Origin of the sequence: Mesorhizobium sp. LNHC229A00, from assembly GCF_000502415.1 — a bacterium.
Classification (GTDB): Bacteria; Pseudomonadota; Alphaproteobacteria; order Rhizobiales; family Rhizobiaceae; genus Mesorhizobium.
The window spans coordinates 1-115,343 of sequence record NZ_AYWQ01000001.1; the positions used below are offsets into that span (position 1 = coordinate 1).

General features: G+C 63.5%; 101 protein-coding genes, 3 pseudogenes and 1 riboswitch (1 of these 105 running past the window's edge). Of the genes and pseudogenes, 73 read left to right on the forward strand and 31 right to left on the reverse strand.

The genetic code is table 11. The annotated features are described in order from the left end of the window. Positions 1 to 411 precede the first annotated feature (411 nt). The 9 genes from X742_RS169435 (at position 412) to X742_RS169390 (ending at position 11,491) form a co-directional block, all read left to right on the forward strand. A complete protein-coding gene (locus X742_RS169435) occupies positions 412 to 984 on the forward strand; it encodes a hypothetical protein (RefSeq protein WP_023769488.1) in 573 nt (190 codons plus the stop codon). 83 nt (positions 985 to 1,067) lie between these two features. Beyond that, entirely contained in the window at positions 1,068 to 1,979 is a 912-nt protein-coding gene (locus X742_RS169430; protein ID WP_023769489.1) for a hypothetical protein, read from the forward strand. 84 nt (positions 1,980 to 2,063) lie between these two features. Beyond that, on the forward strand, positions 2,064 to 3,053 hold the full coding sequence (locus X742_RS169425; RefSeq protein ID WP_023769490.1) for a hypothetical protein: 990 nt from the start codon (positions 2,064 to 2,066) through the stop codon (positions 3,051 to 3,053). A gap of 611 nt (positions 3,054 to 3,664) precedes the next feature. Continuing rightward, the gene (locus tag X742_RS169415; protein ID WP_023769492.1) at positions 3,665 to 4,264 is read left to right on the forward strand and encodes a hypothetical protein; all 600 of its coding nucleotides are present in this window, start codon (positions 3,665 to 3,667) and stop codon (positions 4,262 to 4,264) included. Further along, positions 4,264 to 6,735 carry a hypothetical protein gene (locus X742_RS169410; protein ID WP_031247554.1) on the forward strand — a complete coding sequence of 824 codons (2,472 nt, stop codon included), beginning with the start codon at positions 4,264 to 4,266 and terminating at the stop codon, positions 6,733 to 6,735. The genes X742_RS169415 and X742_RS169410 overlap by 1 nt, the downstream gene beginning before the upstream one ends. A gap of 87 nt (positions 6,736 to 6,822) precedes the next feature. Then, on the forward strand, positions 6,823 to 7,521 hold the full coding sequence (locus X742_RS169405; protein ID WP_023769494.1) for a hypothetical protein: 699 nt from the start codon (positions 6,823 to 6,825) through the stop codon (positions 7,519 to 7,521). A 3-nt stretch (positions 7,522 to 7,524) separates the two neighbouring features. Further along, the gene (locus X742_RS169400) at positions 7,525 to 8,040 is read left to right on the forward strand and encodes a hypothetical protein (protein ID WP_023769495.1); all 516 of its coding nucleotides are present in this window, start codon (positions 7,525 to 7,527) and stop codon (positions 8,038 to 8,040) included. Between the two features lie 312 nt (positions 8,041 to 8,352). Further along, the gene (locus X742_RS1000000176395; RefSeq protein WP_023769497.1) at positions 8,353 to 8,487 is read left to right on the forward strand and encodes a hypothetical protein; all 135 of its coding nucleotides are present in this window, start codon (positions 8,353 to 8,355) and stop codon (positions 8,485 to 8,487) included. A 583-nt stretch (positions 8,488 to 9,070) separates the two neighbouring features. Beyond that, a complete protein-coding gene (locus X742_RS169390; protein ID WP_023769498.1) occupies positions 9,071 to 11,491 on the forward strand; it encodes a hypothetical protein in 2,421 nt (806 codons plus the stop codon). On the opposite strand, the gene X742_RS1000000173725 is transcribed toward X742_RS169390, so the two are convergent. From X742_RS1000000173725 to X742_RS169380, 3 genes are all read right to left on the reverse strand, one after another. Further along, positions 11,492 to 11,668, reverse strand: a complete 177-nt coding sequence (locus tag X742_RS1000000173725) for a hypothetical protein (protein WP_023769499.1) — start codon at positions 11,666 to 11,668, stop codon at positions 11,492 to 11,494. Beyond that, positions 11,665 to 12,576: a hypothetical protein gene (locus X742_RS169385; RefSeq protein ID WP_023769500.1), complete on the reverse strand. Its 912-nt coding sequence runs from the start codon at positions 12,574 to 12,576 to the stop codon at positions 11,665 to 11,667. Before X742_RS169385 ends, X742_RS1000000173725 begins: the two co-directional genes overlap by 4 nt. A gap of 86 nt (positions 12,577 to 12,662) precedes the next feature. Next, positions 12,663 to 13,364: a class I SAM-dependent methyltransferase gene (locus X742_RS169380; RefSeq protein WP_198019173.1), complete on the reverse strand. Its 702-nt coding sequence runs from the start codon at positions 13,362 to 13,364 to the stop codon at positions 12,663 to 12,665. A gap of 312 nt (positions 13,365 to 13,676) precedes the next feature. Between X742_RS169380 and X742_RS169375 the strand changes: the two genes are divergently transcribed. The 5 genes from X742_RS169375 to X742_RS169355 are packed head-to-tail and all read left to right on the forward strand — an operon-like array spanning position 13,677 to position 15,301. Next, on the forward strand, positions 13,677 to 14,327 hold the full coding sequence (locus X742_RS169375) for a glycosyl hydrolase 108 family protein (RefSeq protein ID WP_023769502.1): 651 nt from the start codon (positions 13,677 to 13,679) through the stop codon (positions 14,325 to 14,327). A gap of 15 nt (positions 14,328 to 14,342) precedes the next feature. Continuing rightward, a complete protein-coding gene (locus tag X742_RS169370; protein ID WP_023769503.1) occupies positions 14,343 to 14,543 on the forward strand; it encodes a hypothetical protein in 201 nt (66 codons plus the stop codon). After that, complete coding sequence (locus X742_RS169365) at positions 14,540 to 14,779, forward strand: hypothetical protein (RefSeq protein WP_023769504.1); 240 nt, start codon at positions 14,540 to 14,542, stop codon at positions 14,777 to 14,779. The genes X742_RS169370 and X742_RS169365 overlap by 4 nt, the downstream gene beginning before the upstream one ends. Beyond that, entirely contained in the window at positions 14,764 to 14,958 is a 195-nt protein-coding gene (locus tag X742_RS169360) for a hypothetical protein (RefSeq protein ID WP_023769505.1), read from the forward strand. Before X742_RS169365 ends, X742_RS169360 begins: the two co-directional genes overlap by 16 nt. A 25-nt stretch (positions 14,959 to 14,983) precedes the next feature. Further along, complete coding sequence (locus tag X742_RS169355; protein WP_023769506.1) at positions 14,984 to 15,301, forward strand: hypothetical protein; 318 nt, start codon at positions 14,984 to 14,986, stop codon at positions 15,299 to 15,301. Positions 15,302 to 15,465: 164 nt separating this feature from the next. Here X742_RS169355 and X742_RS169350 read toward each other — a convergent pair whose 3' ends face one another. Next, the gene (locus X742_RS169350) at positions 15,466 to 16,173 is read right to left on the reverse strand and encodes a hypothetical protein (RefSeq protein ID WP_023769507.1); all 708 of its coding nucleotides are present in this window, start codon (positions 16,171 to 16,173) and stop codon (positions 15,466 to 15,468) included. A 250-nt stretch (positions 16,174 to 16,423) separates the two neighbouring features. Between X742_RS169350 and X742_RS169345 the strand changes: the two genes are divergently transcribed. From X742_RS169345 to X742_RS169335, 3 genes are all read left to right on the forward strand, one after another. Continuing rightward, positions 16,424 to 17,920, forward strand: coding sequence for a glycosyltransferase family 39 protein (locus X742_RS169345; RefSeq protein ID WP_245273772.1), 1,497 nt, complete (start codon positions 16,424 to 16,426; stop codon positions 17,918 to 17,920). A 171-nt stretch (positions 17,921 to 18,091) separates the two neighbouring features. After that, positions 18,092 to 18,610 (forward strand): peptide-methionine (S)-S-oxide reductase MsrA, encoded by a 519-nt coding sequence (gene msrA, locus X742_RS169340; protein ID WP_023769509.1) that lies wholly within the window; start codon positions 18,092 to 18,094, stop codon positions 18,608 to 18,610. 635 nt (positions 18,611 to 19,245) lie between these two features. Then, positions 19,246 to 20,004 (forward strand): formyltransferase family protein, encoded by a 759-nt coding sequence (locus X742_RS169335; RefSeq protein ID WP_198019174.1) that lies wholly within the window; start codon positions 19,246 to 19,248, stop codon positions 20,002 to 20,004. 59 nt (positions 20,005 to 20,063) lie between these two features. On the opposite strand, the gene X742_RS169330 is transcribed toward X742_RS169335, so the two are convergent. Beyond that, positions 20,064 to 20,372, reverse strand: a complete 309-nt coding sequence (locus X742_RS169330) for a hypothetical protein (protein ID WP_023769511.1) — start codon at positions 20,370 to 20,372, stop codon at positions 20,064 to 20,066. 273 nt (positions 20,373 to 20,645) lie between these two features. Then, a riboswitch (TPP riboswitch) is annotated at positions 20,646 to 20,759 on the forward strand. On the opposite strand from X742_RS169330, the gene X742_RS169325 reads away from it, so the two are divergent. The 15 genes from X742_RS169325 to X742_RS169265 all read left to right on the forward strand — a co-directional run bounded on the left by X742_RS169325 (position 20,750) and on the right by X742_RS169265 (position 34,565). After that, positions 20,750 to 21,358, forward strand: coding sequence for a YkoF family thiamine/hydroxymethylpyrimidine-binding protein (locus X742_RS169325; protein ID WP_023769512.1), 609 nt, complete (start codon positions 20,750 to 20,752; stop codon positions 21,356 to 21,358). It overlaps the preceding riboswitch by 10 nt. Positions 21,359 to 21,364: 6 nt before the next feature. Then, positions 21,365 to 22,183 carry an ABC transporter permease gene (locus tag X742_RS169320; RefSeq protein WP_023769513.1) on the forward strand — a complete coding sequence of 273 codons (819 nt, stop codon included), beginning with the start codon at positions 21,365 to 21,367 and terminating at the stop codon, positions 22,181 to 22,183. After that, positions 22,180 to 22,947, forward strand: coding sequence for an ABC transporter ATP-binding protein (locus X742_RS169315; RefSeq protein WP_023769514.1), 768 nt, complete (start codon positions 22,180 to 22,182; stop codon positions 22,945 to 22,947). Before X742_RS169320 ends, X742_RS169315 begins: the two co-directional genes overlap by 4 nt. Beyond that, entirely contained in the window at positions 22,940 to 23,956 is a 1,017-nt protein-coding gene (locus tag X742_RS169310; protein ID WP_023769515.1) for an ABC transporter substrate-binding protein, read from the forward strand. Before X742_RS169315 ends, X742_RS169310 begins: the two co-directional genes overlap by 8 nt. Positions 23,957 to 24,215: 259 nt before the next feature. Continuing rightward, positions 24,216 to 24,851, forward strand: a complete 636-nt coding sequence (locus X742_RS0135505; RefSeq protein ID WP_051407587.1) for an isoprenylcysteine carboxylmethyltransferase family protein — start codon at positions 24,216 to 24,218, stop codon at positions 24,849 to 24,851. A 776-nt stretch (positions 24,852 to 25,627) separates the two neighbouring features. After that, positions 25,628 to 25,792, forward strand: coding sequence for a DUF3309 family protein (locus X742_RS1000000171885; protein WP_023769518.1), 165 nt, complete (start codon positions 25,628 to 25,630; stop codon positions 25,790 to 25,792). Positions 25,793 to 26,148: 356 nt separating this feature from the next. Further along, positions 26,149 to 26,874 carry a GntR family transcriptional regulator gene (locus X742_RS169305; protein ID WP_023769519.1) on the forward strand — a complete coding sequence of 242 codons (726 nt, stop codon included), beginning with the start codon at positions 26,149 to 26,151 and terminating at the stop codon, positions 26,872 to 26,874. A 3-nt stretch (positions 26,875 to 26,877) separates the two neighbouring features. Further along, positions 26,878 to 27,927, forward strand: a complete 1,050-nt coding sequence (locus tag X742_RS169300) for an ADP-ribosylglycohydrolase family protein (RefSeq protein WP_023769520.1) — start codon at positions 26,878 to 26,880, stop codon at positions 27,925 to 27,927. Beyond that, positions 27,924 to 28,901: a PfkB family carbohydrate kinase gene (locus X742_RS169295; protein ID WP_023769521.1), complete on the forward strand. Its 978-nt coding sequence runs from the start codon at positions 27,924 to 27,926 to the stop codon at positions 28,899 to 28,901. The genes X742_RS169300 and X742_RS169295 overlap by 4 nt, the downstream gene beginning before the upstream one ends. Before the next feature lie 39 nt (positions 28,902 to 28,940). Beyond that, positions 28,941 to 30,002: an ABC transporter substrate-binding protein gene (locus X742_RS169290; RefSeq protein ID WP_023769522.1), complete on the forward strand. Its 1,062-nt coding sequence runs from the start codon at positions 28,941 to 28,943 to the stop codon at positions 30,000 to 30,002. Positions 30,003 to 30,069: 67 nt separating this feature from the next. Continuing rightward, positions 30,070 to 30,939, forward strand: coding sequence for an ABC transporter permease (locus X742_RS169285; protein WP_023769523.1), 870 nt, complete (start codon positions 30,070 to 30,072; stop codon positions 30,937 to 30,939). After that, positions 30,939 to 31,727, forward strand: coding sequence for an ABC transporter permease (locus X742_RS169280; protein WP_031240750.1), 789 nt, complete (start codon positions 30,939 to 30,941; stop codon positions 31,725 to 31,727). The genes X742_RS169285 and X742_RS169280 overlap by 1 nt, the downstream gene beginning before the upstream one ends. Continuing rightward, positions 31,727 to 32,794 (forward strand): ABC transporter ATP-binding protein, encoded by a 1,068-nt coding sequence (locus X742_RS169275; protein WP_023769525.1) that lies wholly within the window; start codon positions 31,727 to 31,729, stop codon positions 32,792 to 32,794. The genes X742_RS169280 and X742_RS169275 overlap by 1 nt, the downstream gene beginning before the upstream one ends. Before the next feature lie 77 nt (positions 32,795 to 32,871). Beyond that, on the forward strand, positions 32,872 to 34,122 hold the full coding sequence (locus tag X742_RS169270) for an aconitase X (RefSeq protein ID WP_023769526.1): 1,251 nt from the start codon (positions 32,872 to 32,874) through the stop codon (positions 34,120 to 34,122). Further along, a complete protein-coding gene (locus X742_RS169265) occupies positions 34,119 to 34,565 on the forward strand; it encodes a DUF126 domain-containing protein (protein ID WP_023769527.1) in 447 nt (148 codons plus the stop codon). The genes X742_RS169270 and X742_RS169265 overlap by 4 nt, the downstream gene beginning before the upstream one ends. A gap of 135 nt (positions 34,566 to 34,700) precedes the next feature. Here X742_RS169265 and X742_RS169260 read toward each other — a convergent pair whose 3' ends face one another. Further along, the gene (locus X742_RS169260) at positions 34,701 to 35,729 is read right to left on the reverse strand and encodes a LacI family DNA-binding transcriptional regulator (protein WP_023769528.1); all 1,029 of its coding nucleotides are present in this window, start codon (positions 35,727 to 35,729) and stop codon (positions 34,701 to 34,703) included. Positions 35,730 to 36,086: 357 nt separating this feature from the next. On the opposite strand from X742_RS169260, the gene X742_RS169255 reads away from it, so the two are divergent. The 14 genes from X742_RS169255 (at position 36,087) to X742_RS169190 (ending at position 50,325) form a co-directional block, all read left to right on the forward strand. Then, positions 36,087 to 37,700: an extracellular solute-binding protein gene (locus X742_RS169255; protein WP_023769529.1), complete on the forward strand. Its 1,614-nt coding sequence runs from the start codon at positions 36,087 to 36,089 to the stop codon at positions 37,698 to 37,700. A gap of 82 nt (positions 37,701 to 37,782) precedes the next feature. After that, positions 37,783 to 38,643: a carbohydrate ABC transporter permease gene (locus X742_RS169250; RefSeq protein ID WP_023769530.1), complete on the forward strand. Its 861-nt coding sequence runs from the start codon at positions 37,783 to 37,785 to the stop codon at positions 38,641 to 38,643. Next, positions 38,640 to 39,599, forward strand: coding sequence for a sugar ABC transporter permease (locus X742_RS169245; protein WP_023769531.1), 960 nt, complete (start codon positions 38,640 to 38,642; stop codon positions 39,597 to 39,599). Before X742_RS169250 ends, X742_RS169245 begins: the two co-directional genes overlap by 4 nt. Further along, a complete protein-coding gene (locus X742_RS169240) occupies positions 39,596 to 40,687 on the forward strand; it encodes an ABC transporter ATP-binding protein (protein WP_023769532.1) in 1,092 nt (363 codons plus the stop codon). The genes X742_RS169245 and X742_RS169240 overlap by 4 nt, the downstream gene beginning before the upstream one ends. Before the next feature lie 3 nt (positions 40,688 to 40,690). After that, positions 40,691 to 41,758 carry an ABC transporter ATP-binding protein gene (locus X742_RS169235; RefSeq protein ID WP_023769533.1) on the forward strand — a complete coding sequence of 356 codons (1,068 nt, stop codon included), beginning with the start codon at positions 40,691 to 40,693 and terminating at the stop codon, positions 41,756 to 41,758. Positions 41,759 to 41,793: 35 nt separating this feature from the next. Then, entirely contained in the window at positions 41,794 to 42,891 is a 1,098-nt protein-coding gene (locus X742_RS169230) for a Gfo/Idh/MocA family oxidoreductase (RefSeq protein ID WP_023769534.1), read from the forward strand. A 44-nt stretch (positions 42,892 to 42,935) separates the two neighbouring features. After that, on the forward strand, positions 42,936 to 43,850 hold the full coding sequence (locus X742_RS169225; RefSeq protein ID WP_023769535.1) for a sugar phosphate isomerase/epimerase: 915 nt from the start codon (positions 42,936 to 42,938) through the stop codon (positions 43,848 to 43,850). A gap of 56 nt (positions 43,851 to 43,906) precedes the next feature. Then, positions 43,907 to 44,851, forward strand: a complete 945-nt coding sequence (locus X742_RS169220; protein WP_023769536.1) for a substrate-binding domain-containing protein — start codon at positions 43,907 to 43,909, stop codon at positions 44,849 to 44,851. Between the two features lie 44 nt (positions 44,852 to 44,895). After that, positions 44,896 to 45,915 (forward strand): ABC transporter permease, encoded by a 1,020-nt coding sequence (locus X742_RS169215; protein WP_084569455.1) that lies wholly within the window; start codon positions 44,896 to 44,898, stop codon positions 45,913 to 45,915. 126 nt (positions 45,916 to 46,041) lie between these two features. Then, positions 46,042 to 46,773 (forward strand): ATP-binding cassette domain-containing protein, encoded by a 732-nt coding sequence (locus X742_RS169210; RefSeq protein ID WP_023769538.1) that lies wholly within the window; start codon positions 46,042 to 46,044, stop codon positions 46,771 to 46,773. A 10-nt stretch (positions 46,774 to 46,783) separates the two neighbouring features. Next, positions 46,784 to 47,965, forward strand: coding sequence for an aldose 1-epimerase family protein (locus X742_RS169205; RefSeq protein WP_023769539.1), 1,182 nt, complete (start codon positions 46,784 to 46,786; stop codon positions 47,963 to 47,965). An 85-nt stretch (positions 47,966 to 48,050) separates the two neighbouring features. After that, on the forward strand, positions 48,051 to 49,133 hold the full coding sequence (locus X742_RS169200; protein ID WP_031247563.1) for a fatty acid desaturase family protein: 1,083 nt from the start codon (positions 48,051 to 48,053) through the stop codon (positions 49,131 to 49,133). Between the two features lie 28 nt (positions 49,134 to 49,161). Beyond that, entirely contained in the window at positions 49,162 to 49,473 is a 312-nt protein-coding gene (locus tag X742_RS169195; protein ID WP_023769541.1) for a MocE family 2Fe-2S type ferredoxin, read from the forward strand. A gap of 51 nt (positions 49,474 to 49,524) precedes the next feature. Then, positions 49,525 to 50,325, forward strand: a complete 801-nt coding sequence (locus X742_RS169190; protein ID WP_023769542.1) for a 3-methyl-2-oxobutanoate hydroxymethyltransferase — start codon at positions 49,525 to 49,527, stop codon at positions 50,323 to 50,325. Here X742_RS169190 and hutH read toward each other — a convergent pair. Further along, on the reverse strand, positions 50,290 to 51,807 hold the full coding sequence (gene hutH, locus X742_RS169185; protein ID WP_023769543.1) for a histidine ammonia-lyase: 1,518 nt from the start codon (positions 51,805 to 51,807) through the stop codon (positions 50,290 to 50,292). The genes X742_RS169190 and hutH overlap by 36 nt on opposite strands. Next, a complete protein-coding gene (locus X742_RS169180; protein ID WP_023769544.1) occupies positions 51,804 to 52,805 on the reverse strand; it encodes an ornithine cyclodeaminase family protein in 1,002 nt (333 codons plus the stop codon). The genes hutH and X742_RS169180 overlap by 4 nt, the downstream gene beginning before the upstream one ends. Positions 52,806 to 52,931: 126 nt before the next feature. Here X742_RS169180 and X742_RS169175 point away from each other — a divergent pair, with 126 nt between their 5' ends. The 13 genes and pseudogenes from X742_RS169175 (at position 52,932) to X742_RS169125 (ending at position 67,404) form a co-directional block, all read left to right on the forward strand. After that, positions 52,932 to 54,365, forward strand: coding sequence for a DHA2 family efflux MFS transporter permease subunit (locus tag X742_RS169175; RefSeq protein WP_023769545.1), 1,434 nt, complete (start codon positions 52,932 to 52,934; stop codon positions 54,363 to 54,365). 271 nt (positions 54,366 to 54,636) lie between these two features. Beyond that, entirely contained in the window at positions 54,637 to 55,623 is a 987-nt protein-coding gene (locus X742_RS169170) for an ABC transporter permease (protein ID WP_023769546.1), read from the forward strand. An 88-nt stretch (positions 55,624 to 55,711) separates the two neighbouring features. Then, entirely contained in the window at positions 55,712 to 56,737 is a 1,026-nt protein-coding gene (locus X742_RS169165; protein ID WP_023769547.1) for a sugar ABC transporter substrate-binding protein, read from the forward strand. A gap of 90 nt (positions 56,738 to 56,827) precedes the next feature. Continuing rightward, complete coding sequence (locus X742_RS169160) at positions 56,828 to 58,951, forward strand: SMP-30/gluconolactonase/LRE family protein (protein WP_023769548.1); 2,124 nt, start codon at positions 56,828 to 56,830, stop codon at positions 58,949 to 58,951. Further along, positions 58,948 to 60,003 (forward strand): hypothetical protein, encoded by a 1,056-nt coding sequence (locus X742_RS169155; RefSeq protein ID WP_023769549.1) that lies wholly within the window; start codon positions 58,948 to 58,950, stop codon positions 60,001 to 60,003. The genes X742_RS169160 and X742_RS169155 overlap by 4 nt, the downstream gene beginning before the upstream one ends. Continuing rightward, positions 60,003 to 60,890, forward strand: a pseudogene (locus X742_RS0135515) (sugar ABC transporter ATP-binding protein); the annotation flags it as partial. The gene X742_RS169155 and the pseudogene X742_RS0135515, both read left to right, overlap by 1 nt. A 43-nt stretch (positions 60,891 to 60,933) precedes the next feature. Beyond that, positions 60,934 to 61,644, forward strand: a pseudogene (locus tag X742_RS0135520) (ATP-binding cassette domain-containing protein); the annotation flags it as partial. 377 nt (positions 61,645 to 62,021) lie between these two features. Further along, complete coding sequence (locus X742_RS169150) at positions 62,022 to 62,432, forward strand: carboxymuconolactone decarboxylase family protein (RefSeq protein ID WP_023769550.1); 411 nt, start codon at positions 62,022 to 62,024, stop codon at positions 62,430 to 62,432. A 138-nt stretch (positions 62,433 to 62,570) separates the two neighbouring features. Then, on the forward strand, positions 62,571 to 63,407 hold the full coding sequence (locus tag X742_RS169145; RefSeq protein WP_023769551.1) for a metallophosphoesterase: 837 nt from the start codon (positions 62,571 to 62,573) through the stop codon (positions 63,405 to 63,407). Then, the gene (locus X742_RS169140; RefSeq protein WP_023769552.1) at positions 63,404 to 64,561 is read left to right on the forward strand and encodes an ABC transporter ATP-binding protein; all 1,158 of its coding nucleotides are present in this window, start codon (positions 63,404 to 63,406) and stop codon (positions 64,559 to 64,561) included. The genes X742_RS169145 and X742_RS169140 overlap by 4 nt, the downstream gene beginning before the upstream one ends. Further along, a complete protein-coding gene (locus X742_RS169135; protein WP_023769553.1) occupies positions 64,554 to 65,285 on the forward strand; it encodes a sugar ABC transporter permease in 732 nt (243 codons plus the stop codon). Before X742_RS169140 ends, X742_RS169135 begins: the two co-directional genes overlap by 8 nt. Then, entirely contained in the window at positions 65,282 to 66,112 is an 831-nt protein-coding gene (locus X742_RS169130) for a carbohydrate ABC transporter permease (protein WP_023769554.1), read from the forward strand. Before X742_RS169135 ends, X742_RS169130 begins: the two co-directional genes overlap by 4 nt. Positions 66,113 to 66,138: 26 nt before the next feature. Beyond that, positions 66,139 to 67,404: an ABC transporter substrate-binding protein gene (locus tag X742_RS169125; protein WP_023769555.1), complete on the forward strand. Its 1,266-nt coding sequence runs from the start codon at positions 66,139 to 66,141 to the stop codon at positions 67,402 to 67,404. Positions 67,405 to 67,453: 49 nt separating this feature from the next. Here the strand turns inward: X742_RS169125 and X742_RS169120 are convergent, their stop codons facing one another. From X742_RS169120 to X742_RS1000000171410, 11 genes and pseudogenes are all read right to left on the reverse strand, one after another. Continuing rightward, complete coding sequence (locus X742_RS169120) at positions 67,454 to 68,341, reverse strand: amidohydrolase (protein ID WP_023769556.1); 888 nt, start codon at positions 68,339 to 68,341, stop codon at positions 67,454 to 67,456. Beyond that, positions 68,341 to 69,612, reverse strand: coding sequence for a VWA domain-containing protein (locus X742_RS169115; protein ID WP_245275469.1), 1,272 nt, complete (start codon positions 69,610 to 69,612; stop codon positions 68,341 to 68,343). The genes X742_RS169120 and X742_RS169115 overlap by 1 nt, the downstream gene beginning before the upstream one ends. Then, positions 69,609 to 70,490 carry a MoxR family ATPase gene (locus X742_RS169110; RefSeq protein WP_023769558.1) on the reverse strand — a complete coding sequence of 294 codons (882 nt, stop codon included), beginning with the start codon at positions 70,488 to 70,490 and terminating at the stop codon, positions 69,609 to 69,611. Before X742_RS169110 ends, X742_RS169115 begins: the two co-directional genes overlap by 4 nt. Positions 70,491 to 70,498: 8 nt before the next feature. After that, on the reverse strand, positions 70,499 to 71,503 hold the full coding sequence (locus X742_RS1000000176400; RefSeq protein WP_023756899.1) for a molybdopterin cofactor-binding domain-containing protein: 1,005 nt from the start codon (positions 71,501 to 71,503) through the stop codon (positions 70,499 to 70,501). 1 nt (position 71,504) lies between these two features. Further along, a complete protein-coding gene (locus X742_RS1000000176405) occupies positions 71,505 to 72,872 on the reverse strand; it encodes a xanthine dehydrogenase family protein molybdopterin-binding subunit (protein WP_023769559.1) in 1,368 nt (455 codons plus the stop codon). A gap of 12 nt (positions 72,873 to 72,884) precedes the next feature. Next, positions 72,885 to 73,438 (reverse strand): annotated as a pseudogene (locus tag X742_RS01000000169450) ((2Fe-2S)-binding protein). A gap of 53 nt (positions 73,439 to 73,491) precedes the next feature. Next, entirely contained in the window at positions 73,492 to 74,286 is a 795-nt protein-coding gene (locus X742_RS169095; protein ID WP_023769560.1) for an FAD binding domain-containing protein, read from the reverse strand. 10 nt (positions 74,287 to 74,296) lie between these two features. Continuing rightward, on the reverse strand, positions 74,297 to 74,740 hold the full coding sequence (locus X742_RS169090) for an SRPBCC family protein (protein ID WP_023769561.1): 444 nt from the start codon (positions 74,738 to 74,740) through the stop codon (positions 74,297 to 74,299). Positions 74,741 to 74,883: 143 nt separating this feature from the next. Continuing rightward, entirely contained in the window at positions 74,884 to 75,489 is a 606-nt protein-coding gene (locus tag X742_RS169085) for an AraC family transcriptional regulator (RefSeq protein ID WP_023769562.1), read from the reverse strand. Between the two features lie 176 nt (positions 75,490 to 75,665). Beyond that, the gene (locus tag X742_RS169080) at positions 75,666 to 76,664 is read right to left on the reverse strand and encodes an ABC transporter permease (RefSeq protein WP_023769563.1); all 999 of its coding nucleotides are present in this window, start codon (positions 76,662 to 76,664) and stop codon (positions 75,666 to 75,668) included. Between the two features lie 61 nt (positions 76,665 to 76,725). Further along, positions 76,726 to 77,616, reverse strand: coding sequence for an ATP-binding cassette domain-containing protein (locus X742_RS1000000171410; RefSeq protein WP_023769564.1), 891 nt, complete (start codon positions 77,614 to 77,616; stop codon positions 76,726 to 76,728). A 449-nt stretch (positions 77,617 to 78,065) separates the two neighbouring features. Here X742_RS1000000171410 and X742_RS169075 point away from each other — a divergent pair, with 449 nt between their 5' ends. Both X742_RS169075 and X742_RS169070 read left to right on the forward strand, forming a co-directional pair. Continuing rightward, on the forward strand, positions 78,066 to 79,055 hold the full coding sequence (locus tag X742_RS169075) for a sugar-binding protein (RefSeq protein ID WP_023769566.1): 990 nt from the start codon (positions 78,066 to 78,068) through the stop codon (positions 79,053 to 79,055). Between the two features lie 186 nt (positions 79,056 to 79,241). Then, positions 79,242 to 80,024: a FadR/GntR family transcriptional regulator gene (locus tag X742_RS169070; protein ID WP_023769567.1), complete on the forward strand. Its 783-nt coding sequence runs from the start codon at positions 79,242 to 79,244 to the stop codon at positions 80,022 to 80,024. Positions 80,025 to 80,045: 21 nt separating this feature from the next. On the opposite strand, the gene X742_RS169065 is transcribed toward X742_RS169070, so the two are convergent. Next, positions 80,046 to 80,984: an NAD(P)-dependent oxidoreductase gene (locus tag X742_RS169065; RefSeq protein WP_023769568.1), complete on the reverse strand. Its 939-nt coding sequence runs from the start codon at positions 80,982 to 80,984 to the stop codon at positions 80,046 to 80,048. A 120-nt stretch (positions 80,985 to 81,104) separates the two neighbouring features. Between X742_RS169065 and X742_RS169060 the strand changes: the two genes are divergently transcribed. From X742_RS169060 to X742_RS169050, 3 genes are all read left to right on the forward strand, one after another. After that, the gene (locus X742_RS169060; RefSeq protein ID WP_023769569.1) at positions 81,105 to 82,001 is read left to right on the forward strand and encodes an NAD(P)-dependent oxidoreductase; all 897 of its coding nucleotides are present in this window, start codon (positions 81,105 to 81,107) and stop codon (positions 81,999 to 82,001) included. A 102-nt stretch (positions 82,002 to 82,103) separates the two neighbouring features. Continuing rightward, the gene (locus tag X742_RS169055) at positions 82,104 to 82,880 is read left to right on the forward strand and encodes a FadR/GntR family transcriptional regulator (RefSeq protein ID WP_023769570.1); all 777 of its coding nucleotides are present in this window, start codon (positions 82,104 to 82,106) and stop codon (positions 82,878 to 82,880) included. A 153-nt stretch (positions 82,881 to 83,033) separates the two neighbouring features. Further along, positions 83,034 to 83,477, forward strand: a complete 444-nt coding sequence (locus X742_RS169050; RefSeq protein WP_023769571.1) for an SRPBCC family protein — start codon at positions 83,034 to 83,036, stop codon at positions 83,475 to 83,477. 86 nt (positions 83,478 to 83,563) lie between these two features. On the opposite strand, the gene X742_RS169045 is transcribed toward X742_RS169050, so the two are convergent. Further along, positions 83,564 to 83,854 carry a DUF3175 domain-containing protein gene (locus X742_RS169045; RefSeq protein WP_015317112.1) on the reverse strand — a complete coding sequence of 97 codons (291 nt, stop codon included), beginning with the start codon at positions 83,852 to 83,854 and terminating at the stop codon, positions 83,564 to 83,566. A gap of 172 nt (positions 83,855 to 84,026) precedes the next feature. On the opposite strand from X742_RS169045, the gene X742_RS169040 reads away from it, so the two are divergent. The 7 genes from X742_RS169040 (at position 84,027) to X742_RS169010 (ending at position 91,992) form a co-directional block, all read left to right on the forward strand. After that, on the forward strand, positions 84,027 to 85,256 hold the full coding sequence (locus X742_RS169040) for an MFS transporter (protein WP_023769572.1): 1,230 nt from the start codon (positions 84,027 to 84,029) through the stop codon (positions 85,254 to 85,256). 158 nt (positions 85,257 to 85,414) lie between these two features. Continuing rightward, positions 85,415 to 86,443, forward strand: a complete 1,029-nt coding sequence (locus X742_RS169035; RefSeq protein WP_023769573.1) for a LacI family DNA-binding transcriptional regulator — start codon at positions 85,415 to 85,417, stop codon at positions 86,441 to 86,443. 286 nt (positions 86,444 to 86,729) lie between these two features. Continuing rightward, entirely contained in the window at positions 86,730 to 87,857 is a 1,128-nt protein-coding gene (locus tag X742_RS169030) for a sugar ABC transporter substrate-binding protein (protein ID WP_023769574.1), read from the forward strand. Between the two features lie 76 nt (positions 87,858 to 87,933). After that, positions 87,934 to 89,481 (forward strand): sugar ABC transporter ATP-binding protein, encoded by a 1,548-nt coding sequence (locus tag X742_RS169025; RefSeq protein WP_023769575.1) that lies wholly within the window; start codon positions 87,934 to 87,936, stop codon positions 89,479 to 89,481. Further along, positions 89,478 to 90,458: an ABC transporter permease gene (locus tag X742_RS169020; RefSeq protein WP_023769576.1), complete on the forward strand. Its 981-nt coding sequence runs from the start codon at positions 89,478 to 89,480 to the stop codon at positions 90,456 to 90,458. The genes X742_RS169025 and X742_RS169020 overlap by 4 nt, the downstream gene beginning before the upstream one ends. Beyond that, positions 90,455 to 91,441: an ABC transporter permease gene (locus X742_RS169015; protein ID WP_023769577.1), complete on the forward strand. Its 987-nt coding sequence runs from the start codon at positions 90,455 to 90,457 to the stop codon at positions 91,439 to 91,441. Before X742_RS169020 ends, X742_RS169015 begins: the two co-directional genes overlap by 4 nt. A 2-nt stretch (positions 91,442 to 91,443) precedes the next feature. Then, complete coding sequence (locus X742_RS169010; protein WP_023769578.1) at positions 91,444 to 91,992, forward strand: gluconokinase; 549 nt, start codon at positions 91,444 to 91,446, stop codon at positions 91,990 to 91,992. Here X742_RS169010 and X742_RS169005 read toward each other — a convergent pair. From X742_RS169005 to X742_RS168960, 10 genes are all read right to left on the reverse strand, one after another. Continuing rightward, complete coding sequence (locus X742_RS169005; protein ID WP_023769579.1) at positions 91,987 to 93,135, reverse strand: hypothetical protein; 1,149 nt, start codon at positions 93,133 to 93,135, stop codon at positions 91,987 to 91,989. The genes X742_RS169010 and X742_RS169005 overlap by 6 nt on opposite strands. A gap of 10 nt (positions 93,136 to 93,145) precedes the next feature. Then, entirely contained in the window at positions 93,146 to 93,595 is a 450-nt protein-coding gene (locus tag X742_RS169000) for an Rrf2 family transcriptional regulator (protein ID WP_023769580.1), read from the reverse strand. Between the two features lie 246 nt (positions 93,596 to 93,841). Beyond that, positions 93,842 to 94,828, reverse strand: a complete 987-nt coding sequence (locus X742_RS168995; protein ID WP_023769581.1) for a sulfate ABC transporter substrate-binding protein — start codon at positions 94,826 to 94,828, stop codon at positions 93,842 to 93,844. 273 nt (positions 94,829 to 95,101) lie between these two features. Continuing rightward, entirely contained in the window at positions 95,102 to 96,142 is a 1,041-nt protein-coding gene (locus X742_RS168990) for a sulfate/molybdate ABC transporter ATP-binding protein (protein WP_023769582.1), read from the reverse strand. Between the two features lie 12 nt (positions 96,143 to 96,154). Beyond that, positions 96,155 to 97,039: a sulfate ABC transporter permease subunit CysW gene (gene cysW / locus X742_RS168985; RefSeq protein ID WP_023769583.1), complete on the reverse strand. Its 885-nt coding sequence runs from the start codon at positions 97,037 to 97,039 to the stop codon at positions 96,155 to 96,157. Continuing rightward, positions 97,032 to 97,883 carry a sulfate ABC transporter permease subunit CysT gene (gene cysT / locus X742_RS168980; RefSeq protein ID WP_023769584.1) on the reverse strand — a complete coding sequence of 284 codons (852 nt, stop codon included), beginning with the start codon at positions 97,881 to 97,883 and terminating at the stop codon, positions 97,032 to 97,034. Before cysT ends, cysW begins: the two co-directional genes overlap by 8 nt. Positions 97,884 to 97,905: 22 nt before the next feature. After that, positions 97,906 to 98,934 carry a sulfate ABC transporter substrate-binding protein gene (locus tag X742_RS168975; RefSeq protein ID WP_023769585.1) on the reverse strand — a complete coding sequence of 343 codons (1,029 nt, stop codon included), beginning with the start codon at positions 98,932 to 98,934 and terminating at the stop codon, positions 97,906 to 97,908. A 210-nt stretch (positions 98,935 to 99,144) separates the two neighbouring features. Further along, complete coding sequence (locus X742_RS168970) at positions 99,145 to 99,867, reverse strand: M15 family metallopeptidase (RefSeq protein ID WP_023769586.1); 723 nt, start codon at positions 99,865 to 99,867, stop codon at positions 99,145 to 99,147. 18 nt (positions 99,868 to 99,885) lie between these two features. After that, positions 99,886 to 101,991, reverse strand: a complete 2,106-nt coding sequence (gene pbpC / locus X742_RS168965; RefSeq protein WP_031247570.1) for a penicillin-binding protein 1C — start codon at positions 101,989 to 101,991, stop codon at positions 99,886 to 99,888. A gap of 198 nt (positions 101,992 to 102,189) precedes the next feature. After that, positions 102,190 to 107,634, reverse strand: a complete 5,445-nt coding sequence (locus tag X742_RS168960) for an alpha-2-macroglobulin family protein (protein ID WP_023769589.1) — start codon at positions 107,632 to 107,634, stop codon at positions 102,190 to 102,192. Between the two features lie 280 nt (positions 107,635 to 107,914). On the opposite strand from X742_RS168960, the gene X742_RS168955 reads away from it, so the two are divergent. Together X742_RS168955 and X742_RS168950 are read left to right on the forward strand one after the other, a co-directional pair. After that, positions 107,915 to 109,843 carry an autotransporter assembly complex family protein gene (locus tag X742_RS168955; RefSeq protein ID WP_023769590.1) on the forward strand — a complete coding sequence of 643 codons (1,929 nt, stop codon included), beginning with the start codon at positions 107,915 to 107,917 and terminating at the stop codon, positions 109,841 to 109,843. Between the two features lie 2 nt (positions 109,844 to 109,845). Further along, on the forward strand, positions 109,846 to 115,343 hold the 5' portion of the coding sequence (locus X742_RS168950; RefSeq protein WP_023769591.1) for a translocation/assembly module TamB domain-containing protein. 556 nt of this gene lie beyond the right edge of the window; 5,498 of the gene's 6,054 nt are visible here — the first part of the coding sequence; it begins with the start codon at positions 109,846 to 109,848; the stop codon falls past the right edge of the window.

Here is a 115,343-nt window from a genome sequence, read left to right on the forward strand (position 1 = left end):
ATCAGCGCGCCGGTCCCGGCCCGCTGCTGGCCTTCGGTTTGCGCGCAGCCGGCAAGTGCGGCGGCCATCAGCACGGCCGCAACGGTTCTGTAAAAGGTCATGTGAAGTCTCCCTTAAAGGCCTGAAATCCCTATTGATCTCCCGTGCGGGCGCATTGCGGCGGAACGGGGGCAGGGGCTCTCACGATATAAAACATGGTTTCTCGGCCGTTGATGGACAGAGGACGCGCAAACGTCCTTGTCGAACAAGGCTGTAGCGCCGCCATCCGCAAAAATAATTCACCCTTTCATGGTTCGCCTGGCCTACGCCGGCCTCCGTTATCGCCGTGAGCTACGTCGCTTGGAAAGCCAAGTAAATCGGTTCCCGGGCGCGCTGCACCCACCATTCCTCACCCCTCGATGGAGAACTGACATGACCCGAGGTCTTCCCCGCACGCTTGCCCGTGCCGCTTCGCGCGAGGCTGGCCTTGCCCCGCCCAAACTCGGCCTGAAGGCGGTCACCAAAGGACTGGGCGGCTCCTACCGCACCGTCTTCACCTTTGCCGGCATGCAGGTACCGGTCACCGACGCGCTGGCCTATGCCAGCCAAAAGATCTTCGACTTTTCCGACGGCAAGGTGCGCATCAAGGGCGGCACGGCCAGGTTGCAGTTCGCCGTGCTGACCGCCCGCGCCTCGACCATCAACGACAGTGCGGCACTGACCTGGTCGCTTGGTTCGGCGGCGGCGGCGAGCGCGACGCTGGCCGGCACCATGGTCAATGTGCTGGCCTCGACAGCGCGTACGCTGGACGGCGCCGTGGCCGCGCCGTCGACGGCTTCGGCGGCCGACATCGCGCCCGCCGCGACGCTCGATGGCACGACGACGCCGGTCGATCTCTATCTCAACCTCGCCTTCGCCAACGGTACGGACATCGACGCCGACGGCACGCTGGCGGTGACTGGGACGGTGACGCTGCTGTGGGAGAATTGGGGGGACAACGCGTAGACGTCGACGCTGCTGATCCCCCCAGGAGTGGGGAGATTGGCAGCTTTGCCGCCGGCTCATTTCTAACCAAAGGAAAACATCACATGACAGATCTGGCAGACACCGGGTCCGTGGCGGCGCGTGCGCAGCCGGCGGGCAACCCAGTACGGCCACCGGCCAACGGGGATAATGGGTCCGCCCCGGCGACCGGTAAAAGTTGGTTTGACGGTCTTTCCGAAGGCAACCGCAAGCTTGCTGAAGCCAAGGGCTGGACCAGGGCCGAAAATCTCGATCGGGTTTTCACGTCCTATGCGGAGCTGGAGCGGCAGCAGGGTGAAAGCCTGCGCGTTCCCGGCCCGGATGCATCTCGGGAAGACTGGGATAAGTTTCACGCCCGGCTGCCCGAGACCATGCGTCCGGTCACGTCGTCCGAGAAGGTCGAGTACCGCAGGCCGGAAGGCTTGCCGGAGAACTTTGCCTATTCGGACGAGCTCGCCAATGCGTCCAAGGCCTGGGCGGTCGAAGCGGGTGCAAGCCCGAAGATCGCGCAGGCCTACCATGACAGGTTCGTCGGCTACATGGCCGAGCAGGCGCAAGCGCAGCACATCGCGCTCGCTCGTTCGGTCGAAGCCACCCATGACGACCTCGTCAAGGATTGGGGGCCGACCGACAGCGACGGCTTCCGCCAGAAGCTTGAGGTCGCCAACCGGGCGATGAAGAAGCTCGGCCTTGTCGACGCCTACAAGGCGAAGGGCATCCTTCTGCCTGACGGGGCGCTGACCGATCCGCGGATCGCCAAGGCGTTTCAAGCCATTGGCGAAGCGATGTTCCGGGAGGACACGATCGACGGCGGGGCGCGTTCGAACGGAGGCAATCCGTTCAAGCGCAATGCCTCCGGCGAACGCAACCTGACGGCCATCTCGGCCCTCGTCAAAAGCGACCCCGCACGTGCCCGGCGCCTGGCTCGCGAGGCCGGAGAAAACCCCGACCGCTGGATGCCGAACAACCCCCTCTAGGCTGTGCCGACATTCAGGTGATCCCGGCCGACCTGAATCTCAACACACCGTCACCACCAAACTCAACCCTGAAGGAAGACAAAAATGGCAGACGCCTACACCCGTATCGCGGACGCGATCGTTCCGTCCGTCTATGCGCAATATGCTTTCGAGGAACACGTCCAGTCGCTCGAAATCTATCAGGCCGGAATCCTATTTTCCGACCCCACCATCTCGTCGAAACTGTCGATGGGCGGCCGCTCGGTCGACATGCCCGGCTGGAAGGATCTCGGCAACGACCCGTCAGAGCCGGTCAACGACGATCCGGCCGATTCTATCGAAATGAAGAAGATCGGATCGCGCCGCGAGATCGCCGCCCGCAACGTCCGCGCCCAAGCGTGGGGGGTTCCGGACCTGACCTCGATTCTGGCGGGTGATGATCCGCAGAAGCTGATCGTCAAACGGCAGACCGAGTACTGGCAGCGCGCCAACAAGCTGACCCTGCTCGGCATCCTGAAGGGCGTCGTCGCCGACAATATCGTCAACGATGCCGGCGACCTCGTGCGCACCACCGGCGCCTCCATCGTCGACACCGACATCATCGAGGCTGCCTACCTGATGGGCGACCGCGCGGACAAGTTCAAGACGATCTGGATGCATTCCAAGCAGATGAAGGCGCTGAAGCTCGCCGACCTCATCGACTACGTGCCGTCCTCCGAGCAGGGCGGGCCGCTCATCCCCTACTACATGGGGTTGCGCTGCGTGGTCGACGACGACATTCCGGTGGCGGCGGGCGTCTACACCGCCTTCATGTTCAAGGAAAAGGCGATCCTGTGGAACGAACTGCCGGTCAACACCGAGGGCGGGCCGCTGGAGTTCGACCGCAAGCCGCGCCAGGGCCATGGCGGCGGTGTCACCGAAATGGTCGGCCGCCGTCATTTCGTCCCGCATGTTCCCGGCACCCGCTTCCTCGACGCCTCCTCGGCCGGCGAGTTCGCCACCGATGCGGAACTGGCGCTGGCGGCGAACTGGGACCGCACCGCGTCGAGCGTCAAGAATATGACGTTCATCGCGCTGAAGACGACCGAGGCTTGATCAAGCCAAGGCTAGGGGGCGGGGGCGATAAGCTCCCGCCTCTTGCAAAAAATGATCTAATTGTAATGCGTGCCGTAACTGTTTAATTTTCGAAGGCAGCTAGAATGCGGTCTACTGCGGCGCGAGAATATTGGTTTGAACTGGTTCCTCCCTGCCATCACAATAGGCCTTGTCCTCTCGGCGCCGTTCCAATTGTACGGAGGCCATCTTCTCGGAGAGGAAATCGAGACTGACCCTCCAAAGGGCAATTCCCTATATTCGATGCTCTATTCCATTTCGAGCTGGGCAAAATATGGAGCCCTGAAGCGACAAGCAGACCGCGGTGATCGTTTCGCCTGGTGGTGCCTGCTCCTCTTTGGCATCGGGCTGGTGTGGTGTGCTCTCATCGTCCTGGGGATGTTCTCCAGCCCGATTTGGCGAAAGTGGCTGCTCTAACAGGCTCGGGTTAGCCGAAGGCCGGGCTTTGAGCCGCGATCCTTCGCGCCCCCCTCTGGCCTGCCGGCCGGAGGGGGGACGCCGTAGAGCGCCTGCCATCGCGAAATAGCAAATACGCCGCCTCCGAGCGGCTTTTTTCATGCCCGCAACAACCACGACCCACGAGGCGCTGACCCATGGCCATCACCCCGACCGATATTGCCAACATGGCGCTCGCCGTGCTCGACGAGGCGCCGATCGACAGTCTAGATCAGGACGTCAAGGCGGCGCGGCTGCTGAACCTGCATTTCGACCTGACGCGCGAAGCGGAGCTGACCAAGTGCGCCTGGGTGTCCGCGATCCTGCGCGCCACGGTCGCCGGAGCAAACACCGGCGGCGGCGATTGCGGGTTGAACGTCGCTTACGAACTGCCGGCGGATTGCCTGCGGCCGCTGCCGCTGACGCATAATGGCGAACCGGACGGCTTGCCGGTCTCCTGGCGCCAGGAGGCGGGGCTGATCTATTCGGACCAGCCCGGTCCGCTCGTCATCCGCTACATCGCCAACCTCACCGACCCCAACGACTGGGACGCGCTGTTCACCGAGGTGCTGGTGGCCGCGCTTGCCATCAAGGTCGCGCATCCGCTGACCCACAAGTCGGGCATGATCGACATTGCGCGCTCGGCCTACGACCGGGCGCTGGACGCGGCCTTCAACGGCAATGCCATCCAGCGCGGCGGTCGTCTCTACAGCGCTTCGTGGTCCAGCCAACGCGGCGACAGCAGGAGCGCACGCTGATGACCACGCTCTATCCGCTTCAGGATGTCTTCACCCGTGGCGAAATCAGCCCGCGTTTGCATGCCCGCGCGTCGCTCGACTTCTATCGGGCGGCGCTCGCCAGATGCGAGAACTTCGTCACGCTGCCGCATGGCGGCATCCGCAAGCGCGGCGGCACCTATTTCGCCGGCGAGGTCAAGGCATCGGCCAAGAAGACGCGACTGATCCCGTTCATCTTCTCGGCCGAGCAGGCCTATGCGCTCGAATTCGGCGCCCAGTATATCCGCGTCTACGCCTATGGCGCGCGCGTCGGCACGGTGGAGGTGGCTTCGCCTTATCTGGAGGCGGATCTGTTCGAACTCGCCTATGTCCAGTCGGCAGACCAGATGTGGATCACGCACAAGGACTATCCGCCGAAGGTCTTGACGCGCACCGCGCACACCGCCTGGGCGCTGACGGATTTCACGTTTCTCGACGGACCCTATGACGAGATCAACACCACGCCGACGACGCTGACCCCGGCGAATACCGGCCATGCCACGCCGAAGATGAGCGCAAGCACCGCGCCGAGCGGCAGGGTGAGCGATGACGGCACGGGAACCAACAGTTGGAGGGTGTTCGACCGCGACATCACGCAGGAGATCAAATTCGCGGCTGGCAGCAGCGGATTCGTCCAGTATCAATTTCCCGCCGGCCAGGGCAGGGCCGTGAATGCCTACTGGCTTGCCGCGTCGGACAATGTCTCGTCGAATTCCGACATGCCGACGCAGTGGACGCTGTCGGGATCGAATGACGGCACCAATTATGTGTCCCTGGACGGGCGATCCGGCGAGGTCGGTTGGTCCGGGTCCGAAGTGCGGTTCTACGACTTCCAGAACAAGACAGCTTATGAATACTACAAATTCGCCTTTTCGGGCGGCGGCGGTGGCGATGCGGTGAACTGCAGTGTTGCCGAGATCGCCATGGCCGAGAGCGGCGATACGATGGCGCCCTTCGACCTGACGGCATCTTCCGTCGTCGGAATCAATCACGACGCCGGGTTCCAGCCGGCCGATGTCGGCCGCTCGGTGCGCCTGCTGGGCGCCGACACTATGTGGCGCTGGGCCAGGATCACCAGCGTCACCAGCACCATGGCGGTCAAGATCAGGCTCTTCGGCCATGCGCTGCCCGATACCTCGCCGATCACCCGCTGGCGGCTCGGCACTTTCGTGCCCGGCAAATATGTCGAGGCGGGCTCCCTCTACGAGGAGCGCCTAGCCTTCAGCCGTAAATTCTCGGTCTATGCCTCGGCCACTGGCGACTTCGACAATTTCGCGCTCGGCGAAAAGGATGACGATGCGCTGGAGTTCGTCCAGGCCGGCGGCGGACAGGCCAACGACATCGTCTGGATCGCCGATTCCGACGGCGCGCTGCTGATCGGTACGTCCGGCGGCGTGCGTGCCTTGTCGGGCTCGGGCATCGACGAAGCGCTGACGCCGTCCTCGTTCAAGAACCGGCGCTCGCGCACCTTCGGTTGCGCCCGCATCCGTCCGGTCGATGCCGGCCAGTCGTTCCTCTACGTCACGCGCTCGCGCAAATCGATCGCCGAGCTGACGCAGACCGCGCAGAGCCGCTTCTCCTCGGACGATGTCGGCCAAATTTCCGAGCACATCCCCAAACAGGGCGTGGTCGAGCTTGCCTTCCAGACCGACCCCGACCCGTTGCTGTGGTTTCCGCTCGATAATGGCGAGCTTGGCGGTTACACGCACCAGCCATCCCAGGATGTCAGAGGCATGCACCGGCATCGCCTGGGCGGCGGCTTCAGTGGCGTTGGCTGGGCGGCTGTCGAAAGTGCCGTCGTGACGCCCGGGCGAGACGGCAATGACGACCTGTGGCTGGTGGTCAAGCGCACCATTGGCGGCGTGACCAAGCGCTATATCGAGATCAAGACCGCGCCGTTCGAATATGGCGCCGTCGCCGACGCCTTCGAGGTCGATTGCGGCCTCACTTATACGGGCCTCGCGGTGACCACGGTGGGCGGTGCGATGCATCTCGCCGGCCAGTCCGTCGATGTGCTGGCCGACGGCAAGGTCTATCGCGGCCTCGTTGTCAGCGGCGGCGGCACGGTGACGCTGCCTGGCGGCTCGGCCGCCGCCCAATGGCAGCTCGGGCTGCCCTATGCGGCGGGCGCCGACACGCTGGAGCTCGATGTCGGTGGCCGCGACGGCTCCATCGTCGGCCGCCGCAAGAAAGTGGCGAAGGCGATCCTGTCGCTGCTCGAGACCNCCGACACCACGGGGCTGGAAGTGCAGTCCTTGATGCGCGGCCGCTGGGAACCGGTGCGCCTGCCTTCGATCGTCGCGCCGAACGGGCGGGCAACACTGTTCACCGGCAATGTCGAAGTGCCGATCGACGACAGCTGGGAAGGGCAGGGGCGGGTGCGCATCCGCCATGTCAATCCGACGCCCTGCACGATCAGGGCGCTCACGCCGGTGTTCGACGCCGAGCCGTAGGTAACGCCAATGCCGGATGTGCCATCTCCCCCTGGTGGGAGATGGCAGCTTCGCCAGCCGCTCATCACCCCATAAGGATCCTTCCCAATGACATCCCTCCATGCCGAGCAACTCGGCAGGGCGCGGACGGCTGCCGAATACGCGGTCGTCATCGCCTTGCTCGACACCGACCTCAACAATGCGTTCACCCGCAAGGCCGAACTGGCCGGGGCCGAGGACCGGGCGGTCTTCGGTGACGGCGATCTTGCCGTGGCGCGGGCCGCGCTCGACGATTGCAACGACCGGATCGCGCTTCTGGAAAAAGCCATCGATGCCGCCGGCAAGCGACGCGCGGAAGCCGCGCGCAGCGAAGCCCGTGCCGATATCACCGCGCTTGGCGACGAGACCAAGGCCAGGGCAGCCGTGCTTGGCGAGCGCTGGCGCGGCGTTCGTCTGCTGGTCGAGCGGCTGCGCCAGGAATTGTTCGAAGCCGATGCGCTCGCCCGCGCCATCGCCACAGCCAACGGCCTATTCGACGCCGCCGGCGTCACCGAGATGAAGGTGAACCTCACCACCACACGCCGCGCTGCCATGGCCGGCTCGCGGGCCGCGGCGCCCTCCCGCCTCAGCCGGCCGGCGCTGCAGGCCGACAGACTGCTCATCTCCTTCCTCAGTCCCGGCGGCACGCTCGATCCGCGCCCGACGCTCGGGGCGCCGGTCGAGCGCTCCGAAGGCAATCGCCTCGGCGTCAGGCGTCCCAAAGGCAAATTCACTCCTGGAAGCAAACCCCTTGGCGAACGAGGCTAAACCATGTGCACACTTGCCCTTCTCGGCACGGCTCTTTCGGTCGGCGGCACGCTGGTGGAAGGCCAGCAGCGCAAACAGACGGCCGACTACCAGGCCAGGGCCTATGAGCAGCAGGCCCTAGCCGAGGCGCAGAATACCGCCCTGGAACTGAGCCGGGAACGTCACAAGCAGGACCTCCTGCAGGCGCAGGCTCGCGCCAAGGCCGGCGCTTCCGGCGTCGGCATTGCGGGCTCGCCGGCCGAGGTGCTGGCGGCGAACGCACGGCAGGGCCAGGCCGACCTCGACGCGATGCTGTACGGCTCTCGGCTGCGCCAGAACAACCTCGACGGTCAGGCTGCGTTGTCGCGCATTTCCGGCAAGCAGGCGGTGGGGGCGTCGATCTTCAGCGCTGGCAGCGCGCTCGTTGGCGGCCTCGCCAAAATCCCGGATTCAACTAAGGCGCCGGCCTTGAGCGCGATGGCTGGCACGGTGCCGAAACGGTCGGTGGTGTTCCGCGGCTCGCCACTTGGCGCGCAGTAGGAAAGGGATGATCGATGGTCCATGTCATTCCTCTCTCCGTCGACCGGCGCCGGGTCGATTTGGGCGATGTGGTTCTGTTTCCGGCGGATCTCCCGTTGGGGGCACAGGGCAGATCAGACTTGGGCAAAGCAGCCGAGTTGGGTTTGCGGGACTCGCATACAGAAGTCACGAAGCTCATTCCTACGCCGCAACATAAGCTTGGCTAACTTACCGCCGTCGATAGAGAGCCAAGCAGTGTCTGGCGTAGTCTAGCGCGGGTGCTGGTTGTCTCCGGGGAGCCGGCAAGGCATCTCGTTGCTAGGCATCACGCTCATGGTCGCCGCCGATAAGGCTGTGGCGTCCGCGATGTCTGGCAACGTCGGCGACACGGTTCTCAATGCCTTAGGGGCAATCCCCACTGAGCAACTGGCGACCGTCGGTCTGCAACAAGCGGGCTTCGCGAATTGAGCTGAGACCTGCCTTTCAGCCTGTCTGATAAGAATTGCAGTGACAGTGCACTTTAGCGCTATCGCCTTACCTGACTGGAGTGAACCTCCGGACCGAACCGTGGAAAAGAGTGCGCCGTCACCGCAATTTCCGTCCAGACGGGGTGCACTGTTGCAGCCGTCCCGACGGGTCCCTTGCTATTTTCTCTTTTGGTGACGCGTACTTCGATGATCATCGAACCGTTTGGACTTCAACTGAGAGGCACGCACCTTCGCATATGTCGGTTGGCGATCTTTTTGTAGGGGAGGGCTGATTGCATCGCGCGCTCGTATCCACGTCCTGACCGGCGCATAATGCCGAGCTTTTCTTGCCCACAAATACGAATTGCCGGGTTGAGCCGACAGTTTGCCGACCCGGCAAATTGCATTGGATCAATGCGCTCTGTTGGGCGCTGATCCTCGGATCGACAGCCGCCGCGGCATCGGCGGTAAGAAGCGCAAGTCCCGCCGGTATCGCTAGTAGGGCTTCGTTGCGCCGCCAAGCGCGGCTGCATCCCTATCATCTTCAAGTCCCGTCCGCCCGGAAATTCAATGGAGCAAGCCTCATGGCCCGACCCGCTACCGCCGCCGTTCGCCTGCTGACCGGCGAACGCGAACCCGTGCGCCTGGCGACCACTGCGAACCTCGAAACTGTCATCGTCGACGGCGTCGCGTGGATCGAGGGGCTCAAGGCCATGGATGGGGTCCAGACGGCGGTCGGCGACCGCGTTCTGGTCAAGGACCAGGACGACGCCAGGCTGAACGGCATCTACACCGCCTCGCAAGGTTTCTGGTATCGCGCAGCCGACGCCCGCACCAGCCGCACCATGCAGAAGGGCACGACGGTGCATGTACAGGAAGGCGCGGTGTCGGCCGGTTTCGTCTATGCCTTCCAGACGCTGGCGCCTGCCGTCGGGCGCGACGACATCACGCTTGCCTTCTTCAGCTCCGACGATCTTGTCGGCGACGCGACGGCGGCGGTGAGGGACGAGCTGGCCGGCGTCATCGCCGAGGCGGAGCGCGCCCGCGATCTCGCCCAGCAATATGCCGCCGACGCCGCCATGGTGTCGGGCGTCAACGTGCCGATCTACGTGTCGGTGGCCGCAGCTGCCGGCGCCACCATCGCCGCTGGCGTCAAAGCCATCCGCACGCAGTTCTACGCTCCGGTCTTCAACACGCCGGCAACCCTTGTCGGCGGCGCCAACTACGCCCGCATGTCGCTGGCGGCAATCACCGCCGGCGGATATCCGGCGCTGGCATATTTCCGCTCCACCGATCGCTTCATGCCGGATGGAACCGTGGATGCGGTGGGCGGCGGATATTGGGTGCTGAGGGAGAGCATCCTCGATCTTTGTATGCTCGGCGCTGGGCTGGGAAACGCCAACGCTGATACGGCGGCGATCATTGCTGCTGTCCACATCGTCGACGGAAAGAACTGCGGCAACATTCGGCTGCCGCCTACTGCCATCACAGTCAACCAGACGATCGACATCATGTTCGGGCAGTTCAATATTGAAGGCTTCGGCCGCAACATATCGACCGTTACCAGCGCGATGGTCAATGGAACGCCGCTCTTCCGGCTTGTCGGCCATACCCTGCGGCTTGGCTTTCATGATTTCAAGGCGGTTGGCAATCAACTGACCGGCGCCGCCGGCAACGGCCACGCATTTGCGCTTTGGGACACTGATGGCGTCGGCGCTGGCTCTGCGCTTCCGCAATCGGTGATCATGGAGCGAGTTGTCATCGACGGCTTTCGCGGCACTGGCCCAGAGGGCGGGCCACTGGACAGCCTCGGATCGATACCAGCATGCGGCGTTAACAACAAAGGCGGTTTAGGCTGCGTCTTCCGCGATGTCGAGATCCTACGCTGCGGCGGCGGTATCTATATGGGCAACACTCAAAACTGCTTGATCGACAATCCACTGTTATCGCAAATCGATCGGTTTGGCATTCTCGATTATCGCTCTGCCTCGTTGCGCATCATCAATGGTGACGTTCAGGATTGCTGTGGAGATGGAACGGACCTGACAGTCCCAGCGGCGATCCCTACGGGCAATATAGTCTCGTACTTCGGCAATGGAACAGTCATTGAGGGTATGAAGACCAAGGGCGCCGGCGGCAATTGCCAGATTTATGTTCGTGATGGAGCCGGCGTGAAAATCCGGAAATGCTGGCTCCAAGTCTACATGGTCGCGGACGTGTCCCACAACGGCATTATTGTCCATCGTAGCACCGGCTTCGCGGTGGATGACAACATGTTTGACATGTCGCAGTCGCCGTACTTGGCGACCCAGAAGAACCAGGGTATTCAGATCACCAATGATCAGGCCAACGACCCGGTCAGTGGCTCGGTAAGCGGCAACCAGTTTCGATTTTCTCCTGGCATGGGGATTTCGTCGTTCATTCGGATCGGCGCGCCATCGGGCAATAGGCTTTTTGGCGGTTTAATGGTCGAGAACAACGTGTTTGGCGGCTTCCTCGCGCCAAGCTCGGGCTGCACGGTCGATGACGGAATTCTTGTCCAGAATGCAAAGCTCGTCGGCTGCCGTTTAGTCAACAATGTTTTCGACGCCACGACAGGAGTGACATTCACCAATGGCGTCCGCTTCACAAACGTCACCGATGGTGGGAAGAACTGGCTCGTTGGGAACGCCATGAACGTCAGTGGCGGCGCGATCCTGACCGCCTTCAGCGGCATCACTGAAAGTGAGTTGCGCACCGTTGGGCAGATATTTGTCAACCCAACGCCCAGCATCCCAACCGGCACGACGTTAACGATTCAGGTCGCAGTACCAGGGGCGGCGCGTGGTGACATAGTTACAGGTGTTGGCTTCACGGCCGATCTCCTGGGCTGTACGATCCGAGATGCTCGCGTCGTCATGGCCGATAGCGTGGACATCATCATCGCCAACGACACAGGAGTTACCAAGGATCCCGGTAGCGGCGTGATGACGATTGTCGTTCGTAAGTGGCAGTTCGGCGGTTGATCATTGTAATAGAGTGTCGCCAAAGCACATCGCTACGATGTTGCCGACCACCATCAGCCAGAAGAACGCTTGGAAGAAGACGTTGCCCCAGATTGAACCGAAGACCTTTACGAAAGCGACCCGCCAACTGTCGATCTCTGCAAGATATTTCTCGGCCATCCAACGGATCGATTTCATCGAAAAATGCCTTTGGCCCAGTAACCGAAGAAAATGACCTGGGAGGCCACGGCTGCCGTGAGTGTGAGTCGCCGCCATTGAACATCGGGGATACCGGAGATTGCCACCGCCAAGGCAGGTAGGGAAAGGGCGACGAACCGAATGCCGTTCTGATTGTAGAGATACATCGCAAAGCAGAGCGACGATGCAAGTAGGCCTATGAAGGCCGCAAACTTCCGACTGAACATCTGATTGAAGAAAATAAACGGCACAGCATAAGCCGTGACCATAATCGTCAGTAGGAATCCGCTTGTGTTAACCTCGATCGTCGCGCGCCTGTCACCGATAGAGCCGAGTAAGTAACTTTTGAGGAGGGTTGCAGCGACGACAACGGCGCCGATGTAACCGGCCGAGATCAGGATATGATGCCGTCGAGCCACATTGAAACGGGTGATCAATTGACCGACCGCAAACGCTCCAACAAAGACCAGTACGGCCGAATGAATGAACGTGGCCACCGCAACGAAACCATACTTGAGAAGGCGCCATGGCAATAGAAGTGCAAGATACATCGCAGCCATTGCCGTGGCGGATCGCACTTGTGAAAAAGCTAGGTCGACCAGCTGGGGGTGAACTAACAAAAGAAGATAGGCAGGAGCGGAAGCCTTGACCGCTACGTATGTGCTAAAAATCAGAAGTGCAACGAGTGCCAACGCGGAAAAAATGCTGCGCAGCTCGAAGCTTTCCTTGAGCGCGTAGATGCTTTTTCGCCACAAATATTCCTGGGCATACCACTCGACGACAGAGGCCGCGTCTGCAGACACGTAGTAGGCGCCATTGTCGAAATTCATGATGTAGTTTTGCAGATCTGGGAAAGGCACGCCTCGAATTGCCACCCAGTCCACCGTCCAAACAGCAAGTGCGAACATTGTTCCGATTGCGAGCCTTATAAACAACTCGGCTCGTCCACCATGTGTGTGCTGTATTCCGGGCGATGACGAGTATAGCTGGCTCATTAGCGTCTGCCCCCCCAGGCATAGGCTCTTGAGTCCGACGCCACGAGTCGGCGAATTTCGTACAACCCTTGCCGTTTGATCTGCTCGACCGCTTCGACCACACCCTCAAATTGGCCTGGCGTGACGTCGTCGAAGACGATCATGTCACCGGGCTGCTGAAGGGCGGCAACCGCCTGGTATCCGAGCAGGACGTTCTTCTTTGTGTGCTGCGCGTCGATGAAGGCGAAGTGGATGCGGTTCACGCCGACCTTCGGTAGCTGAAACAATGAATCGCCTTGCAGGAAGACGATCCGGTCGGCAAGCCCCTGCCAGGGCTGAAGCAGCTCGGCACGTGTCTTCCTGCCTTCGTGATCGTCAATGCAGTTCCAGTAGATGCGGCGTTGATGGGGGAGAACGTCGACCGTGATCACATGGCCGGCGGCTCCGGCGTCGGCCATCGCCTTGGCCATGCAGATCGTTGAAAAACCTCGCGCCGTGCCGGTCTCGACGACGGTCGTGAACGGCTCGGGTTTGTCCACCAATCGGCGGCGAAGCAAGCTGTAAAGCACGCGCCCGTGCGGATAGGCGAGCGCGCTCGTCTTGATGGTGATCTGGGTGTGCAGGCCCAGCTCGTCGAGCCAGTCGCGGTCAATGGCGAATCCGGTTTCCGCCTCCAGCCTGTCGATCTCCGGAAACGGCACCTGTCGCGCCGCTTCGAACAACTGCAGGTAGTCCGCCTTCGGCGCACGCGGTGCCGCACCCAACGGATCGATATTGTGCCGACGATCGATGGCGGCCGCCAGACTGTTGAAGACCAGGCGTTGCGCGGCGCCAATATAGTTTCTCATCCGAAACCCGTTCGTCCTGGAATTGCATTTTTCTATCACGTGTCGGCCCGCGTGCAAGGCGGGATGCCAGACAACGCACAGTTACCGAGGGCTGGTCCGCTTGTCGTAGGGATTGGCATCCCGGGAGACGGCATGGCCGACTTCCTGCGTCGACCAAAACCATCACAACGCGAAGGAGAAATACCCATGGACCGCAATTTCGCGCGGGCGCTTGCGCTTGTTCTGAGATCCGAAGGTGGCTGGTCGGACAATCCGGCCGATCCGGGCGGCGCCACGATGAAGGGTGTCACGCTGGCGAACTTCCGCCGCTACGTGAAGGCCGACGCCAGCAAGGCCGATCTGCGCAAGATCGGGGATGACCAGGTGGCAACGGTTTTTCGCCGGTTCTATTGGGATGCCGTGCTGGGTGCCGAGTTGCCAGACGGCGTCGACTGCGCCGTGTTCGATTTCGCGGTGAACAGCGGACCGGGCAGGGCAGCGAAGTATCTGCAAGCGGTGGTGGGAGCTGCCCAGGACGGGCGCATCGGGCCGGCCACGCTCGCAGCGGCCAGGGCAAAACCGGCCGGCGTCGTGATCGACGGGCTCTGCGATGCGCGCCTGGCGTTCCTGCAACGCTTGCCGACATGGGCGACATTCGGGCGCGGCTGGTCGGATCGGGTCAAGTTGGTGCGGGCGCAGGCATTGCTGATGTCGGCGCCGGCGGCTGTATCCGCGCGGCCTGCAAAACCGTCGCCGCAAGCAGCTNGGAATGCCGATGGCCGCGAAGACTGGCGGTATCATCGCCGCCTGCGTGCTCGTCATCCTCGCCGCCTGGCACCATTTCGCCGTCGCCCTTGAAGGGATGTTCTGACAATGGCCACAGTTACCCAGCCGACCACCCGTCCAACCAACAAGCTGACGGCCGCCACGATCGCCGCCGCAGCCGCCTCCGTTGCGGGCGTCATCGTACGCAACTTCTGGCCATCCTGGTACGACGCCGAGACATGGGCATCGCTTCTGCCGATAGCGATCTTTGCCGTCGGCTATCTTGTCAAGGATGAGCCAAACCGATGAGCGCGCTAATGTCTTTCCTGCTCACCAATCCGACCATTCTGGGGGTTGGCGCCGCTATCCTTGCGGCATTCGGCTGGGGTGTTCGCCAGCGGCTGGCCGGCGAACGCGCGGAGCGCGCGCGACAGGCTGCCACCGAGGCCGAGGCGCGCGCGATTGCCGACCAGGTCCAGAACGATATCGGTGCGCTGCCGTCCGCCGCCGCCCGAAAGGAGCTCAAATCATGGGCAAGGGATTGATGCTCGCCTCGGTCGTGGCCGTGATATCAGGCTGCGCCACTGCCAAGGGCGGATTTTGCGTGGTGTCGAGCCCGCTGCGCCTGTCGGCGGCAGCAGTCGATGCGCTGTCGGATGGCGAGGTCAAGGCGTTGCTGGCGCACAACCGCAAGGGCGAAAGACTGTGCCGATGGAAACCATGATGATGGTCGCGAGGACGGTCAAATGATGCACGATCTCTTCGGCCTGCTCGGCATCAAGGGGCCGGTCGTCGCCGCCGGTCTCGCCGGCGGCGTCCTGCGGGCTTTGTCGCGTCATCGCTACAAGCTGCGAGAACTGGTCGCGTCGCCAATCTGCGGCGCGCTTGCCGCCGCCTATTTGACGCTGCCCGTGGTCCAGTATGCCCGCGCCACCGGGCTGCCGCTGGCCGGTGACGACACGACGACGCTTGCGGCTGCCTTCCTCATCGGCGTCTGCGCCATGTGGATCTCGGATATTCTGTTCGAGGTGATCGTGGGGAAGTTCGGGCCAGCCCCGGAGGACTGACGGCCGGCCTTGCCTTTCTTTGGGACCGGCACCTGAGGGCTCGATCGAACCAAAAGCCCGCCTTGGCTCACGCCGGGGCGGGCTTTTTTGCGTTTTCAGGCCGCTCATCGTTTCACGGAAACGGGGCCCTGCTCCTCTTCGGCGCAAGGTCGCAAAACCGTGGATCAGGCCAGGATGTTGACGGCGCGGGCCGCGACCAGCGCGATCGTGAGCAGCGAAATCATCGCCTCCGCCATCATCAAAAGCTTGGCGCGCTGGGAAAGCGGCAAGGTGTCGGTTGGCGAAAACGCCGTCGCATTGGTAAAGGCGAGGAAGAAATAATCAACGAAGCCAGGCAGCCAGTCGCGGATCTCGCGATCGTCCAGGGTCATTTGCGGAAACAGGAAATCGGCATGGGCGCGTTTGACCAGTCCGCAGGTCGGCGGCCCGCCGCGGTCGGTGCTCCAGAACCACAAGGCGAAGACGATGATGTTGGTGAGCCAGATATTGAGCGCATCCACCAGCAGTGTCTGGCCGCTGCTGCCGGCATGTCCCGCCAGCAATACGCGCACCAGCAGCACCAGCGAACCGCAGTTCATGACGCTGACTACGCCGGTCATTACCAGGGCCGTCCTGCGGATCATGACGCGAAAACGGCCGACGAGATACCAGTGCTCTTCCTCGACCGCTTTCTGGCTGGCGACCTGCGTCCAGGCGGTGGCCACGGACAGGGGCACGAGCAGCGCGGCCTCCAGCGCCGGCGCCAGCCAGCGAGGGCCGAACGAAAGATCGTTGATGACCAGAAGCTGCAGGCAGATGATGACAAGGACCGCCGCGCGCGCCAGCCAGAAGTCGAGCGCGCGGTGGTGGATGACGGCATGCTGGTGACGCATCGAATGTCCGGGATGCTGAAGTGGGATCGGGTGTGCGGCCCGTTCTGCCCGGGGGAGGGCAATAAAACTCCGAGATTCCCGCTCAATCTTGGTGTTGCAATGGCACGCAAGTATACTTTTTTGTAAGCTTTGACCTTGGGGCTATTCGGCAAACCGGGCGATGTGATTTAAGCGCGGCATGGCGGGAATTGACGACTCCATGGATCGTTGGGTGCCGGCAGCACTGCCTGCCGTGGGCCTGGACTTGTCCTTGGTCTGGTCCGCCCTGCTTCGGCACCCTTGGGGTTTGCTGTCACTTTTGTGCCTGGTGCAGATCCTGTGCTGGACCATGGTGCCAACACTCATCGATCCCGCACCGCCCGGCGATGTCGTGGAAGGCTTCATGTGGGGCCGCGAATGGGTGCTTTTGACCTACAAGCATCCGCAACTCCCCGGCTGGCTGCTCGAGACCAGCCATCTCCTGACCGGATCGTTCCGCTGGCCGCAATATTTGGTGGCCCAGCTGACGATCTCGGCCACTTTCATCCTGGTCTACCTGCTGGCTCGCGACACGCTCGGGCGCGACAAAGCGCTGGCCGCCGTGCTTTTGATGCCGTCGATCTATTTCTTCGGCTGGCCGACGCCGCAATTCAATCACGATTATGCGCAGATGCCGTTCTGGGCGGCGATCTGCTGGCTTTTGTGGCGCGCCGGCCGTGGCGGCGGGGCGGGATGGTGGCTGGCGCTTGGCGTGGTATCCGGCATCGGGCTCTACGCCAAGTTCTCCACCTGCTTGCTGCTTGCCTTCGGCGGCCTCTGGCTGCTGTGCGACCCACGCGCGCGCAGCCGGCTGGCGACACCCTGGCCATGGCTTGGCCTGGCTGTGTTTCTCGCCGTCGTCGCGCCGCTTGCCATCGCGCTCTACCGCATCGATTTCCTGCCTTTGACCTATTTCGCCGGCCGCGATGCATGGGTGAGCGAGCACCGGGCGCGGCTCTATTATATCGGCGTCCAGATGGCGGGCCTTTCCGGCTTTCTCCTGGTGTTGGCGCTATCAGGGCTGTTGCGGCGCTCACCAGCCCCGCAAGTGCCGGTCGAGCGCCACACGCTCGTCTATCTCTGCTGGATGGGGCTTGGACCGGCGGTGCTGATCATGGTCGTCTCGTTGTTCACCGGCACCGGCGAAGCCTGGGGCGCACCGATGTACAATCTTGTCGGCGTCGTCGCGCTCGCCTTTCTCGGCCACCGGCTCGGTGCCGCCGAGATGAGAAGGCTGGCGATCTGCGCCTTCATCTGCATCGTGGCCATGTCGGGCGCCTATGGGGCGATCCGATGGACGGACTGCAATGTGCGCGGGCGCATGGACGCAGTCTGCTGGCCGGCGCGGCCGATCTCGGACGAGGCCGAGGCAATCTGGCACGCGGCGGCGCCGGGCCGGCTCGACATCGTCGGTGGCGACACCAATCTTGCCATGCTGGCTGGCCTCAACGCCTATGACAAGCCGTCGATCTTCACCGATCTCGATATGCGGTTCGCACCCTGGATCACAAGGCAGCGGTTGCGCGATCACGGCATGCTGATGGTCTGGTCGGGTCGTCACGTGCCGTCAAGGCTGCTGGCATGGGTGGACAAAATCCCGGTCAAGACCGTTCTTTTCAACTGGTCGCGCGAGGCACCGCCGGTGGCGATCAGTTTTGCCGTGGTTCCGCCGGGCACGCGACATCTGCCGGCTGCCGCCAGCAGCCGGACCCGGCATCCGCGCAGCTAGGGCGAACGGCTTCGTGCTATCCTTTTCCCTATAATACAACCGGACGGCCGCTCGTCTGACTGGACGAACCAGGCAACAGTGCCCATTTATGGCGCTATCCAAGTTTGTTGCCGCGCAATTCCCGACGGAGAGCCGCTACACTTCCGGAATTGCCTTTCAAGGAGACGTGACATGGCGACTTCGAGCGAACGTGCAGTGCTTGCCGGCGGTTGCTTCTGGGGCATGCAGGATTTGATCCGGCGCTTCCCGGGAGTCCTTGCCACGCGGGTCGGCTACAGCGGCGGCGACGTGCCGAACGCTACCTATCGCAATCATGGCACGCATGCCGAAGCCATCGAGATCACCTTCGACCCGGCGAAAATCAGCTTTCGTCAGCTTCTGGAATTCTTCTTCCAGATCCATGATCCGACGACGCGCAATCGCCAGGGCAACGATGTCGGCATGAGCTATCGCTCCGCAATCTACTACACCGATGAGGAGCAGAAGCGTGTGGCGGAGGACACTATCGCCGATGTCGACGCCTCCGGCCTGTGGCCCGGCAGGGTCGTCACCGAACTCGCGCCGGCCGGTGCGTTCTGGGAGGCCGAACCCGAGCACCAGGACTATCTTGAGAAATACCCCAACGGCTACACGTGCCATTTCGTCAGACCAGGCTGGAAGCTGCCGGTTCGTGAAAAGGCGGTTTCATAAGGTTCACCAGCCGTTTTGGCCGCAGGTGGGGTGTAAACGCTCGTCGATTGCCAGGATCATACGCATAAAGAGGCTGTTGGCCGCCGTCCGGCGGTTGACAGTTGGCTGCGTTGCTGGCCAACTGTGTAGGTTGATTGATCATTGGGGATTAGCATGAGGAAGATTTACGAAAAGCCGGTGTTGGTGAAGCGGGAAAGACTCTCAAGTGTTGCGGCGGGACCGCTTTCTTCCAAGGCAGCCTGACCGGCCTGGCTGGCTTTCGGGCCTGGCTGGCCGAGTTGTAACGGTGATCGAATTGCTGGCGCGGGGACGCTATGTCTTGCCCCGCTGGGCTTGAGAAGATGATTTCTTCCGAACCTGCGGCACTCGCCGGGCAACTCAATGCAATTTTCGTCCTGGATGTTTCTGCTTATACCGGGCCGCTGCTTTCCGGATGGATCGAGGCGGGAAACCGTGTTGGTGCGATCATCGTGCCTGGTTTTCAAAGCCCGTCCAGAGGCTTCAGCATTGGCAATTTTCGGCGCAGGCTGAGGCGCCGGCTTTTGCTCAGACGCTATCTCGGCAACACGCCGGTAAAGCTGATCGAATTCCGCCGGCCTTACGACTGGAACGAGCTTGGCCGGCAACTGCCTGACATGGCCGCGGATGTGCTGATCTGCTTCGCTTTCCCGACCTTGATCCCACAGCAGTTGCTCGACCTCTTTCCCAGGGGCGGGCTTAATTTTCATCCGGCACTGCTGCCCAACTATCGGGGGCCGCATCCTCTCCATCGTCTTGTCGCGGATGGCCAGCATGCCGTCCATGGCGGCGTGACACTGCATAAGATGTCGGCCAATTTCGACGACGGCGACATCCTCGGACAAGTGCCGTTCACCGAAGCAGACTGGGCATCGCGGCGGGATTTGGAGGACAGCGTGGCGAGCGCGATGCGCCGGTTGGTGTGTGAGGTGGCGCCAGCCTATTGCAAGAATTCGGTGTCGGGGATGCGGCAGCCAGCCGGTGATTTCGTCTGGGCTCGACTTGGGCGGGCCCACATGGCGATTTCGTCTGACATGTCGATCGGGCACGTTGCCCGGATGTGGCAGGTATTGGGCGCTAAACCCGGTATCTATCTGGATGTCGCCGACCGCCAGATCAGGCTGGCCTTCCAGGTCAGGCGACTGGGTCCGCCAACCGGAAAGGGTCCGGTAAGGCGATGGGGGACGGTGGAGTTCGATCTTGCCAATGGCCGGGTCCGGCACCTCACCTACGGGCGCCTGCTCAAACGGCTGATGAAAATATATGCCTCGTTCGCACGCCCGCGGGCCGGCAAACCGTACGCTGAATTAAGGGTCTTTGGCGGGGTGGGTAGTGAAGCGGCACCAGAGCCGGCGGCGGGTAGTCGCGGACACTGAATCCCAATAATGGGAACCGCAGAAACTGCTTCCGCGGTTCCCATTATCGCGATGGCAAACTACTTTCCGCAGTTGTTGTCGTTCACGGTCGGCGCGGTGGCGTTGCCGTTGGCGTCCGTCTGTGCACCCTGCGGGTTGGTGGGGCAATTCTTGTCCGCATTGGAATTCATGTCGCCCGGCGTGGTGGTCGTGCTGTTGGTCGAGCCCGGATCGATCGTACTGGGCGAAGCCGGGGTGCTTGGGTCCACAGTGACGGACTCGCCGCTGCCGCCGGACCCATCCGCGCCGGCTGCGCTATTGCTTTGCGCCATGGCGGATGTTGCAAGGGCAATGGTGAAGGCCGAAGCCGCGAGGATTTTCATGAACATGATTTGTCTCCATTTCTGTGAACTCGTCGCCGGGAGCGGTGCACGGTTTCGCGGAAATCATGAACCGCTCTATCTCTTGTTCTGACACAATCCCGAACGGAAAATTGATCCTGGAATCGCGTCCAGCGACTGGTGGGACAACCCCTCGAAATGGCGAAGGTTCCAGACAAATTTCCGCGCCGGCGATGTCCAATTGCCCTGGCGCTCGAGCAATGCTTTGGCGCGGCTTGCCAAGAAACAGCTTCCCCAACCGGCCGAATGATGCTCTAACGCGCCCATCCACAGGGGTGCTCCGTACGGTCGGGGCTGAGACGGGGGCGGCAAGCCCACAGACCCTAGAAGCTGATCTGGGTAATACCAGCGGAGCGAGGCGGGCGATGTTTTCAGGCGCACAGGTTTCCCTATATCCAATGGCCGACGATTTCGTCGGCGTCATTCTGGGCGCGCTCGGCGCGCTCGATCCGTTCCGCGACAAGCTCAGGATCGAGACCGACGACATCTCGACCTTGCTGGTCGGGGCCCCCGAGGTGTTATTCCCTGCGCTGCGCGACCTTTTCGTGGCCGCGTCTGGCAGCGGCAGGCATTGCGTGCTGTCGGCCACCATTTCGCGTGGCTGCCCAGGCGAGCCGGACGATCCGATCTGCCGCTCCGACACGTTCGGCGGGCCTGCCGGGCCACTCGGCCCGCGCAAGCAAGCCGCCATCACCGCGGTGCGCGGCGCGCCGGCCACTGGCCAGCCGGCGGCGGCGCAGTTCTCGCTCTATGTGATGGGTACTGACGACCACATGGACGAAATCTATGGCTGCATAGATTTCCTGAAGCAGTCCGGCGTCTACGATCGCTCCAAGAATTTCTGCACCAAGCTGCGCGGCGATGCCGGCGCGATCTTCTCGGCCCTCGATGAAGCCTTCTGCCGCTTCGGGCCCGGCGCCGGCCATGTAACCCTCGATGTCACGGTCTCGGCCAACAGTCCCACTGCCGTCTGAACGCTCGTGGTCTCATCGTCATTCAACCCGCGTAACGTCGCGGGCTTCTTCGCCAAAACAGCGCCGGCCGTGATATCGATCAGTTTGGTGCTAGTGGCCTGGGAACTGTACGCAAACATATCCGGCATCAAGCCGACGGTTCTGCCGGCGCCCTCGCGCGTCTTCGAACAGGCGATGCTCAATCGTGAAGCCTTGGTCGACAACGCCGTTCCCACGGTCCGCGCCACGCTGATCGGTTTTGCCTGTTCGCTCAGCGCCGCCTTCGCGCTGTCGATGCTGGTCGACTTCTTCCAGCCTTTGCGGCGCGCGCTGTTTCCCATCTTCATAGTCAGCCAGACCTTGCCGCTGGTCGCCATCGCGCCATTGGTGGTGCTGTGGTTCGGCTTCGGGCTGACGCCCAAGATCGTGCTGGTGGCGCTGGTCACGTTCTTCCCGATGCTGGTCGCGCTGGTACAAGGCTACGAGGCTACCGAGGTGGAGATCGGTCAGATGCTGCGTGCCATGGGAGCAGGGCGTTGGCGTGTCTTCTTGCTGGCACGATTGCCTTCGGCGCTGCCTTATTTCTTCGCTGGCCTCAGGATATCCATTACCTATGCCGTCGTCGGCGCCATCTTCGCCGAATATGCGGGCGCGGCCAAAGGGCTGGGCATCTACATGCTCAACGCCAAGAACAATTTCCGTCCCGACCTGGTGCTAGCCGCCGTCTGCGTCAGCGCAGCGCTCACCCTTATCCTGTTCGGGCTGACGATGCTGCTGCAGCGTCTTGCCATGCCCTGGGAAGGAGCCGCTGGCAGGCAAGGCGCTGGAAAAGGTCCAGAAGCATGAGCCGGCTCGAACTGCGGCATGTTCGCAAGGTGTTTGGCGGGCTCGATGTGCTCGCCGACATTTCGCTTCGTGTCGATGCCGGCGAATTCGTCTCGATCCTTGGACCTTCGGGAGCGGGCAAGTCGACGCTGTTTCAGCTTCTGACCGGCGCCGAGCATGGCGAGGGTGAGATGTTCTTCAACGGCGGGCCGCTCGACGATCATGGCAGGCATTTTGCCTTCATGCCGCAGCGCGACGCGCTGATGCCGTGGCGGCGCATTCTCGACAACACCACGCTCGGGCTCGAGGTGCAAGGCGTCAGCCGCAAGGCGGCACGGACGCGTGTGGCTCCGCTGTTTGCGGAGTTCGGGCTTGCCGGCTTCGAGTGGCACTTTCCAGCGCAGCTCTCGGGCGGCATGCGCCAGCGCACGGCGCTTTTACGCACCGTGGTGCAGGAACGCGATATGTTGCTGCTCGACGAGCCGTTCGGCGCGCTCGACGCCCTGACCCGCGCGGCCATGCAGCGCTGGCTCGAACAGATGTGGCGGCACCACCACTGGACGGCGTTGCTGATCACCCATGACGTGCGCGAAGCCCTGTTCCTGTCCGACCGCATCTATGTGCTGTCCGCGCGGCCTGCCCGGGTCGTGCGCGAGATCAAGGTGCCGCTGCCGCGCCCGCGCGATCCCGCCAGCGCGGCCACGCGGCAGGCCGAGGCACTCGAGGTCGAGATTCTCGACATTTTGCTCAACCCCCAGCCATCCAAAGGACATGACCATGACTGACTTGACGCGCAGGCAAGCCCTGCTGCTCACCCTTGCCGGCAGCGTACCGCTGATCACCGGATCGAGCCGCTCCTTCGCGGCAACGCGGACGGTCACAGTCGCCCTCGACTGGACGGTCAACACCAACCACATCGGCCTGTTCGTCGCCCGCGATAAGGGATTTTATCGGGAAGCCGGCATCGAGGTCGACATCCTGCCCTACAGCAATACCGGTGCCGGCGCGCTTGTCGCCAACCATGTCGCCGATTTCGGGATCAACGGCACCATCAGCCTGTTCACCCAGAAGACCGCAGGGGCCGATTTACAGGGCGTCTATGCCGTCGTGCAGTCCGAGACAGGCCGGCTGGTGTTCAATGCCGTGCGCAGCGAGATCAAAAGCCCGAAAGATCTAGATGGCCTGACCTATGGCGGTTTCGGCAGCGCCTGGGAGACGGCGCTGATCTCGACCATCATCCGTCACGACGGCGGCAAGGGCGATTTTGAGACGGTGACGCTGGGCACTTCCGCCTACGAGGCGCTGGCCAACGGTTCGGTCGACTTCACGCTCGAAGTGTCGACCTGGGAGGGCGTCGAAGCCGAACTCAGGGGCGTCAAGCAGCGCAGTTTCGTCTATGCCGACCATGGCGTCCCCGACGAGCACACGACGCTTATCTCTTCGAGCGAAGCGTATCTCCAGGCGAACCCCGAACTGGCGTCGTCCTTCATCAAGGCAACGCGGCGCGGCTACCAATTCGCCGTCGATCATCCAGGGGAGGCCGCCACGCTGCTGATAGCCGCCAACAAGGATGCCCTGACCAATCCGGCCTTGATCCACGCCTCGCTGAAGGCACTGATCGAGGGCTATTATCTGCGCGGGCAAAGCGGTGCCATCGGGACGTTGGACACTGCCAAGATGGAAGCGATCGGCAACTACCTCTTCGCCGCCGGCATTCTGCGCGACGCCGACGGTAAGGTTCTGCCCCAGATCTCGGATTTCACTGGGTATTTCAGCAACACATTTCTGGGGTAGCTGGCCAATCCCTAAGGAGAGGATCGACTCGGGCGGAACCCCTTCCTGGCGATCCTCGAAGCGGAGACAATCCGCACGGCCGTGCTTTGCGTCTCGCATGCCTTTCGGCGGCGCAGTTGCCGTTCTGATGCCGATAGATCTTGTCGGTTAACCACCCAGCAATGGTTGCGTGCAAAGGTCCCCCCGAGGGATCATTGGGGTTCTTGCCTTGCTTACACCAAAAAGCGAAACGCTTCAGCGCGCCAACCAGGGCGGGATGATGTCCGAAGCGCGCAAGCGCGAGATCCTGGCCGACTTGCGGGAAGGCTTCTTTCGCATTTGTGCGCTCGCATGCGCGGGGCTGTTTGTGTACCGGGGCGTGTACCACTTCGTGCAGGACCCCACCCGGCTCAATATCGCTTTGGTGGCGGTTTCCGAGACGCTCAGCTTCACCTGGCTGCTGCTGTCGCGGCGGCCGGTGACGCGTGACTGGAGCCCGCTTGCGGTAGTCGCTTCGGTGACCGCCAGTTTTGGTGTCGCCTTCATCACCATGGAACGAGGCATCCCCATCATCCCCATCTATGTCGCCGCCCCGCTTCAATTCATGGCGCTTTGGTTCGTCATCTGGGGAAAGCTGTCGCTGGGTCGTTCCTTTGCCATCCTGCCCGCCAATCGCGGCGTGATGACCGGCGGTGCCTATCGCCTGGTGCGGCATCCGATCTATGCCGGTTACCTTACCGGCCATATCCTCTACCTGCTGTCGGCCTTTTCCTTCTACAATCTCGCCGTCTATGCGGTTGTCACCTATCTGCAGGTGTACCGCATTCTGCGCGAGGAGGCCTTGCTTGCCGCGGAGCCGGAGTACCGCTCTTATATGGAGCGCGTGCGCTATAGACTGTTTTACGGGATATTCTGAAGGCCAGACTGTCACGCGAGAGTGGCCAGTCCTGTTTGATCCAGGGTTAGCCAACAAGGATCCTTAGCGTCCAGTGGTCCGGAACTGCTCCGCAGGTGAGGTGCTGTATTTTGGCTGTCAGGTAGCAAGCAGCCTGGCAGCAAATCATCGGCCGTCCAGCAGCTAGGCTCGGCGCGTCGGTCGGCGGCAGCAATGGCGTCAACGCAGGAGCCGGCGCCAATATCGGTGGTTCGGGCGGCATCAACGCCGGGCTCGGTGCCAATGTTGGCGGAACCGGTGGCATCAATGCGGGGCTTGCCGGCAGTGTTGGCGGCGCCGGCGGCATTGGTGTCGGGGTGGGCATTGGCAACGGAACCAATCCCAGCAATCCGTCGAACCCGAGCAACCCATCCAATCCCAATCACCCCAACGTCCCGGGTATCGTGGCCCAGATGTCAAGCTCGCAGGTGACGCGCATGAAGAAGCGCTGCGTCGATGTCCTCAGCAGCGAAGGGACCTATGACCGCGACTTGCGGCAACTCTGCCTGCTGATCGCACGCCGCTGAGGCTGAGGGAGGTTGCGGACCCAGCCGTAGGCCTGGCCGCACTCTCCTGGCCTCCGGCCGGTGGGGAAGCCCGTCGTCCAGGCGGGCTTTCTGCGTTGCGGGCTGTGAGTTCCGGAGCCGCGATAGTCCAGCGGAACGCCAGCCCCTCTAAAACGTTCATACCTTGCAACATCCGAAATGGCGCGATGTTGAACCAGCGCGAAAGCGCGCATTTCAGGAGCAGGGAAGGCCATGGGTCTCGGAACGATACTTATCATTATTCTAATCCTCGCGCTGCTCGGCGGCTTCAGCGGTCTCGGCGGTGGCCCGTTCTACGGAACCGGTTATTATGGCGGTGGCGGTCTCGGACTTGTGTTGATCATCGTCATCATCCTTGTCGTCCTGGGACGCATCTAGCCGGCTCCTCTTGTGTCGCCGGCGTCGCGGTCCCGTGAGCGAACCCGCGGCGGCGTGCACTGGAATGCGAGGGAAGCAGGCCGGCTTGTGATCATGCGCCCCGCAGGACGGCCGTATAGTTTCACGGTCCACGCCCCCCGTGGAAACAAGAGGAGAGGGTCCCACCCCTTCATCCTCCTCCAAGGCCGGCCCCGGTTCCCGGAGCGGGCTTTCGTTCTTCTGAAAAGAGATTGCCTCGAAGTGCTCCGCCGGTGCCGGCGGCTTGCAGCGAAGCACCCGTCACCATTGGTCGTTGACAGAGCTCACGCACAAATATATTGAACAGGATTATACAGGTTCACTGAACAGGTACGCATATGAAGCGGCGCGCGGTTCAATTGTCTCCCGGCACGGGAAAGCCCGAGCAGATCGCGACCGTTCTGGAGCGTGAGATTCGTTCCGGCGTTCTTGGTTTCGGTGACAGGCTGCAAAGCGAAAACGAGCTCGTCCAGCGCTTCTCCGTCAGCCGCAACACCATCCGCAAAGGTCTCGAGGAACTCTCCAGCCGCGGCCTGATCACCACTAAGGTTGGCATCGGCTCTTTCGTCACCTTTGATGGCATGCCGGTCGATGATGCCGTCGGCTGGTCGCGGGCGCTGGCCAATGCGGGTGCCAATGCAGAGACCCGGACGTTGCGGCTGGAGGTCATAGAGGATGCCGAACTGGCGATCTTGCTGGATGTTGGAAGCCCGTTCTTCATCGCCGTCGACCGGGTGCGCACCAATGCCAGCGACGGTCATGCGATCTCGGTCGAACGCAGCCGCCTGCCGCTGTCACCCGAACTGGAGGACGTGCCACTGCGCGGCCTGCGCGAGGGTTCGCTGCACCAGACGCTACGCGGGGCGGGGCTGATACCAGACCATGGCGAGGAGTGGGTCGACATCGAGATGCTGAACGCAGATGACGCTGCCATCCTCGGCTGCCCGCAAGGCACGCCCTTCCTGCGCGGGCGTCGGCTGACGCGCGCGGCCGACGAGCGGCCGATCGAATATGTCACCAGTCTCCTCAATCCCGCGCATTTCGCGCTGCATATGAGGTTCTGAGCGATGCCGGACTACGAGTTTGAGATGGATCGCGCCATGGGCGCGCTTGTCGGCGGAGCGCTGGGCGACGCGCTCGGCATGCCGACGCAGCTTCTGTCACCGGCCCGCATCGCCGAACTCTACGGCCGTGTCGAGGATTTCATCGCCCCCTTCGCCGGTCATCCGGTATCGAAGGGGCTGCTGGCCGGCACCGTCACCGACGATACCGAACAGGCATTGCTGCTTGGCCGCATTCTCGTGGAATCGGGCGAGCGCTTCGACCATGCGCGCTGGGTGAACGCGCTGCTCGACTGGGAGCGTGAGGTCAAGGCGCGTGGCAGCTACGAACTCCTGGGGCCGTCGACCAAGCGCGCGATCGACGCCATCAACAACGGCGTGCCGGCGGAAGAGGCGGGGCGTAGCGGCGACACCAACGGCGCCGCCATGCGTATCGCGCCCGTCGGCATCATGATGCCGCCGGAGCCGCTGGACGCGTTCGTCTCCAAGGTGGCCGAGACCTGCAAGGCAACGCACAACACGTCGATCGCGATCGCCTCCGCCGCGGCGGTCGCAGCCGCCGTCAGCCGTGGCGTTGCCGGTGGTGATTGGTACGCGGCGTCCGACAGCGCGGTCGCGGCGGCGCAGCGAGGGGCAACACTTGGAAATTGGGTCACCGGCGGAGACATCGCCGCGCGCATCGTCTGGGCGCAGGCGCTGGTACGCGGCAAGGCGAAGAGGGACGCGATCCGGCTGATTACCGATCTGGTCGGCACCGGCGTCGCCAGTCAGGAATCGGTTCCAGCCGCGTTTGCCGTGCTGGAAGTCGCCGGCGGCGACCCATGGCAAGCGGCTGTCATAAGCGCCAATCTTGGCGGCGACACCGACACGATCGGCGCCATCGCCGCCGGCATGGCTGGCGCCTGTGCCGGCTTTTCGCGCCTGCCGCAGCATCGTGTCACGAGCCTCACGGGCATCGACATGGCGCAAGTACAGGCGCTGGCCGCCGATCTTGTCGCGGCGCGAATGTCGGGCGGTCGCGTCGGCAAGGCCGGTTCCGGCAAGGATGCGGGATGAGCGCGCGTCTCGTCCATGTCGGCAGCGCGGTGGTCGACTATGTCTACCGCATCGATGTCCTGCCAGCGCCCGGCACCGAGAAGACGGCGTCGGACTATGCGCAGGTCGCTGGCGGCGGCTTCAACATGATGGTTGCCGCGACCCGTACTGGTATGAAGGTGGTGTTTGGCGGCCAGCTCGGCAGCGGTCCGAATGGCGACTTCCTGCGCGCCGCCTTCGCCGCCGAGGGCATCCAGACGCTGACGCTGCCTTCGCCTCTGATGGACAGCGGCAATTGCGTCGCCATGATATCGAGCGACGCCGAACGCACCTTCGTCTCGTGGCCAGGAGCGGAGAGCGTTCTCAGCCTCGACCTGATGGCGCCGGTGGTGATCGGGCCGCATGACTGGGTGTTCACGTCAGGCTACACGCTCAGTTATCCTGGCAGCCACGATGCGCTGACCGGTTGGATCGAGGCGCTGCCGGCGGACATTCCCTTCGTCTTCGATCCGACGCCGGTCGTAGCGGACATTCCACGTGCCATTCTCGACCGTGTGCTTGCCCGCACGACTTGGCTGAGCTGCAACACGACAGAGGCGGCCGAGATTGCCGGCCAGGGCGATGTCGAGGCGCTCGCGGCGCGACTTCTGGCCGAGCATTGCCCGCAGGCTGCCGGTGTCGTCATCCGCTCCGCCGCCAAGGGCTGCCATGTCGGGCTGGCCGACGGTTCGGCGCAAACCATCGCCGGTTTCAAGGTTGCCGCGATCGATACCAATGGCGCTGGGGACACGCACATCGGCGCCTTCGTCAGCGCGTTGGCGCGTGGCGTGCCTCCCTTCGAGGCGGCGGCCTATGCCAACGCGGCGGCCGCCATTTCGGTGACTCGCCACGGCGGCTCATCGGCACCGACCGACGCGGAAATCCAGACTTTCCTGAGCCAGGCCGTTTCTACCGGCGTGCCAGGCCAGACACAGAAGGCCCATCAGACAGCCTGACAAGCCCGGGAAGCGGGCAAACACAGAGAGGAACGAACCATGCGCATGCCTGACTTGACTGCTCTCTTGACGGCGACCGCCGTCTTCACCTCCGCACTCGCTTTTGCCGCCAAGGCCGACGAGGTGCATGTGCTCAACTGGAAAGGCTATGGCGCTGACGAGCCGTGGGCCATTGCCGCTTTCGAGAAGGCGACCGGCAACAAGGTCGTCAACGACTTCTTCAATTCCGAACAGGAAATGCTGACCAAGATCCGGACCAATCCCGGCCTCTATGACGTCGTCATGATCAATGCCGCCTTCAACGATCAGGCAATGGCCGAGAAGCTGATCCAGCCAATCGATACCTCCAAGCTGCCGAACTATGCCGACATCAGCAAGGACAAGGCGGGATCGCCGATGCTCGACCATGACGGCAAGGTCTATGGCGTGCCGTGGGTGTGGGGCTTGACGGCGCTCGCCATCAACGAAAAATCCTTCGACAAGCCGCCGACGTCGATCGCCGAAATGTGGGACCCCGCGCACAAGGACCGTGTCGTCATCCGCGACGACGCCGTCGAGGCGGTGCAATTCGGCGCCATCGCCACCGGCCAGAACATCAACGACATCAAGGATATGGATGCGGTCAAGACGAAGCTCACCTCGCTAATGCCGCAGATCAAGACCTTCTGGAGCTCGGAGAACGACTGGAACCAGATGGTCGCCTCCAACCAGATCGACATTGGCACCTATTGGAGCGGCTCGGCCGACCGCGCCAAGACGCATTTCAAGCTGCCGGTTTCGCTGGTCATCCCGCAGGAGGGCGCCGTCGCCTGGCTCGACGCCTTCTCCATTCCGGCCGGCTCGAAGAATGTTGCCGGTGCCGAGGCCTTCATCAACTACATGATCGATCCGAAATTCTATGTCGAGTGGGTCACCAAGGTCGGCGCGCCGGTGTCAGCCAACATCAAGGCGGTGGAAGCGCTTCCCGAGGATGCCTTCAACCGCAAGGTCATGGGCGATCCCGCGGTGGCCAAGCGTATCCAGTTCCAGGCGCCGATCACCGACGCGCAGCGCGAAGCCTATCTGGCACTTTGGCAACAGCTCAAGGTCGATGTGAAGTAGAGACACGCGTCAAGACCAGCCGGCGGTTCGCGCCGGCTGGTCCTCAATCCTGGGGAGGTGGGGTAGCATGGCGGCACAGGGCGCGGTCGCGGCGCGCGGCGGGCTGAGATCGGCTTTGCCGCTTTTGGCGCCGGCCTATCTCTGGCTGACGGTGGCGATCTTCCTGCCGCTCTCGGCCATGGTCTTTTTCTCCTTCATGACCGACCTGCCGCTGACGGCAAAGCCGTGGGCGTTCACGCTGGGCAATTACGCCGCCTTCTTCTCCCAGAGCCTCTATTTGACGCTGCTGCTGGCTTCGCTCCGCCTCGGCCTCGAAGTGACGTTGTGGTGCGTCGTCATCGGCTATCCTGCCGCCTATGTGTTGGCCAAGGTGCTGAAGGGCCGCAGCCGCGAGGCGATCTTCCTGCTGGTTATCCTGCCGTTCTGGTCGAACGGGCTGGTGCGCATCTTCTCCTGGGCGATGGTGCTGCGCGAGGGCGGCATTCTCGACACGGCCCTCAACGCCGTGCTGCCGTTCAAGATCAACATCGATCTGATGTATTCCTATCCAGCTGTCATCATCGGGCTGGTGCACTCCTACGTGCCCTATATGGTGCTGACCTGTTACCTCACGCTGCAGGCCATCGACGACTCGCTGATCGAAGCCGGGCGCTCGCTCGGCGCCTCGCGGCTGCAGGTCTTGAAGCGGGTCATCATCCCGCTGTCGCTACCGGGTTTGGTGGCGGGCGCGGCGCTCATCTTCGTGCCGGTGGTCGGTTCGTTCATGGAGCCACGCATTCTCGGCGGGCGAACCGGCACCTTCTACGGCACTGTCATCGAGGACCAGTTCGTCGCTGTCTTCAACTGGCCGCTAGGCGCGGCACTGTCCTTCATCCTGCTGGCCGTCGTGCTGGTCATTCTGGCGCTGGCGGCACCGGTGCTGCGGAGGGCCGCGTGATGATGACGACGCGCATTCTCGAATGGCTCGGCCGGATTTACATCGGGTTTCTGCTCGCCTTCCTCTATCTGCCGATTATCATCATGGCGCTGATGTCGTTCAACGTCTCGCCCTTCTACCAGCTGCCGTTCGAGTGGACGACCGAGTGGTACGCGTCGCTGTGGCAGAACGACCAATTGATCGCGGCCACCTGGAACAGTCTCGAGATCGCCGTCATCACCACCATCATCAGCTTGGTGCTCGGCTCGGCGGCTTCACTGGCGCTTTACCGTTATGAATTCCGCGGCAAGAAACTGCTGCAGGCGCTGCTGTTCCCGCCGATCGCCATTCCGTGGCTCATCACCGGTACGGCGATGCTGATCTTCTTCTTCGGCGTCGGCATCGGGCGCGGCCTGTTCGCCATCCTGCTCGGTCATGTCGCGCTGGCGCTGCCCTATGTCATCGTCGTTGTCTCGGCGCGGCTGCAGACCTTCGCGCCGGAGCTGGAAGAGGCGGCGCGCTCGCTCGGCGCCAACCAATGGCAAGTAACGATGCGCGTCACGCTGCCCTGGATCATGCCGGGTGTCATTGCCGGCGGGCTCTTCGCCTTCGCCGTCTCGTTCGATCAGTTTGTCGTGTCTTATTTCCTGGCGACGCCGGGCCAGACGACGCTGCCGGTCGAAATCTACGCCGCGATCCGCAAGGGCTTTACGCCCGAGATCAACGCGGTCTCGACGATCATCATTGTCGTGTCGATGGCGCTGATGCTGCTCACGGCGCGTTTCTTCAAATTCGGCGGAGAGAAATAATGGCCGGCGTCAAGGTATCGAACGTCTCGCGCAGCTTCGGCGCCCACAAGGCGCTGGACGATGTGTCCATCGATTTCGCCGATGGCGGTTTTTACGCGCTGCTCGGTCCATCGGGCAGCGGCAAGACCACGCTGCTGAGGCAGATCGCCGGCTTCGACTTTCCCGATTCGGGCAGCATCGCCATCGGCGGCGAGAGCGTCGAGCGGGTGCCGGTCGAAAAACGGCGCATCGGTATGGTGTTCCAGAACTACGCGCTGTTTCCAAATATGAGCGTTGCCGACAATGTCGCCTTCGGCCTGTCGGTGCGCGGCGAGGCGAAGGTGGTGATCGCCACGGAAGTGCAGCGCGCGCTGGACCTCGTGCAACTTGGTAAGCTCGGCGCTCGCCGTCCGCACCAGCTCTCCGGCGGCCAGCGCCAGCGCGTCGCGCTCGCCCGCGCAATCGTCACCAAGCCGCGCGTGCTTTTGCTGGACGAGCCGCTCGGCGCGCTCGACAAGGCGCTGCGCGTCGACATGCAGATCGAATTGAAGCGCATCCAGCGCGAGATCGGCATCACCACCATCTTCGTCACCCACGACCAGGAAGAAGCGCTGACGATGAGCGACCGCATCGGCATATTGCGTGATGGCAGGCTGGTGCAGGAAGGCCCGCCGGAAGAGATCTACGACCGGCCGAAGAGCGAATTCGCCGCCACCTTTCTTGGCGACGCTAACATCTTTCGCGGCGATGCCACCGGCAGCGGCATCCGCCTGCCGGACGGCACGGCGATTGCCGCCGGCGTCGGCGACAGGCTTGCCGCCGGCGCCAAGGCGAGCTGCGCCGTGCGGCCGGAACGCATCCGGATTGCCACCGATGCCGGAGCCTCGGACGGCGATGCGAACACGCTCAAGGGTCAGGTTTCCAAGCGCATCTTCGCCGGCAACAACAGCACGTATTTTGTCGAGCGCGCGGGTCAGACGCTGAAGGTCATCGTCCAGAATACTGGCGCCGACAGGCTGGTGGAAGGTCAGGATGTCGAGCTGCGCTGGTCGCCGGAGAGCACAGTGCTGATTGCGGCGGCGGGCTGATCCTCGTTTCGGCTCTTGCCAGAACGCTGACAATGAGGAACGCATAGCCGGGCGCAAGTTAAGCCCGGAGCATCTTGATGACGCTTGACCTGACGGCCCGCGACCGATCCATGCTCGACGGCGAGCAGGGGCCGTCCGCTGCCGCCGCTATGAAGATACTGCTTGCCTTTTCCAACGCGATTGGCGCCGGTGGCCTGCTTGATGTCACCGGCGCCCATATCGACGGCTGCCTCTATCACGGCAAGGCAGGGCTCGATTTCGTCGAACGGCTGGTCGAGGGAAGCGGACGTGTCCGGGTGCCGACGACGCTCAATGTCGGCTCGTTCGACCTCATCCATCCCGGCATGGTCAAGATGCCCGCGGCTGAAGAAATGCCGGCGCGGCGGTTGATGAAGGCGCATCTGGAGCTTGGCTGCCAGGCGACCTTCACCTGTGCACCCTATCAGACGCGGTTTCGGCCTGAATTCGGGCAGCAGATCGCCTGGGGCGAATCCAATGCCATCGTTTTCGCCAATTCGGTGATCGGTGCGCGCACCAACCGCTACGGCGATTTCATCGATCTGTGCTGTGCCATGACCGGGCGCGCACCGGCCTGGGGCCTGCATCTCAGCGAGAACCGGCGCGGCCGCATCCTGTTCGAACTGGATGTTGCCGACGGGGAGCCGAGCGACAGCCTGTTCGTCGGCGTCGGGCTGATCATCGGGCAAGCGAGCGGCGATCTCGTTCCGGTCATATCGGGCCTGCCGCAGCCACGCGACGAGGACCAGCTGAAGGCGCTTGGCGCGGCAGCAGCGACGACGGGCGCGGTGGCGCTGTTCCACGCGGTTGGCATCACGCCGGAGGCGGGAACGCTCGACGAGGCGTTCCGTGGTCAAGCGCCGGAAGAGACGATCCGCATCAGTCGTGCCGATGTCGATCAAGCGCTGGCCAGGCTGTCGCGCGTGCCTGACGGGACGCCGCTGGCGGCGGTTTCGCTGGGCACTCCGCATTTCTCGCATGCGGAATGGATGCGCCTGCTGCCGTTGCTGCGCGCGGTCGCGCCGGGCAGGGGCATCCCGATCTATGTCAATACGGGTCGCGCGACGCTGACGCGATTGCAGGAGGAGGGCGCGCTTGATGGCACGCAGGCGTTCGGCCTGATCCCCGTCGCCGACACCTGTACCTATGTCACTACCATTCTGGAGCGGCTCGACGGCGTGGTGATGACCAATTCCGGCAAATGGGCGCACTATGCTCCGGGCAATATTGGCGTGACGGTGGCCTTCGCCGAGATGCGCGATTGCATCCGTTCAGCGGCGGTCGGGCATGTCGTGCGGGGCGCAGCATGAGCGAAGCGGTGGAGACAGAAATCATCGCTCGATCCGGCACATTCCAATTGGCCGGTGCCGCCGAGGGAGAGGCGCTGGTGTTTTCGCAATCGCTCAGTTTCTGGGGCGGCATCGATTCCGAGACGGGAGATATCATCGATCACTCACATCCTGGCCTCGGTAAGAATGTCGCCGGCAAGATACTGATCATGCCGAGCGGGCGAGGGTCCTCGTCTTCTTCCTCTGTCTTGGCCGAGGCAATCCGCAGGGGCACCGCGCCCACCGCCATTCTTCTGGAACGGCCGGACCCGATCCTTGCCGTTGGCGCCATCGTCGCCGAGTTCCTCTACGGGATCAGCATGCCCCTGGTGGTCTGCGAGATTGGGCGCATTGCTTCCGGCGAGCGGATTGCGATCGATGTTGGTGGTGCCGTCGGGGCGATTGTCCGCAAGGTTAAGAAATGAGCACGCGCTGATAGGTGAGCGCGCCTCGAGGACGCGCCAACCTACCGGCCGATCAGGCGTGTCATTACCAGATGATTCAACGGACACGCCTAAATCCTTGTTTTTGTGCGTGCCGAGCCAAGTGCTGCGAGCGCCTCAAATCTCCGGGATGTTCTCCTTGAAGATCACCTGCAGCCTCGGCTGGTGCAATTCATAGGGGAGGCCCCGGACGGCGTGGGTCAGGATGTTGAGCGCCTCGCGGGCTTCGACGCGCGGGTTCTGGTCGATGACGGCGTCGAGCGTGCCGTCGAGCAGCAGTTCCTTGGTGCCGTCCGTCGCCTCGTGGCCGAGGAAAACCATGGATTGCGCACGGCCGCGTTCCTTCAGCGCGCGCGCGATGCCGGTGTTACCGGCGCCGACATTGTAGATCGCGGCAAGGTCGGGGTGGCGTTCCAGAAGGGCTGACGCCTCCGAATAGGCCTTTTCGCGGTCGTCGAGCATTTCGCGCATCTCGACGATCTCCAGATTGGGCGATTCCTCGGTCAATATGTGCCGGAAGCCCATCTCGCGTTCCTCGTGGCCGCGATAGGACAGCGAGCCTGCAAACAGCGCCACCTTGCCGGGGCTGCCTGAGCCCATGAAACGGTTGAGCAGATACCCGGCCAGCCGCCCAGCGGCGCGGTTGTCGATGCCGATATAGGCAACCCTTGGCACATGCAGGATGTCGGAGGCGATGGTCACCACCTTGACGTCGTTGGCCGATAGCGAGCGGATCGCCTCGCGCACCGTCGGATGGTCGAGCGCGATGACACCAACGCCTTGCGTCTGGCCGCGCAAATCCTGCAGCAGGCGGGCGAGCCGGTCGGGATTGAAGCCCTCTATGGTGGCGATATGGACGTCGAGATCGGGGCGCGCCAGGGCTTGTGCCTCGATGTGGCGGTGCAACATCTTGATAAAGGAATTGGTGCCGGCCGGCAGCGCGAAGTCGAGCCGGATGACCTCGCCGGGCACGGGCCTGGGCCGCGCACCGTTCGGACCTTCGGCGATGTAGCCGAGCCGCTGCGCCATGTCGAGCACGATCTCGCGCGTGCGCGCCCGCACGCCGGGGCGATTGTTGAGCACGCGGTCGACTGTAGCCGCGGAGACGCCGGCTTCCCGGGCTATGTCGGTCAGGGTGGAACGCACCGTCTCATCTCCTCAATGCATCAGGGATGACGCAGTGTCGGCTGGCGACCTGCTGGCGCCAACGCCCCGCTATCCGCGATTCTGATGGGAAATGATGTATCCGGCCTTGGCCGATGCGCAAGCCGCGAGGCTAAATCAACTTGTCCGGCGCGATCGTGTCGGAAAGGGAGATCACATTTCCCATCAAATCGGCGCATGTGAAGCGGTCTATGAACCTTGGCACGACGCATTTCCTCGCCTCTATGCGTTGTTGTGATGTGTTTTGATTATTAATGATGTTGACAGCGTTCCTATCCTGCCGTCAATATCCCTCATGGGGCTCGTGGAGGAAACATTGAGCCTGAGGGAGGAATTCCAATGTCTGATCTGATCCGCATCTCGCGACGCCGGTTGCTGGCGTCCGGAGGAAAGGCGGCGGTGTTCGTGGCCGCTGCAGGTATCGCTCCGCAATTCATTCGTCCCGGCCGCGCCTTCGCGGCCGATGCGCTCGCGCCTGGCATGATCGGCGGCCCGACGGGCTTCGATGGAGCCGAACGTTATCAATACGGTCCCGACACACCGGAGGGCCGCGCGGTCGAGGGCGCCAAGGCTTTGAAGGGCGCCGGCAAGGCGCCGGCCAAGATCGTGCTTGGCCTATCGGACGGCTCGATCGGCCAGCTCACCCAGCCTTTTCCGGCCGGCGCGCCGTCGATCAAGGAGCTGTGGGAAGAGGAAACAGGGATCCCGATCGAGATCGTCGGTCTGCCGAACGGCCAGGAATTCACCAAAACCATGCAGGACATCTCCACCAAGGGTGGGGCCTACGACATCTATTCGACCGAGTGGAATCGCCTTGGCGATCTCGCCGAGACCGGCGGTATCGCCAAGCTCGACGACTTCGTCGCCCAGTACAAACCCGAATGGGACGATCCCAAGACCGGCTATGTCGACGGCGCCAAGGGCGTATCGCTGCTCAACAAATATCGCGGCTCTAACTATGGCGTGTCGTTGGACGGCGACTTCCAGACCTGGGTCTACCGTACCGACCTGTTCGGTGACGAAGCCGAGAAGAAGGCGTTCAAGGACAAATACGGCTACGATTTGGCGCCCCCGAAAACCTGGAAGCAACACGGCGATATCGCCGCCTTCTTCCAGCGTCCGGACAAGGGCCTGTTCGGCTCCACCGACCTGCGCAACCAGGGCTGGGGCTACACCAACTGGTATCAGCGCTATGTATCGATGGCCTCGCCCAACCAGTTCCTGTTCGGCGACGACGGCAAGCCGCTGATCAATTCCGAGCACGGCATTGCCGCCACAAACGAATATGTCGGATCGCTGGTCCATCATTCGCCGGACGCGATCTCGTGGGGCTGGCCGGAGCAGTACGGCAATTTCGCCAAGGGCGGCGCGGCGATGACCTGTGCGTTCTCCAACCTGCCGAAATTCCTCGACAATGCCGGCAACAAGGATTCCAAGGTCACCGGCAAGATCGGCACGATGCTGCCGCCCGGCCGCGAGATCGACGGCAAACTGATCAGCCGCTCGGTGTTGTGGTTCTCACTGACCGGCATGGTCTCGTCGCAGTCGAAAAACCAGGAGGTCGCCTATCTCCTGCTGCAGTGGCTAGGCTCGGCTCGTATCTACGCCTGGATGAGCGCCAACCCCGGCGGCTATCTCGATCCGTTCCGGCTTTCGGATTTTTCCGATCCGCTGGTGCGCCAGACCTATCACGCCTACCACATGGACGTGGTGCGCGAGACGGTCGCCCGCACGGTGCCGACCATCAACTATCCCGGCGCCACCGCCTTCCACAACGCGCTGGACGAAAACCTGATGGCCTCGCTGACCAAGGCCAAGACATCGGAGCAGGCGATGGCCGACACGGAAGCCGAGTGGAAGAAGATCGCCCGGCGCATTGGCGAGGACAAATTTCTCGAAGCCATCAGGACCAACAAGGAGGCATGGCCGACGGTTCTTGATCCGATCAGCTGATCCATCTCCCTGGATCAAAGCCGGAGGGGAGGGTCATCTGCTCTTCCCCTCCGTAACCGACGCCACCAGCAAAAGCAGCCAGATGAAGCGTTCCGTCCCCTTCGAGATATTCCGCTACGCCGCGATCCTCGCGGCGATGGCTGTTACGCTGGTGCCGATCCTGTGGATGGTGTCGATGGCCTTCAAGCCGATCGCCGAATGGTCGGCGACGGGTGCGGACCTGACATGGTGGCCGAAGAACCCGACGCTCAGCAACTTCCGCTTCGTGTTCGGCGAATCCACCAACAGCCTGATCGTGGCGCTCGACCGCACCGCGCTGAAGCCGATCCTGTCGTCGCTTCTGTCGGCGGTGTTCGGCACCGCGATCGCCATGTCGGCCGGCACAGCCGCCGCCTATGGCCTGTCGCGCTTCGGCTCCGGCCAGAACCTGCCGCTGGCGCTGATCCAGCTCAGGCTGTTTCCGCCGATGGCGGTCATGATCCCTGTGATGATCATGTGGGCCTTCCTCAACTTCACCGACAGCTGGTGGGGGCTGGCGCTGATCTACGGCATCGTCACGCTGCCGTTTGCCTTCTGGCTGATGAAGACCTTCTTCGACGACATGCCGCGCGAGATCGAGGAAGCCGCCTTGGTCGAGGGTTGCTCGCGGCTGCGCGTCTTCACCCGCATCACCTTGCCTATGATGCGCGCGCCGCTGGCAAGTGCTGCCCTCTTCGTCTTCATCCTGAACTGGTCGGACTATCTGATCGCGTTGCTGCTCACGACACGCGAATGGGTGACGATCCCCGTCTACATGGCCTCGCTCTCGTCCTCGATGACCGGCCAGCTCTATGGCGCCAAGGCAGCGCTCGGCCTGATCGCGGCCGTGCCGCCGGTCATCATGGGCATCGCCATCCAGCGCCATCTGGTGCGCGGGCTCACCTTTGGGGCGCTCAAGCAATGAGCGCTGTGGTTGCGACGACTTCGGAGGGTGAGATGGACGCGGCCCGCGCAAAGCCGGCGCTGCGCGACGAAGGCATGCGGCTTGGCTTTCGCCTGACCTTGCCGGCGCAAATCCTGGTGCTGTTCATCTCGGCCTTTCCGCTCTTGATGCAGCTCTACATCAGCGTCACCGACTGGTCGCCACTCTCGGGCCTCGGCTGGTGGAATGCCTGGGAGATGTGGAACAGTTTCGCCAACTACACCGACCTTGCCGCCGACGCGCGCTTCTGGAGTGCGCTGAAGCGCACGGTTATCGTCATGGTCGTCTGCGTGCCGGCCGAATTCTTGTTAGGCTTGGCGCTGGCGACGCTGTTCGCCGACGACTTTCCCGGCAAGCGCATCTTCTATTCGGTCCTGCTGATGCCTATGATGGTGGTGCCGGCGGTGGCCGGCTACATGTTCTTCATGCTGTTCCAGTCGGGCGGCCCGGTGAACGACATTCTGTCGGCAATCACGGGCACGCAAGTCACCATTGCCTGGCTTTCGGACCCGACGCTGGCGCTGATCGCGGTGATGATCGCCGACATCTGGCAATGGACGCCGTTGATGTTCCTGATCCTGCTCGCCGGCCTGGTCGGTGTGCCGGAGGACCAGATCAAGGCGGCAACGCTGCTCGGCGCCAATCCCTGGCAGCGCTTTACCACCATCGTGCTGCCGAAGATGAAGACGATCATCATCATCGCGCTGGCGATAAGGGTGATCGAAAACTTCAAGATCTTCGACACGCTGTACATCATGACCGGCGGCGGCCCCGGCGTCGCCACCGAGACGATCTCCGTCTATATCTACAAGGTCACCACGCAGGATCTGATCTGGGGCTATGTGGCGGCTATCGCGCTGGCCATTCTGGTCGTGCTCTCCATCGTCGCCGTGTTCGCCATGAAGCGTATGGCACGGGCAAGGCAGGTGGCGGAATGAGCACGATCCAGCTCAAGCACCTCACCAAGACATTCGGCGACTTCACGGCGCTGAAGACCATGGACCTCGATATCGCCGATGGCGAGTTCATGGCTTTGCTCGGGCCTTCAGGCTGCGGCAAGTCGACGACGATGAACATGATTGCCGGAATGGAAGAGCCGACCAGCGGCAAGATCCTGTTTGGCGAGCGCGACATGGCCGGTGTGCCGATGGGCCGGCGTGGCGTTGGCTTCGTGTTCCAGAACTACGCGATCTTCACCCATTTGACGGTGCGCCAGAACCTAGCCTACGGGCCAAGGATGCGTGGCGCCGCCACGGCCGAGATCGATCGTCGCGTCGGCACGATCGCCGAGCTGCTGCAACTGACGCCGCTGCTCGACCGCAAGGCCGACCGGCTGTCGGTCAACATCCTGCAGCGCGTGGCGATCGGCCGCTCGGCAATCATGGAGCCGGCGATCTTCCTCCTCGACGAGCCGCTATCCAATGTCGACGCGGCCTTCCGCGCGGTGATGCGCACCGAGCTGAAACAGCTGCAGCGCCAATTCAAGCAGACCATGGTCTACGTCACGCACGACCAGCTCGAAGCCATGACCATGTCCGACCGTATCGCCGTCATGGATCACGGCGTGCTGCAGCAAGTGGGCACGCCGCTAGAGGTATACAACAATCCAGCCAATGTCTTCGTTGCCCGCTTTATCGGCTCGCCGGGCATGAACCTGCTCAAGGGCCGACCTGCGGAGAGTGACCGGGGTCTGGTCGTCGATCTCGGGGCGCTTGGCATTACGCCGCCATTGCCGGATGAGCTGGCCGCCAGCGTGCGCGGTACTCGCGGCGAGGTGCTCTACGGCTTTCGGCCGGAACAGGTGGCCGTGGCGGAGAATGGACGCGGGCTGGCCATGCCGGTCACTTTCGTCGAGCGCATCGGCGCGCGCACCATCGTTCACCTCGGCAAGGGCGACGGCGCCGTGAAAGCGGTGTTCGACAATGAGGTCGGACTGTCGATAGGGCAAACCGCGGTCGTCGCACCCGCAGCGTCGTCAGTGCGGGTCTTCGACGCCGTTAGCGGCCTTGCGATGAGAGCGGGTTGAGCCATGGCCGACATTGTCTTCCGCAATGTCACGAAACGCTACGGCACGACGCTTGCCGTCGACGACGCCTCCTTCGCCGTCAACGACAACGAGTTCTTCTGCTTCTTCGGGCCGCCGCTGTCGGGCAAGTCGACGATCCTGCGCCTGGTGCTCGGGCTGGAGGCGCCGGACGCCGGCGAAATCCTCATCGGCGGCAAGCCGGTCAATACGGTGTCGCCAGCCGAGCGCAACGTCGCCATGGTGTTCCAGAACCTGGCACTGTTCCCGCATATGAGCGCGCTCGACAATGTCCGTTTCCCGCTGGTCGAGCGCGGGGTCGCCGAGCTCCAGATCAAAAAGCGGGTCGCCGATGTCGCGGCCAAGCTGCATATCGGCCATATACTGCACAAGCCACCGGCACAGCTTTCAGGCGGCGAGCGGCAGCGGGTGGCGATCGCGCGTGCGCTGGTGCGCGACCCCAATGCCTATCTGATGGACGATCCGATCTCGGCACTCGATGCGCGGTTGCGCGAGGAAACGCGGGTCGAGCTGAAGCGCATCCAGCGCGAGCTCGGCAAGACGCTGATCTATGTCACGCACGACCAGGAAGAGGCGATGTCGATCGCCGATCGCATCGCCATCCTGGAAAGCGGAAGGATCCGGCAGATCGGCGCGCCGGCCGAGATCTATGATCGCCCGGCCAGCACCTACGTGGCGCGGCTGCTGGGTTCGCCTGTCATGAACATCCTCAAATCCGTTCAAGGCGAGGGCGGCATCGAAGCCGCCGAAGGCGCGATCAGCATCGCCGATCGCACGGCTCCGGCCGATGCTGTCGAGATCGGGCTGAGGCCGGAGGACATCAAGGTCAGACCCTGGAGCGACACCGAGAAGACGAGCCCCCGCCCGGTGCGGGTGTTCGAGGTCGAGCCGCTTGGCGGCTATACCGTGGTGACGCTCGCCGCCGGGCAAGCGCGGCTGAAGGCTTTGCTGCGCGGCCAGCCTGACATCAGGCCCGACGCGATGGTGGCGATATCCTGCGAGCCGACGCGCGTGCATTATTTCGGACAGGGCGGAGGCGCGTTGGCAAGATGAATGCGGCCGCAAGGACAGGATTTCGGGAGGAAGGCATGACAGGCAAGGGCTTCGAGTCGGATGTGAAGGTCCGCACGAAGGAATATCGGATCGGCTGCGTCGGCGCCGGCATGATCATGGCCGAGTGCCATCTGGCCGCCTACAAGGAGGTCGGCTTTCCAGTCGTGGCGATCGCCTCGCGGACCAAGGCGAATGCGCAAAAGGTCGCCGACCGTTGGGGCATCCCGACTGTCCACGACACCCCGGAACAGCTGATCGAGGATGCAAATGTCGAGATCATCGACCTCGCGTTTCCGCCGGACCAGCAGCCGGCGTTGATCCGCCATGCGCTGAAGCAGAACCACATCAAGGGGATCCTGGCGCAAAAGCCCTTGGCGCTGTCGGTCGAGGAAGCGGTCAAGTTGCGCGACGAAGCGGCGAAGGCCGGCAAGATCCTCTCGGTCAACCAGAACATGCGCTACGACCAGTCGATGCGCGTGTTGAAGCAGATCATCGACAGCGGCGCGCTCGGCGACATCGTCTTCGCGCAGATCGACATGCACGCCATTCCGCACTGGCAGACTTTCCTTCAGGGCTACGACCGGCTGACGCTCGCCAATATGAGCGTGCACCATCTCGACGTGCTGCGCTTCCTGTTCGGCGATCCCGATGAGATCACGACGCTGACGCGCAAGGATCCGCGCACGACATTCGACCATTCCGACGGCATCACCGTCTCGACCCTGCGTTTCCCCACGGGTGTGCTTGCCGTTTCGCTGGAGGATGTGTGGTCCGGTCCGCACCAGGACGGCTACAAGGACGATCAGCACATCAACTGGCGCGTCGACGGCACCAAGGGCGTCGCCAAGGGCACGATCGGCTGGCCGACCGGTGCTGCTTCGACGCTGACTTATGCTTCGGCCGAAACGACCGGCGGCGAGTGGGTAACTCCAAGCTGGGAGACGATGTGGTTCCCGCATGCCTTCATCGGCGTCATGGAGCAGCTGCAGCATGCCGTGAAGACCGGTACGGCGCCGGCGCTCACCGTCGCCGATAACGTCAAGACCATGGCGCTGGTCGAAGCGGGCTACCGTTCGATGGCCTCGGGCCGCACGGTCAAGCTTTCCGAAATCTCCACAAACGCAACTAACTGAAAATCGCGGACAACTGAATCGCTTACAGGGAGGAATTCAAGATCATGATGCAGGCAGGTATTTTCACGGGCTATTTCCCATACGGCCTCGAAGAGACGGCGAAGAAGATCCGCGGCCTTGGTTTCAACACGGTGCAGCTGGACCTGCATTTCAGGGACGTTGATCTCTCGGCCGGCCAGATCACCAAGGACAAGGCCAGGAAGGTGCGCGACGTCTTCCGCGACCACAACCTGCCGGTCTGCTGCGTGTCGGGCTACACCAACATCATCCATCCCGACAAGGCCGAGCGCGACAAGCGCGTCGGTTATCTCAAGGAGATCATCCGCAACGCGCGCGATTTCGGCAGCCCTTACGTGATCTCGGAGACCGGCACTTACAACACCGAATCCGACTGGGTGCATCACCCCAAGAACAAGACCGAGGAAGGTTTTGAGGAATGCCGCAAGGTCATCGCCGATCTTGCCCAGACGGCTTACGACCATGGCGCGGTCTTTCTGCTCGAAACCTATGTCAACAACGTCGTCGGCTCGGTCGAGGAAACGGTGAGGATGTTCGCGCAGGTCGACCATCCAGGCCTGGGCCTGCTGATGGACCCGACCAATTATTTCGAGACGCACAACATCGACCAGATGGATCAGATCCTGAACCAGGTGTTCGACACGCTGACCGACAAGATCAGGATAGCGCATGCCAAGGACGTCAAGCGCTCGGGCGAGGACAAGTCGGAGAAGCACGCCGACATCGGCGATGCCGACGCGATGGAAAGCCATACGTTCCGCGGGGTTGGCGAAATCGAACTGCCGGCGCCGGGCCTCGGTTCGCTGAACTACGACCTCTATCTCCAGCGGCTGGCCGAAAAGCATCCGAATATCCCGGTGATCATCGAGCATCTGTCGGAAGACGACGTGCCGCGCGCCAAGACATTCCTCGACGGGAAATTCCGCGCCAACGGCCTGTGACGGCTAGCCGCGCCACCGGTGCACGGCAGCGCGGCTTCAAACAAGGGAGGAAAGAAATGTTGAAATTCGTATCGAAATTGGCGGCCGCCGCGACAGTGCTCGCCGGCGTCGCCCTTGGCACGGCGGCGCAGGCGCAGGACGGCCAGAAGACCTTCTATCTTTTGTCGCATGGCGGTCCGTCGGATGCGTTCTGGATCGACTGGAACGCCGGCGCGACCAAGGCCTGCGACCAGCTCAAGGTAACGTGCAAGATTTCCTTCAGCGGCGGCGACATGGCGGCGCAGAAGGAGGCCTTCAACTCGGCGCTTGCCGCAAAGCCCGACGGTATCGCCACCACGTCGGCACAGCCGGGCCTGTGGACGGAGGAGGTGAAAGCAGCCAAGGCGGCTGGCATCCCGATCGTGTTCTTCAACACCGACGATCCGGCGACAGGGCGGCAGGCCTATGTCGGCGCGGACCTGAAAGAAGCGGGTGTCATCTGGGCCAAATATCTGGTCGACCACAAGATGGTGAAGCAGGGCGACAAGGTTTTCCTGCCGGTCGAGGTTCCTGGCGCCAGTTACCAGCAGCTCGAGACCGAGGGCATCGCCAGCGTTTTCGATCCGTTGGGGATCAAATATGACGTGGTCGATTGCGGCACCGATCCGGCGGGCATCATCGCCAAGATGACCGACTACATGGTCGCCAACAATCCGCCGGCGATCATCGCGCTCGGCGATTCCGTGGCCGCCAGCGTCAAGCGCGTCTTCGACGGCGCCGGCGTGCCGGCGGGCAAGGTCCCGGTCGTCGGCTGGGGCAATTCCAAGGAGACGGCGCAAGCTGTCAAGGACGGCTTCGTTAATGCCGCCGCCTGGCAATATCCCTCCGCGCAAGGCTTCATGCCGGTGGCGCTGCTCGGGCTTGCCGCGTCGGGCGAGCCGATCGGCTACGACATCCACACTTTCGGTCTCTACGACGCCTCCAGCGTCGACCCGATCCTGAAGCTCTACGACAAGAAATGAGAAAAACAGCGCCCGCCGGAAAAGCGGCGGGCGTCTTTTCAAGCATGGTTCAAGCAGTCATGACAATTGCCGCAGAAGACGAAGCGCCGGGGGTGAAAGGCAGATCGCGCCTGCTGCGCTCGCCGCAATTCTCCTCCTTCGTCATCCTCCTCATTTTGCTCGCGGCATTCGCCGTCGCCGACGCCAATTTCCTGTCGCCGCTCAACATCTCCAACATGATGGCCTTCCTGCCCGAGCTCGGCATCATCGCGCTCGGCATGACGCTGCTTTTGACGGCAGGCGAATTCGATCTTTCCGTCGGCGCGGTGTTTGGGCTGGCGCCAGTGGTGGTGATGCTGCTGGTGCAAAATGGCGGGGTGGATATAGGTGTCGCGCTTCTGGCCGGGCTGCTGCTGTGCATCGTGATCGGCGCGATCAACGGGCTGATCGTCACCAAGATCGGCATCTCCTCCTTTCTGGTGACGCTGTCGATGTTGCTCGTCGTGCGCGGGGCAGCGCTCTACATCACGCAAGGCTTTCCGCTGAAATCCTGGGACCAGCCGGGCTTCTTCGTGACGCTGCTCGCCGGCAGCTTCAACATCGGCTCGTTTCGCTTCTACACCTCGCTGTGGTGGTTCATCGGCCTCTCACTGTTTGCCATCTACATCCTGCGTTACGCCAAGCTCGGCAACTGGATCAGCGCCATCGGCTCCAATCGCAACGCGGCGGTGGCGCGCGGCGTGCCGGCCGATAGGGTCAAGATCTGGCTGTTCATCGCGACTTCGGTGCTGGCTGGCCTTGCTGGCATGATCAGTGCCTTCCGCATCTCGGCCGCCTCACCGGTGGCCGGCACCGGCTATGAGCTGGAAGTGATCGCCATGGTGGTGGTTGGCGGCACGGCGCTGACCGGCGGACGCGGCACCATCCTCGGCACCATCGTCGGCGCGCTCATGCTGCGCGCCATCCGCAACGGCATCGTACTGATCGGCGTACCGGGGCTCGCCTACAACATCTTTGTCGGCCTCATCATCCTCGCCATGCTCATCCTGCACGCTTTGCTGCAGAAGAACGCCGCAAGAGGCTGACGATGATGCAAGAAGTACTTCGGCTGCAAAACCTGCAAAAGTCCTTCGGCAGCGTGCGCGCGCTGAAGAACGCCTCGCTGACACTGCGGGAAGGCGAGGTGGTGGCGCTGCTGNTCCTTCGGCAGCGTGCGCGCGCTGAAGAACGCCTCGCTGACACTGCGGGAAGGCGAGGTGGTGGCGCTGCTGGGCGACAATGGCGCCGGAAAATCGACGCTGATCAAGGCGATCTCGGGTGTTTTCCCGGTCGATCGTGGCGACATCTTTGTACGCGGCGAAAAGGTTTCGATCCGCTCGACCCGGGATGCGATGGACCTCGGCATCGAGACCATCCATCAGGATACCTCACTGGCGCCCGATCTCAGCATCGCGCGCAATCTTTTCCTCGGCCGCGAGCCGGTCAATTTCGGCTGGCTCGGCGTGTTCGCGCCGCTCGACCTTGCCAAACTGCGCAAAGCCGCTTCCGAACTGCTCAAGCGTGTCGGCATCTCGAAGAAGCTCGACGCCGATGCGCTGGTCTCGACGCTGTCGGGCGGCGAACGCCAGTCGATCGCCATTTCACGCGCCATGCAGTTCGCCGCCAAGGTGATCATCCTCGACGAGCCGACCAACAATCTCGGCGTCGAGGAAACCCACGGTGTGCTGCGCTTCGTCAAGGAGGTGCGCGACGCCGGTCATTCGGTGCTGCTCATCACCCACAACATCCACCACGTGTTCCAGGTCGCTGACCGCATCGTCGTCATGCGGCGCGGTGAGATCGTCGCCGAACAGACGGTCGCCGACACCGACCTCCTGACCGTGGAAAGCATCATCACCGGCGCCGATATGTCGGCCTTGCTCAAGGAGGCGAGGGCAAAGTGAAGGGCGTCGCATGGTAGAGCTTTACGGCAAGACGCTGTCGCGTCGGCAAGTGGCCGAGCGGTCAGGCCAGCTGTCGCAATTCGCCGGCGTGCGGCTCATGACGCTTGGCGACGGCGTCGAGCGTGGCATCCGCATGCTGGAGTTCCGGACCGGCTCGGGCCTGCGCTTCACCGCGCTGGTCGACCGGGCGCTCGACATTGCCGATTGCGACTTCAAGGGCCAGGCGATCGGCTGGCATTCGCCGAGCGGCTTTCGCCATCCTGGCCTGCACGATTATGAGGGGGAAGGGGGGCTCGCCTGGGCGCGGTCCTTCTCGGGTCTGCTGGTCACCTGCGGGCTCGACCATATTCTGGGGCGGGAAGAAGTGCCGGCCGAGAGCTACAACTATCCGGCCAAGAAGACGGTGCTTCATTCGCTGCATGGTCGTGTCGGTACCATCCCGGCGCGGCTGACCGGCTATGGCGAGCGCTGGGAAGGCGACCGCTGCGTGCTGTGGGCCGAAGGCGTTGTCCAGCAATCGGCGGTGTTTGGCGAGGATCTGCATCTCACTCGCCGCATCGAAGCCGATGTCGGCGGTAACGAGATCCGGCTTTCGGACCATGTCGTCAACCACGGCTTCAACCGCACCCCGCATATGTATTTCTACCACATCAATATCAGCCATCCCTTGCTCGATCAGGGCTCGCGCTATCTGGCGCCGATCCGGGACGTGGTGTGGGCCGGCCATGCGGGCGAGCGCTATGAGACGCAGAAGGTCGGCTATCGCACCGTGCCGGAACCGCAAATGCAATTCAGCGAGCAGGTCTGGCAGCACGAAATGGGCGCCGACGGGAAGGGCGAGGTGCCGGTGGCGGTGGTCAACGACCGGCTCGGCCTCGGCTTCGAAGTGGTGACGCGCAAGGACCAACTGCCTTGCGCCTATCAATGGCAGAATTTCCAGGCCGGGCAGTATGCACTTGGCATAGAGCCATCGACCCACCATGTGCTCGGCGATCTCGCTGCCCGCGAGCGCGGTGAGATGATCTGGCTGGAGCATGGCGAAAGCCGGGCCTATGAAGCGGTGTTCCGCGTCCTCGACGGCAAGGAGGAAATTGCTGGCGCCGAAGCCAGGATCGCGGCTATCGCCCGACAGCCCGAGCAGGATTATCCTCAGCCTTCTCAAAATTTTCCAAGACTGGCCGGCAGGACATGAGCGCGACATCTATTCAAAGCAAGCCCTCCGGCCGGCGGACCGGATTGCCAGCGCTGCGCGAAGGTTGGAGGCCAATTTGACGACGATGGCGAAAAAGCGCGACTACAGCCTGGTCGGCGAAAGCACCAGAACGGCGATCGAGACCGGGCTTGCCTCGGCCGAATGGTACCACACCGACGTGCCGCGCAAGGCGATGAAGGAACTGATGCAGCGTTCCGACGGGCCAGCGATCCGCGACACCGTCATCTGGATTGTCGCGATCCTGGGCTCGGCCGCGGGTATCGTCTGGTTCTGGGGTTCGTGGTGGGTGGTGCCGTTCCTGTTCGTCTATGGCGTGCTCTACGGCTCGTCGAGCGACTCGCGCTGGCATGAATGCGGCCATGGCACGGCTTTTCGCACGCGCTGGATGAATGATGTCGTCTACCTCATCGCTTCGTTCATGCTGATGCGCAATCCCGTGCAATGGCGTTGGAGCCATGCCCGCCACCACACCGACACCATCATTGTCGGCCGCGACGCCGAGATCGCCGTCATGCGTCCGCCGGACCTGTTGAAGGCGGCGCTCGCCTTTACCGGCATTCTCGACTTTCGCTATTCGCTGCCGACGCTGGTGCGGCAGGCATTCGGCACACTATCCGACGAAGAGAAGAGCTATATCCCCGAGATGGAACAGCATAAGGCCGTGGTCGCGGCCCGCTGGCATGTCGCGATCTATGTCGCGACGATCGCCCTCGCGATCGCGCTGAGGTCATGGATACCGCTGGTGCTGATCGGCCTGCCGCGCCTCTACGGCACCTGGCACATGGTCACGACCGGCCTGCTGCAGCACATAGGGCTCGCCGACAATGTCGTCGACCATCGGCTGAACACGCGCACCGTCTACATGAACCCGATCAGCCGGTTCATCTACTGGAACATGAATTACCATGTGGAGCACCACATGTTCCCGATGGTGCCGTATCACGCGTTGCCCAGGCTGCATGAACTGATCAAGCACGATCTGCCGAAGCCCAATCCGTCGATGTGGCATGCCTACCGCGAGGTCTGGCCGGTCCTGCTCAGGCAGCTGAAATACGAGGATCATTACCTCAAGCGCGAACTGCCGCCCACGGCCAGGCCCTATCGCGGTGAGTTCCATGAGGTCGATATGTCGGCGGCGGCCGAGTAGAGATCGCGAATGTCCGCAGGAGATAGAGATGGCCGATTGGGTTGAAGCGTGCGCGGTGGACGATGTCGAGGAAGAGGATGTCATCCGCTTCGACCATGGTGGGCGGACCTTCGCGATCTATCGCTCGCCGGATGACGAGTTCTTCGCCACCGATGGCTTTTGCACGCATGAGAAGGCGCATCTGGCCGACGGGCTTGTCATGGACGACATCATCGAGTGTCCCAAGCACAATGGCCGCTTCAACTACAAGACCGGCCAGGCCAAGGGTGCGCCGGTCTGCGTCAATCTCGCGACCTATCCGGTGAAGATCGAAGCTGGCAAGGTGATGATCCAGATATGAAGCGCTGCATGATCAACCATCGCGCAAGCCGCAACAAAAGGGGACGTTTTAATGAGCCGAAAGAGACCGACCGTCGCCGATTTGCGCGCCATGAAGGGCAAGCGTCAGCTGACCATGCTGCGCGTGCTCACCCTGGACGAGGCGGAAGCCGCCGAACGGGCAGGGGTCGACATCGTCTCGGTGCCGCCCGAACTGGTGCTGAACCCGCGGTACCGCGATGCCGCGCCCAGCCTGTTCACCATGCCGGGCGACAATTTCTTCGAGATCGGCACCGCGGATGATTTCGTGCGCTGGGCCTTCCGGCTCTACAAGGCCGGCGCCGACGCGGTCTATTGCAGCGCGGGCTACGCCACCATCAAGCGAATGGCCGACGATGCGGTTCCCGTCATCGGCCATGTCGGCCTCATTCCTTCCCGCGCGACCTGGACCGGCGGCTTCAAGGCGGTCGGCAAGTCCGCCGATACGGCGATGCAGGTGTTCGAAGCCGTCAAGCAACTGGAGGCTGCCGGCGCGATCGGCGCCGAAATAGAAGTTGTACCAGTCGAGGTGGCGAAGGCTATCTCGGAGCGCACCTCGCTGATCATGCTGTCGATGGGCGCGGGCACCGGCTGCGACGCGCAATATCTGTTCGCCGACGACATTCTTGGCCAGAACCGTGGCCACATGCCGCGCCACTCGAAGATCTACCGCAATTTCGCCGCCGAATACGATCGGCTGCAGGCGGAGCGGGTGGCGGCATTTTCCGAATATGTCGCCGACGTCAACAGCGGCGCCTATCCCGAGGACCGGCACATCGTGCACATGGACCCGGCCGAGCTACGCCTGTTCCTCGACAAGGTCGGCCGGGGCTAGGACCGTTTGCCATTTGCCGCCGGCGAGCGCTGCGTGGAGTGCTTCCGCATCGACGCCGAGCGGCCGATCATGCTTGAGCGCGGGGACGAGCGCGCGTGTCGCCGTGTGGACGGCTGATGTGCGTGGCGCCAGCGCCAATCCCTCACGCAGGTCGACGGCTTGCGCCGCCGCCATTAACTCGAAGGCGATCAGCCGCCGCCACAGCGTGATCATGTCGGCGCATTTCGAAACCACCAGCGGCGTCTGCGTGGCGTGATCCTCCACGCCTTCCGAAACCGGCAGGAAGTCAAGCATCACCGGATTGGCCTTGTGGCGGATGGCAGCCAGGATCGATGTCACCGTCTTCTGCAACGGCACGAAACCGGCCGAGGCGCCACCGACCGGCGACAGGTATTTCGGCAGGCCGTTCCGACCCGAACCGGTGAGCTGGATAAAGCGGGCGGCACTGGCGGCGGCACATTGAGCGATTGCCAGGCTTAGCGCCTCGAAGGCGAGCGCCAGCGAAGCGGTGTGAAAGTTGCCCGTCGACAGCACCAGCTCGTCGTCGCTCAGAACCAGCGGGTTGTCGGCGGCGGCATTGAGTTCGGTCTCGACGGCGCGTCTTGCCTGGCCGATCGCCTCGATCAGCGCGCCATGGATCGAGGGCATGCAGCGGATCGAGAGCGGGTCCTGTATGGTGGTGGGGGCCGGCGCTTCGTCGCGGGCGAGAAGATCGTGCAGCGCCTTGGCGGCTTCCTGCTGGCCGGCGGCGGGCCGCGCCATGTGCAGGCGGGGATCGAGGATGGTGCGGTTGGCGCCGAAACCTTCCATGGTCAGCGCGCCAGCCTGCTGCTGCTGGGCAAGAGCCGACAGCGCGTCCGTGACCGCAAGCGCGCCGCCGCCGGCGGAGACGGCGGAAGCGTTGATCAGCGACAGCCCATCCTTGGGCGCCAGGCCGATGGGGCCGAGGCGGGCCATCATCAGTGCCTTGACAGCTGGCATGCGCCTTCCCTGATAATCAGCTTCACCTTCGCCGATCAGCAGGCGGGCGATCGCGGTCATCAGCACCAGGTCGCCAGCGCCGATCGAGCCGAGCGACGGCATCACTGGATGGACGCCCGCGTTGAGGACTTCGACCAAGGCAACGAACACGGCGGGCGACAGGCCGGAGCCACCGGCCGACAACATTGTCAGACGGGCAAGCATGGTGGCGCGCACGGCCTCGATGGGCAGCGCTTCGCCGACCGCGCCGCTGCGGCCCTCGAGCAACTGGCGCTGGAAGGCGCTGGCGTCACCCTCGACCGATGTGCGAAGATTGGCGCCGAGGCCGGTGTTCAGGCCGTAGATCTGCTGGCCGGAGGCCGCCGCCTGGTCGAGCACCTTTCGCGCCTTCTCCAGCCTGCCGATGACATTGGCTCCGATCTCCACCTTGCGCGCCTCGCGGGCAACAGTGGCGACATCGGCGACACTGATGCCGGCCCCGGTGAGGACGAGCGCGCTCATGCGAAGCGCAGCCTTTGGCCGATGCCTTGCGCCTGCGCCTTGGCAAGCATCGCCTTGCCGAGCGCAATGTCGGACAGCGACAGGCCGCGATGCCAGAAGAGGATGGTTTCGTCGTCACTCTGCCGTCCCGGCCTGAGGCCGGCGGCGATCTGGCCGAGTTCGGCATGCAGCGTCTTTTCGCTCAGCCGCCCGGCCTCGACATGCGCACGCAGCGAGCCGAACTTGCCACCCTTGCACTGACCCCAGTCGTCGACGACCATCTTCTGCATGATGTCGGTCAGCGACAGCTCCACCGCGCTCATCGTGCCATAGGGAACGACAAGCGCGCCCGGCTTGATCCATTCTGTCTTCAGCAGTGGCTGCGGCTCGGGCAGGCGCGAGGCTTCGACGACGATGTCGGCGCCCTTGACGCAGCTCTCCCAGTCGGCGACCGCGGTGACGGGCTTGCCGAGGTCGGCGGAGAGTTTTGCGGCAAAGCCGTCGCGGCTTTCGGGGCGGCGCGAATGGACGCGGATCTCGTCGAAATCGAAGAGATGGTCGAGCAGGCGCACATTCCAGTACGCCGTGCCGCGCGCGCCGATATGGGCGAGCACCTTCGAGTTCGTGCGCGCCAGGTGCTTGGCGCCGATGGCGGTGACGGCGCCGGTGCGCATGTCGGTGATGACCGTGGCGTCGAGAATGGCGCGCGGCGTGCCGGTGCGTGGATCGAACAAATTGAGGATGCCGAATTCCGAGGGCAGGCCGTGAAGATAGTTGTCGACATAGTCGCCGACGATTTTCACGCCGGCCGTATCGAGCGGCGCGACGTAGCCGCGCAAGACATTGAAGTGGCCGTGGAAGGACGGGTCGGGTTCGAGGTGGACACGCGGCTCGATCACCGTCTGGCCCTTGCCTTGCGCAACGAGCCCGGCCTCGACGGCGCCGATGATCTCGCCATCGGCCATGGCAAGCGCTTCGATGTCGAGGGCGTTGAGGTAGTCGATATAGATAGGCTTCATGCGTCCACGGTTCCTGTCGTTTAAGACCGAGCCCCATTCATTCCATAACAGGCGGCGATGCGACACGAAAGTTTGTTGGTCCATCGCTGGACGCGGTTGGCTAAATGTTGTTGAAACCGACCCGACATGACGGCCATTCCCGAAAGTGAAACCTTACCCGAAACAGCGACGAATTCGCGGCGCGTGGCGCTGATCGTCGCCATCGCCTTCTTCATGCAACTGCTGGATTCGACGATCATCTCGACGTCGCTGCCGCAGATGGGCGCTTCCTTCGGTGTGCCGGCGGTGGCGATGAGCATCGGCATCACGGTCTACATGCTGACCATGGCCGTGTTCGTGCCGCTGTCGGGCTGGCTCGCCGACCGGTTCGGCGCGCGTAACATTTTCCTCGCGGCCATCGCGCTGTTCACACTGGCGTCGCTCGCCTGCGGCTTCTCTGGGAATCTGACCGAATTCGTCATTGCCCGGGCCGTGCAGGGCCTAGGCAGCGCCTTGATGACGCCGGTCGGCCGCATCCTGGTCCTCCGCAACGCGTCGAAATCCGAATTGCTCAACGCCACGGCGCTGATCACCTGGCCGGCGCTCTTTGCGCCCGTGGTCGGCCCGGTGCTTGGCGGTTTCATCACCACCTATCTGTCCTGGCACTGGAATTTCTTCATCAACATCCCGCTCGGCGCGATCGGGCTGGTGTTGGTCGCCCGCTTCATTCCGGGCGACCGTGAAGCCGATCCCAAGCCGCTCGACTGGCCGGGTTTCTTCCTGACGTCGCTGGGGCTCGCCTGCCTGCTCTATGGACTCGAGCGCATCGCGCATCCGGAGGATGGGGCCTTGCCGACGGTGCTGCTGATCGCGGCGGGAATCGTCGTCGGCTGGCTAGCGGTGCGCCATCTGCGCCGCGCGCCGCATCCGCTACTCGACCTCTCCTCGTTCGAGGTGCAGACCTTCGCCATCTCGACGCTTGCCGCTGGCACGATCTTCCGCGTGGCGATCAACGCCACGCCGTTCCTATTGCCGCTGCTGTTCCAGGTCGGCTTCGGCCTCTCGCCCGTCGATGCCGGCATGATGATCCTGGCCTATTTCCTCGGCAATCTCGGCATGAAGACGGTGACCACGCCGACGCTGCGTCGCTTCGGCTTCCGCTCGGTGATGGTCGTCAACGGCATCGTCGCCTCGGTGTCGATCATGGCCTGCGCGGCGATCTCGCCGCAGACCCCGCAGGCGCTGGTGGTGGCGCTGATGCTGATCGCCGGCCTGTCGCGCTCGATGCAGTTCACCGCTCTCAACACGCTGGCCTTCGCCGATATCGCCGCGGCGCAGCGTAGCTCCGCGGCGACCTTGTCCTCGATGCTGCAGCAAGTGGCGATGCTGTTCGGTGTCGCGGTGGCGGCGGCGATCCTCAACCTGTCGCAGATCGCCAGGAACGGGTCGGTGCTCGACCTCGCCGATTTTCGAGCAGCCTTCCTGCTGATTGGCATCATCGGGCTGGTGGCGTCGTTCCGCTTCCTGGTGTTGCCGAGGACCGCCGGCGCCGAGGTTTCCGGCCACACGGCCGGAAATTGAAATCGAATTTTCCGCCAGATCGCAGGGTTAAATTCCGTCTTCGCCTTTCGCCTAGGTGTTGTGCTTTCGCCAAGCGCCGAGACGGTGCAAACAATTGCCAAAAGTGCAGGAGTTTCCGGGGATTGCGCCAGATTCGGCCACCAATGCGTCCACTTTGCGAATCTCATCGCCAGCCCACGTTTTGAACGCGGATTCATTTGACGAGGCGGCATTGAGCCGATTAGCTTTCTCTCCAGGGGTGGCAGCGCTGCCACCGGGGTGAAAGCAGACAATGAACATGGCCGGCTGGCTGAACTTCAGAAGCCTGAATCAGGAAGGCATTGTCTTTGCCATAGCAGTGGTGCTGTTCGTCGCGGCCGCAATCGGTCTGCCAGGTTTTATCGATGCGAACAATCTGGTTGCCATTATCCGCTCGGTCTCGGTGCTGGGTATACTGGCGCTGGGCATGGCTGTCGTCATCATCGGCCGCGGCATCGACCTGTCGGCGGTTGCGATCATGGCCATGTCGGTCGCCTGGTACCTGCAACTGCTCAACAGCGGAACGCCGGACGGGCTCGCCTTCGCCTATGTGCTGGCCGGCGTGTTCGCCATCGGCCTGCTCAACGGCTTTCTCGTCGCCTATGCCGATGTGCCGGCGATCTTCGTCACGTTGGCGACCGGCTCCTTCGTCTTCGGCTATGTCCGTTCGCAATTGATCACGCAGGACGCGGTGCCAGTGCCGCAGGGCCATTGGGTGGAACTGCTCGGCGGTCTACGCTTTCTCGACGTCCCGATCGAGGTGTTCGTCTTTGCGGGGCTCGCGTTCCTGTTCTTCCTGTTCCTGCGCTACACCAAATGGGGCCGCTACATCTATTTCGCTGGCGACAATCCGGTCGCGGCGCGCAATATCGGCATTCCGGTGCGGCCGATGCTGGTCCTGCGTTACGTGCTCTCGGCATTCGTCGCCCTGATCGCCGGCCTTTTGACCGCAGCCAGCCTGCATTCGATCAACACGCGTGTCGTCAATTCGACGCTGCTTTACGACATTGTGCTGGTGGCGGTGATCGGCGGCATCGGGCTGTCGGGCGGGCGGGGCGGGGTGCGCAACGTGCTGGTCGGCGCCGCGCTGATCGGCATCCTGCTCAACGCCATGACCATCATCGATATTCCGCTGCTCTACCAGAACCTGATCAAGGCGGCGATCCTGCTCGGCGCCATCATCGTCGACGGCATCATCAACCCGCGCGACGAACAGACCGCGCAACAAGGTGACATTTAGAGCAGATGGGCTAGCCCATCTTGCTCAGGGGTACCCGGGGCGATCGCGACGATCGGCCGGCAATGAAAACCGAACCAGAGGATGAGACATGAAACTGATCAGAACACTCATGGCGGCGGCCACGGCGCTGGCCGTCACCGCCTTCGTGGCGCCGACCTTCGCCGCCGACGATCCAGGCCCCGCTGCCTATGCACAAGCGCTGAAAGGCAAGCGCGTCATGCTGGTGCCGCTGGCGATGGGCTTCGACCTGGCGCAGGGCTGGTCGCATTATCTGAAGAAGGAAGTCGAAGCCTGGGGCGGCACGTTCGAAACGCGCGATCCCAACTGGGTCGTCGATGCCGGCGCGCAGGCGATCACGGACGCGATCTCGTCCGACACCAGACCTGATGTGCTGATCATCCATGCGCCGGACCTCAACTCCTATTCCAAGCTTATGAAGAAGGCGCAGGCCGCCGGCACCTATGTGATCCTGGTCGACAATCCGGCGAATTTTCCCGCCGATGCTTTCGTCGGCAGCGACTGGGACCGGCTCGGCCAGCTCGAGGCGGAAGCCGCGATCAAGGGCTGCGGCGAGAACTCGTCCAAGAAGATCGGGCTGGTGCAGGGCGACCAGGCCAACTCCTCCAGCCTTTACCAATATGCCGGCATCATGAAGGTGCTGGATAAGCATCCCGACTACAAGGTCGTGGCCAAGCCCGATTCCAACTGGGATGCGACGACCTCGCGCAACGTGACCACGACCATGCTGCAGCAGAACCCGGACATCTGCTCGATCATTGATTTCTGGGATGGCGATGCCACCGGCGCGTCGGCCGCGATCCGCGACGCCAAGCTCGACGGCAAGGTGTTTTTGGTCACGACCGGCGGCGGCGAAAAGGCGGCCGATTGCGACAAGCTGAACGATGGCACCTATGGCGCCGTGGTGATGACCGATCTTGCCCGCCAGTCGGGCGACATGAACGCCATCATCAAATTCTTGCTGCAGAGCGGCCAGCCGGCCGGCACCTCCCACACCTACATTTACACGCTGGAGAAGGCGACGACCAAGGCCGACCTCAAGCCCGACAGCTGCTGGGACCTGAAGGCGCTGCAGGCCGAAGCGGCGGCGAAGTAAGCTGATCGTCCGCAACCGATATCGACGAGGTGGCCGGATTGTCCGACCACCTCTTTCTCTTGTGGCCCCAGACCTGGCAGCAGTGACCTGATGAGCTTTCGCGAACGCCTCCAGTCCTGGCGCTACAATCTCGTGCCCGACCATCTCGTCGGCGAGATACTGACCAAGCGTTGGACCGACAACGCCATTCCCTTCCTGGCGCTGGTGGTGACATTGGCGACCTTCGGCTCGATCATTCCGGGCTTCTTCAAGCTCTCTTCCCTGCAGGAATCGACGCGCCAGCTCGGCGAGTTTTCGATGGTCGTCACCGGCATGACGGTGGTGATGCTGGGCGGCGGCATCGATCTCTCCGTCGGTTCGATCTTCGCGCTGTCCTGCTTTTCCGCCGTCTATGTCTTCTTCATCCTCGAACAGTCAATCTGGCTGGCGCTGGCCGCCTCGCTCGCCACCGGCCTCGTGTTCGGCGCGATCAACGGCTACCTCGTCGGCTATCTCAGGCTGCGTGCGTTCCTCACCACGCTGGTGACCTTCATCTTCGGGCGGGCGCTGTTCGACATCTTGGTCACCACCTATGCCGCCGATGTGCAGCTTTCGACCGCTACGTCCGATGTGCTCGACTTCATCGGCGACAGCACTTTCTGGGGCCTGTCCGTCTCGGTGTGGCTGGCGATCATCCTCGCCATCGTGACCCATATCGCGTTGACGCGCTCGCGGCCCGGCTGGCACGTGCTGGCGGTCGGCGGCTCCCGGCGCTCGGCGCACAATGCCGGCATCCGGGTGCGCCGCACCGTGTTCATGACCTATGTCTTTTCCGGCTTCTGCGCCTCGATCGGCGGGTTTCTCATCGCCTGCCGGCTGAGCGGGGCAGGGCCGGGCACCGGCCTCAATCTCGAGATCATGGCGCTGACGGCGGCGGTGGTCGGCGGCGTCAGCCTCGGCGGCGGGCGCGGCTCGGTGATCAAGGGTCTAATGGGCGCCATCATCGTGCTGACCATGACCAACGGGCTGATCCGGCTGGGCTATGGCACCGGTACCAACCAGATGGTGCTTGGCATCATGCTAGCGGTGGCGGTGACCATCGACATTCGCTGGCTCAAGAACCGCCACAAGGTGCTGAACGAGGTCTATGTCGCGCCGGTCTATCTCAGGATGGGCGAAACCCAGTCCGCGGTGCCGGGTTCGGGCACGCCTTACGCGCTCGACAACCGGCTGTCGGCGGCCGACCATATCGGGCTCGGCGAACTGGAAGGGCCGGAAGACGTCATCCTCGACCGCGACGACAATCTCTATTGCGGCACGCGCCATGGCGAGATCGTCCGCTTCTTCGCGCCGGATTATGTCAGGTCGGAGGTGTTTGCCCATATTGGCGGCTTTCCGCTGGGCTTGGCCTTTGACAAAGGGGGCAATCTGATCAGCTGCGTCGGCGCGATGGGACTCTATTCCGTCTCTCCGGATCGCGCGGTCAAAAGGCTGTCGGCGGAGACATCACGTTCCTGGACCTCGATCGTCGACGACGCGCGGCTGCGCGATCCCAATGATTGCGATATCGCGCCGGACGGCCGCATCTATTTTACGGACTCGACCAAGCGCTATGACGCGCATGACTGGGCGCTGGACTCGATCGAGAACCGCGCCACCGGCCGTCTGCTGGTCTACGATCCCAGGGACGGCTCGACAAGGACGCTGCTCGATGGCTACCGCTACACCAATGGTGTCTGCATGGCGCATGACGGCAAGTCGCTGTTCTTCGCCGAAAGCTGGGCCTGCCGGGTGCATCGCTATTGGCTCGAAGGGCCGAAGGCGGGCACCGCCGAATGCGTCATTCGCGACATGCCGGGCTATCCCGACAACATCAACCGGGCGTCGGACGGCAATTACTGGATGGCGTGGCTGGGCATGCGCACGCCGAGCTTCGACCTGTCGCTGCGCCACCCCGACATGCGCAAGCGCATGACGCGCCGGCTGCCGCAGGACGAATGGCTGTTCCCCAACATCAACACCGGCGGCGTGGTGAAATTCAACGAGAAGGGCGGCATCGTCGAGGCGATGGGCGATTTGACGGGCGGCGCGCACCCGATGGTCACCTCGATGCGCGAGCACAAGGGATATCTGTTCGTCGGCGGCATCCTCAACAATCGCATCGGCCGCTACAAGGTGTCCGGCGCCGACCCGAACTGGACCAGCCCCGCCTCGTATTGGGGAGCGCAGCCATGATCCTCGACCCAATCCTGGATATGTTTCGCGGCAAGGCGGTGACCATCCCGCCGCTCGACGGCGCCTTCCGTCCCAACACGCTGCTCGACGATGCGCCGGCTTTTGTCGGATTGACCGAAGCGGACAATCTGCTGGTTGCCGATGGCGGGCTGCTGGCCTCCAGCGGCAACGCCACCTATTCGCTTGCCGCCGGAACCGCACCCAAGGTGGTCGAGAACTTTGCGTCCCCCGTTACCGCGCTGGCGCTCTCGCCATTGGGCGAACTGACGGTCGGGTTGGAAAGCGGCAAGCTGCTGGTGGGCGGCAGGAATGTTTCGCTGCCGGCCGGTGTCAGCTGCATCACCGCTCTTGCCTACGCCGAGGACGGTGCGCTGTGGCTGGCCAACGGGTCGGCCGAGCATACGCCGTCGCAATGGGCCGCCGATCTGATGAAGAAGGGCGCGTCCGGTTCGCTTTGGAAACGGGACGCGGCGGCTGGCGAGTTCCGCAAGATGGCCGGCGACATTGCCTTTCCCTATGGGCTCCATCCCCTTGGCGGGGATGTGCTGGTCAGTGAAAGCTGGCGCCATCAACTCGTTCGCTTCGACGGCGCGAGGGGAGACCGCTCGACAGTGCTGACGCATCTGCCTGGCTATCCCGCGCGGCTTTCGCCTTCCGGTGATGGCGGGGCATGGTTGAGCCTGTTCGCGCCGCGCAACCGATTGATCGAATTCGTGCTGCAGGAGACGCATTACCGGCAGGACATGATCGATCAGGTGCCGCCGGCTTACTGGATCGCGCCTGCGATGGCTTCCAGCCGCAGCTTCCTCGAACCGCTGCAATGCGGCGGTATCCGCACCATGGGTATCCACAAGCCGTGGTCGCCGAGCCGCTCCTACGGGCTGGTGGTCCGGCTCGATCAAAACATGCAGCCGCAATTCAGCCTGCACAGCCGCGCCAATGGCACGCGCCATGGTATCTGCAGCGTGGCGGAAAAGGGCCGGGAGCTGTTCATCGCTTCCAGGGGTGGCGATTGCGTGCTGGCCGTCGACCTCGCCTCGGGAGGTTTCTGATGGAACCGATTATTCGTCTCGAAAACGTCACCAAGAATTATCGCGGCGTTCCGGCAGTCAAGAACGTCAGCTTCGAACTGCGCAAAGGCGAAATCCACGCGCTGCTCGGCGAGAACGGCGCGGGTAAATCGACACTGACCAAGATCATCGCCGGTGTCGTCGATGCCACATCCGGCAAGATGTTCCACAAGGGCCGGGAGATCGCCTACGCCTCGCCGCATGCCGCACTCGGGGCCGGCATTGCCATGGTGTTCCAGGAGACCAGCCTAGTGCCGTCGATGACGGTGGCGCAGAACCTCTATCTCGGTACTGAAAAATTCCTCAACCGGCTGCGCGGCACGTATATTTCAGCACAGCAGTTCCTGCAGTCGCTGAATTTTCCCGTCGATCCGAACGCCATGGTGGCGACGCTGGGCGCGGCCAAGCGGCAGATGGTCGAGATCGCGCGCGCCGTGCACCACAATGCCGAGATCATCATCTTCGACGAACCGACGGCGACGCTGACGCCGGAAGAAAAGCGCCACTTCTTCGCGCTGATCCGGCGGCTGAAGGCGAGCGGTGTCTCGATCGTCTTTATCAGCCACGCGCTGGAAGAGGCATTGATGATTGCCGACCGCATCACCATCCTGCGCGATGGCGAACTGGTCATCACCGACGACACGGATGCCTTCGATCGCGACAGAATCGTCGCCGCCATGGTCGGGCGTACGCTGTCGGGCCAGATCTACCGCCAGCGCGACGAAGCGAAACTGCGCAAGGCGGGCAAGAAGGTGCTGTCGGTGCAGGACATCTCGATGAGCAATGTCGTGCGCAACAACTCCTTTTCGATCTTCGAGGGCCAGATCACCGGCGTGTTCGGCCTGATCGGCTCCGGCCGCACCGAGACCNGCCAAACTGCGCAAGGCGGGCAAGAAGGTGCTGTCGGTGCAGGACATCTCGATGAGCAATGTCGTGCGCAACAACTCCTTCTCGATCTTCGAGGGCCAGATCACCGGCGTGTTCGGCCTGATCGGCTCCGGCCGCACCGAGACCTTCAAGATCGTGTCGGGCATCTACAAGCGCGATTTTTTGCGCGGCGGTACAATCGAACTCGACGACAGGCCGGTGCGCTATCTCGTGCCGAGCGAGGCGGTGGCGGACGGCATCGTCTATGTCACCGAGGACCGCAAGAGCGAAGGCATCTTCGAGACGATGAGCATCGCCGAGAACCTGTTTGGTGGCCTGCTGGCGGCCGGCCGTGAAAAGGCCTGGGTGATCAACCAGCAGGAGATGTACGCGCTATCGGCCGAGTGGACGAAGACGCTCAACATCAAGGCGATCAACGACAATGCTCGCGTGGTCGAACTCTCAGGTGGCAACCAACAGAAGGTGGTGATCGGCAAGGGGCTGGTGCAGCAGCCACGCATCGTCATTTTCGACGAACCGACGCGCGGCGTCGATGTCGGCGCCATCGCGGAGATCCACCAGATCATCAACAGGCTGGCCGACGAGGGATTGGCCGTGGTGGTGATCTCGTCCTATTTGCCGGAGATCATGAACCTGTCGGATCGGATACTGGTCTGCCGGCAAGGCCGCATCGTCGAGGAGTTTTCTCCGGCGGAGGCCACGGAGGAGAAGATCATGTACGCGGCGGTGCACTAGGGTGTTGGCTGGTGCTTGGCGCACATGCGTTGGCAATTGGCGAAAGCCTCAGTCCTTCGTCATCCACGGGCGGAGCAAGGAGCGCTGCGACGCGGGGCGGACCCGAGGATCCATGCAGGGACTCGGAAGCGCCGCCACGGCGCAGAATTCTGCCCCGCTGCACTCTATGGCCAAGGTCACGGAATGGATCCCAGGGTCTCCGCGACGGAGCTTCGCTCCTGCTTCGCTCCTGCTTCGCCCTAGGATGACGAAGGAGAGGTGCTTCGGCCAACTCCTCGGTTTTCTCGCGCCAAAAAAATGAATCGGACAAACCGATTATTTCCCTTTGCTCAACGCCTGATTCAATTCACCCGACGATCCAATGAAGGAAAAACGCCATGGCCACCACAAAACTCCTCAGCGATGCCGAGGTGGAAAAAATCCCGAAGGCGAAGGCCGTGTTCGACGACATCAGGGCCACGCGCAAATCGGATTTCGTCAATAATTTCTGGCGCGGGCTGGCCAATGATCCGCCGGCGCTGAAGCGGATCTGGGAACAGTTGAAGGTGGTGATGGTCGCCGACAGCGCCATCGATCCGCTCACCAAGGAGATGATCTACATCGCGGTGTCGACCGCCAATGGCTGTTCCTACTGCGTCCATTCGCACACGGCGGCGGCGCGGGCCAAGGGCATGACAGACGCGCAGCATGGCGAACTCGTGTCGATCATCGGGCTCGCCGGGCAGACCAATCATCTGGTCACGGCCATGCAGATCCCGGTCGATCCGCAATTCGAGGTGAAAAGCTAGCCGTCAGCCAGCCTATCGGCAGGGGAGGGAACATTTGTCCCCAACCTGTTAAGGAAGTGACATGTAACGGCACTAAGGAGACCCACGCGAAGTCGCGCCGGCGGGTTTCCGGCAGCCGGCTCTCGCAGTGGAGCCGGCATGAAAATCGTCCAGATCACCGATACCCATTTCAGCCCGACCAAGCCGCATTTCAACGGCAATTGGCAGCCGCTGGCCGCCTGGATCGCGCAGAGCGGTGCCGACCTCGTCATCCACACCGGCGATCTCAGCGTAGATGGCGCCGACAAGGATGCCGACATCGGCTTCTGCATGGAGCTGATGCGGGAAATCTCGGTCCCGATGTTGCTGGTGCCCGGCAATCACGATGTCGGTCATCTGCCCGGCTCCTTGCAGCCGGTCAACGCGGAACGCCTCGAGCGCTGGCGCCGGCTGGTTGGCCCCGATTATTGGATGGAGAACGCCGGAAACTGGCGATTTATCGGCCTCGACAGCCTGCTGATGGGTTTTGATGATGCCGAGGAAAAGGCCCAGTTCGAATGGCTGCGTGCGGCGCTGGAAAGCCGTGGCGGCCGGCGCGTCGCGGTCTTCGCCCACAAGCCGCTGTTCATCGACAAGCCCGGCGAAGGTGACACCGGCTACTGGAGCGTCCGACCGGCACAACGGCAGCGTCTCTACGATCTCATCGGTGCCCATGATGTGGCGCTTTTCGCCAGCGGTCACCTGCACCGGGCATGGCAAGGCAAATACGAAAACACCGCGCTGGTCTGGGGTCCGTCAGCCGCCTTCGTCGTCGGCGAGATGGAGCGCGACATGCCGGGCGAGCGGCTGCTCGGCGCGGTCGTGCATGAATTCGACGATACAGTCACCAGCGAGATCGTCGCGATCCCCCGCATGACCGTCCATGTCCTCGATGACGTGGTCGAGGAAGTCTACCCGCACGAGGCGCACAAGGTCCGCGGGAAGGTCGCGTCATGAGCGCGCTCTCCCTTCGCGGCTTGAACAAATCCTTTGGCGGCAATGCCGTTCTGAACGGCGTCAGCCTCGATGTCGAAGCGGGCGAGTTCATCGCCCTGGTCGGCCCCTCGGGCTGCGGCAAGAGCACCTTGCTGCGCATTCTTGCCGGGCTTGATCATGCCGACAGCGGCGAGATCTTCGTTGCTGGCAAGGACATGTCGGCGGTCGCCGCGGCCGATCGCAACATCGCCATGGTGTTCCAGTCCTACGCGCTCTACCCGCATCTGACGGCCGGCCAGAACATTGCGGTCCCGCTTGCCATGAAGCGGCTGAGCCGGACGCAGCGGCTGCCGCTGGTCGGCTCCGCACTGCCGGGCCAGAAAGAAATCCGCGCTGGCATTTCGCGCGATGTCCGCGAGATGGCGACGGTACTCAAGATCGATCATCTGCTCGACCGCAAGCCTGGTCAGATGTCGGGCGGCCAGCGGCAGCGTGTCGCCCTGGCGCGCGCCATGGTGCGGCGCCCCTCGATCTTCCTTATGGACGAGCCGCTTTCCAACCTCGACGCCAATCTGCGGGTGCACGCCCGTGGCGAGATCGTCGAACTGCACCGCCGCGCCGGCGTGCCGACGCTCTATGTGACGCATGACCAGGCCGAGGCGCTTTCGATGGCCGACCGCGTGGCCGTGATGATCGGCGGCAGCCTGCTGCAGCTTGCGGCCCCCGAGGCGATCTACAACGATCCGGCCCATATCGAGGTCGCCCGTTTCGTCGGCCAGCCGAGGATAAACATCCTCCCGGCGCTCGCCGAAAGCGGCCGCGTCGATTTCCTGGGCATCCGGCTGGCGCTGCTGGAGAAAGTGGCGAACGGTCCGGTGAGCCTCGGCATCCGGCCCGAATGCGTCAAACTGTCTCCCAGCGGGCGGAGCGGCTTTGCGGGGCGGATCGAGCGTCTGGAATTCCTCGGCTCGGAAGTCGTTGCCCATTGCCGGCTGGACGCGACCGGCGACACCGTCATCGCCAAGCTGGCGCCGCACGAGGCGAGGGACCTGATCGCGGGAATGCCGGTGGGTATCCTCCTTCCACCCGAGCAGGCCATGGTCTTCGGGCCGGAGGGAAAGCGGCTGCGCATGGCGAGCGCCGCGCCCGCACGCCAGGAGCCGGCCTATGTCTAGCGTCGCGCTGGCGGGCAATGTCGCGAGCGCCGCGGCCCTCCACAGGCGCAGCGAGGACCGCACCGCNACGGCGATCGTCGCACCGGTCTCGATCGTGCTTGGCCTTGGCGTCGCCTTGCTGATCGAAGGCGAACCTCGTGCGCGCGGTTTCTTCCGCACCGTCTATTTCCTGCCGGTCGCGTCGCTGATCGTCGCCATGGCGACAGTCTGGCAATATCTCTTTCACCCGACCATCGGGCCACTCAACGCGCTGCTTGCTCTGGTCGGCATTCCTGGCCCAAACTGGCTCGGCGCCTCGAACACCGTGCTCTACAGCCTGTCGATCATCGGCGTCTGGCAGTCGGTCGGCTTCAACATGGTGCTGTTCCTGGCGGGTCTGACGGCGATCCCGCGCGAGCTCTACGCCGCTGCTCACGTCGATGGCGCGAAATCCGCGGTCGACCGGTTTTTCCTGGTCACCTGGCCGATGCTCGGGCCGACGACGCTGTTCGTCGTCACCATCAGCATCACCAATGCGGTGAAGGTCTTCGAAACCGTGAAGATGCTCACCGATGGCGGACCCAACAAGGCCTCCGAAGTGCTGCTGTTCACCATCTACCAGGAAGGCTTCGTCTACTTGCGCGTCGGCTATGCCTCGGCAATGACCGTGGTCTTCCTTGCGATCCTGGTCGTGCTGATGCTTCTCCAATACCGCGTACTCGACCGGCGGGTGCATTACACATGACCAGCCTGCCCGCCGGCCGCATCATCCGTTTCGCGCTGCTTTCGCTCGGCGCGCTGATGATCCTCGCGCCCTACATTTTCATGATCTCGACCGCGGGCAAGACGCAGAGTGACATCTTCACCTCGTCGCTGTCGCTCATTCCCCAGCATTTCTATTTCGCCGAGAATTTCGCCAAGGCGCTGAGCAAGGTGCCGATGGCAACACTGCTGTGGAACGGCGTCGTCGTGTGCGGCCTGATCTTCTTCTTCCAGGTGCTGGTCGCGATTCCCTGCGCCTACGCCATGGCCAAGCTGAAGTTCCGTGCCGCGCGGCTGATGATGGTGCTGGTGATGCTCGGCCTGCTGGTACCGATCCATGCCACGGCGCTGCCGCTCTATGTCGCCTTCGACCGGATGTCGCTCATCAACAGCTACACCTCGCTGGTTGCGCCGTTCACCATCTCGGTGTTCGCGATCTTCATGTTCCTGCAGTTCTTCCGCGCCATGCCCGACGACCTCATCCACGCAGCAAGGCTCGACGGCATGTCCGAGCTCGGGATCGTCGCGCGCGTCATCGTCCCCAACGCCTGGCCGGCGGTTACTGCCTTCGCGATCTTCTCGGTGGTCGCCCACTGGAACGATCTTTACTGGCCGCTGATCGTCGTCAGCAAGCAGGCCTACGCCACGCCGCCGCTCGGCCTGATGTATTTCCGCGCCGCCGAGGCGGGCGACGACTACGGCGCGCTGATGGCCGCAACGTTGATCATCACCCTTCCACTCGTCGTTGCCTTCCTGTTCGCACAGAAGCGCTTCGTCGAAGGCATCACCATGACCGGTCTCAAAGGCTGACCGGGTCGAACCAGGAGCACGAGCACATGAAGCAACTTCCCAGGATTCTTGCAGCGGCGGCGATCTCGCTGACGACAGCCCTTCCGGCCTATGCCGACACGACGCTGACGGTTCATTATCCGATGCCGGGCTTCTTCAAGAACGTGATGGACACGATCTCGAAGAAGTTCATGGAAGAAAATCCCGACATCAAGATCCAGTTCGCCAGCCCGTCCGCCACCTATGAGGAAGGCATCCAGACCATCCTTCGCCAGGCCGGCACCGACGAAATGCCCGACATCACCTTCATCGGGCTGAACCGTCTGCGCATGCTCAACGAACGCGACGTTGCCGTCGATCTTGGCCCGCTGGTCAAGAAGGAAGGCAACATGGCTGAGCTCGGCTTCTCCGACACGATCCTGAAGCTGGCGCAGGTCAACGGCAAGCAGGTCGGCCTCGCCTTCGCCACCTCGAATCCGATCATGTATTACAACGCCGACCTGGTGAAGGCCGCCGGCGGTGATCCGGACAATCCGCCCAAGACCTGGGACGAGGTTATCGCGCTCGGCGGCAAGATCAAGGCGCTCGGCAATGGCGTCGACGGCATCGACTTCCGCTGGCAGGGTGACGACTGGATGTTTTCGGCGCTGCTGTTCGGCGCCGGCGGCAAGATGCTGGACGAGGACGAAAGCAAGGTCGCTTTCAACGGGCCGGAAGGCGGGAAGGCAGTCGAGATCCTGCAGCGGATGGTGAAGGAGGGCGGCATGCCGGTCTTCACCAAGCCGGCCGGCGAGCAGGCTTTCGCGGCCGGCAAGGTTGGCTTCGAGTTCCAGACCACCGGCGCGCTGGTCAACACCATCAAGAACGTCGGCGACAAGTTCACGCTGCGGACGGCCAAGATCCCGCTGATCGATCCGGCCAACGGCCATCTGCCAACCGGCGGCAATGCCGTGGTCATCCTGACCAAGGATGCCGCCAAGCAGGACGCTGCCTGGAAATTCGCGAAATTCGCCGCCGGCCCTTATGGCGCATCGGTCGTCGTGCCCGGCACCGGCTATGTTCCCAACAATGAACTCGCGGCAAAGTCTTCCGACTATCTCGGCGACTTCTACAAGAAGAACCCGCTGTTCCAGGCCGGGCTCAGCCAGATGCCGCTGATGGTTCCGTGGTATGCCTTCCCGGGCACCAATGGGGTCAAGGTGACGCAGTCGATCGTCGACAATCTGTCGCGCATCGTCGACCAATCGGCCACGCCCAAGGAAGCGCTCAGCGACGCCGCAAGCGACGTCGAAGGCATGCTGCCGACGCAGTAAGGACTTGCCAGGGCATCGCCGCGCCAACGGCGCGGCGAACTCCCTGCGGTCAAGCCGGCCGGTAGATTCGCTCCGCCGTGTTCCAGAAGATATCAGCCTCGGCCGCCGGACCGTGCTTCGCTACAGCCGCGCGGTGGGCCTTTATCAGTTCGGCGTGGCTCGTCCACAACTTCTCGATGGGGAAGTTGGAACCGAACATCAGGTGATCCGCGCCCAATATCTCGATCGCGCTGTCGACGATGTAGGCGATCAGCGCGGGGTCGTTGCGGTGGACGAAAGTGCCAAGGCCAGACAGCTTGGCGTATCCGTTCGGCGCCGCCGACAGCGTGCGCAGCCCGGCCTTCCAGGCTTCGGTGGTTTCCTGATCCATGCCGGTCAGCATGCCGGCATGGGTGAGGATGAAATTGGTTTCGGGGTTCTCGCCGACCAGGGTCAGCCCGTCCGTCATCTGGGCGGGAAAGAGCTGCAGGTCGAAGGACAGGCCATAATCCTTCAGCCGCGCCACATTGGCCCGTACCCTGGGGTCGATCACCTGATCGGGGCCAGTGGCGAAGCGGAAGGCCGGGGTCTCGTGCCAATGCAACTGCATGCGGACGCCGCGCAGCAGCGGATATTTTTTCAAGCGGTCGATCTGGGGTCTGATATCGTCCACCGTCATGTCGGTGTAGCCGACGATGGCGTGCGGCCAGCCGGTTTCATCTGCCGTTTTCTGCAGGAAGGCGACTTCCTTCTCGAAATCCTCCTTCGCCCAGTTGGTCTGAACGTAGACCGCTTTCTCGACGCCGGAACCCTGCTGGTCGGCGAGAAACTCCTCGATCGGGTAGTCGCGGCGTATCGGCTCGTAGGGGCCGAAGATGCGCGGCACCATCGGCCCGACCAGCCAGGGCTGGTCCTGCTGGCGCCAGATGTGGAAATGCGCGTCGATGGTTTTCTGCATCACGGTACCCTTTTCCAGATTGTCGCCGCCCGCGGGGCAGGGCGGGCGAGCGACAGGATGAAATCGGTGAGGCTGTTCGCAGACGAGCCGTCGATGAGATCGTCGAGGTCAGGCAAAATGGCGCGAAGGGCCGCCGTTGCCGGCTGGAAGCGCGGGTCGCCGGCCAAAGGTGTCGCCAGCGACAGCCGGAAAGCGCGTGCGCTCAGCCGGCGCATCGCCGTCTCCAGTTCGGCATGGTCGCCGCGCTCCAGCGCGTCGGACAGGATGATCACTGCCGCACCACGTGCGAAGGCGGAAAAGCGCGGCACGGAGAGGAAGGCAAGCAGTGTTGGCCCCATGCGGGTGCCGCCGTCCCAGTCGTCAACCTGGGCGGCCGCGCGCGCCAGCGCCTGCTCGCGGTCGCGGATGCGTAGCGCTGACGTGATGCGGGTCAGACGCGTCCCGAAGGTGAAGATTTCTGCCCGGTCAGCGCCTTGCACGGCGGCATGCGCGAGCTTCAAATAATCCGACGTGTGGAGCTTCATCGAGCCGGACACGTCGATCAGGATCAGCAGTTTGCGCGGCACAGCCTGACGGCGGCGCAACAAGGGCGAGGGGACATCGCCATCGGCGCTGACGATTTCCCGGAGCGATCGGCGCAGGTCGAGCTTGCCGCGCGAATGGGTGCGCACCGTGCGGAAGGAGCGCCGCGCGGGCAAGGCGCTCGACAGCCGACGACGAAAGACGGTCAGCCTGTCGTCGTCGCGTTGGAAGTCGCGGGTGCTCAACTGTTCGATCGTCGAGGATAGCTCGCCGCCTTCCTGTCGCTGCTCGGCTTCGATCCGCTCGTCGTCGGCGCCCCCATCATCCTTGACGCGGGTTTCCTCGTCGCTGTCGCCTTCCGCCACGGCTGATGTGTTGCCGTAAAAATAGCTTTGGAAATGCGCCTCGAATTCGTCGCGGCGGTCAGGTGGCGGCGCCAGGGTGGCGAGCGCTGCCTCGCGGATATCGGCCATCGAGCGGGGGCCAAGCAAGGTCACCGCCTGCATGAAGCCGGAGATTTGCTCCGGGGCGATTATAAAGCCGTAGTGGCGCAGCAGTCGGCCGAAGCCGAGCAAGGGCGCGGCGGCGGGAGGTACGCTCACCTCGCCCCGTTTACGGGGAGAGGATGCCGGCAGGCAGGTGAGGGGCGGCGCCACCTTCTTCCCCTCATGGCGCCGCCCCTCATCCGCCCCTTCGGGGCACCTTCTCCCCGTGAACGGAGCGAAGGGATTGTCGAGCTCCCGGCTCACGCCAGCGCCTCCTCGACGATGCGGCCTAGCTCGGGCGCGATGTAGGAGAGGTCTTCCTCGTCCTTGATCAACACGCCGATGGCGCGGCGGAAGGCTTCCGGCCACGGGCTGCCGCCCTTTTCCAGGATCGTCGCGGCATTGGCCCATTCGACGGCTTCGGCGATGCCGGGCGGCTTGGCGAGCGGACGGGCGCGAATGGTCTGCACCGCGGCCGCCACCGCGCGCGCGGTAGCCTCCGCGACATCGCCAGCACGCAGCATGATGATGGCGGCTTCGCGTTCGGCGTCGGGGTAGCCGATCCAGTGATAGACGCAGCGGCGGCGCAGCGCCTCGGCAAGCTCCCGAGTGCGGTTCGAGGTCAGGATGACGATCGGCTGTGCGGCGGCGCGGATGGTGCCGCGCTCGGGAATGCTGATCTGGAAATCGGACAGGAATTCCAGGAGCAGCGCCTCGAACTCATGGTCGGAACGGTCGATCTCGTCGACCAGCAGCACGCGCTGCTGTGGCGCCTTCAGCACTTGCAGCAGCGGCCGGGCAATCAGGAAACGGTCGTCATAGATGTCGATCTCCTGCTCGCCCGCATGGCGGATGGCGAGCAACTGGCGTTGATAGTTCCACTCATAAAGCGCGTGCGCGGCGTCGATGCCTTCGTAGCATTGCAGGCGCACCAGATCGCGGCCGAGCAGCTCTGCGATCGCCTTGGCGGCTTCCGTCTTGCCGACGCCCGGCGCGCCTTCGAGCAGCAGCGGCTTGCCGAGCCGGATCGCCAGGAATATGGCGGTGGCGAGGCTGTCGTCGGCCAGATAGCGCGAGGCGGCGAGGCGCTCGGCCACCGCCTCCGGCGAGGTCGCGACCGTTTCGGCGTTTACCTCGGGCATGTCGGCCCTCAGTTCGCCGCTTGCGCCTTGAGCGCGCGCAAAATGCGTTCGGGCGTGATCGGCAGCGTGTCGATGCGCACACCGACGGCATCGAAGACGGCGTTGGCGACTGCCGGTATTTGCGGGTTGGCGCACATTTCACCTGGCCCCTTGGCGCCATACGGCCCGTCGGCGGAAGGGCGCTCCAGCACAATAATCTCGGTTTCGGCGAGGTCGCCGGGGCCGGGCATCAGATACTGGTTGAAGTCGGTGCCGCCATGGTCGCGGTTGGGGTAGTAGGGCTCGGTCGTCTCATAGAGCGCGTGGCTGATGCCCATCCAGGAGCCGCCGACCAGCTGCTGCTCGACCATTTTGGGGTTCAACGCGCGGCCGATCTCGAAGACGTTCTTCACCGTCAGCACCGTGACCTCGCCGGTCTCGTCGTCGACTTCCACCTCTGCCACCGTGCAGGCATGCGCATAACAGGTCGACGGCTTCATCGCGCCGGTCTCCTTCTCCGGATAGGAGCGCGGGATCAAAAACATGCCGCGGCCAGAAATCGAGCGGCCGCGCTTGAAATGCGCCGACAGGGCGACATCGAAGATCGAGATCGACTTTTGCGGCGCGCCCTTGACCAGTATGTTGCCCTGTCCGTCGGTTTCGAGGTCAGAGGCATTCACTTCCAGTTCCTCGGCCGCCACTTCAAGCATCACCTGACGGGCTTCCCTGGCGGCCTGGATGACCGCGTTGCCGGCGCGGTGTGTGCCGCGCGAGGCAAACGTGCCCATGCAGTGCGGGCCGGTGTCGGTGTCGGCGGTGTCGACGACGACGCGGTCGGTCGGCACGCCGATCGTCTCGGCGCAGATCTGGGCCATGATCTGTTTCATCCCCTGGCCGAGATCGACGCTGGAAAGCGTGACCATGAAATTGCCGGTCGGTGTCGAATGCACCAGCGCCTGGGTCGGGTCGCCACCAAGGTTCATGCCGGTGGGATAGTTGATCGCGGCGACGCCGCGTCCACGCCTGATCGCCATCTCAAGCTCCGTTCTTGTAGGAGGACATCGCCATGTATTTCTCCGCCACTGGCCAGTTGGCGGCGCGCGAGGCTTCCTGCATGCATTCGATGAGTGCCGCGCCCTCGGTCGGCTGGCGATGCGCCTTCATGTCGCCGTCGCGATAGGCGTTGATGAAGCGGAATTCGAGTGGATCCATGCCGATCAGCCGCGCCAGCTTGTCCATCTGCACCTCCAGCGCGAAATCGCCGATGGTGACGCCGAAGCCGCGCATGGCCGACGACGGCGTGCGATTGGTGTAGACGCAGTAGGTGTCGATCCAGACGTTGGGGATGGTGTAGGGACCGGGATAGTGCCCAGCGCCCTTCTGCGCGCCATAGGGCGAGTGGCGGGAGTAGGCACCGGCATCGGTGTAGCCGGTGACCTTTCGTGCGACGATGCGGCCGTCCTTCATGACGCCGTCCTTGATGACGACTTTTTCGGCCGCGCGGGGCGAGGAGATCTGCATCTCCTCCTCGCGGCTGTAGATAAAACAGACTGGTCGCCCGGTTAGTTTCGCGCCGAGGATGGCGATCGGTTCGACGATGACATCGACCTTGCCGCCGAAACCGCCGCCGACCGTGCCGCCGACAAAATGCAGCTTGCTGCCCGGCATCTGCAGGATGATCGAGGTGTTGTCGAGGGTGAAGAACATGGCCTGCGTGTTGGTGTAGCAGGTGAAGCGGTCATTGCCCTCGGGCGCCACCACGCAACCGGTGGTCTCGGTCGGCGCGTGCTCGATGGGCGAGGACTGATAGCTTTGCTCCAGCACGTGATCGGCTTCGGCAAAGCCCGCCTCGACATCGCCGAAGCGCACCTTGCGGCACGCGCCGCTGTCATAGAGGTAATAGTTCTGACCGTGATACTCGTTGACGATGGGCGCGCCGGGCTTCAGCGCTTCCTCCATGTCGAACACGGCGGGCAGCACTTCATAGTCGACCTTGACCTTGGCGGCGGCCTCCTGGGCGGCACGCTCGGTTTCGGCCAGCACCGCCACCACGGCCTCGCCCTTCCAGCGCACCTTGCCGTCGGCCAGGACCGTCTCGTCTTCCGGTCCGACCTGGATCAGGATCAGGATCGTGTAGACATTGTGCGGCACGTCCCTGGCCGTCAGCACCTTCACCACGCCCGGATGTTTTTCGGCCTCCGACGTGTCGATCGAGCGGATGCGGGCATGGTGATGAGGGCTGCGCACCATCTTCAAATGCAGCATGCCGGGAAAGTTGCGGTCGGCGAAATAGGCGGTCTTGCCGGTGACGTGGCCTGGCGAATCCGAGCGCGGCCGGGCCTGGCCGATCTCATGCAGATCGTCCTTGCGGACATCGGCGAAGTAGCTCTTGCGCAATTCCATTTCCTTGGTCCCTCAGGCCGCGTTCTGCGAATTGGCGCGGGCGGCGGTGAGCACCGCCTGGATGATTGGCTCGTAGCCGGTGCAGCGGCAGACGTTCCCGGACAGCGCCTCGACGACATCCTCGCGGCTGGGATTGGGCGTGTGGTCGAGCAGAACCTTGGCGGCCATGATCATGCCCGGCGTGCAAAAACCGCATTGGGTGGCGAATGTGTCGAGGAAGGCGCGCTGCAGCGGGTGCAGCACGCCGCCTTCGGCGAGGCCCGACGTGGTCGTGATCATTGCACCGTTGCAGGTCTCGGCCAGCGTCAGGCAAGAGAGCTTCAACTCGCCGTCGATGATGACGGAGCAGGCGCCGCAGGTGCCTTGGTGGCAGCCGCCCTTCGNGAGAGCTTCAACTCGCCGTCGATGATGACGGAGCAGGCGCCGCAGGTGCCTTGGTGGCAGCCGCCCTTCGGCGAGGTGTCGCCGATCTTGTCGCGCAAGGCATTGAGCAGCGTCGTGCCGCTTTCTATGAATTCGGCTTTTTCGGAGCCATTGAGCGTGAATTGAACCGGGACCTTTGCCATTCTTCCTCCTTGCGCACCTGCCCCGCGGGGCAAGCGCGCGCCCCCGATTGTGATTACCCGAGCAGCAGCCGGCCGAGATGCACGGGCAGAACCTCGGCGCGATACCAGGCGCTGGCGATCGGGTCGGTGATGGGCGAGATGCCTTCAGCCGCGGCGGCCAGCGCCGGTGCGATGCCGTCCGGGTCGAGCGTCCTGCCGAGCAGCGCTTTTTCCGCTGCCTTGGCACGCATCGGCCGATCGGCCATGCAGCCCAGCGCGACCCGTGCCGAGGACACGGTTCCGTCTTCAGCCTGTTCCAGAACGACGGCGATGCTCAGCACCGAGACCCCCTTGGGCTTGACCCGCGACACTTTGAGGAAGCGGAAGCTGTCGGGCTTCGGAAGCGTGAAACCGACCGACGTGACGATGGCGCGGCTGTCGTCCCGTGCGGCCAGGAAGGTCTCGATGGGTCTTTCGCCGTCATTCGTAGCGACCGTTGCGTCGAGCGCCAGGAGGGCCACGGTGAAATCGCCATAGGGCGCCGGCGCGAACAGATTGCCGCCGATGGTCGCCATGTTGCGGATCGCCGGACCGCCAACGGCACGCGCGGCCTTGGCAAGCTGGTCGAATTCGGGATGGCGGCCGATCGCCGCCATGGTCACGGAAGCGCCGATGCGCACCGTGCCACCGGAGACCGCGATTGCCGACAGGGCCGGGTCTGTCGACTTGACAAGGCCGGAGACCGAAACATCGCCTTCATTGGCGGCGCGTACGACGAGCGTGCCGCCGCCGAGATAGCGCGTGCCGGAGGCTTCCAGCGCCGCGCTGGCGTCCTTCACCGTTGCAAAACTCTGCAATGCCAGCGCCATGGCCCGCTCCTCAACCCTGGCCGGCAAAATGGCTCTTCAAGGCGTTGAAGCCGCCCTGGAAGACATTGGCGCCCATGCCCTCGGCCAGCTTGTCGGCTTCTTCGGGTGCTGCGTCGAAGCTGGCGGTCCATTCGGCATAGGTGCGGTCACCGTCGGTGATGCGCCGCAATTGCAGCGTCGCCTTGTGGTTGGTGAGCGGCTGCGGCGTTTCCAGGATAGAATAGCTGACGAGGAAATCGTCATCGGAAAAGTGGACCAGTTTTTCGCGCAGCCGCGCGCCGCTGGCCAGCTGGAAGTTGCGCACGCAGCCGATCGTGCTGGCATCCTTGCCGTCCTCGATATGGCTTTCGACCATGCGTGGATGCCAATCCGGCAACCCGTTGAAATCGCGTATGCGCGCCCAAACCTGTTCGACCGGTGCGTCGATGACGCTGGAGATGGTGACTTTGGGCATAAGATGTTCCCTTGCGAATTTCGTTGCGGCAAGGGTAGGGCGCTACAGCGGGCAGCGCTTATCAATGCGTCTTGAGCGTCTATCAACCAGTCTGAAAAAACAGATAGATCGGAAGAGCACACGTCTNCGTGTGCTCTTCCGATCTAATGCGGCCGCGAAAGGCCAACGGCGCGGGCAACGTCGTCGAAGGAGATGCGTTCGCAGATATTGGCCTTCATCAGCTGAATCGCCTTGCGGACGCGGAAATCCTGCACCGTGTTTATGCGGCCGCGCGCGTCCTGCGGCGCCGAGGCATCGGCGGCATCGAGCACCGAGTCGACGAAGCGCTCGATCTCGTAATTGGCGACATCGTCGACGCTCTCATTGTCGGTGAGATGGTCGAGCAGGCTGGCGGCCGCCTGGTGCAGCCAAGGCTCGAGCGCGATCGCCGCCCGCGAAAACAGCGGCGCGTTGGATGGCAGGTCGCGCCGGCGGCGGGCCCAGTCGGGATCGATGTAGAAGGCGAGAAACAGACCGGGCGTCCCGTTTTGCGACAGGACATGGCTGTGGGGCTGGAAGGAATTGATGCCGGCGGCGGTGCAGGGGCCGAGGCTGACCGTCTCGCGGCCGATGGTCATCTCGCCGGCGGTGCCTTCGAGCCAGATGATCAGATGAGCCTCGACATGGGCATGGGTGACGAAGTCGCTCGCGACATTCAGGACAGAAACATGTCCGAACCGGCCCCAGTAGAGCCTGATCGCTTCCGTCATGGCATATCCTCCCGCAAGCGACTGGCCTCCCTTCGCCTGCAGGGGGATTGTGCGGCCGGTTTTCGGCATCCGTCAAGGCATCGGCTGTTGGCCGGCATCAAAGGCCGTCGGCTTCAGCCGATTTTCAGACTGAGCGATAGGATCAGAACGACTAGCGCTTCGACGGCGAAGAGCCCTCAATCGCTGCGCCTGAAATTGCGGATGCGGTCGAACAAAACCGCGAGCAGGATGGCGCCGCCGATGAAAGTCCCTTGCCAGAAGGCATTGATGCCGAGCAAGCCAAGGCTGTTGCGGATCACCTCGATGAGGGCAGCACCGACGATGGCGCCAAAGGCGGTGCCGACGCCGCCGGCCAAATTGGCGCCACCGATGACGGTGGCGGCGATCACTTGCAGTTCCATGCCGTTGCCGAGATTGGTGGTGACAGCGCCGAGCCAGCCGGTTTCGATGATGCCGGCAATGCCGGCCGACAGCGCCGAGATCATGTAGACGGCGACCTTGATCTGGCGAACCGGCACGCCGGTCAGCGTCGCGGCGTGCTCGTTGCCGCCAATGGCAAAGATGTGGCGGCCGAACTTCGTCCAGCGCAGGACGAAGCCGGTGATCAGGGCCAAAAGGATCGTGTAGAGTACCGGATTGGCGATGCCGAACACCCAGGCGCCGCCGCCGAGCGCCAGAAGCTTGTCGTGGTCCGGGCCGAACTGGAAGACGACGGTGTTGTTGGAGGCGACCATGGCGAGGCTGCGGGCGATCGACAGCATGCCGAGCGTCACCACGAAGGGCGGAAAGCCCAGATAGGCGATAAAAATGCCGTTGAACGCGCCGATGACGAGCGCGGTGGCGATCGAGGCCAGAACGCCGATCTCGATCGAATAGCCTGCATGCATGGTGACGGCCAGCACCATCGAGCACAGGCACAGCACCGAGCCGACCGACAGGTCGATGCCACCGGTGATGATGACGAAGGTCATGCCGAGCGCCACGATGGCGACGAAGGTGATGTTGCGCGTGATGTTGTAGAGGTTCTTCGAGGTGGCGAAGGCATCGGTGGCGAAGGACAAGAAGATACAGGCCAGGACGACGGCGACCACCACCCAGAAAGTCTGGCTGGAGAACAGGCGCGACAGGAGAGTGTGCTGCTTCTGCGCGATCGTCTGGTCAAGGGTGACTGCCATTATCGACCTTTCCTGCCGGCAGCGAAACGCGCCAGCGCAATGAAAACCGGTTTTATCGCTCTCACGCCGCCTGCTCGATGGCGCCGGTGATCAACCCGGTGACTTCCTCGGGCGAGCTCGACGCGATCGCCTTGTCGGCGACCTTCCTGCCGCGCCGCATCACGATGACGCGGTCCGCGACGTCGAAGACGTCGGGCATGCGGTGGCTGATCAGCACCACGGCGATGCCCTGTTTACGCAAGTTGCGGATGAGGTTGAGCACTTCGGCGACCTGCCGCACCGAGATCGCCGCCGTCGGCTCGTCCATCAGCACGATCTTGGCCTGCGACAGCATGGTGCGGGCGATCGCCACGGCCTGGCGCTGTCCGCCCGACATCTGCTTGACGAGATCGCGCGGGCGCGTCTCGGATTTCAGCTCGGCGAAGATATGGCCGGCGCGCTTGTACATCGCCGCATAGTCGAGGATACGGAACGGGCCGACGCCACGACGCAGTTCACGGCCGAGATAGACATTGGCCGCCGCCGTCAGATTGTTGCAGAGCGCCAGGTCCTGGTGGACGATCTCGATGCCGTGCTGGCGCGCCTCGACCGGCTTGTGCAGGATGAGTTCCTTGTCGTCCATGCGCATGGTGCCATGGCTCGGGCGGAAATNATAGACATTGGCCGCCGCCGTCAGATTGTTGCAGAGCGCCAGGTCCTGGTGGACGATCTCGATGCCGTGCTGTCGCGCCTCGACCGGCTTGTGCAGGATGAGTTCCTTGTCGTCCATGCGCATGGTGCCATGGCTCGGGCGGAAATTGCCGGCGATCATCTTGACCAGCGTCGACTTGCCGGCGCCGTTGTCGCCCATCAGGCCGACGACCTCTCCGGGCTCGATCGACAGCGACACGTCGTTGACCGCCTGGATGGCGCCGAAATGCTTCGAGATGTTGGTGAGTTCGAGAACCGCCACCAGTCTTTGCCTCCCATGCCTGACCCATCCTCACGCGGACAGGCGACAGCTTCCATTGGCTTTCCCCAGCTCCTCCCGGGGGCAGCGATGCGGTCATTTACGCGAATGGTATCGCGGGCGTCAATTGTCGAACAGGCAATTGTCAGACGAATAGTGCCGTGCAGATTTTGAAAAATCCGTTTTGTAGGACAAATAGCATTGACGTTGGCGGCAAGCCGTTATTAGTTGAGCGTCGGAGGAAGACATGCCGGCTTTGACGACGCCATCGGCGGCGCCAACGGCAAGAAGGTTTTGGCGATCGTGCAGCGTCGTCGCTGGGAGGGTCGCATCTGAAAATGCTTATCGGCCTGGCCGGATTGAATGGGCGCACGCGTCTCAGTCATCTCGCATCCTGGCTGGTTTGTGTGGCGGGCACGCCGTGTCCGTCTGGTTGCAAAGGGAGGACTGACATGAGGAAAACAGTATTGCTCGCCGCCGTCGCCGCCATGGCGTTGGGCGCCGGGCCGGCTTTGGCCAAGAAGCAGCTCGTCATCGTGGTGAAAGGTCTCGACAATCCATTCTTCGAAGCCATCCACCAGGGCTGCGAGAAATGGAACAAGGAAAACGCCAGCTCGGAATATGAATGCTTCTACACCGGCCCGGCATCGACTTCCGACGAGGCCGGCGAGGCGCAGATCGTGCAGGATATGCTTAGCAAGGCCGACACGGTTGCTATGGCGATCTCGCCGTCCAACGCGCCGCTGATCGCACAGACGATCAAGAGCGCCAATCCGTCGATCCCGATCATGACCGTCGACGCCGACCTCGCCAAGGGAGACGCGGCACTGCGCAAGACCTATCTTGGCACCGACAACTACCTGATGGGCAAGAAGATCGGCGAGTACATCAAGAAGGCCAAGCCGAATGGTGGCACGATCTGCACCATCGAGGGCAATCCGGCGGCCGACAACATCCTGCGCCGCGCGCAAGGCATGCGCGACGCGCTGACCGGCAAGGAAGGCCTCACGGCACTTGCCGGCGAAGGCGGCTGGACGGAAGTCGCCGGCTGCCCGGTGTTCACCAATGACGACGGAGCCAAGGGCGTTCAGGCGATGACCGACATCCTCGCCGCCAACCCCAAGCTCGACGCGTTCGGCATCATGGGCGGGTGGCCGCTGTTCGGCGCGCCGCAGCCCTACCGCGACCTGATCGGCCCGCTCAAGGACCGGCTGGCCAAGAACGACTTCGTCATCGGCGCCGCCGACACGATCGGCGACGAGGTGGCGATCGCCAGGGACGGCCTTGTCACCGCGCTGGTCGGCCAGCGGCCCTTCGAAATGGGCTACAAGGCACCATCGGTGATGATCGACCTGGTCGAAGGCAAGAAGGTTGACGATCCGGTCTTCACCGGTCTCGACGAATGCACCAAGGACACCGTCGACACCTGCATCCAGAAGTAGGCCGCGATTTCGGGGCGCTCGCCAACGAGCGTCCCGTTTCCTCCACTCTTCAACAGGACGCCTTGGTTGGGGCAATCGGGCTCCGGCTTTGACGCGTCAGTGGTTTGGATTTTCGGCAACGGGATCGGTGCGCCACGCGGGTTCGGATCAATCCGGGTGACTGGCGGCCGACCTATTGGAACGTGAATGCCGGACGAGAAGGCAAAGAAAAAAGCCGGCCGGGCCAAGGCGCAAGCCAGCCATGACCCAGCAGCCATGCGCAGGGCGGATGCGGCGCACTTTCCCGGGTCCAGCGTCCATGCCTCGCTCGCCAGCGAGATTGGCCTCAGGATCGTGCGCGGCGACTATCCGCCTGGCAGCATCCTGCCCAATGAGGCCAAATGGGCCGAAACCTTCAATGTCAGCCGTTCGGCGGTGCGCGAGGCGATCAAGATGCTGATGGCCAAGAGCCTTTTGGCTTCGCGGCCAAAGATCGGCAGTTGGGTCGAGCCGAAGGAGCGCTGGAACCTGCTCGACCGCGACGTGCTGGCCTGGTACGCGACCGCGCCGGATCGCGAAGCGTTCCTTCGCACCGTGCAGGAGTTCCGCCACATCATCGAACCGGAAGCATCCGCCTTTGCCGCCATGCGGCGCAGCGACGAGCAGATGACCGAGATCAGCCTGGCCTGCCGCGAGATGGGCGAGGCGGCCAACCTGCCCGAGCGCATCCGTGCCGACACGCGCTTCCACCTCGCCATCCTGCGGGCGTCGGGCAACGACCTTCTGGTGCCGCTCGGCGTGTTGATCGAATCGGCGCTCGACCATCTCTTCGTCTTCACCACGCGCCAGGTCGGCGATCAGCGGCGGGCACAGAAACTGCACGAGGCGATCGAGAAAAGCATCCGCCTGCAGCGGCCAGCCGCGGCGCGCAACGCCGTGCACAAGCTGCTTGCCGACACGGATGAGGGGATCGGAAGGGGCCGGCGCTGAGGCCAGCCGTCCGTCCGGGTCTCAGATCGTCTGCTTCTTTCCATCCTTCGTCGGCATCAAGTCGATGCCATTGACCTTGGCGATGTGCGTGGCCAGCATCGGCACGAACTGCTCGGCCGGGCCGGTTGCGTGAGCGCCGGCGAAGGAATTCTTGGTGGCGTTGCCGAGCGGATTGGCGATGCCCGCCGCGCCCGCCATCGATTCCAGATAGGTCAAATCCTTGAAGGCATTGGCTATGGTGAATTTGTGGGCGTCGCGGTCGCCTTCCAGCGTCCAGCGCATGAAGGTCTGGTAGAAGCCGCAATCCATGCGGCCGTTGCGAATGACGCTGTCGAAACGCGGCGGCGAGATGCCGACCTTCTCCGCCAGTGCCAAGGCCTCGGAATAGAGTGCGGCGTAGCCAAGCGAGATGAAATTGTTGAGCAGCTTCATGCGGTGGCCGTCTCCGGTATCGCCGATATGCACGATGCGGCCGGCCCAGGTGTCGATCACCGGCTTGACCCTGGCAAAGACGGCGTCGGGCGCGCCAACCATGGCGTCGAGCGTGCCTTCCCAGGCTTCCTTCGGCGTGCGGCTGAGCGGCGAGTCGACATAGTCGACGCCGAGCGCCTTGAGTTCCGCGGCAAGTGCCACGGTCGAGACCGGATCCGATGTCGAGCAGTCGACGACGACCGCCCCCTTCTTCAAACCCTCCTTGAGGCCATTGGGACCGCGAATGATAGCCTCCACCTCGCGCGAGCCGGTGACGCAGATGAAAACGATATCGGATGCCGCCGCCACATCGCGGGAAGTCGATGCCTCGCGAGCCCCTCGGCCGAGAAGATCCTCCGCCGGTTTGCGGTTCTTGCGGCCGAGGAAGGTCAGGGAATATCCCTTGTCGACAATGTTCTTGGCGATGCCGTGCCCCATCAGGCCAAGGCCGACAAAGCCGATCTTCTCACCGGTAGCGCTCGTGCTCATGCTGTCTGTCCTGTTCCGTGATTATCGATAATGTCGCCGCTGTTTTAGCCATATACGGTTGCAGAAAGCAATATTGTCTGACAATACACGTAAATCCCAGGACTTTCGTGGAGACTAGAAATGACGAAGCGGATCATGTTCACCGGCGGCAGCGGCAAGGCTGGGCGCCACGTCGTGCAATATCTGGTGGAGCAGGGTTGCCAGGTGCTCAACATCGACACCAAGCCGCTCGACAATCCCAAGGTGCGCACGCTGATCACCGACATCACCGACAGCGGCCAGGTGTTCAACGCGCTGTCGAGCTATATGGGGCCGCACGAATTCGACCCCTCGCTACGCCCGCAGCCAGTGGACGCCGTGGTGCATTTCGCTGCCATCCCGCGCATCATGATCACGCCCGACAACGAGGTGTTCCGCATCAATGCAATGGGCACCTACAACGTCATCGAGGCGGCGGTGAAGCTCGGTATTCGCAAGGTGATCATCGCTTCCAGCGAGACGACCTACGGCCTGGTATTCGCCAACGAGCCGCGCGACCCCACGCATTTCCCGCTCGACGAGGAGTATGACGTCGACCCGATGGATAGCTATGCGCTATCAAAGATCGTCAACGAGAAGACCGCGCGCGCTTTCGCGCAGCGCAACGGCACGGATATCTATGCCTTGCGCATCGGCAACGTCATCGAGCCGCATGAGTATTCGCTGTTTCCGAAATGGTTCGCCGATCCTGGTTTTCGCAAGCGCATCGCCTGGAGTTACATCGACGCGCGCGACCTTGGCCAGATCACGCTGCGCGCCGTCGAGAAGGATGGGCTGGGCTACCAGGTGTTCAATGCCGCCAATGACGACACCTCGTCCGATCTGCCGACCGCCGAGCTCCTGAAGCGGTTCTATCCCGACGTGCCGGTCAACGGCGAACTCGGTGAGTATGAGACGCTGCTGTCGAACCGCAAGGCGCGCGACATGCTCGGCTTCCGCCCGGAGCACAGCTGGCGCAAATACGTCAAGACCGCCTGAGCGAGCTCGAATCACGGCTGGGTTGTGCATAGAGGGCCGGCTTCGCGGCCCGACGCCCGCACCGCGCTTGACAGCTCCCCTAAACCGGCCTTTCTGGAACCCATGCGGGACGCGAAGCCGAACAAGGAAAAATCGCCGAAAAAGGCTGTAGCCGCCGATCGTCCGGCCGGTGTTCGGCGAGCCGACGCGGCACGTATTCCGGGCTCCAGCGTGCACACATCACTGGCCGGCGAGATTGGCCTCAGGATCGTGCGCGGCGACTATCCGCCCGGCACCATCCTGCCCAATGAGGCCAAATGGTCGGAGACCTTCAGCGTCAGCCGCTCGGCGGTGCGCGAGGCGATCAAGATGCTGATGGCCAAGAGCCTGCTCGCATCGCGCCCCAAGATCGGCAGCTGGGTCGAGCCGAAGGAGCGCTGGAACCTGCTCGACCGCGACGTGCTCGCCTGGTACGCGACGTCGCCCGACCGCGAGGTGTTCCTGAAGACGGTGCAGGAATTCCGCCACATCATCGAGCCGGAAGCGACCGCCTTCGCCGCCATGCGGCGGACCGACGAGCAGATGGCCGAGATCAGCCAGGCCTGCCGTGAGATGGGCGAGGCGAAAAGCTTGCAGGAGCGGACCCGCGCCGACACCCGCTTCCACCTCGCCATCCTGCGTGCCTCGGGCAATGATCTGCTGGTGCCGCTCGGCGTGCTGATCGAATCCGCCTTCGACCACCTGTTTGCGTACACGACCCGTGAACTCGACGATTTGCAGCTCGCCCAGAAGATGCACGAGGCAATCGAAAAGAATATCCGCCTCCAGCGGCCCGAAGCAGCGCGCAATGCCGTGCGCAAGCTGCTGGCCAATACCGACAACGTCATCCGTTCGCGATAGATTTCCGCGACACGGCCGTTCGGCGGGGGTGTTTGCGCCTTCGAGCTCGAAGCAATTCGGGGAGCACCGCAAAAAATTCTAAAGCCTATGTCGGACCGGCTGTGTTGTGTCCGTCCTTGGGGCATCGAACAGAGACCACGAAGGAGTATCGACATGCCCAGTACCGTACGTTTGCATCGCGTTCTGACCACCAGCCCGGAGAAGGTCTACCGCGCGTTCCTCGAGGCCGACGCTCTTGCCAAATGGCTTCCGCCGAACGGCTTCACCTGCACGGTTCATCACTTCGAAGGCAAGGTCGGCGGTACCTTCAAGATGTCGTTCCGCAACTTCACCACTGGCGACAGCCATTCGTTTGGCGGTGAGTATGTCGAGCTCGTCGCGGGCGAACTCCTGCGCTACACCGACAGGTTCGACGATCCCAACCTGCCCGGCGAGATCCAGGTGACCGTGACGTTGAAGAAAGTGTCCGTAGGCACCGAAGTGAACATCACACAAGCCGGCATTCCAGACGCCATTCCCGCCGAAGCCTGCTATCTCGGCTGGCAAGAGTCGCTGCGCAACCTGGCCAAGCTTGTCGAACCCGAGATCAGACAATAGGGCGCCGACCGTCTGGGTAGCGGTAAGAAACGGGTTCCTCACCTCGTTTTCGATGGTGAGGAACAGGAGCCATTGGCGGCTAGGGCCTAATCCTCTTTTGGCCGCCCGAATGCCGCGCGCAATTCGTCCTTGGCGTCCTCGAGGATCTTCTTGCGTGCCGCGGGCAGGTTTTTTCCGGCCCTGTTGATGTAAAAATTCAGCATCGACATCGCGGACTGGAAGGGCTCGGCCTTGCGGCGGTGGCTGTGTTCGGCCGAACGCTTGAGCGAGGCGGCGATCTTCTTGGCATCGTCGGATTCGAACACGTGGTCCTCGAGATCCATTGCATCGCTGTGCTCGGTCACCTCGGCCGACCATTTCTGCTTGGTGGCGGTCATGGCAGGACTCCTTTGCGGGGTTGCTGATCGGAAACTCCAGATGCTGGCGTCGGTTCCCGCACTCGTACCTCCCTGGAACCACGGATTTGCCCTCCGTGGCGCTGCTGTGCGCCGAGAATGCGTCGATAGTGGCCAAAACAGCAGCGGTTGAGGCCGCCGACAGGAAACGCCTTTGTCACGAGCCGACTTGAGCCGGCCGAGCCCCGGTATCGACAGTTCCTACGCCTGGATGCGCCTTGCTATCTCGATGCTGCTGGCGACGATCGGCGCGGTCGGCATGTGGGCCGTTGTCGTGGTGCTGCCGGCGGTACAGGCCGAGTTCGGCGTCGACCGCGCCGCGGCATCCATGCCTTACACCGCGACCATGGTAGGCTTCGCCGCCGGCAATGTGCTGGTCGGCCGCGCCATCGACCGCATGGGTTACTGGATTCCGGCGCTGTTTTCCTCGATCGCGCTCTCCGCCGGCCTTCTGCTCGCGGCTCTGTCGACCTCGATCCTGCAATTCACCCTTGCCCAGGGCGTGCTGATCGGTCTCGGTACATCGGTGATCTTCGGGCCGCTGATCGCCGATATATCGCATTGGTTCAATCGCCGGCGCGGCGTCGCCGTCACCGCGGCCGCGGCCGGCAATTACCTCGCCGGAGCGATCTGGCCGACCATCATGCCGACGCTGATCAAAGTGGAAGGCTGGCGCTTCACCTATGCCGCCATCGGCGTCTTCTGCCTGGTCACCATGGTGCCGCTGGTGCTTTTGCTGCGCCGTGGCGCTCCGGAAGCGGCAGCCGCCGGCTCGGCCGGAAGCCGGTCTGTGCAGCCGATGCCAATGTCTCCAGCCGCGATGCAGATGCTGCTGGTCGTCGCGGGACTGGGCTGCTGCGTGGCGATGTCGATGCCGCAAGTGCATATCGTCGCCTATTGCATGGATCTTGGCTACGGCATGGCGCATGGCGCCGACATGCTGTCGATCATGATGGCCGCGGGCGTCGTCAGCCGGCTCGCTTCGGGCTTTGTCGCCGACCGCATCGGCGGTGTCAAAACCTTGCTTATCGGCTCCGTGCTGCAATGCCTGTCACTGCTGTTCTACATCCCGTTCGACGGGCTCGCCTCGCTCTATGCCGTGTCGCTGGTCTTCGGCCTGTCGCAAGGCGGCATCGTCCCTTGCTATGCGATCATCGTGCGCGAATACCTGCCCGCCAAGGAAGCCGGTCAGCGCATCGGCATCGTCATGATGGCGACGATTTTCGGCATGGCGATCGGCGGCTGGATGTCGGGCTGGATCTACGACCTGACCGGCTCCTATGCCGCCGCGTTCCTGAACGGGATTGCCTGGAACCTCTTGAACATACTCGCGATCGGACTGTTCATGTGGAAGGCAAGGGACAGGGCTGCCGTAGCCGCCTGAGGAAAGCCAAGCACGGCCATTCGGTGGCCCGGCTTGACAACGGGCAGTCACTGCGCGACGCCAAGGCGGAGGGTGCGGCAACAGGCCGGTGAGATGGCGACAGCTGGAAAGATCGCATTGCGGGCGCGCTTCGATGGCCATGCGCATGGGCCAAGATCGTGATCAAGCCGCGTTCGCGCCGGGGCGGTGGCCGCCCAACCCTATCGGATGTGGCACGCAAGGCCGGCGTCGGCGCCATCACCGTTTCACGCGCGCTGCGCGACCCGGCGCGCGTTTCCGAGGAGCTGCGCCGCCAGATCCAGGCCGCCGTCGACGAACTCGGCTATGTGCCGGACCCCAATGCGCGCGCACTGGCCTCGGCGCGCGCCGAAGTGTTCGGTGTGCTGGTGCCTTCGCTGACCAATAACGTCTTCGCCGAGGTGGTGCGCGGCATTTATGACAGCCTGTCGGACAGCCCGTTCCGCATCCAGCTCGGCAATACGCACTATTCCGGACTGGAGGAAGAGCGGCTGCTGCAGTTGTTCGGTTCGCAACGCCCGGCCGCGCTCATCGTTGCCGGCATCGACCAGACGACCGCTTCGCGAAAACTCCTGGAGAATGCCGGTTGCCCGGTGGTGCAGGTGATGGAGACCGGGCCTGATCCGGTGGACATGATGGTCGGTTTCTCGCATCTCGATGGCGGTCGGACGGCGACCGAGCACCTGATCGAGGCGGGGTATCGCCGGATCGGCTTCATCGGTGCACGCATGGACCCCCGCTCGCAGCGGCGCCTGGCTGGTTACCGGGTGGCGATGGAGAACGCCGGCCTCACGGACCCGCGCCTGATCACCACAACGCCGGTGCTGTCCAGCGTGCCGCTTGGTCGCGAACTGTTCCGCGATGCTCTTGCCAAGATGCCAACGCTCGACGGCGTGTTCTGCAACAATGACGACATCGCGCTCGGCGTGCTGTTCGAATGCCATCGCGCTTCCATCGACGTGCCCAAGACCATTGGCATTGTCGGCTTCAACGATCTCGACATGATGCAAGTGGCGTTTCCTTCGATCACCAGCATCCGCACCCATCGCTACGAAATCGGCAGGCGCGCGGTGGCCATGGCGCTTGCGGCGATATCAGGTGACAGGCCGCGGCAACGGGTCGTCGACCTTGGCTTCGAGCTGAAGCGCCGCGAGAGCACGGCGCGCTGAAACATTTTAGAACCTGCTGAATCAGCCTTTACAGGGATTCTTGGTAGCGCTACCATTCGAAACCGCATGGCGTCAGCGTGTTGTTTATTATACATAAGCGACAGAATTTCCTTGTTTATTATTGATAATATGATACTTTCGCTCCCGCTTAAGGAAGCGAAAAGGAGGAGCAGGTTGGCGCTGGCCACCTGACGTGCGTGGGACTACAGCGGGAGGTGCTTGGGTCAACACGTCATTGTACCGCAGCTAAACAAAGAAGTCAGAACTGCAACTGGGAGGAATATCGATGATCAAGTCACTCGTCGGTGGCATCGTTGCCGCCACTGCATTCGTCATGTTGAGCTCAGCGGCGATGGCCGCAGGCCCAGAAGTCGTCAAGGGACCAGCAGCCGAGCCGGACTGCTTCGCCCCATGGGCAGCCGATACGCAATTCTTCAAGTTCCCCAAAAAGGCCGGCCCATATCGCGTTGCGCTCGCCAACGGCTATATCGCCAACACTTGGCGCATCCAGATGGTGCAGACCGCCAAGGCGTATGCGGCACAGCCGGATGTCGCCAAGAAACTGAAGGAATTCAAGGTTGTGTCGACCGGCGAGGACGTCCCGGCGCAGATCTCCGCGATCAACAATTTCATTGATTCCGGCTTTGACGCCATTGTCGTCAACGCGCAGAATCCGACCGCCTTCGGGCCGGTCATCAAGCGCGCCAGGGAAGCGGGGGTCGTGCTGGTCGCCTTCGACAACATCCTCGACACCAAGGATGCCATCAACGTCAATGTGGACCAGAAGGGCCTTGGCGCATTGTGGGGCAAGTGGTTGGTCTCACATGTTCCGAACGGCGGAAAGGTGCTCGAAGTGCGCGGCGTCGCCGGCACCTCCGTCGATACGGACCGCCATGCCGGCATCCACGAGGTTCTCGACGGCTCGGGCAAGAAATGGGAAGTCACCGAGGTGGTCGGCAAATGGGACGATGGCGTCGCCCAGAAAGCTACGGCGGACGCGATTGCCACCAACGGACCCTTCGACGGCATCACCGGGCAAGGCGGCGACACCGGCATCGTGCAGGCGATGATGGATGCCAAGCATCCATTCGTTCCGTTCGGCGGCGAGACGGAGAACGGCTTTCGCAAATTCTGCGCCGCGCATGCCGGCGACGGCTTGAAGTGCTCTTCCGCCGGCACCGGCCCCGCCCAGGTGGCCGTGGCAATCAAGACGGCAATCGCGGCCCTCGAAGGCAATGTCGTGCCGCAATCGGTGAAGCTGCCGCTGGCCATTGTCGAGGATCCGAACTTCAAGGCAGGCCAGGATTTCTTCCCCGACCAGTCCGACAATTTCTTCGTCGGCAATTCCTTCCCGACCTGCGGCATCAATTTCAGCGCCCAGGAAATCATGGGGCAGACCAAGGAAAACCAGTAGTCGCTGGCTATAGTCTGGCGCCGCGGCTGATCCCGCGGCGCCAGCCTGCAATCCCACAATCGCCTCGGGAGGGTTGATGGACGGTGCGGCTCCACTCTTTCGCATGGAAGGCATTTCCAAGCGCTATGGCGGCGTGCGGGCGCTGGAAAAGGCCGAACTGACGGTCGGGGCCGGCAGCATCCACGCCATTCTCGGTGAAAACGGGGCTGGCAAATCGACCCTGATCAAGGTCATGGCCGGTGTCGTGGCGCCCGACGAGGGCCACATGACGCTGGACGGACGCGAGGTGACCTTCGCGTCGCCGGGTGCGGCGAACAAGGCCGGGATCGTCTGCATCTTCCAGGAACTGTCGCTGATCCCCGAACTCAGCGTCGCGGACAACATCGTCATCTCCGATCCGCCCAAACGCTTCGGCATGATCGACCGCAAGGCGCAGCGGCGCATCGCCGAGGACGCGCTGGCGCGCGCGGGCGCCGCCGACATCCATCCGCTGGCACTGGTCAAGGATCTGCCCCTGTCACGGCGCCAGATGGTGGAGATCGCCAAGGCGCTGGCCAGGAAACCGCGCATCCTCATCCTCGACGAAGCGACTTCGGCGCTGACGGCGGCGGATGTCGCGAAGATCTTCGGCGTCTTGAAACGACTGCGCTCGGAAGGGCTGGCGCTGCTCTACATCTCGCACCGCATGAATGAGATCGCCGAACTGGCCGACCATTGCACCGTGTTCCGCAATGGCCGCAATGTCGCCAGCTACGAGGCCGGCTCGAAGAGCGACAACGAGGTGGTCGAGCTGATGATCGGCCGTGAATATAGCCATATTTTTCCGCCCAAGCCAGCAGCGGCACCCGCCGGTGCCGCCCCCCGGCTCGAGGCGCGCAAGCTGTCCTGGGCCGACCGGCTGCACGATATCTCGCTGACAGTCAGGGCAGGCGAGGTGGTCGGCCTCGGCGGGCTGGACGGCCAGGGCCAGCGCGAATTGCTGCTCGCGTTCTTCGGTGTGCTCCGCGGCCTCTCCGGCGAGGTGCTGATCGACGGCAGGCCGGTGACGATCACCAGCCCGGCAGCGGCCCGCGAGGATGGCATCGGCATGGCCCTCATCCCGGAAGACCGCAAGACCGAAGGACTGATGCTGCCGATGACGGTGCGCGAGAACCTGTCCTTCGCCGCGCTCGACCGGCTGTCGAAAGGCGGCATCATCGACCGTGCCGCCGAACAGCGGCTGATCGACGACATGGTCAGCCTGCTGGCGATCAAGACCGCGGGCCTCGACATTCCGGTCGGCGCGCTGTCGGGCGGCAACCAGCAGAAGGTGGTGATCGCCAAATGGCTGATGCGCCAGCCGCGCATCATCCTGCTCAACGACCCGACGCGCGGCATCGACGTCGGCACCAAGCAGGAGATCTATCAGCTGATGCGCAAGCTGGCGGATGCGGGCGCGGCGATCCTGTTCTATTCGACCGACTATGACGAGCTGATCGGCTGCTGCGACCGGGTCCTGGTGCTCTATGACGGCGCCGTCAAGCGAGAGCTGGTCGGCGGCGAGATCACCGAGCGGGCGCTGATAGCGAGCGCGCTCAACATCCATGGCGAGGAGAGCCCGGTGGGCCTGGGAGCAAGCGTGTGAAAGATTGGCGCTACTGGCTGGCCGAGCAGCGCGGAACGTTGCTGGCGCTCGGCATCTTCATCGTCATGTTCGTCATCTATACCTCGAACCATCCGGCAGGCTTTACCGCCAATGTCGTGCAGACGGCGGCGAACAAGGGCGTGCTGCTTGCCTTCGTCGCCATGGCGCAGACGCTGGTCGTCATCACCTCCGGCATCGACCTGTCCGTGGGCATGATCTTCCTGCTCACCAACTGCCTGGCCTCCTGGCTGGTGGTGGGCACGCCGATGCAGACCACGCTCGGCGTCATCGCCGTGCTTGTGGCGGGCCTTCTGTGCGGCGCCGTCAACGGCGCCATCGTCATTTATGGAAGGCTGCAGCCGATCGTCGCGACCATCGCTACCGGCGCGGTCTACTACGGCATCGGCCTTTTGCTGCGGCCCTTTCCGGGCGGCTCGGTCAACGAGGATCTGGCCGATGCTATGACAGGACGTTTGTTCGATCTGGTGCCCGCAAGCCTGATCGTGCTGCTGGCGGTCGTGCTGTTGATCTGGGTGCCGTTCAGCCGCTCGGTACTCGGCCGTGCCGCCTACGCGGCCGGCTCTTCGGAAACAGCGGCCTACATGTCGGGCGTGCCGATAAGGCGCGGCAAGTTCTGCGCTTACACGCTGGCGGGGTTGCTGGCCGCGATCGGCGGGCTGTTCCTGACATTTTTCACCTATACCGGGGAGGCCGCCTATGCCAGCGGCAATGCATACACGTTGTTCTCGATCGCGGCTGTCGTGCTGGGCGGTGTGTCGCTGTTTGGTGGCAAGGGCAGCGCCATCGGCGCCATCTTCGGCGCCCTTGCCTTCCGCACCATCGGCGACCTGTTGTTCGTGTTCGACTTCGATCCGCTCTGGCAGCCGTTGTTCCAGGGCGTTATCCTGCTGGTCGCCGTCAGCCTCGGCGCCTTCGCCCTGTTTCGGGTCCGCAACCGGCTGGAGTGGTTCCTGTGAGCGAGACGACCTTGGGCGGCATTGCCGGCCGCATGCCGAAATTCATCCGCCGCGCCGATCCGGCGGTGCTGACCGCCTTTGCCTGCATCGTGGTGCTGCTGTTGGTCGGCAGTCTCTATTCACGCAGCTTCCTGTCGCCTGAATATCTCCTGCAGCAGCTCAAGGTGGCCTCGTTCCTCGGCGTCATCGCCACCGGCATGATGCTGGTCATCCTGCTCGGCCAGATCGACCTGTCGGTGCCGTGGTCGGTGGCGGCGGGCGCGATGATGGCCTGCGCGGCGGCCGCCTACGGTCCGGCCGGGGTGGTGCTGGCGATCCCTTTCGGCATCTTCTGCGGCGTGCTGATCGGCGTCGTCAACGGCATCGGCGTGGCCTATTTGCGCATTCCCTCGATGATCATCACGCTCGCCACCAATGCCGTCGCGCAAGGGCTGATGGTGGTCTACACCGGCGGCTTCTCGCCACAGGATTCGGCGACCGGCGCCATGCGCTACCTGGCCACCGGCTTCACCATTCCGGGCGTTCCCAACGCCGTCATCATCTGGGCGCTTATAGGGATTGCGATGGTGTTCGTGCTGACGCGCACCGGCTTCGGCCGCGCGGTCTATGGTATCGGCAACCGCGAGCGCGCCGCCTATCTCTCGGGCATCGACACGAGACGCGTGGTGATGATCGCCTTCGCCGTCTCCGGAGGGCTCTCCGCCTTCGGCGGCGTGCTGCTGGCCGGCTATGCCTCCAAGGCGGCGCAGTCGATGGGCGATGCCTATCTGCTGCCGTCGATCGCGGCCGTGGTGCTGGGCGGCACCTCGATCCTGGGCGGGCGCGGCTCCTATCTCGGCACCGTTGCCGGCGTCATCCTGATCACGCTGCTGCAATCCATCCTGTCGGTCATGCAGATGCCGGAGGCGGGACGGCAGATCATCTATGGCGTCGTCATCGTCACCATGCTCCTTCTTTATGGCCGAGCGCCGGCGAGCCGCTGACGGTGGACGAAAACGCAGCGCAGGCGTCGACAGGCGCTTCAGGTTTGGCGCCTCCGGCCATCGTGGTGATGGGGGTCGCCGGCTGCGGCAAGTCAGCCGTCGGCATCGCGCTGGCCACCGCGCTGGATGCCGTCTTCATCGAGGGCGACAGGCTGCATCCGCCCGAAAACGTCGCCCGTATGGCACGCGGCGAGCCGCTCACCGATCAACTGCGCGAAGGCTGGCTCGATGCGATCGGCGAGCAGATCCGGGCCACGATCGCCAAGGGGCAAGGTGTGGTCGCCGCCTGCTCGGCGCTGAAGCGCGGTTATCGCGAGCGCCTGCGCGGTTTTTGCCCTGATATCGTCTTCCTCTATCTGGAGATCGATCCCGCCACCGCGCGGCGGCGCGTTGGCAACCGCAAGGGCCATTTCATGCCGGCAAGCCTGGTCGACAGCCAGTTCGCCATCCTCGAGCCGCCGGGGCAAGATGAGCGGGCATTGACGCTCGACGCGACGGGGCCGGTCGACGAACTCGTTGGCCAGGCAATGCGCTTGGTACGCCGGTCATGAGGCTTCTTCAGCGCTGATGCCGATGCCGCCCTGGGCTTCCGTCAACCGCTCGTGGCGCGACCAGGACATCATCTGCTCGGGGTATTCTTTCAGCGCCTGCAGCAGGCGGTCGCGTTTGAGCAGGATGTAGCATGCCTGCAGGGCCATGTTCTTGGCGCCGTCCCTGATTGTGTCCGCTGCCTGGAGCGCCTGTGGAGCCGGCACCAGTTCGGGGCTCAAGACGGCGCGATATTCCCGGAAGGGAACGACCTCGAAGGTCGACATCGCAAACAGGGCCGTCTTGCCGCGGGCGGCGAAATTCGCCGGTGCCGAGGCAAGGTGCGTCCAGCCGCTTTCGCCAAGCGCGGTTTCGGCGAAGGTCGAGCCGGCGTGGGTGGTGTTGGTCATCATCACGACGCCGTTCTGCCTCAGCATCTTCTGAATGCGGATGGTGACCTGATAGGCGTCTTCACGGTCAAAGACGATCCGGCTTTTCAGGAACCGGTTCTCGACATGGACCATTGGCGGATTGAGAAAGCGCTGGCCGAATGCCGTCTCGGAAACGCCATGCGTGTTGACGCTGACCTGATGCGCTTCGATGCCGGCATCGTGCATGGCGCGCTTGCCGATCATTGTCTGGGCGGTGAACTGATCGCACCAGAGGATCGCGCCATGGCCGCGTTGCAAAGCGGCCTGCAAGTCCTCGAGCCCTTCCAGCCGGATCGCCGGCCTCCAGCGACGGGCGACCAGATGCGCGGCAAGTTGCATGCGGCGGCGATGGCGCGCCGCGAGCAATGCCTCGAACAGCTTGCGCGCATCGATGTCGCTGCCGAGCACCGCGCGGGTTGCAGCGGCATATCCGGGGAAATCCTTGCGCATATGGCGCTTCAGGCGAAACCTCGACGCCCAATCGCAAATCGGCGACCACCAGCGCACCGGCAGCACCGCCGCGACCGCGAGGTAGAAGAGGACGGCCAGGCTTTCGCGAAGATCCGTGGTGGAGAAGCGGCGGAGCTTGCCGGCGTTAAGCTGCTTGCGGCTGAAGAAGCGCACGTCCTCGGCATATTCGGGGACAAAGACGTCGGCGATGATCTCGGTGCGAAAGCTGGCTGCCGATGGCTTACGGGGGACTTTTCGGGATTTCGTGAACCTCGACAGCCTCATTCGCCCGGCTCTAGATCTGGGATGTCAACTCGACCGGAAAATCGTCGTTGTCGGCATCGCGCATGGCGGCGAGGCTGCGGTTGTCCAGCACCTCGGCGATCGCCTGGCGCACTTCCAGCATCATGTGACGGACCTGGCAGGTCGCTTCGTCGCAATCCTCGCAGCGCTGGTACTGCGTGCGGCTGGCGCAAGGTATCGGCGCCAGCGGACCGTCGAGCACGCGCACGACATGGCCGATCTTGATCTCGGAAGCGGGACGGGCGAGGCGATAGCCGCCTTCCTTGCCCTTGCGGCTCTGGACGAAGCCGGCGTTGCGCAATTCGCCCAGTATGGCATCGAGGAATTTCTTCGGGATGTTGTTGGCGACGGCGATGTCGTTGACGAAGGCCAATTGGCCGACCGGAAGATTGGAAAGATGCACGAGAGCCTTGAGGCCGTATTTGCCTTTTTTCGTCAGCATGCCCTGATAACCCGTTTAAGCCCCAACCACCCCGCATCTGGCGGCTGTTTGTGTGCAAATGATGACGGCATTGCTTTCACACGCTGCCGTTTCGCGAAAACAAGCCATTGGAAAGGCATGTTTGACACAAACGCGTTGATTGTTTGTAACGTTTTGCACGATGCGCGCCGGATTTGCCTTATCGCCTAAACAAGGAAAGCCGGCCCCGGGCCGGCTTTCGTCGATCTTATTGTTGGGCGTGGAGACTTACCGGCTCCCATAAGCTTGGTCGAGCAGGCCGCCGGCGGCGAAATGCTCTTTTTGGACCTTGTCCCAACCGCCGAAGACGTCTTCCACCGTCAGCAGGCGCACATCCGGAAAATCGGCCTTGTATTTGGCCGCGACAGCTGCGTCGCGTGCGCGCAGCCCATTCTCGGCGGCGATGCCCTGGCCCTCGGGGGTGTAGAGGAAGTCGAGATAGCTCTTGGCTAGGTCGCGCGTGCCGTGTTCGTCGGCGACCTTGTCGACGATCGCCACCGGGAATTCCGCCAGAAGGCTGACCGAAGGGGTGACCTGCTCGAATTTGTCGTCGCCATATTCCTTGCGGATGCCGCGCGTCTCGGATTCGAAAGTGATCAGCACGTCGCCGATCTCGCGCTGCACGAAGGTGGTGGTCGCGGCGCGCCCGCCAGTGTCGAAGATCGGCACGTTGTTGAACAGCTTGGTGATGAACTCCTTCACCTTGGCGTCGTCGCCCTTGAAGGCTTCCTTGGCGTAGGCGGTGGCCGCCAAATAGGTGTAGCGCGCATTGCCCGATGTCTTCGGATTGGGGAAAATCACCTGCACGTCGTCGCGCACGAGGTCGTTCCAGTCCTTGATGTGCTTGGGATTACCCGCGCGGACGAGAAACGAAGGCAGCGAATAGAAGGGCGAGGCGTTGTCTGGAAAATCCTTCTGCCAGTCGGCCGAGACCAGCCCCTTCTTCACCAGGAAGTCGACGTCGGTGACCTGGTTGAAGGTGACGACATCGGCGCCAAGGCCCTCGGCGATGGCACGCGCCTGCGCCGAAGTGCCGGCATGGGACTGGTCGATGCTGACGGCCGGATGCTTCGCGATAAAGGCCTTGTTGACCTGCGCGAAGAGTTCCCGGCCGACGTCATAGGAGGCGTTAAGCAGCTTGTCGGCCGACCAGGCTTGGGAGGATGCGAGGATGAGGCCGGCTGCGACGGCAACGCCGAGGAAAAATCGCTTCATGAAGGGCTCCGGATGCAACGCTCTATTGCCGGACCATAGCCGGGGCCAAGACGGGCGGCGAGGCATAGATTCAGGGCTTGGCACTTGTTGCTAGAAAACCGTTTCCCGAGCATGCGGATCGTAGTTTTTTCTTTCAAATAGGGTCATCCTGTGAACCCTGTCCTTGCCAGTCCCTTCATCCGATGATCCTGGTATTGTCCTTGAAAGGCCTGGTGAAACGGTAGGCGACCGCCGTCGGTCCGGGTGGCGACAAAATTCATATTGGTCGTGTTTTTATGCAGCCGGGAACAGCTTCCAGCGCCCCGGCCGGAACGCCACGCGGCTCTTCTGCGCCGCCGGATGATCGACCGGCAGTTCGATCTCGACCCGCTGGCGTTCGCCGCCAATTTCAAGCTCGACGCGCCTTGTGCCGGCGACGCGGCGGCTGGCGGCCACGGTGCCGGCGATGCAGCCGCTGCAACCGTCCAGCAGTTCGACGTCATGCGGCCGGAAGTAGAGCATCGCGTCGCCCTCGGGCGCATGCGGCGCCGACAATCCGATCGGACGGTCGGCCAGCCAGATCTCGCCATTCTCGACCTTGACGGGAAGGGAGCTGGATTCACCGATGAAGCCGTAGACGAAAGGCGAGTTCGGCGTGTCGTAGATATCATCGGCTGTGCCGACCTGCTCGATGCGGCCCTGGCTCATCACCACGACGCGGTCGGCAAGCTCCAAAGCCTCTTCCTGGTCGTGGGTCACAAAGACGGTGGTGTGGCCGGTGCGGTCATGGATTTCGCGCAGCCAGCGGCGCAGTTCCCGGCGCACCTGCGCATCGAGCGCGCCGAACGGCTCGTCGAGCAGCAGCACCTTGGGTTCGATCGCCATGGCGCGGGCGAGCGCCACGCGCTGGCGCTGGCCGCCCGAAAGCTGCGCGGGATAGCGCTTCTCCAGCCCTGAAAGCTGGACGAGATCGAGAAGCTCGGAGGCGCGGCGGCGTATTTCGGCGGCCGGCGGCCGCGTCGGCCCGTGCCGCACCTTGAGGCCGAAGCCGATATTGTCGGCCACCGTCATGTGGCGGAACAGGGCGTAGTGCTGGAAGACGAAGCCGACATTGCGCTCCTGGATCGATTTCTGCGAAGCGTCGTCGTCACCAAAAAAGATTTTTCCACGCGTCGGGCGCTCCAGCCCGGCGATCAGCCTGAGCAGCGTCGTCTTGCCGGAGCCGGACGGTCCGAGCAGCGCGATCAGTTCGCCCGATTTGATGTCGAGCGAGACATCGTGGAGCGCCGGAAACCGCTCGAACTCCTTGCGCACATTGGCAACGCGAACTTCCATGCAATGAACCTTCTAATGTCCGCGCGTCGCGGCGAGTTCGGCGCCGTAGCGCATCTCGAGCAGTGTTTTCAAGACCAGTGTGACGAGCGCCAGCCCGGCAAGCAAGGAAGCGACGGCGAAGGCGCCGACGGCGTTGTACTCGTTGTAGAGGATTTCGACATGCAGCGGCATGGTGTTGGTCAGGCCGCGTATGTGACCCGACACCACCGAAACCGCGCCGAACTCCCCCATGGCGCGCGCGTTGCACAGGAGCACGCCGTAGAGCAGGCCCCATTTGACGTTGGGCAAGGTCACGTACCAGAAGGCCTGCCAGCCATTGGCGCCAAGCGAAAGGGCGGCCTCCTCGTCGCCATTACCCTGTTCCTGCATCAGCGGGATCAACTCGCGCGCGACGAAGGGGAAGGTGACGAAGACGGTGGCCAGCACAATGCCCGGTACTGCGAACAGGATCTGGATGCCATGTGCCTTCAGCCACTCGCCGAGCAACCCCTGAGCACCGAACAGAAGCACGTAGACCAGACCCGAAATGACCGGCGAGACCGAGAAGGGCAGGTCGATCAGCGTGGTCAGGAAGGCCTTGCCCTTGAACTCGAACTTGGCGATCGCCCATGCGGCCGAGATGCCGAAGACGATGTTGAGCGGGACCGAGATCGCGGCCACCAGCAAGGTCAGGCGGATCGCCGAACGCGTGTCGGCATCGCTTAGCGATTGCAAGTAAGTGCCAACGCCTTTGGCGAAAGCTTCCTTGAAAACAATGATCAGCGGCAGCAACAGGAATACGGCGAGAAAGACGAAGACGATGGCCATCAGCACGGACTGCGCCGGCCGGCTCTCGGTCACCGCCGCCGAGCGGCTTTCATGAAACGGTTCGTAGGATTTGATCTCGGGATCAGCCATAGCGCTTGCGGCTCCATGTCTGCACCAGATTGACGATCAACAGCATGAGGAACGACAGCGCCAGCATGATCGCCGCGATCGCGGTCGCCGCCGGGTAATTGTATTCCTCGAGCCGGATGACGATCAAAAGCGGCGCGATCTCGGATTTGTAGGGCAGGTTGCCGGCAATGAAGATGACCGAGCCGTATTCTCCGACTCCGCGCGCGAAGGCCAGCGAGAAGCCGGTGATGATGGCCGGCGCCAGGCCGGGAAAGAGCACGCGGGTGATGATCTGGAAGCGGCTGGCGCCAAGCGTGGCTGCGGCTTCCTCCACTTCCTTGTCGATTTCTTCCATGATCGGCTGCACGGTGCGCACGACGAAGGGCAGGCCGATGAAGATCAGCGCAATGACGATGCCCAGCGGCGTGTAGGCGACCTTGATGCCGAGCGGCATCAGCAATTTGCCGATCCAGCCATTCGGCGCGTAGAGCGTGGTCAGCGCGATGCCGGCCACAGCCGTCGGCAGGGCGAAGGGCAGGTCGACCATGGCGTCGACGATGCGGCGGCCGGGAAAACGGTAGCGCACCAGCACCCAGGCGACGAGCGTGCCGAAGACGACATTGACGACAGCCGCGATGAACGCCGTACCGAAGCTGATTCGAAGGGCGTTGATCGTGCGGCGGTCGGTGGCGATGGCCCAGAAATCGACCCAGCCGAGAGCGGCCGAACGCCAGATCAGCCCGGATAGCGGGATGAGGATGATGAGGGTGAGGTAGGCAAGCGAGAAGCCGAGCGTCAATCCGAAACCCGGAATGACGCTCGGCTGTCTGAACCGCCACCCCGCCTGCGCGGGTGCTGTGGTCATGTCGTCCTGATCTAGGTTTAGCTCACTGGGCCGGCTTGTAGATCTGGTCGAATATACCACCGTCGCCGAAATGATAAGGCTGCGCTTTCTTCCAGCCGCCGAAAAGCGGATCGTCGATGGTGATCAGCTTGACTGGCGGCAGCTTGGCGAGATCCTCGGGGGGAACCAATTCGGGCTTGGACGGCCTATAATGGTTCTTGGCGATGATGGTCTGGCCTTCCTTGGAATAGAGATAGCTCAGATAGGCCTGGGCCACCTTGCGCGTGCCCCTGGCGTCGACATTGGCGTCGACCACGGCCACCGGTGGCTCGGCCAGGATGGAGGTCGGCGGATAAACGATGTCGAAATTGTCGGCGCCAAACTCGTCGAGCGCCAGATAGGCGTCGTTCTCCCAGGCGATCAGCACGTCACCCAGGCCTTTTTGCGCGAAGGTCACCGTCGAGCCGCGCGCGCCGGTGTCGAGCACCGGAGCATTGGCGTAGAGCTTGCCGACGAATTCCTTCGTCTTGGCTTCATCGCCGCCATCGTTGGCATTGGCATAGGCCCAGGCCGCGAGATAGTTCCAGCGTGCGCCGCCCGAGGTTTTGGGGTTAGGCGTGATCACCTGGACGCCGTCCTTGACGAGGTCGTTCCAGTCGTGAATGCCCTTGGGATTGCCCTTGCGGACAAGGAAGATGATCGTCGAGGTATAGGGCGCTGAATTGTTTTCGAATTTGGTGCGCCAGTCGGGATTGATCTTCTTTGACTTGGAGACGATGGCGTTGATGTCGCCTTCGAGCGCCAGCGTCACCACATCGGCGTCGAGGCCGTCGATCACCGCGCGGGCCTGGGCACCCGATCCGCCATGCGACTGCTGGATGGTCACCGTCTCGCCGGTCTCCGTTTTCCAATGCGCGGCAAAGGCCTCGTCATAGGCCTTGTAGAGCTCGCGCGTCGGATCATAGGACACGTTGAGAATGGTGGTATCGGCGAACGCGAAACCGAGCGTGCCGAACTGGACAGATGCGGCCATCAGTGCGCCGAGCAATTTCCGGAAATGAGGTTTGGTCATTTCTGCCTCCTTTGAACCCGCGCCAAATCTAGCGAATTGGTAGAAATAAGATGCATTGAATGTTGCCTTTTTTGCCCTCGTGAAGAAAATCTTCGGCGATATGTCGTTGTTGTGAGAACTATTTTGCTCGGGGTCGCTCCGCGCCGGAGTCGGCCCGCCATCCGGCCTATCTAGGGATGCGCGGTTGCCGGGCAAGGCTGGTTGGGCAGGTTACTCGGCGGTCACCGGGAAATCGAAACGCTGCTTTTGAAATGGCCCGCGGGCCAGCGCAAAGTGCCACCATTCGCGCGTGTGGTTCTTGAACCCGCCAGCACGCATGGCATCGACGAGCAGCTTTCGGTTTGCCGCCGCTTCGGCGCCGAGCGGGCGATGCGCGGTCTCGCTCTTCGGGTCGAAACAATCGAAGCCGGTGCCGAAATCGACGGTGTCGGCATTGATCGCGCCGCAGGCCGGTTTCGGCACGGGGGTACTGTCGACAGGCCCGATGGCAACATCGACGGTCGAGCCGCGCGAATGGCTGGACCGTTCACCGACATAGCCCTTGGCGATGAGATCGCCACGCTTGACCGTCGGATACCATTGCGGGTCCGGCGGTCCACCGGCGGCCGTCCAGTGGCCCATATCGGCCACGGCGCGGGCAGGGCGGTAGCAGTCGAAGACGACCAGCGTCAGGCCTCTGGTGGCGATCGCCCGCTGGACTCTGGAAAGCGCCTCGGCGGACTCCCGGGTCAAAATGCAGACCGGCGCGTCATAGCCATTCACCTTGCGGTGCAGAAAGTTGTCGGTTGCGGCGTAGCGGATGTCCTGGCGGATAGATGGCGCGACATCGGCGAGGCGAACGAAACCCGCGGGGAGGGGATCGGCACGCGCCGGCAGGGCGAAGCCGGCAATCATCAGCGCACAAAAGCCAATGCGCTGAATCGGTTGGCGCATACTATTCAAGGATCGCTTTCACTGGACGAACACTTTCACACTCGCCGCTCGTCCGGCCGCATCTATCACGGTGAGCGTGGAATAACCCGCGCCGTCGGGCAGCCAGGTCGCGGTGCGGCGGCGGTCGAGGCCGATGAGGGGCTTGCCGTTGGCCAGCCAGCGGAACGGGGCGCGGCCGCCTTGCAATTTCAGCACCAGCGGCGAGGCGTCGGCCGAGTTGGTGGCGAGATCGACGCGGGCGCCGTCAGGCGGGAAGATGATGGTCGGCGCCGGTTCGGTCGGCGTCGCCTGCACCAGGCCATCCGCGCCGGCGCCGAAGCGGGCAAGCGTCACAGGCAAGTCCTCGCGCTTGGGTGCGAAGGCACCGGGCGGTTTGCCCGGCAGCGGCACGGTGGCGAGGCCGGAGCGGACAAAACCTTCGAACAGGATGGGAGCGGCCGAGACATAGCCGGAGAGGCCCGGCACAGCGCCGGCATCGGGCCGGCCGACCCAGACGCCCAGCACATAGCGGCCATCGAAGCCCACCGACCAGGCATCGCGATAGCCGTAGGAGGTTCCGGTCTTGTAGGCAATGCCGCGCTGCAAGGCGCCTTCGGGCGGTTTTACTCCGGAGAGGATGTCGATGATCTGCCAATTGGCCTGGTCGTTGAGGATGGTGGTGGTCGAACTCACGGCATTGGCCGGCTCGGTGCCGTCGCGCAGCGAGTGCGTCTTGCCGCCATTGGCGAGCCCCGTATAGAGCTGGACGAGGTCTCGCAGCGTGACGCCGACGCCACCAAGGCCGATCGCCAGCCCCGGCGCCTCATTGACCGGCAGGATCGGGTTGACGCCCGCCTGGCGGAACCGCGCCGTCAGCCGCGCCGGACCGACCGCGTCGAGCAGCCGAATCGCCGGCACGTTGAGCGACAATTGCAGCGCCTGGCGGATCGAGACATCGCCCTGATAGCCCATGTCGAAATTTTTCGGCCTGTAGCCGCTGAAATCGACCGGGCTGTCCTCGATGAGCGTCTCCTGCGCCACCAGTCCCTGTTCGAAGGCGAGGCCATAGATGAACGGCTTCAGTGTCGAGCCGGGCGAGCGCACGACCTTGGTCATGTCGATCCAGCCGGAACGACTGGAATCGAAGAAATTGGCCGAGCCGACTTCGCCCAGAATGTCGCCGGTGCGGGCATCGGCCAGCACCATGGCGACCGACAGACGCGGCCCGAGCCTGGTGGCGGCGTCGCGGGCCACCTGTTCCAGTCCTTGCTGGACGCTTTTGCGGATCGTCAGCTTGAGCGGCTGGCCGGGGACGGCCTTGGGCAGCATCGCGTAAGAGGCATGGGCGGCGAGCGCCGGCAAGCGCCGGCGCAGGCTCAACACATCCTCAAGCGCCGCGCGTGCCGCCTCGCGTTGGCCGATCAGGCCTGATGAGACCATGCGGGTGAGCACACGGTCGCGAGCTGCGTGGGCGATCTGGAGGTTGCGGTCAGGGCGGCGCTTTTCCGGCAATTGGGGGAGGGCCACCAGAAGCGCGGCTTCGGAAACGGTGAGCCGCTTTGGCTCCTTGCCGAAATAGGCCAGCGAAGCGGCACGTACGCCCTCCAAATTCCCGCCATATGGCGCCAGTGTGAGATAGCGTTCGAGGATCTCGCGCTTCGACAACCGCCGTTCGATCTGGACGGCGCGCAGCATCTGCTTGATCTTGGATCCGAGGCTGCGGCTCTCGCGCGGCTCGATCAGGCGGGCAAGCTGCATCGACAGGGTCGAGCCACCGGAGACGATGTGGCCGCTGGTTGCGAACTGGCCGGCGGCGCGCGCCAGTGCCAGCACGTCGACCCCCTCATGGTCCCAGAAGCGCTTGTCCTCATAGGTGACCAGCATGTCGACGAACTGCTTGTCGACCTGGTCGAGCCGGGTTTCCAGCCGCCAGTAGCCGTCCGGCGTGGCGAAGGCGCGCAACAGCTGGCCGTCGCGGTCCTGGACTTCGGTGGAGACCGTGAGCCTTTCAGGAAGCGGGGGCGGGAAGGCACGGTCGAGTTGCCAGAGGGTGGCGGTGGAGAGGGCGAGAAAGCCGCCGCAAGAAGCCGCGGTTATGGCGGCGCGGCGCAGGAATTTTCTGGAGAACATGGCGCCGCCGCTCATTGTCCTGCCGGACATTTCTCCCCGTATAGAAACGGGGAGAAAGAGGCTGTTGCTGATGGTTTCGCCAATCGCCAGCGTTGCAGAAAAAGCGGCGAAGTTCGAGATAGCTCCCTTCTCCCCGTCACTATACGGGGAGAAGGTGCCGGCAGGCGGATGAGGGGCAGCGCCGTCGTCCTGTTCATATTCGCCAGCATCGCCTTACGGTGCCTTGATCTCCATCATGCCGGTGGCGGTGCGGGCTGAATATTGCGGACGGTACATGTCCTCAACCGTTGCCGCCGGATGGGCGTAGGTACCCGGCGTCACGGCGCGCACGACATAGGCAAGCGTCAGATTGTGGTCATGGTCGCCATCGGCCGGGTTGAATGCCGCGACGAACCGGTCGCCGCGGAATTCCAGATGCGCGGCGTCGGTCTGTGCCAGCCAGGAGAAGTTCGTCAACTGGGCGCTGGAGACGAGGCCTGGATTGTCGATCTCGAAACCGGCCGGCAACAGGTCGGTGACCAGCAGGCGCGACGGCCAGCTGTTCTGCTCGGTGACCTTGAGCACGACGACATAGCGTTCGTTCTGGGTAGCCTCGGTCACGTTGGCTTCGGTGCCGTCTAGCTTGTAGTAGGTGCGGCTGATGGTGAAGCCGTCACCGCCGGCCGGCAAGGGCTGGATCGGCGACGCCACGGTGGTGACGACGGCCTGCAGCGGGGTCTTGCCGGTGTTGGCGACTTCCAGCGGGCTGTCGACCAGTTCAGAGCCGTTGACTCGGTTGGAATAACCACCCGAATGCGGCGCGCCATTGACGGTCAGCGCGATGGAGTCGTTGCCTTCCTTCAGCGCGCGCGCCGCCAGCAGCATCCAGGAATCATCCTGGGTGCTGGTCCAGCGCGCTTCGGCGCGTTCCCTGGTCACCAGTTTGATCAGCTCGGGCACGATGGTCGATACGGGCTTTGATTCCGCCGCCAGCGACAGCATGGCCGCGCCGTCACGCAACGCCGAACCGTAGTCGGAGCGGTACCAATCGTAGTCCGTGCTCGATTTGGCGAGCTGCAGCGCGGTCTTGAACGTCGCCTCCGAACGCTGCGCGTCGCCATAGAGCGCCAGGCTGGCCGCCAGCTGGGCAACGGCCATCGGGCTCGAGAAGGCTTCGAGCTGCGTGTCTGCGTAATAGCGCAGATCGCCGATCGAGGCCTTCTTGTTGCGGGCGAGCACATAGAGCGCGTAGGCGATCTCGCTGCCGCGGTCCTGTACGCTCTGGTCGTAGCCGAGCGAGTTCTGCAGGTTGTTGAGTGCCTGGTTCATCGCGAGAGCCGGCACGTCGTATTTCTGCTCCCGCGCCCTGGTCAGGAATTCGCTGACATACGCGTCGAGCCACGGGTCGCCGGAGCCCGGACCCCACAGGCCGAAGCTGCCGCTCGAGGATTGGTAGCTCAGGACTTTGTAGATCGCATCCTGAATGCGGCCGTGCAGGTCCGGATCACTTTCCATGCCGACGCCGGATGCCATCTCGTTGACGTAGAGAAGCGGCATGGCGCGGCTGNGCGTCATCAGCAGCGAGGGCACGTCGAAGGCCGCCGCCTGCGAAACGCCGACACTGACCGAAGCGCCGTCGAGCAGGTTGGCCGCCAAGAGTTCCTTGTCGATGCGCAGCGCGCCGCCATTGCCCTTGAGGTCGACCACAAGGCGCGTGGTGACCGGCAATTGCGCCGGGCGCACCGGCACATAGAGCGTCTGCTCGACCTTGGTGCCGTCGGCGTGCGCCAGCTTGATGGTGAGCGAGGCATTGCCCGCCGTCCTGGCGATCAGCGGCACGGTAAGCGTCTGGCGCTTGCCGTGTGCGAGCGTCAGCTTCTGGGGCAGGGGCTTGTCGCCGGTCGACAGGTCGCCCGTCGTATCGATCGACAGCGCATAGTCGCCGGCCGGGCCATCGGTGTCGGCCACGTCGAGGCGCATGACGGCGTTGTCGCCAGGCGCCAGAAAGCGCGGCAGGCCGGCGGTAATCACTATGGGATCGCGCACGATCACGTCCGCCTGGGCATGGCCGACCGCTTCCTTGGTCCAGGCGACGGCCATGACCCGCACGGTGCCGTTGAACTGCGGGATATCGAAGTCGATCCGCGCCTTGCCGTCGGCGTCGAGCTGGACGATGCCGGAGAAGAAGGCGACCAGCTTTTCGGTGGGCGGGCTGCCCTGCGCCTGCATATTGGCGCCGTCGCCGCCGGTCCGGAGCTTGCCGGTGGTGCCCAGCGAGCCATCGATCAGGCGGCCGTAGATGTCACGGATCTCCATGCCCAGCATGCGCTGGCCGAAGAACCAGTTCTCCGGGTCTGGCGCCTTGTAGTTGGTCAGGTTGAGGATGCCGACGTCGACGGCGGCAACCGTGACATAGGCGTTCGTGCCCGGCTGCACGCCGGCCACGGAAACCGGGACCGACAGTTGCTGGCGCGGCACGGTCTTGTCGGGCGGCGTCAGGGTGATGGCGAGCTTCTTGGCGCCCGGATCGACCGTCAGCCATTTCACGCCGATGGCGCGGGCCGGCATGCGCGTTTCCTGCGTATCGCCCGGCCGGAACAGGGTGGCCGTGACATAGGCGCCGGCGCCCCAATCGTCGCCGACCGGAATGTCGACGGTGCTGCCGCCGGCCGGCACGGTCGCCGTGATGGTCTTCAACAGCTTGTCGGAACCGATGTTGACGAGAAGTTCGCCGGCAAAATGCGGCGAGATTTTCAGCTTGGCAACCTCGCCCGCGGCGTAATTGTCCTTGTCGAGGGCGATCTCCAGGCCGTCGGGCGTTTCGGTGGTCGTCGAGGCGACATACCAGCCGGCGTCGAACTCATAGCTGGTCGCCGGCCCCTCGGGATCGGATGTCTCGACCTCGAGCCGGTACTGGCCCCAATCGACCGGCACGGAGACGGTTGCGTCGCCGTCGGCGCCGAGGTCGACCTGGCCGTTGGCAATCGACTTGGTGAAGGAGACCGGCTCGTAGTTCCAGGAATTGTTGGAGCGATACCACTGGTAGTTCCGTTCGACCTTGACCAGTGTCCACTGCGCGGCTTTCAGCGCCTCGCGCTTGCCGTCGGGATCGACGGCGATCAGGCTGAACTTGGCGGTGCCGCCCTGCGGCACCTCACCATCGGCGAAATCCGGACGGATGCCGATCATGTGGCCTTGCGGGCGGATGCCGATGTTGAGCGAGCGCTCGATGGCGCGGCCGCCGGTTTCGCGCATGCGCACCGTCACCTTGCCGTCGACCAACTTGGTGGTCGAGGGCAACTGGTCGACGGTAACAGGGAAGGTCGCCTTGCCGTCATCGCCTACCACCGGCAGGTCGGTGAGCGGCGTGACCGTCGGCTCCGACGACTGCTCGTCGGCGAGGCCGAAGGAAAAGTCGGGGAAGCGGTCCCAGTCACGAGAGGTCGACAGCGTCAGCTCGCCTTCCAGCGCAAGGCCCGCCGCCGGCGCGCCATAGAGGAAGCGGCCGTCAATGTTGATGTTGGCGGTTTCGCCCCGCGCAATCTCCTGCTTGTCGGCCTTCATGTCGAATTCGATGCGATCCGGCACGAAGTCCTCGACCAGGAACATCTGGCTTGCCACCGCCGGCTGCTTGGGGTCGGTATGGATCGACACCGACCAGGTGCCGCGCATGGCGTTGGGTTCGAGGGGCAGGTCGACGGCATGGCCGCCGGCCGATGCGCCGTCACTGACGATGCGGCGGTCCTCGACGCCATCGGGGCGCGAGAAGATGAAGGTCAGCGGCAGGTTCTCGACCGCCTTGGCCGCACCATCGCGGGCAAGGGCGGCGACATGGACGTCCTCGCCGGCGCGGTAGATGCCGCGCTCGGTCCAGGCATAGACGTCGAGCGCGCCTGGTGCCGCGCGTCCGGTGACGCCGCGGTCGGACAGGTCGAAGCCGGCCTTGGCCATGTCGAGGAAGACGAAATCATTGTCGCCCTGCTTGGCCATCAGCACGGCCGGCACCATCCCGCCGTCACCGCGCGTCAGGCCAGGGTTGAAGACGGCATGGCCGTCGGCATCCGACGTCGCGGTGCCGAGAACCTCGTTGTTCCTGGCAACGAGCGTCAATTCGGCGCCGGCAATCGGCTTGGCGCTGCCTAGCGAACGGGCAAAGACATTGAGCCCGTCCTGGCCGGTATAGGTCGACAAGCCGATGTCGGAGACGACGAACCACTGCGTGGCCAGCGAACCGTAGTCGTCGCTCTTGTCGTTGACGGGCTGCGCGGTCAGCACATAGACGCCGGGCTTGCGCTGCGGCAGCGCTTCGTCGACCGGGAAGGAGGTGGTGACTTCCTTGTTGAGGTCGTTGCCGATGTCGAGCTGGCCCTGCCAGACCGGCGCGCCCATCTGCTCGGAGATGTTGGAGATGTCATAGCCGTCGAGCTGGTGCAGGAACTGATAGCCCGACAGAAGCTGCGCCAGCGAACGGTCGCCGATGCGGTAGAGCTTCATTTCGGCGGCGTTCATGTTGACGGTGACGACCGGGATGCCGCGGCGCGCGCCGGCCGGCAGCACGAAGCTGTCGCCGGTGAAGCGGGCGGACGGCGCGCGGTCCTGCACATAGATCGACAGCACCACTGGGGCGGCGGTCACTTCGCCGATCGCGGCCGGCAGGCCGGCGCGGAAGGTGACGTCGTAGTGCTGGCCATGCTCCAGGCCTTCGACGCAGATCTGCTTGTCCTTGGCCTCGACGCCTTTTGGCGGCGCGTTGTCGACGGTGACGAACTGCGCGTAGTCGACGCCGGTCTTGACTAGATTCTCGGAGAATTGCGCGCAGATGCGCGGCGCGCTGGTGTCGGCATCGATGCTGTGATCGACAACGCGGAACCCTTTGCGGGCTTTCAGATCGGCATAGTCGGCCTGGACCGCGGGCGAGCCTTCCAGCGCAAGGCTGGCCTCATAGGCCTGCAGCGCCGGCCGGTAGAGATCGCGCTTATCGAGACCGTCGCCGAGCAGCGCCAGCACTTCGGCGCGAGTCTTGGTGGTGCGCAGCAGCTTATAGGCGTTGAACGCGGCCGACGTGCCGTTTGCCGGCAAAGTCGAGGCTTCGGAGGTGTTGGCGGCAGGCTGCACGGCCAGCTTTTCGCGCGCCAGCTTGAGCCAGAGCTGGCCATCGTCAGGCATGACCGAGACCGCGGCCTCGTATTTCTGCATGGCGGAGCGATGGTCGCCGGTCAACACGGCCTGTTCGGCGGCATTGGTCAGCGCCGCCATGCCCTCTGTCGGCTTGTCGAAGGCCGGGCCGAGCAGCTTGTTGCGGTATTGCTGGGCCTGGTCGGCCATCCAGTTGGGGAAGAAGGCGAGTTCCGGCGGCGCGCCGATATCGGGATCGCCGTCTATGTTGACGACCTTGCCGGCGATCGCGCCGGTGAAGGATTTCAACTGGTTATAATCGGATTTGAGAAAGCACCATTTTGCCTTGGTGTTGTAGGTGAAGGCGCGGCAGGCCGGATCGCCGAGGCATGTCGTCTTGCACTGGTCGAGCGTGACGTTCTGGTCGGACCGGAGATCGAAGCCGAAATAATCGGAATTGTCCGTCGTCGCGATTCGCCGGGCCTCGGCCGCTTGCGCGACGCTACCCCAGGCAAGAAAAAAAAGGACGAGAATCGACAGACCACGAGCCGCGCGCATTGCCATTACACCCTCCAGACAATTGCAGACGTCCGGGCATGATCAAGCTTCAGTCGGGCTTGTCAACGCGCGAACGCGGCAGGTGCCGCCTGCCAACGGTTTATTTTCCGGCCAAGGACCGGTATGCGAACAGTAACCTCCATGGCAAAGGGGATCACGCTTTCTTGCGGAAACGCAGAAGGTGTGAATTCCAAGCCCGTCCTATTTCAGACAATTGGATTGTGGCCCCTTTACGAGCGCTTCAGAACTTCATTCCAATTTTAGTTTTACGAACTAGGTTGTCTTAATGCCGGCGCATGAAGAGCAGATGTCAGGAGGGATCGCGCCAGGGCGCGTGCTTCCGCGCGCCCTGGCTTTGGCCATGATGTGCTCGATGGCGCTGCTTTGCGAATCGGGGTCCGCGGCCGCGTTCGAGCTTTTCGGCATCAAGCTGTGGGGATCGTCCAGCGACGAGGACGCCGACATTGTCGATCCCCTGCGCTATGCGGTGACCATCTCCGCGCCCGATGCCGACAAGGACCTCGTCAAGAAGCTCGAAAACGCCTCGGCGCTGAAAAGCGACGAGGACCGACCGGTTTCGGGCTCGCTCGGGCTGATGGCCAAGGCACGCAGCGACCGTGAACAGCTGGTCGCAGCCCTTTATGCCGATGCCCGTTATGAAGGCGTCGTCACCGTCACCATCGACGGCAAGCCGCTCGACGAATTGCCGCCGGACGCCGAATTCAAGGGGCCGCAGCCCATCCCGGTAGCGATCACCATCTCAGCCGGCCCCAAATTCACGCTCGGCAACATCAGGCTGGAAGGCGACGCGGCGGGGCTGATGAGCGCCGATTATGGGCTGATATCAGGCGGCGATGCCGGATCCGGCGCGGTGCTCAAGGCAGAGGCGCTGATCGTGCGGACGCTGAAGGAGCAGGGCAGGCCGCTGGCCAGGGTGACCGACCGGCAGATCGTCGCCGACCATGCCACATCGACGCTCGACGTGACGCTGACGGTCGCGGCCGGCCCGGTAGCCGGCTATGGCGCGACCACGGTGGAAGGCACCGAGAAGGTCGACCGCGACTTCACCGAATACATGACCGGGTTGAAGCGCGGCAAGCAATACTCGCCGCAGGAGATCAGTGACGCGCGCGACAGGCTGCTGGCGCTCGAGGTGTTCAACAGTGTCAGCTTCAAGGAAGCCGACAAGCTCGATGCGGACGGCAACATCCCGATCGGCGTCCAGGTCAGCGAGCGCAAGCCGCGTTATTTCGGGCTGGGCGGCACATTCTCGAATACCGAGGGGCTTGGCCTGGAGGGCTACTGGGGCCATCGCAACCTGTTTGGCCGTGCCGAAAAGTTGCGCATCGACGGTGCCATCAGCGGCATCGGAAGCAACAATCTGTCCGAACTGAACTACAATGCCGGCATCATGTTCGAGAAACCCGGCGTCATCGGGCCGGCATCGAAGTTCTTCGCCAGCGTCAAGACGGTGCTGGAACATCCCGACGCCTATGACCATTTCTCGGTCAAGGGCAGCACCGGCCTGTCCTATGAACTCGACAAGAAGCAGACCGTGTCAGCCGAGGTCGCGCTCGACTATTCGCGCATTCACGACGCCTTCGGCAAGCACAAATACCTGATCGCCAGCATTCCGCTGCAGTATGTCTATGACAACAGAGACAACCGGCTCAATCCGACCACCGGCTTCCGTTTGCTGGCCTATGCCGAGCCGAGCTACGATATTTTGAGCGGTGCGGCCTTCCTCAAGCTGAAGGGCGAAGGGTCGGCCTATCAGTCGCTGGACACGGCCTCGAAATTCGTGCTGGCCGAACGTGTCGCCGTAGGCTCGATCGTCGGTACCGGGCTGCAGAACGTCCCGGCCGACCGACGTTTTTATTCCGGCGGCGGCGGTTCGGTGCGCGGCTATGCCTATCAGGGCATCGGCCCGAAGGACTTCACGGGCCAGCCGATCGGCGGCCTGTCCTTCTTCGAGACTTCAGTCGAGATGCGCATCGCCGTCACCGACACGATCGGCATCGTGCCGTTCGTCGATGCCGGCACTGTGTCGACCAAGTCGGTTCCCAGCTTCTCCGACGTCAAGGTCGGCGCCGGTGTCGGCCTGCGCTACGTCACGCCGTTCGGGCCGCTGCGCATCGACGCGGCCGTGCCGCTTAACCGCGATCCAGGTGATCCGCATTTCGGCATCTATGCCGGCATCGGACAGGCGTTCTGACGATGAAGACGGTCTGGCGCATTCTTCGCATTGTCCTTTACACGCTGCTGATCGTGGTCGCGGGTGCGATCGGCGCGCTGGTTGTGCTGACCAAGACCGAGCGCGGGCGCGACAACCTCGCCGGCATCATTTCGCGGCTGGCTTCGAGCGACGACCGCAAGGTCACCGTCAGCGGCATCGACGGCATCTGGTCGGGTAATCTCAGCGTCGACCATGTCGTGCTCGAGGACCGTGAGGGCGCCTGGCTGGTGGCGCGCAAGGTGGCCGTCGACTGGTCGCCGACCGCCCTTTTGTCCAAAAGCTTCAGCGCCGATCGCATCGCCGCCGATCGCGTCGAACTCGCACGCCTGCCGGTGGCCGGTACGCAGCCGCCCGCACAGAGCGGCACGACGACGCTGCCGGTCTCCATCGAAATCAAGCAGATCGAGCTTCCGGAAATCGCGCTTGGCCAGCAACTGGCCGGCAGCGGCATCGCCGAGCTGGCGGCCAAGGGAATGCTCAAGGCCGATGCCGCGCCACTGGCGGTCCAGACGGTGCTCAACGTCACCCGTCACGACGGCAAACAGGGCAATGTCGACGCCAAGATCCACTTCGCACCCGCCGATAACAAGCTGGACCTCGACCTCAAGGCGTCGGAGCCGGCCGGCGGCATCATTGCCAACCTGCTCAAGCTGCCCGATGCGCCACCAGTCGATATCGTGGTTTCGGGCAGTGGGCCGCTTGCCAACTGGAGCGGTGTCGCCACCTTCCTCGTCGATCATCGAATCGTCACCCAACTCACCGGGCGTCACCAACTCACCGACAAGGGCAATCATCTCGAAGCGAAGGGCGACGGCGATTTTGCGCGTTTCCTGCCGGAAAACCTGAAGCCGCTGTTTGCCGGCAAGACCAGCTTCGATGTCGCGGGCACCGCCACGTCGGCGGGCGGCATCAGCATCGACCGGGCCAGCATCGAGAGCGATGCGGTGCACGGCACCGCCTCCGGCATTGCCGATCCTGCCGGCGCCAGCGACCTGTCGGTCGAACTCGCCGCCAAGGGCCCGCCCGTGGTGATCAGTGTCGGCAGCAAGGCGCAGCCGATCACGCTCGCGATCAAGAACGCCACCGCGCGCGCCTTCGGCGACGGCAAGGCGCCGATCGTCGACATCGGCGCCTCCTTCGTTTCGATCGTCGCCGGCGGCACGCGGCTGGACGATCTGGCAGCGCAAATCCATTCCGACGGGTTCGATATTCAGAACCGCGCCGGCCCGGTTGCCGTCAAGCTGGAGGCGGGCGGCCTGAAAACCGACGTCGCGACGTTGGCGCCGCTGATCACCGGCAAGGTCAATGTCGATCTGGCCGGTTCAATCAGCAAGGACGCCATTGCCATCGATCAGGGTACGCTGCGCTCCGATGCGGTCAATGCCTCGCTGACCGCGACGGTGGCGCTCGCCGACATGTCGATGCAGCTCAAAATGAATGCCGATGCCGTGGCCACCGCGTTTCCCCAGCAGATAGCCTCGGTACTCGGCGGGCGGGTGAAGTTCTCGGCCACGGCATCGCGCGATCCGCAGGGATCTTTCGCCGCGAACTCCATCGAACTCACTTCAGGATCGCTCAGCGCCAGCGGTACGGCCAGCATGCAAGGCACTGACATCCAGGCCGACATCAAGGGCAAATTGGGCGACGTTTCGGTGTTGTCGCCGACGGTCGGCGTGCCGGTTGCCGGCGGGGTCGATTTCGCGCTGTCGGCAAGCGGCGCGATGACCGCGCCGGATTTCACCGTTAGCGCCAACAGCGACAGCCTGACCGCTTCGGGCCGTACGGTAAAGGCCATCAAGCTGACCGCGAGCGGCAAGGCCGACATAACGAACCCTTCCGCCAACGTCTCGCTGACCGGCGCCGTCAACGACCAGCCGCTCGACATGAAGGCGGCCCTGGTGACCAGCGAGGGCAAGCGTTCGATCAATGGATTCCTGGTGTCGCTGGGCGACAACAAGGTCTCGGGCGACCTGGCGCTCGACGAAAAGTTCATGCCCTTGGGCAGGCTGACGCTCGCCGCACCTGCCATCGACCAGTTGGCCGCGCTCGCCGGCCAGGCGGTGACCGGCGACATCAACGGCACCATCTTGTTCAGCAAGGACGGCGATGCACCGTCCATTGCCATCGATGCCAAGAGCACGTCGGTCGCGCGTGGCGAGGTTACCGCCAAAGCGATCGCCATCAATGCGCTGGTCGCCAATTATCTCAAGGCGCCGGCGATCTCGGGCACCATCAAGGCCGATGCGGTCACTTCGGGAAGCACGGAAATCAGCGGCATCGGCGTCGACCTCAAGCGCGATGGCGACTGGACCGATTTCACTGGTGGCGCGACCATAGCGGGCATTCCCGCGACCGCTGCCGGCCGGGTGAAGATCGCCGCGGGCACCACCAGCGTCGAGATCGCCTCGGGTGAGGCCACCGTTCGCGGCATCAAGGCGGCGATCGCCGAACCGTCGGCTCTGACCATCGCCGACGGTACGGCCAAGATCGAGAAGCTTGCGCTCGATATTGGCGGCGGCAGGGTGGCGCTGTCGGGCAGCGCTGGCGAGACGCTCGATCTGGCGGCGCAGGTATCCGCCTTGCCCGCGGCCCTTGCCAATGCGTTTTCGCCTGGCCTGGATGCCACGGGAACGCTTGACGGTATCGCTGAAGTGAGCGGAGCGCCGGCAACTCCCGACATCCGTTTCAACGCGAAACTGGCCGGTGCCGAGACTAGCCAGACCCGCCAGGCAGGGCTCGGACCGCTCGCCGTCGATGCGGCCGGCAGCTACACAATCGCCGGCGGCGTCGCCCTCGACCATGCAACCCTGTCCGGCGACAAGGTTTCCGGGCAGGCGACAGGCACCATCAATCCGAATGGCGCGAGCGATTTTGCGATCGATCTGACCTCGTCGGGCCCCAGCCTGCCGCTGACGGTCGGGAGCGCCGAGAGCCCCGTCAAGATGGAGGTCCGATCAGTATCGGCCAAAATCGCGGGCGAAAGCACGCATGCCCGAGTGGACCTTTCCGTGATCCTGCCCTCGGTCGTCACCAGCCCGGCGAAGGTGGACGGACTGACCCTGGCACTGCACTCGGACGCATTCGATCTCCGGAATCGCGCCGGGCCGGTTTCCGGAAAGGTATCGGTGGACAAGGTTGGGCTCGACAATCCAACGATTGCGCCGCTCATCGCCGGCAAGGTCACGGCCGCGCTCAGCGCCCGGCTGAGCGCCGACACCGTGGCCATCGACAGCGGCTCGCTGAAAAGCGATACGCTGAGCAGCCAGGTGGCCGGCCAGGTATCGCTGCGTGACGGTGCCATCGATCTCAACCTGAAGGCGGATGCGCCATCGTCGGCCTTGCCGACGGCGGCACGCGGCATGCTTGGCGACCGCGCCCAGATAAGCGCCACGCTGAAGCGCGAACCCAACGGCAATCTCCATATCGGTGGATTGAAGCTGGCTTCCGGCGCGCTGAGCGCCGACGGACAGGCAAGCCTTGCCGACAATAAGGTGACCGCCGACATCAGGGGGACGCTGAGCGACATCTCGCCATTGTCTAGGGATGCCAAGGGCGCCATCGCCTTCGCGCTGAGCGCGCAAGGGCCGGCCATGGCGCCCGACCTGTCGCTTACCGTCAACAGCGACGGGCTGTCGGTGGCATCGCGCGAGATCACCGGGTTGAAGCTCACGGCTACCGGCAAGGCCGATGCCGCCAATCCGGCGGCCAATGTCCAACTCACCGGCAATGTCGCCGGGCAGGCGCTGCAGGGGAGTGCCGTGCTGGCAACGACGAACGGCAAGAGCGCCATCAACGGACTGCTGCTGTCGCTGGGCAAGAACCGCGTCTCAGGCGATCTGGAGCTGGACGACAAGTTCGTGCCTGAAGGCACAATTTCGCTCGACCTCCCCGACATCGGGCCACTTGCCGCGCTGGCGCTGGAAAAGGCGGAAGGCGACGTTCGCGGCACGATCGCCTTCTCCAGTAATGGCGCGGCACCCCAGGTCGCCATCAAGGCGGCTACCACCTCGATCACGCGTGGCGATCTCCAGGCAAAGGCAGTTTCCATCGATGCGTTGATCGCAAACTATCTTGCGGCGCCAGTCGTCTCCGGCAAGATCCGCGCCGACACGGTTATATCGGGCGGCACCGTGATCAGCGGCATCGACGTGGACCTCAGGCGCGACGGCGACTGGACCGGCTTCTCCGGCGGCGCCACGGTCAAGGGCATTCCGGCCAAGGCAGCCGGCCGCGTGAAGGTGGCCGGCGGCACCACCACGATCGAGCTCGCTTCGGGGCAGGCAACCGTCCAGGGCATCAAGGCGGCCATCGCCCAGGCCTCGACCGTCAGCATCGCCAATGGCACGACGACGCTGGACAGGCTGGTGCTCAACCTTGGCGGCGGCACCGCGACGGTAACCGGCAAGGTCGGGCAGGCGCTCGACATCAATGCGGTGCTGGCGCGCGTGCCGATGTCGCTCGCCAACGGTTTTTCGCCCGGGCTCGATGCCGCGGGCTCCATCTCCGGCACGGTGAAGGTGACGGGCGCACCGGCGAACCCCGCCGTTGCCTTCAACATAGACGCGGCGGGCGTGCAGACATCGCAGACCCGTGGCGCGGGCGTCGGCGCGGTGAGCGTTTCCTCGACCGGCACCTTTGCCGGCAACAAGCTGGCCTTCAACGCCAATATCAGCGACGGGGCCGGCCTTGGCCTCAAGGGCGGCGGCACGGTGACGACAGCAGGCACGCCGGCGCTGTCGCTCGACTTCAACGGTGCGGTGCCGTTCGGTCTCCTCAGCGAGAAGCTTGCCGCGCAGGGCCTGTCGCTGAGCGGCAACGCCAATGTCAATGTGCAGGTGCGCGGCCCGGCGAAATCGCCCGTCATCGGCGGTACGGTGAGGGCGTCCGGCGCACGCTTGGTCGATGCCAATTCGGGCCTCGCGGTCAACGACATCGCCCTCGATGTCTCGATCGGCAACGGCGTCGCCAGGATCAACCGGCTGACCGGTACACTGTCGACGCGCGGCAGCCTGTCGGCCAGTGGCACGGTCGGTATCAATCCGGCGCAAGGGTTCCCGGCCGACCTGTCGATCAAGCTCACGGACGGTCGTTATACGGACGGTCGCGTGGTGACCGCCAACCTTGGCGGCGACCTGACGATCAAGGGACCGCTGACTTCGGCACCGGCGATTGCCGGCACCGTCAACCTGGCCAAGACCGTCATCACGGTCCCGGACAAGTTGCCGGGCTCGCTCTCGGCGCTCGACGTCAAGCACAAGAATGCGCCGGGCCCGGTCAGGGCGCAGGACAAGGCGCTGCGCCCGGCCACGACCAGCGGCAAGAGCGGTGGCAGCGGTCTTGCGCTCGACGTCACGGTCAACGCGCCGAACCAGATCTTCATCCAGGGCAGGGGTGTCGACGCCGAACTCGGCGGCTCGCTCAAGCTGACCGGCCCGGCCTCGTCGCCCCAAGCCGTCGGCACCTTCACCTTGCAGCGCGG

What these genes read in the sequence shown, in the direction of transcription:
- X742_RS0135505 (WP_051407587.1), top strand. Translation starts at nt 24,216, where the DNA reads ATGTCCGAAGCGCGCAAGCGCGAGATCCTGGCCGACTTGCGGGAAGGC.
- X742_RS169360 (WP_023769505.1), top strand. Translation starts at nt 14,764, where the DNA reads ATGGGCAAGGGATTGATGCTCGCCTCGGTCGTGGCCGTGATATCAGGC.
- X742_RS169005 (WP_023769579.1), bottom strand. Translation starts at nt 93,135, where the DNA reads ATGAGGCTGTCGAGGTTCACGAAATCCCGAAAAGTCCCCCGTAAGCCA.
- X742_RS169435 (WP_023769488.1), top strand. Translation starts at nt 412, where the DNA reads ATGACCCGAGGTCTTCCCCGCACGCTTGCCCGTGCCGCTTCGCGCGAG.
- X742_RS169180 (WP_023769544.1), bottom strand. Translation starts at nt 52,805, where the DNA reads ATGAAGCCTATCTATATCGACTACCTCAACGCCCTCGACATCGAAGCG.
- X742_RS169165 (WP_023769547.1), top strand. Translation starts at nt 55,712, where the DNA reads ATGAAACTGATCAGAACACTCATGGCGGCGGCCACGGCGCTGGCCGTC.
- X742_RS168955 (WP_023769590.1), top strand. Translation starts at nt 107,915, where the DNA reads ATGCCGGCGCATGAAGAGCAGATGTCAGGAGGGATCGCGCCAGGGCGC.
- X742_RS1000000176400 (WP_023756899.1), bottom strand. Translation starts at nt 71,503, where the DNA reads ATGGCGATCAGGCGTGGACGCGGCGTCGCCGCGATCAACTATCCCACC.
- X742_RS169110 (WP_023769558.1), bottom strand. Translation starts at nt 70,490, where the DNA reads ATGCCCGAGGTAAACGCCGAAACGGTCGCGACCTCGCCGGAGGCGGTG.
- X742_RS169240 (WP_023769532.1), top strand. Translation starts at nt 39,596, where the DNA reads ATGAGCACGATCCAGCTCAAGCACCTCACCAAGACATTCGGCGACTTC.
- X742_RS169285 (WP_023769523.1), top strand. Translation starts at nt 30,070, where the DNA reads ATGGCGGCACAGGGCGCGGTCGCGGCGCGCGGCGGGCTGAGATCGGCT.
- X742_RS169335 (WP_198019174.1), top strand. Translation starts at nt 19,246, where the DNA reads ATGGCCGCGGATGTGCTGATCTGCTTCGCTTTCCCGACCTTGATCCCA.
- X742_RS168995 (WP_023769581.1), bottom strand. Translation starts at nt 94,828, where the DNA reads ATGAAGCGATTTTTCCTCGGCGTTGCCGTCGCAGCCGGCCTCATCCTC.
- X742_RS169405 (WP_023769494.1), top strand. Translation starts at nt 6,823, where the DNA reads ATGACATCCCTCCATGCCGAGCAACTCGGCAGGGCGCGGACGGCTGCC.
- X742_RS169190 (WP_023769542.1), top strand. Translation starts at nt 49,525, where the DNA reads ATGAGCCGAAAGAGACCGACCGTCGCCGATTTGCGCGCCATGAAGGGC.
- X742_RS169070 (WP_023769567.1), top strand. Translation starts at nt 79,242, where the DNA reads ATGCCGGACGAGAAGGCAAAGAAAAAAGCCGGCCGGGCCAAGGCGCAA.
- X742_RS169140 (WP_023769552.1), top strand. Translation starts at nt 63,404, where the DNA reads ATGAGCGCGCTCTCCCTTCGCGGCTTGAACAAATCCTTTGGCGGCAAT.
- X742_RS1000000173725 (WP_023769499.1), bottom strand. Translation starts at nt 11,668, where the DNA reads ATGAAATCGATCCGTTGGATGGCCGAGAAATATCTTGCAGAGATCGAC.
- X742_RS168990 (WP_023769582.1), bottom strand. Translation starts at nt 96,142, where the DNA reads ATGGAAGTTCGCGTTGCCAATGTGCGCAAGGAGTTCGAGCGGTTTCCG.
- X742_RS169250 (WP_023769530.1), top strand. Translation starts at nt 37,783, where the DNA reads ATGAAGCGTTCCGTCCCCTTCGAGATATTCCGCTACGCCGCGATCCTC.
- X742_RS169310 (WP_023769515.1), top strand. Translation starts at nt 22,940, where the DNA reads ATGACTGACTTGACGCGCAGGCAAGCCCTGCTGCTCACCCTTGCCGGC.
- X742_RS169225 (WP_023769535.1), top strand. Translation starts at nt 42,936, where the DNA reads ATGATGCAGGCAGGTATTTTCACGGGCTATTTCCCATACGGCCTCGAA.
- cysW (WP_023769583.1), bottom strand. Translation starts at nt 97,039, where the DNA reads ATGGCTGATCCCGAGATCAAATCCTACGAACCGTTTCATGAAAGCCGC.
- X742_RS169230 (WP_023769534.1), top strand. Translation starts at nt 41,794, where the DNA reads ATGACAGGCAAGGGCTTCGAGTCGGATGTGAAGGTCCGCACGAAGGAA.
- X742_RS1000000176395 (WP_023769497.1), top strand. Translation starts at nt 8,353, where the DNA reads ATGGTCGCCGCCGATAAGGCTGTGGCGTCCGCGATGTCTGGCAACGTC.
- X742_RS169150 (WP_023769550.1), top strand. Translation starts at nt 62,022, where the DNA reads ATGGCCACCACAAAACTCCTCAGCGATGCCGAGGTGGAAAAAATCCCG.
- X742_RS169085 (WP_023769562.1), bottom strand. Translation starts at nt 75,489, where the DNA reads ATGACGGAAGCGATCAGGCTCTACTGGGGCCGGTTCGGACATGTTTCT.
- X742_RS169000 (WP_023769580.1), bottom strand. Translation starts at nt 93,595, where the DNA reads ATGCTGACGAAAAAAGGCAAATACGGCCTCAAGGCTCTCGTGCATCTT.
- X742_RS1000000171885 (WP_023769518.1), top strand. Translation starts at nt 25,628, where the DNA reads ATGGGTCTCGGAACGATACTTATCATTATTCTAATCCTCGCGCTGCTC.
- X742_RS169325 (WP_023769512.1), top strand. Translation starts at nt 20,750, where the DNA reads ATGTTTTCAGGCGCACAGGTTTCCCTATATCCAATGGCCGACGATTTC.
- X742_RS169430 (WP_023769489.1), top strand. Translation starts at nt 1,068, where the DNA reads ATGACAGATCTGGCAGACACCGGGTCCGTGGCGGCGCGTGCGCAGCCG.
- X742_RS169065 (WP_023769568.1), bottom strand. Translation starts at nt 80,984, where the DNA reads ATGAGCACGAGCGCTACCGGTGAGAAGATCGGCTTTGTCGGCCTTGGC.
- X742_RS169155 (WP_023769549.1), top strand. Translation starts at nt 58,948, where the DNA reads ATGATCCTCGACCCAATCCTGGATATGTTTCGCGGCAAGGCGGTGACC.
- X742_RS169355 (WP_023769506.1), top strand. Translation starts at nt 14,984, where the DNA reads ATGCACGATCTCTTCGGCCTGCTCGGCATCAAGGGGCCGGTCGTCGCC.
- msrA (WP_023769509.1), top strand. Translation starts at nt 18,092, where the DNA reads ATGGCGACTTCGAGCGAACGTGCAGTGCTTGCCGGCGGTTGCTTCTGG.
- X742_RS168975 (WP_023769585.1), bottom strand. Translation starts at nt 98,934, where the DNA reads ATGACCAAACCTCATTTCCGGAAATTGCTCGGCGCACTGATGGCCGCA.
- X742_RS169350 (WP_023769507.1), bottom strand. Translation starts at nt 16,173, where the DNA reads ATGCGTCACCAGCATGCCGTCATCCACCACCGCGCGCTCGACTTCTGG.
- X742_RS169030 (WP_023769574.1), top strand. Translation starts at nt 86,730, where the DNA reads ATGATCAAGTCACTCGTCGGTGGCATCGTTGCCGCCACTGCATTCGTC.
- X742_RS169060 (WP_023769569.1), top strand. Translation starts at nt 81,105, where the DNA reads ATGACGAAGCGGATCATGTTCACCGGCGGCAGCGGCAAGGCTGGGCGC.
- X742_RS169130 (WP_023769554.1), top strand. Translation starts at nt 65,282, where the DNA reads ATGACCAGCCTGCCCGCCGGCCGCATCATCCGTTTCGCGCTGCTTTCG.
- X742_RS169125 (WP_023769555.1), top strand. Translation starts at nt 66,139, where the DNA reads ATGAAGCAACTTCCCAGGATTCTTGCAGCGGCGGCGATCTCGCTGACG.
- X742_RS169390 (WP_023769498.1), top strand. Translation starts at nt 9,071, where the DNA reads ATGGCCCGACCCGCTACCGCCGCCGTTCGCCTGCTGACCGGCGAACGC.
- X742_RS169205 (WP_023769539.1), top strand. Translation starts at nt 46,784, where the DNA reads ATGGTAGAGCTTTACGGCAAGACGCTGTCGCGTCGGCAAGTGGCCGAG.
- X742_RS169175 (WP_023769545.1), top strand. Translation starts at nt 52,932, where the DNA reads ATGACGGCCATTCCCGAAAGTGAAACCTTACCCGAAACAGCGACGAAT.
- X742_RS169215 (WP_084569455.1), top strand. Translation starts at nt 44,896, where the DNA reads ATGGTTCAAGCAGTCATGACAATTGCCGCAGAAGACGAAGCGCCGGGG.
- X742_RS169275 (WP_023769525.1), top strand. Translation starts at nt 31,727, where the DNA reads ATGGCCGGCGTCAAGGTATCGAACGTCTCGCGCAGCTTCGGCGCCCAC.
- X742_RS169365 (WP_023769504.1), top strand. Translation starts at nt 14,540, where the DNA reads ATGAGCGCGCTAATGTCTTTCCTGCTCACCAATCCGACCATTCTGGGG.
- X742_RS169270 (WP_023769526.1), top strand. Translation starts at nt 32,872, where the DNA reads ATGACGCTTGACCTGACGGCCCGCGACCGATCCATGCTCGACGGCGAG.
- X742_RS168970 (WP_023769586.1), bottom strand. Translation starts at nt 99,867, where the DNA reads ATGCGCCAACCGATTCAGCGCATTGGCTTTTGTGCGCTGATGATTGCC.
- X742_RS169280 (WP_031240750.1), top strand. Translation starts at nt 30,939, where the DNA reads ATGATGACGACGCGCATTCTCGAATGGCTCGGCCGGATTTACATCGGG.
- X742_RS169235 (WP_023769533.1), top strand. Translation starts at nt 40,691, where the DNA reads ATGGCCGACATTGTCTTCCGCAATGTCACGAAACGCTACGGCACGACG.
- X742_RS169120 (WP_023769556.1), bottom strand. Translation starts at nt 68,341, where the DNA reads ATGCAGAAAACCATCGACGCGCATTTCCACATCTGGCGCCAGCAGGAC.
- X742_RS169160 (WP_023769548.1), top strand. Translation starts at nt 56,828, where the DNA reads ATGAGCTTTCGCGAACGCCTCCAGTCCTGGCGCTACAATCTCGTGCCC.
- X742_RS169200 (WP_031247563.1), top strand. Translation starts at nt 48,051, where the DNA reads ATGGCGAAAAAGCGCGACTACAGCCTGGTCGGCGAAAGCACCAGAACG.
- X742_RS169095 (WP_023769560.1), bottom strand. Translation starts at nt 74,286, where the DNA reads ATGGCGCTGGCATTGCAGAGTTTTGCAACGGTGAAGGACGCCAGCGCG.
- X742_RS169385 (WP_023769500.1), bottom strand. Translation starts at nt 12,576, where the DNA reads ATGTTCGCACTTGCTGTTTGGACGGTGGACTGGGTGGCAATTCGAGGC.
- hutH (WP_023769543.1), bottom strand. Translation starts at nt 51,807, where the DNA reads ATGAGCGCGCTCGTCCTCACCGGGGCCGGCATCAGTGTCGCCGATGTC.
- X742_RS169400 (WP_023769495.1), top strand. Translation starts at nt 7,525, where the DNA reads ATGTGCACACTTGCCCTTCTCGGCACGGCTCTTTCGGTCGGCGGCACG.
- X742_RS169220 (WP_023769536.1), top strand. Translation starts at nt 43,907, where the DNA reads ATGTTGAAATTCGTATCGAAATTGGCGGCCGCCGCGACAGTGCTCGCC.
- X742_RS169025 (WP_023769575.1), top strand. Translation starts at nt 87,934, where the DNA reads ATGGACGGTGCGGCTCCACTCTTTCGCATGGAAGGCATTTCCAAGCGC.
- X742_RS169425 (WP_023769490.1), top strand. Translation starts at nt 2,064, where the DNA reads ATGGCAGACGCCTACACCCGTATCGCGGACGCGATCGTTCCGTCCGTC.
- X742_RS1000000176405 (WP_023769559.1), bottom strand. Translation starts at nt 72,872, where the DNA reads ATGGAATTGCGCAAGAGCTACTTCGCCGATGTCCGCAAGGACGATCTG.
- cysT (WP_023769584.1), bottom strand. Translation starts at nt 97,883, where the DNA reads ATGACCACAGCACCCGCGCAGGCGGGGTGGCGGTTCAGACAGCCGAGC.
- X742_RS169370 (WP_023769503.1), top strand. Translation starts at nt 14,343, where the DNA reads ATGGCCACAGTTACCCAGCCGACCACCCGTCCAACCAACAAGCTGACG.
- X742_RS169045 (WP_015317112.1), bottom strand. Translation starts at nt 83,854, where the DNA reads ATGACCGCCACCAAGCAGAAATGGTCGGCCGAGGTGACCGAGCACAGC.
- X742_RS169055 (WP_023769570.1), top strand. Translation starts at nt 82,104, where the DNA reads ATGCGGGACGCGAAGCCGAACAAGGAAAAATCGCCGAAAAAGGCTGTA.
- X742_RS169315 (WP_023769514.1), top strand. Translation starts at nt 22,180, where the DNA reads ATGAGCCGGCTCGAACTGCGGCATGTTCGCAAGGTGTTTGGCGGGCTC.
- X742_RS169330 (WP_023769511.1), bottom strand. Translation starts at nt 20,372, where the DNA reads ATGTTCATGAAAATCCTCGCGGCTTCGGCCTTCACCATTGCCCTTGCA.
- X742_RS169305 (WP_023769519.1), top strand. Translation starts at nt 26,149, where the DNA reads ATGAAGCGGCGCGCGGTTCAATTGTCTCCCGGCACGGGAAAGCCCGAG.
- X742_RS169080 (WP_023769563.1), bottom strand. Translation starts at nt 76,664, where the DNA reads ATGGCAGTCACCCTTGACCAGACGATCGCGCAGAAGCAGCACACTCTC.
- X742_RS169145 (WP_023769551.1), top strand. Translation starts at nt 62,571, where the DNA reads ATGAAAATCGTCCAGATCACCGATACCCATTTCAGCCCGACCAAGCCG.
- X742_RS169290 (WP_023769522.1), top strand. Translation starts at nt 28,941, where the DNA reads ATGCGCATGCCTGACTTGACTGCTCTCTTGACGGCGACCGCCGTCTTC.
- X742_RS169255 (WP_023769529.1), top strand. Translation starts at nt 36,087, where the DNA reads ATGTCTGATCTGATCCGCATCTCGCGACGCCGGTTGCTGGCGTCCGGA.
- X742_RS169415 (WP_023769492.1), top strand. Translation starts at nt 3,665, where the DNA reads ATGGCCATCACCCCGACCGATATTGCCAACATGGCGCTCGCCGTGCTC.
- X742_RS169295 (WP_023769521.1), top strand. Translation starts at nt 27,924, where the DNA reads ATGAGCGCGCGTCTCGTCCATGTCGGCAGCGCGGTGGTCGACTATGTC.
- X742_RS169245 (WP_023769531.1), top strand. Translation starts at nt 38,640, where the DNA reads ATGAGCGCTGTGGTTGCGACGACTTCGGAGGGTGAGATGGACGCGGCC.
- X742_RS169170 (WP_023769546.1), top strand. Translation starts at nt 54,637, where the DNA reads ATGAACATGGCCGGCTGGCTGAACTTCAGAAGCCTGAATCAGGAAGGC.
- X742_RS169050 (WP_023769571.1), top strand. Translation starts at nt 83,034, where the DNA reads ATGCCCAGTACCGTACGTTTGCATCGCGTTCTGACCACCAGCCCGGAG.
- X742_RS169300 (WP_023769520.1), top strand. Translation starts at nt 26,878, where the DNA reads ATGCCGGACTACGAGTTTGAGATGGATCGCGCCATGGGCGCGCTTGTC.
- X742_RS169265 (WP_023769527.1), top strand. Translation starts at nt 34,119, where the DNA reads ATGAGCGAAGCGGTGGAGACAGAAATCATCGCTCGATCCGGCACATTC.
- X742_RS169075 (WP_023769566.1), top strand. Translation starts at nt 78,066, where the DNA reads ATGAGGAAAACAGTATTGCTCGCCGCCGTCGCCGCCATGGCGTTGGGC.
- X742_RS169090 (WP_023769561.1), bottom strand. Translation starts at nt 74,740, where the DNA reads ATGCCCAAAGTCACCATCTCCAGCGTCATCGACGCACCGGTCGAACAG.
- pbpC (WP_031247570.1), bottom strand. Translation starts at nt 101,991, where the DNA reads ATGAGCGGCGGCGCCATGTTCTCCAGAAAATTCCTGCGCCGCGCCGCC.
- X742_RS169195 (WP_023769541.1), top strand. Translation starts at nt 49,162, where the DNA reads ATGGCCGATTGGGTTGAAGCGTGCGCGGTGGACGATGTCGAGGAAGAG.